Source organism: Albimonas donghaensis, assembly GCF_900106695.1.
Classification (GTDB): Bacteria; Pseudomonadota; Alphaproteobacteria; order Rhodobacterales; family Rhodobacteraceae; genus Albimonas; species Albimonas donghaensis.
The window spans coordinates 227,775-340,978 of sequence record NZ_FNMZ01000002.1 but is presented as its reverse complement, the minus strand read 5'-3'; the positions used below and the strand labels follow the sequence as shown (position 1 = coordinate 340,978).

At 72.0% G+C, this 113,204-nt stretch carries 95 protein-coding genes and 2 tRNA genes (2 of these 97 cut by a window edge); 59 read left to right on the top strand and 38 right to left on the bottom strand.

Annotated features, from left to right (window positions below):
- The 11 genes from BLV24_RS07470 to BLV24_RS07420 all read left to right on the top strand — a co-directional run.
- Positions 1 to 987 carry the 3' portion of a hypothetical protein gene (locus BLV24_RS07470; RefSeq protein ID WP_092680552.1) on the top strand. Its footprint begins 720 nt before the window's first position, so 987 of the gene's 1,707 nt are visible here — the last part of the coding sequence; the start codon falls outside the window, past its left edge; it ends in the stop codon at positions 985 to 987.
- Complete coding sequence (ybgC, locus tag BLV24_RS07465; RefSeq protein WP_092680551.1) at positions 984 to 1,394, top strand: tol-pal system-associated acyl-CoA thioesterase; 411 nt, start codon at positions 984 to 986, stop codon at positions 1,392 to 1,394. The genes BLV24_RS07470 and ybgC overlap by 4 nt, the downstream gene beginning before the upstream one ends.
- A 317-nt stretch (positions 1,395 to 1,711) precedes the next feature.
- Positions 1,712 to 2,383, top strand: coding sequence for a protein TolQ (gene tolQ / locus BLV24_RS07460; RefSeq protein ID WP_245710445.1), 672 nt, complete (start codon positions 1,712 to 1,714; stop codon positions 2,381 to 2,383).
- 3 nt (positions 2,384 to 2,386) lie between these two features.
- Positions 2,387 to 2,839 (top strand): ExbD/TolR family protein, encoded by a 453-nt coding sequence (locus tag BLV24_RS07455; protein ID WP_092680549.1) that lies wholly within the window; start codon positions 2,387 to 2,389, stop codon positions 2,837 to 2,839.
- Complete coding sequence (locus BLV24_RS21935) at positions 2,839 to 4,134, top strand: cell envelope integrity protein TolA (protein ID WP_092680548.1); 1,296 nt, start codon at positions 2,839 to 2,841, stop codon at positions 4,132 to 4,134. The genes BLV24_RS07455 and BLV24_RS21935 overlap by 1 nt, the downstream gene beginning before the upstream one ends.
- A 56-nt stretch (positions 4,135 to 4,190) precedes the next feature.
- Positions 4,191 to 5,501, top strand: a complete 1,311-nt coding sequence (tolB, locus tag BLV24_RS07445) for a Tol-Pal system beta propeller repeat protein TolB (protein ID WP_092680966.1) — start codon at positions 4,191 to 4,193, stop codon at positions 5,499 to 5,501.
- 276 nt (positions 5,502 to 5,777) lie between these two features.
- Positions 5,778 to 6,260, top strand: a complete 483-nt coding sequence (gene pal, locus BLV24_RS07440) for a peptidoglycan-associated lipoprotein Pal (protein ID WP_092680547.1) — start codon at positions 5,778 to 5,780, stop codon at positions 6,258 to 6,260.
- Between the two features lie 158 nt (positions 6,261 to 6,418).
- Positions 6,419 to 7,156: a tetratricopeptide repeat protein gene (locus BLV24_RS07435; protein WP_143040250.1), complete on the top strand. Its 738-nt coding sequence runs from the start codon at positions 6,419 to 6,421 to the stop codon at positions 7,154 to 7,156.
- A gap of 63 nt (positions 7,157 to 7,219) precedes the next feature.
- Complete coding sequence (tilS, locus tag BLV24_RS07430; protein ID WP_092680545.1) at positions 7,220 to 8,572, top strand: tRNA lysidine(34) synthetase TilS; 1,353 nt, start codon at positions 7,220 to 7,222, stop codon at positions 8,570 to 8,572.
- A gap of 98 nt (positions 8,573 to 8,670) precedes the next feature.
- On the top strand, positions 8,671 to 10,590 hold the full coding sequence (gene ftsH, locus BLV24_RS07425) for an ATP-dependent zinc metalloprotease FtsH (RefSeq protein WP_092680544.1): 1,920 nt from the start codon (positions 8,671 to 8,673) through the stop codon (positions 10,588 to 10,590).
- 287 nt (positions 10,591 to 10,877) lie between these two features.
- Positions 10,878 to 11,300 (top strand): SRPBCC family protein, encoded by a 423-nt coding sequence (locus BLV24_RS07420; protein ID WP_176954668.1) that lies wholly within the window; start codon positions 10,878 to 10,880, stop codon positions 11,298 to 11,300.
- A 59-nt stretch (positions 11,301 to 11,359) separates the two neighbouring features.
- Here BLV24_RS07420 and BLV24_RS07415 read toward each other — a convergent pair whose 3' ends face one another.
- Entirely contained in the window at positions 11,360 to 11,959 is a 600-nt protein-coding gene (locus BLV24_RS07415; protein WP_092680542.1) for an HD domain-containing protein, read from the bottom strand.
- Between the two features lie 277 nt (positions 11,960 to 12,236).
- Here BLV24_RS07415 and ahcY point away from each other — a divergent pair, with 277 nt between their 5' ends.
- The 4 genes from ahcY to BLV24_RS07395 all read left to right on the top strand — a co-directional run bounded on the left by ahcY (position 12,237) and on the right by BLV24_RS07395 (position 17,454).
- The gene (gene ahcY, locus BLV24_RS07410) at positions 12,237 to 13,628 is read left to right on the top strand and encodes an adenosylhomocysteinase (protein ID WP_092680541.1); all 1,392 of its coding nucleotides are present in this window, start codon (positions 12,237 to 12,239) and stop codon (positions 13,626 to 13,628) included.
- Between the two features lie 214 nt (positions 13,629 to 13,842).
- A complete protein-coding gene (locus tag BLV24_RS07405) occupies positions 13,843 to 14,265 on the top strand; it encodes a DUF7282 domain-containing protein (protein ID WP_092680540.1) in 423 nt (140 codons plus the stop codon).
- Positions 14,266 to 14,626: 361 nt separating this feature from the next.
- Entirely contained in the window at positions 14,627 to 15,199 is a 573-nt protein-coding gene (locus BLV24_RS07400; RefSeq protein WP_143040249.1) for a cell wall hydrolase, read from the top strand.
- Between the two features lie 146 nt (positions 15,200 to 15,345).
- Entirely contained in the window at positions 15,346 to 17,454 is a 2,109-nt protein-coding gene (locus BLV24_RS07395; RefSeq protein ID WP_092680538.1) for a 3-hydroxyacyl-CoA dehydrogenase NAD-binding domain-containing protein, read from the top strand.
- Between the two features lie 164 nt (positions 17,455 to 17,618).
- Here the strand turns inward: BLV24_RS07395 and BLV24_RS07390 are convergent, their stop codons facing one another.
- Positions 17,619 to 18,014, bottom strand: a complete 396-nt coding sequence (locus BLV24_RS07390; protein WP_092680537.1) for a DUF1761 domain-containing protein — start codon at positions 18,012 to 18,014, stop codon at positions 17,619 to 17,621.
- A gap of 172 nt (positions 18,015 to 18,186) precedes the next feature.
- Complete coding sequence (locus tag BLV24_RS07385; RefSeq protein WP_092680536.1) at positions 18,187 to 18,474, bottom strand: hypothetical protein; 288 nt, start codon at positions 18,472 to 18,474, stop codon at positions 18,187 to 18,189.
- A gap of 241 nt (positions 18,475 to 18,715) precedes the next feature.
- On the opposite strand from BLV24_RS07385, the gene BLV24_RS07380 reads away from it, so the two are divergent.
- The 4 genes from BLV24_RS07380 (at position 18,716) to BLV24_RS07365 (ending at position 22,527) form a co-directional block, all read left to right on the top strand.
- Entirely contained in the window at positions 18,716 to 19,708 is a 993-nt protein-coding gene (locus tag BLV24_RS07380; RefSeq protein ID WP_092680535.1) for a TRAP transporter substrate-binding protein, read from the top strand.
- 157 nt (positions 19,709 to 19,865) lie between these two features.
- On the top strand, positions 19,866 to 20,381 hold the full coding sequence (locus BLV24_RS07375) for a TRAP transporter small permease (protein WP_245710444.1): 516 nt from the start codon (positions 19,866 to 19,868) through the stop codon (positions 20,379 to 20,381).
- On the top strand, positions 20,378 to 21,652 hold the full coding sequence (locus BLV24_RS07370; protein WP_092680534.1) for a TRAP transporter large permease: 1,275 nt from the start codon (positions 20,378 to 20,380) through the stop codon (positions 21,650 to 21,652). Before BLV24_RS07375 ends, BLV24_RS07370 begins: the two co-directional genes overlap by 4 nt.
- An 8-nt stretch (positions 21,653 to 21,660) precedes the next feature.
- On the top strand, positions 21,661 to 22,527 hold the full coding sequence (locus BLV24_RS07365) for an isocitrate lyase/PEP mutase family protein (protein ID WP_092680533.1): 867 nt from the start codon (positions 21,661 to 21,663) through the stop codon (positions 22,525 to 22,527).
- Between the two features lie 70 nt (positions 22,528 to 22,597).
- Here BLV24_RS07365 and BLV24_RS07360 read toward each other — a convergent pair whose 3' ends face one another.
- The 7 genes from BLV24_RS07360 to BLV24_RS07330 all read right to left on the bottom strand — a co-directional run bounded on the left by BLV24_RS07360 (position 22,598) and on the right by BLV24_RS07330 (position 29,991).
- Complete coding sequence (locus BLV24_RS07360; protein ID WP_092680532.1) at positions 22,598 to 23,860, bottom strand: aminotransferase class III-fold pyridoxal phosphate-dependent enzyme; 1,263 nt, start codon at positions 23,858 to 23,860, stop codon at positions 22,598 to 22,600.
- 44 nt (positions 23,861 to 23,904) lie between these two features.
- On the bottom strand, positions 23,905 to 25,212 hold the full coding sequence (glnT, locus tag BLV24_RS07355) for a type III glutamate--ammonia ligase (protein ID WP_092680531.1): 1,308 nt from the start codon (positions 25,210 to 25,212) through the stop codon (positions 23,905 to 23,907).
- A 48-nt stretch (positions 25,213 to 25,260) separates the two neighbouring features.
- The gene (locus BLV24_RS07350) at positions 25,261 to 26,586 is read right to left on the bottom strand and encodes an FMN-binding glutamate synthase family protein (RefSeq protein ID WP_092680530.1); all 1,326 of its coding nucleotides are present in this window, start codon (positions 26,584 to 26,586) and stop codon (positions 25,261 to 25,263) included.
- A gap of 11 nt (positions 26,587 to 26,597) precedes the next feature.
- Complete coding sequence (locus BLV24_RS07345) at positions 26,598 to 27,275, bottom strand: GltB/FmdC/FwdC-like GXGXG domain-containing protein (RefSeq protein WP_092680529.1); 678 nt, start codon at positions 27,273 to 27,275, stop codon at positions 26,598 to 26,600.
- A gap of 1 nt (position 27,276) precedes the next feature.
- The gene (locus BLV24_RS07340; protein ID WP_092680528.1) at positions 27,277 to 28,161 is read right to left on the bottom strand and encodes a class II glutamine amidotransferase; all 885 of its coding nucleotides are present in this window, start codon (positions 28,159 to 28,161) and stop codon (positions 27,277 to 27,279) included.
- Between the two features lie 140 nt (positions 28,162 to 28,301).
- Positions 28,302 to 28,958, bottom strand: a complete 657-nt coding sequence (locus BLV24_RS07335) for a type II toxin-antitoxin system RelB family anti-toxin (protein ID WP_092680527.1) — start codon at positions 28,956 to 28,958, stop codon at positions 28,302 to 28,304.
- 7 nt (positions 28,959 to 28,965) lie between these two features.
- Positions 28,966 to 29,991: a GlxA family transcriptional regulator gene (locus BLV24_RS07330; RefSeq protein ID WP_218133367.1), complete on the bottom strand. Its 1,026-nt coding sequence runs from the start codon at positions 29,989 to 29,991 to the stop codon at positions 28,966 to 28,968.
- A 108-nt stretch (positions 29,992 to 30,099) separates the two neighbouring features.
- Here BLV24_RS07330 and BLV24_RS07325 point away from each other — a divergent pair, with 108 nt between their 5' ends.
- The 8 genes from BLV24_RS07325 (at position 30,100) to BLV24_RS07290 (ending at position 40,184) form a co-directional block, all read left to right on the top strand.
- On the top strand, positions 30,100 to 31,344 hold the full coding sequence (locus BLV24_RS07325) for a sarcosine oxidase subunit beta family protein (RefSeq protein WP_092680526.1): 1,245 nt from the start codon (positions 30,100 to 30,102) through the stop codon (positions 31,342 to 31,344).
- Positions 31,345 to 31,357: 13 nt separating this feature from the next.
- Entirely contained in the window at positions 31,358 to 31,648 is a 291-nt protein-coding gene (locus tag BLV24_RS07320; RefSeq protein WP_092680525.1) for a sarcosine oxidase subunit delta, read from the top strand.
- Positions 31,645 to 35,085 carry a sarcosine oxidase subunit alpha family protein gene (locus BLV24_RS07315; RefSeq protein ID WP_092680524.1) on the top strand — a complete coding sequence of 1,147 codons (3,441 nt, stop codon included), beginning with the start codon at positions 31,645 to 31,647 and terminating at the stop codon, positions 35,083 to 35,085. Before BLV24_RS07320 ends, BLV24_RS07315 begins: the two co-directional genes overlap by 4 nt.
- 184 nt (positions 35,086 to 35,269) lie before the next feature.
- Positions 35,270 to 35,836 (top strand): TRAP transporter small permease subunit, encoded by a 567-nt coding sequence (locus BLV24_RS07310; protein WP_092680523.1) that lies wholly within the window; start codon positions 35,270 to 35,272, stop codon positions 35,834 to 35,836.
- Complete coding sequence (locus tag BLV24_RS07305) at positions 35,833 to 36,840, top strand: hypothetical protein (RefSeq protein ID WP_092680522.1); 1,008 nt, start codon at positions 35,833 to 35,835, stop codon at positions 36,838 to 36,840. Before BLV24_RS07310 ends, BLV24_RS07305 begins: the two co-directional genes overlap by 4 nt.
- A 121-nt stretch (positions 36,841 to 36,961) precedes the next feature.
- Positions 36,962 to 38,203 carry an NAD(P)/FAD-dependent oxidoreductase gene (locus tag BLV24_RS07300; protein WP_092680521.1) on the top strand — a complete coding sequence of 414 codons (1,242 nt, stop codon included), beginning with the start codon at positions 36,962 to 36,964 and terminating at the stop codon, positions 38,201 to 38,203.
- 10 nt (positions 38,204 to 38,213) lie between these two features.
- Positions 38,214 to 39,215 (top strand): 4-hydroxyproline epimerase, encoded by a 1,002-nt coding sequence (locus tag BLV24_RS07295; RefSeq protein ID WP_092680520.1) that lies wholly within the window; start codon positions 38,214 to 38,216, stop codon positions 39,213 to 39,215.
- Positions 39,216 to 39,281: 66 nt separating this feature from the next.
- A complete protein-coding gene (locus tag BLV24_RS07290; protein ID WP_092680519.1) occupies positions 39,282 to 40,184 on the top strand; it encodes an alpha/beta fold hydrolase in 903 nt (300 codons plus the stop codon).
- Positions 40,185 to 40,243: 59 nt separating this feature from the next.
- Here BLV24_RS07290 and BLV24_RS07285 read toward each other — a convergent pair whose 3' ends face one another.
- From BLV24_RS07285 to BLV24_RS07240, 10 genes are all read right to left on the bottom strand, one after another.
- Positions 40,244 to 42,148, bottom strand: a complete 1,905-nt coding sequence (locus BLV24_RS07285; RefSeq protein ID WP_092680518.1) for an SLC13 family permease — start codon at positions 42,146 to 42,148, stop codon at positions 40,244 to 40,246.
- 216 nt (positions 42,149 to 42,364) lie between these two features.
- On the bottom strand, positions 42,365 to 42,844 hold the full coding sequence (locus BLV24_RS07280; RefSeq protein WP_143040248.1) for a P-loop NTPase family protein: 480 nt from the start codon (positions 42,842 to 42,844) through the stop codon (positions 42,365 to 42,367).
- Positions 42,845 to 43,384: 540 nt separating this feature from the next.
- On the bottom strand, positions 43,385 to 44,554 hold the full coding sequence (locus BLV24_RS07275) for a M20 aminoacylase family protein (protein WP_092680516.1): 1,170 nt from the start codon (positions 44,552 to 44,554) through the stop codon (positions 43,385 to 43,387).
- Between the two features lie 10 nt (positions 44,555 to 44,564).
- Positions 44,565 to 45,044 (bottom strand): L-2-amino-thiazoline-4-carboxylic acid hydrolase, encoded by a 480-nt coding sequence (locus BLV24_RS07270; RefSeq protein ID WP_092680515.1) that lies wholly within the window; start codon positions 45,042 to 45,044, stop codon positions 44,565 to 44,567.
- 86 nt (positions 45,045 to 45,130) lie between these two features.
- Entirely contained in the window at positions 45,131 to 46,438 is a 1,308-nt protein-coding gene (locus BLV24_RS07265) for an NAD(P)/FAD-dependent oxidoreductase (RefSeq protein ID WP_092680514.1), read from the bottom strand.
- Positions 46,435 to 48,105, bottom strand: coding sequence for an aminotransferase class V-fold PLP-dependent enzyme (locus BLV24_RS07260; RefSeq protein ID WP_092680513.1), 1,671 nt, complete (start codon positions 48,103 to 48,105; stop codon positions 46,435 to 46,437). The genes BLV24_RS07265 and BLV24_RS07260 overlap by 4 nt, the downstream gene beginning before the upstream one ends.
- Entirely contained in the window at positions 48,102 to 49,757 is a 1,656-nt protein-coding gene (locus BLV24_RS07255; protein WP_092680512.1) for an ABC transporter ATP-binding protein, read from the bottom strand. The genes BLV24_RS07260 and BLV24_RS07255 overlap by 4 nt, the downstream gene beginning before the upstream one ends.
- Positions 49,754 to 50,635: an ABC transporter permease gene (locus BLV24_RS07250; protein WP_092680511.1), complete on the bottom strand. Its 882-nt coding sequence runs from the start codon at positions 50,633 to 50,635 to the stop codon at positions 49,754 to 49,756. Before BLV24_RS07250 ends, BLV24_RS07255 begins: the two co-directional genes overlap by 4 nt.
- A complete protein-coding gene (locus BLV24_RS07245; protein ID WP_092680510.1) occupies positions 50,632 to 51,606 on the bottom strand; it encodes an ABC transporter permease in 975 nt (324 codons plus the stop codon). The genes BLV24_RS07250 and BLV24_RS07245 overlap by 4 nt, the downstream gene beginning before the upstream one ends.
- A 132-nt stretch (positions 51,607 to 51,738) precedes the next feature.
- Positions 51,739 to 53,343, bottom strand: a complete 1,605-nt coding sequence (locus tag BLV24_RS07240; protein ID WP_218133366.1) for an ABC transporter substrate-binding protein — start codon at positions 53,341 to 53,343, stop codon at positions 51,739 to 51,741.
- 189 nt (positions 53,344 to 53,532) lie between these two features.
- On the opposite strand from BLV24_RS07240, the gene BLV24_RS07235 reads away from it, so the two are divergent.
- The 3 genes from BLV24_RS07235 to BLV24_RS07225 are packed head-to-tail and all read left to right on the top strand — an operon-like array spanning position 53,533 to position 55,686.
- On the top strand, positions 53,533 to 54,261 hold the full coding sequence (locus tag BLV24_RS07235) for an SDR family oxidoreductase (protein WP_218133365.1): 729 nt from the start codon (positions 53,533 to 53,535) through the stop codon (positions 54,259 to 54,261).
- A 43-nt stretch (positions 54,262 to 54,304) separates the two neighbouring features.
- A complete protein-coding gene (locus BLV24_RS07230; protein ID WP_092680508.1) occupies positions 54,305 to 55,177 on the top strand; it encodes a VOC family protein in 873 nt (290 codons plus the stop codon).
- The gene (locus BLV24_RS07225) at positions 55,174 to 55,686 is read left to right on the top strand and encodes an Lrp/AsnC family transcriptional regulator (RefSeq protein WP_092680507.1); all 513 of its coding nucleotides are present in this window, start codon (positions 55,174 to 55,176) and stop codon (positions 55,684 to 55,686) included. The genes BLV24_RS07230 and BLV24_RS07225 overlap by 4 nt, the downstream gene beginning before the upstream one ends.
- A 22-nt stretch (positions 55,687 to 55,708) precedes the next feature.
- Here the strand turns inward: BLV24_RS07225 and BLV24_RS07220 are convergent, their stop codons facing one another.
- On the bottom strand, positions 55,709 to 56,728 hold the full coding sequence (locus BLV24_RS07220; RefSeq protein WP_092680506.1) for a bifunctional helix-turn-helix transcriptional regulator/GNAT family N-acetyltransferase: 1,020 nt from the start codon (positions 56,726 to 56,728) through the stop codon (positions 55,709 to 55,711).
- Positions 56,729 to 56,905: 177 nt separating this feature from the next.
- Positions 56,906 to 58,054, bottom strand: a complete 1,149-nt coding sequence (gene tsaD / locus BLV24_RS07215; protein ID WP_092680505.1) for a tRNA (adenosine(37)-N6)-threonylcarbamoyltransferase complex transferase subunit TsaD — start codon at positions 58,052 to 58,054, stop codon at positions 56,906 to 56,908.
- 602 nt (positions 58,055 to 58,656) lie between these two features.
- On the opposite strand from tsaD, the gene hemC reads away from it, so the two are divergent.
- From hemC to BLV24_RS07180, 7 genes are all read left to right on the top strand, one after another.
- On the top strand, positions 58,657 to 59,643 hold the full coding sequence (gene hemC, locus BLV24_RS07210) for a hydroxymethylbilane synthase (RefSeq protein WP_092680504.1): 987 nt from the start codon (positions 58,657 to 58,659) through the stop codon (positions 59,641 to 59,643).
- Between the two features lie 8 nt (positions 59,644 to 59,651).
- Complete coding sequence (locus BLV24_RS07205) at positions 59,652 to 60,431, top strand: uroporphyrinogen-III synthase (RefSeq protein ID WP_176954667.1); 780 nt, start codon at positions 59,652 to 59,654, stop codon at positions 60,429 to 60,431.
- Positions 60,432 to 60,660: 229 nt separating this feature from the next.
- Positions 60,661 to 62,232: a COG4223 family protein gene (locus BLV24_RS07200; RefSeq protein WP_092680502.1), complete on the top strand. Its 1,572-nt coding sequence runs from the start codon at positions 60,661 to 60,663 to the stop codon at positions 62,230 to 62,232.
- Positions 62,233 to 62,350: 118 nt separating this feature from the next.
- A complete protein-coding gene (locus BLV24_RS07195; protein WP_092680501.1) occupies positions 62,351 to 63,850 on the top strand; it encodes a heme biosynthesis protein HemY in 1,500 nt (499 codons plus the stop codon).
- Positions 63,851 to 64,320: 470 nt separating this feature from the next.
- A complete protein-coding gene (locus BLV24_RS07190) occupies positions 64,321 to 72,354 on the top strand; it encodes an autotransporter outer membrane beta-barrel domain-containing protein (RefSeq protein ID WP_092680500.1) in 8,034 nt (2,677 codons plus the stop codon).
- Positions 72,355 to 72,485: 131 nt separating this feature from the next.
- A tRNA-Thr gene (locus BLV24_RS07185) sits at positions 72,486 to 72,561 on the top strand.
- Positions 72,562 to 72,617: 56 nt separating this feature from the next.
- Entirely contained in the window at positions 72,618 to 73,784 is a 1,167-nt protein-coding gene (locus BLV24_RS07180; RefSeq protein ID WP_092680499.1) for a site-specific integrase, read from the top strand.
- Positions 73,785 to 73,995: 211 nt separating this feature from the next.
- On the opposite strand, the gene BLV24_RS21495 is transcribed toward BLV24_RS07180, so the two are convergent.
- Positions 73,996 to 74,298, bottom strand: coding sequence for a hypothetical protein (locus BLV24_RS21495; RefSeq protein WP_176954666.1), 303 nt, complete (start codon positions 74,296 to 74,298; stop codon positions 73,996 to 73,998).
- Between the two features lie 966 nt (positions 74,299 to 75,264).
- A complete protein-coding gene (locus BLV24_RS21490) occupies positions 75,265 to 76,500 on the bottom strand; it encodes a hypothetical protein (protein WP_143040245.1) in 1,236 nt (411 codons plus the stop codon).
- A gap of 521 nt (positions 76,501 to 77,021) precedes the next feature.
- Here BLV24_RS21490 and BLV24_RS07170 point away from each other — a divergent pair.
- Positions 77,022 to 77,127: transfer RNA gene (locus BLV24_RS07170), tRNA-Thr, on the top strand.
- A gap of 446 nt (positions 77,128 to 77,573) precedes the next feature.
- On the opposite strand, the gene BLV24_RS07165 is transcribed toward BLV24_RS07170, so the two are convergent.
- Positions 77,574 to 78,503, bottom strand: coding sequence for a LysR substrate-binding domain-containing protein (locus BLV24_RS07165; protein ID WP_092680497.1), 930 nt, complete (start codon positions 78,501 to 78,503; stop codon positions 77,574 to 77,576).
- A 116-nt stretch (positions 78,504 to 78,619) separates the two neighbouring features.
- On the opposite strand from BLV24_RS07165, the gene BLV24_RS07160 reads away from it, so the two are divergent.
- Positions 78,620 to 79,486 carry a pirin family protein gene (locus tag BLV24_RS07160; protein ID WP_092680496.1) on the top strand — a complete coding sequence of 289 codons (867 nt, stop codon included), beginning with the start codon at positions 78,620 to 78,622 and terminating at the stop codon, positions 79,484 to 79,486.
- Between the two features lie 75 nt (positions 79,487 to 79,561).
- Positions 79,562 to 80,101, top strand: a complete 540-nt coding sequence (locus BLV24_RS07155; protein ID WP_092680495.1) for an NADPH-dependent FMN reductase — start codon at positions 79,562 to 79,564, stop codon at positions 80,099 to 80,101.
- 81 nt (positions 80,102 to 80,182) lie between these two features.
- Here BLV24_RS07155 and BLV24_RS07150 read toward each other — a convergent pair whose 3' ends face one another.
- Positions 80,183 to 81,067 carry a LysR substrate-binding domain-containing protein gene (locus BLV24_RS07150; RefSeq protein WP_092680494.1) on the bottom strand — a complete coding sequence of 295 codons (885 nt, stop codon included), beginning with the start codon at positions 81,065 to 81,067 and terminating at the stop codon, positions 80,183 to 80,185.
- Between the two features lie 133 nt (positions 81,068 to 81,200).
- Here BLV24_RS07150 and BLV24_RS07145 point away from each other — a divergent pair, with 133 nt between their 5' ends.
- Both BLV24_RS07145 and ggt read left to right on the top strand, forming a co-directional pair.
- A complete protein-coding gene (locus BLV24_RS07145; protein WP_092680493.1) occupies positions 81,201 to 81,869 on the top strand; it encodes an FMN-dependent NADH-azoreductase in 669 nt (222 codons plus the stop codon).
- Positions 81,870 to 82,252: 383 nt separating this feature from the next.
- The gene (gene ggt / locus BLV24_RS07140) at positions 82,253 to 84,139 is read left to right on the top strand and encodes a gamma-glutamyltransferase (protein ID WP_092680492.1); all 1,887 of its coding nucleotides are present in this window, start codon (positions 82,253 to 82,255) and stop codon (positions 84,137 to 84,139) included.
- A gap of 192 nt (positions 84,140 to 84,331) precedes the next feature.
- On the opposite strand, the gene BLV24_RS07135 is transcribed toward ggt, so the two are convergent.
- Positions 84,332 to 85,705 (bottom strand): aminotransferase family protein, encoded by a 1,374-nt coding sequence (locus tag BLV24_RS07135; RefSeq protein ID WP_092680491.1) that lies wholly within the window; start codon positions 85,703 to 85,705, stop codon positions 84,332 to 84,334.
- Between the two features lie 244 nt (positions 85,706 to 85,949).
- Here BLV24_RS07135 and rfbC point away from each other — a divergent pair, with 244 nt between their 5' ends.
- The 4 genes from rfbC to rfbA are packed head-to-tail and all read left to right on the top strand — an operon-like array spanning position 85,950 to position 88,664.
- Entirely contained in the window at positions 85,950 to 86,441 is a 492-nt protein-coding gene (rfbC, locus tag BLV24_RS07130) for a dTDP-4-dehydrorhamnose 3,5-epimerase (protein WP_092680490.1), read from the top strand.
- Positions 86,438 to 86,905: a GDP-mannose 4,6-dehydratase gene (locus BLV24_RS07125; protein ID WP_092680489.1), complete on the top strand. Its 468-nt coding sequence runs from the start codon at positions 86,438 to 86,440 to the stop codon at positions 86,903 to 86,905. The genes rfbC and BLV24_RS07125 overlap by 4 nt, the downstream gene beginning before the upstream one ends.
- The gene (gene rfbD, locus BLV24_RS07120; protein ID WP_092680488.1) at positions 86,902 to 87,777 is read left to right on the top strand and encodes a dTDP-4-dehydrorhamnose reductase; all 876 of its coding nucleotides are present in this window, start codon (positions 86,902 to 86,904) and stop codon (positions 87,775 to 87,777) included. The genes BLV24_RS07125 and rfbD overlap by 4 nt, the downstream gene beginning before the upstream one ends.
- 11 nt (positions 87,778 to 87,788) lie before the next feature.
- Positions 87,789 to 88,664 (top strand): glucose-1-phosphate thymidylyltransferase RfbA, encoded by an 876-nt coding sequence (gene rfbA, locus BLV24_RS07115; RefSeq protein WP_092680487.1) that lies wholly within the window; start codon positions 87,789 to 87,791, stop codon positions 88,662 to 88,664.
- Between the two features lie 79 nt (positions 88,665 to 88,743).
- On the opposite strand, the gene BLV24_RS07110 is transcribed toward rfbA, so the two are convergent.
- Positions 88,744 to 89,979: an FAD-dependent monooxygenase gene (locus BLV24_RS07110; protein WP_092680958.1), complete on the bottom strand. Its 1,236-nt coding sequence runs from the start codon at positions 89,977 to 89,979 to the stop codon at positions 88,744 to 88,746.
- Between the two features lie 415 nt (positions 89,980 to 90,394).
- Positions 90,395 to 91,132, bottom strand: coding sequence for a pyrimidine 5'-nucleotidase (locus BLV24_RS07105; protein ID WP_092680486.1), 738 nt, complete (start codon positions 91,130 to 91,132; stop codon positions 90,395 to 90,397).
- 228 nt (positions 91,133 to 91,360) lie between these two features.
- On the opposite strand from BLV24_RS07105, the gene BLV24_RS22785 reads away from it, so the two are divergent.
- On the top strand, positions 91,361 to 92,212 hold the full coding sequence (locus BLV24_RS22785) for a class I SAM-dependent methyltransferase (RefSeq protein WP_092680485.1): 852 nt from the start codon (positions 91,361 to 91,363) through the stop codon (positions 92,210 to 92,212).
- 84 nt (positions 92,213 to 92,296) lie between these two features.
- Here the strand turns inward: BLV24_RS22785 and msrB are convergent, their stop codons facing one another.
- Complete coding sequence (gene msrB / locus BLV24_RS07095) at positions 92,297 to 92,692, bottom strand: peptide-methionine (R)-S-oxide reductase MsrB (RefSeq protein ID WP_092680484.1); 396 nt, start codon at positions 92,690 to 92,692, stop codon at positions 92,297 to 92,299.
- 118 nt (positions 92,693 to 92,810) lie between these two features.
- Here msrB and BLV24_RS07090 point away from each other — a divergent pair, with 118 nt between their 5' ends.
- On the top strand, positions 92,811 to 93,611 hold the full coding sequence (locus tag BLV24_RS07090) for a GNAT family N-acetyltransferase (protein ID WP_092680483.1): 801 nt from the start codon (positions 92,811 to 92,813) through the stop codon (positions 93,609 to 93,611).
- A 45-nt stretch (positions 93,612 to 93,656) separates the two neighbouring features.
- Here the strand turns inward: BLV24_RS07090 and BLV24_RS07085 are convergent, their stop codons facing one another.
- From BLV24_RS07085 to BLV24_RS07060, 6 genes are all read right to left on the bottom strand, one after another.
- Positions 93,657 to 95,963, bottom strand: coding sequence for a pilus assembly protein TadG-related protein (locus BLV24_RS07085; RefSeq protein ID WP_092680482.1), 2,307 nt, complete (start codon positions 95,961 to 95,963; stop codon positions 93,657 to 93,659).
- Positions 95,957 to 96,568: a TadE/TadG family type IV pilus assembly protein gene (locus BLV24_RS07080; RefSeq protein ID WP_176954665.1), complete on the bottom strand. Its 612-nt coding sequence runs from the start codon at positions 96,566 to 96,568 to the stop codon at positions 95,957 to 95,959. The genes BLV24_RS07085 and BLV24_RS07080 overlap by 7 nt, the downstream gene beginning before the upstream one ends.
- Before the next feature lie 107 nt (positions 96,569 to 96,675).
- The gene (locus BLV24_RS07075) at positions 96,676 to 97,206 is read right to left on the bottom strand and encodes a hypothetical protein (protein ID WP_092680480.1); all 531 of its coding nucleotides are present in this window, start codon (positions 97,204 to 97,206) and stop codon (positions 96,676 to 96,678) included.
- 363 nt (positions 97,207 to 97,569) lie between these two features.
- Complete coding sequence (locus tag BLV24_RS23020; protein WP_092680479.1) at positions 97,570 to 98,559, bottom strand: NYN domain-containing protein; 990 nt, start codon at positions 98,557 to 98,559, stop codon at positions 97,570 to 97,572.
- 288 nt (positions 98,560 to 98,847) lie between these two features.
- Positions 98,848 to 99,978 carry an S-(hydroxymethyl)glutathione dehydrogenase/class III alcohol dehydrogenase gene (locus BLV24_RS07065; protein ID WP_092680478.1) on the bottom strand — a complete coding sequence of 377 codons (1,131 nt, stop codon included), beginning with the start codon at positions 99,976 to 99,978 and terminating at the stop codon, positions 98,848 to 98,850.
- A 242-nt stretch (positions 99,979 to 100,220) separates the two neighbouring features.
- Positions 100,221 to 101,003 carry a VPLPA-CTERM sorting domain-containing protein gene (locus BLV24_RS07060; RefSeq protein ID WP_092680477.1) on the bottom strand — a complete coding sequence of 261 codons (783 nt, stop codon included), beginning with the start codon at positions 101,001 to 101,003 and terminating at the stop codon, positions 100,221 to 100,223.
- A gap of 323 nt (positions 101,004 to 101,326) precedes the next feature.
- Between BLV24_RS07060 and BLV24_RS07055 the strand changes: the two genes are divergently transcribed.
- From BLV24_RS07055 to BLV24_RS07040, 4 genes are all read left to right on the top strand, one after another.
- Positions 101,327 to 102,202, top strand: a complete 876-nt coding sequence (locus BLV24_RS07055; protein ID WP_092680476.1) for a 3-hydroxybutyryl-CoA dehydrogenase — start codon at positions 101,327 to 101,329, stop codon at positions 102,200 to 102,202.
- A gap of 132 nt (positions 102,203 to 102,334) precedes the next feature.
- Positions 102,335 to 104,269: a methyl-accepting chemotaxis protein gene (locus tag BLV24_RS07050; protein ID WP_092680475.1), complete on the top strand. Its 1,935-nt coding sequence runs from the start codon at positions 102,335 to 102,337 to the stop codon at positions 104,267 to 104,269.
- Positions 104,270 to 104,740: 471 nt separating this feature from the next.
- Positions 104,741 to 105,334, top strand: a complete 594-nt coding sequence (locus tag BLV24_RS07045) for a YceI family protein (RefSeq protein ID WP_092680474.1) — start codon at positions 104,741 to 104,743, stop codon at positions 105,332 to 105,334.
- 115 nt (positions 105,335 to 105,449) lie between these two features.
- Entirely contained in the window at positions 105,450 to 106,019 is a 570-nt protein-coding gene (locus BLV24_RS07040; protein ID WP_092680473.1) for a cytochrome b, read from the top strand.
- 200 nt (positions 106,020 to 106,219) lie between these two features.
- Here BLV24_RS07040 and BLV24_RS07035 read toward each other — a convergent pair whose 3' ends face one another.
- Positions 106,220 to 106,807 (bottom strand): TlpA family protein disulfide reductase, encoded by a 588-nt coding sequence (locus BLV24_RS07035; RefSeq protein WP_176954664.1) that lies wholly within the window; start codon positions 106,805 to 106,807, stop codon positions 106,220 to 106,222.
- Positions 106,808 to 106,858: 51 nt separating this feature from the next.
- Between BLV24_RS07035 and argH the strand changes: the two genes are divergently transcribed.
- The 6 genes from argH (at position 106,859) to BLV24_RS07005 (ending at position 111,435) form a co-directional block, all read left to right on the top strand.
- A complete protein-coding gene (argH, locus tag BLV24_RS07030) occupies positions 106,859 to 108,286 on the top strand; it encodes an argininosuccinate lyase (RefSeq protein ID WP_092680471.1) in 1,428 nt (475 codons plus the stop codon).
- A complete protein-coding gene (locus BLV24_RS07025) occupies positions 108,283 to 108,501 on the top strand; it encodes a hypothetical protein (RefSeq protein ID WP_092680470.1) in 219 nt (72 codons plus the stop codon). The genes argH and BLV24_RS07025 overlap by 4 nt, the downstream gene beginning before the upstream one ends.
- Before the next feature lie 255 nt (positions 108,502 to 108,756).
- Complete coding sequence (locus tag BLV24_RS07020; RefSeq protein WP_092680469.1) at positions 108,757 to 109,110, top strand: DUF2834 domain-containing protein; 354 nt, start codon at positions 108,757 to 108,759, stop codon at positions 109,108 to 109,110.
- A 105-nt stretch (positions 109,111 to 109,215) separates the two neighbouring features.
- Positions 109,216 to 110,004, top strand: coding sequence for a sterol desaturase family protein (locus BLV24_RS07015; protein WP_092680468.1), 789 nt, complete (start codon positions 109,216 to 109,218; stop codon positions 110,002 to 110,004).
- A complete protein-coding gene (locus BLV24_RS07010) occupies positions 110,001 to 110,702 on the top strand; it encodes a hypothetical protein (protein ID WP_092680467.1) in 702 nt (233 codons plus the stop codon). Before BLV24_RS07015 ends, BLV24_RS07010 begins: the two co-directional genes overlap by 4 nt.
- Positions 110,703 to 110,910: 208 nt before the next feature.
- Positions 110,911 to 111,435 carry a SixA phosphatase family protein gene (locus BLV24_RS07005; protein ID WP_092680466.1) on the top strand — a complete coding sequence of 175 codons (525 nt, stop codon included), beginning with the start codon at positions 110,911 to 110,913 and terminating at the stop codon, positions 111,433 to 111,435.
- A 69-nt stretch (positions 111,436 to 111,504) separates the two neighbouring features.
- Here BLV24_RS07005 and BLV24_RS07000 read toward each other — a convergent pair whose 3' ends face one another.
- A complete protein-coding gene (locus tag BLV24_RS07000) occupies positions 111,505 to 112,215 on the bottom strand; it encodes a MarR family winged helix-turn-helix transcriptional regulator (protein WP_092680465.1) in 711 nt (236 codons plus the stop codon).
- Between the two features lie 448 nt (positions 112,216 to 112,663).
- Between BLV24_RS07000 and fdhF the strand changes: the two genes are divergently transcribed.
- A protein-coding gene (gene fdhF, locus BLV24_RS06995; protein WP_092680464.1) for a formate dehydrogenase subunit alpha crosses the window boundary here: on the top strand, positions 112,664 to 113,204 show its 5' portion. It continues 2,237 nt past the right edge of the window; only the first 541 of its 2,778 coding nucleotides appear in the window; the start codon lies at positions 112,664 to 112,666; its stop codon lies off the right edge, out of view.

The window sequence follows — 113,204 nt, the reverse complement described above, 5'->3', positions numbered from 1 at the left end:
GCTCGTTTGCTCCATGCCAGGCTAAAGCATGACCTCATTTGCGTGGGGTCGTCTTTTCGCAAGGAGTATGGGGTCGCACTGATGGTTCGGGATGCCTGGGTCACGGGTGGGCTCATCCTCCGTGGCGAAACTCGCGTGTGCGGCACCCTCGACATGACGAACTCGAGATTTGGTTACATTGATGTCGAGGCGGCCTCTTGGCCCTCGGTCGGTGAGCTCATGCTAGACCGCTGCTGCTACGACGCCTTTATCTCAAGCCCTGTAGATGCGCGCAGCCGGCTCGACTGGCTGGCGCTGCAGGACGAGGCGCGGTTTGGGCAGGACTTCTGGCCGCAACCCTATGAGCAGCTCGCGAAAGTGTTCCGCGAGATGGGGCATGTCGCCGACGCACGAACGGTGCTGATCCGCAAGGAGAAGCTGCAACGCGTCGCGCGGCGGGCGAAGATGGGGGCCGCGCCTCGGGCGCTGTTCTGGCTGCGGGACGCGGCCTTCGCCGTCACGGTGCGCTACGGACGCGCGCCGATGCTGGCCTTCGTCTGGCTGGCGGGGCTGGCCCTGATCGGCTTCGCGATGTTCTACGCGGCCGAGCGGAACGGCGCGCTCAAGCCCAACACCGGCTACACCCTGCGCGCCGACGAATGGGTGGCCTGCGGCGCCGCGCTGGGCGCTCCGGTGCATGATGCCGGCACGGGCGAGACGCTGAAGGGGCGACGCGCGTCCGGTCAGACCCGGCTCGCCTGCTTCCTCGCCCAGCCGGAGGGCGCCAAATACCCGGAGTTCAACGCCTTCGTCTATTCGCTCGACACGCTCCTGCCCATCGTGGACCTGGAGATGCAGGACTACTGGATCCCCGACGAAAGCGCCGAATGGCCTTTCGCCCGCGCCGCGCGGTGGTATCTCTGGGTCCATATCGCGCTGGGCTGGGGGCTGTCGCTGCTCGCGGTCGCGGGATTCTCGGGCCTTGTGAAATCGGACGGAACGCCATGACCTCTCGCCCGCCCCACACGATCTCCGTCCGCGTCTATTACGAGGACACCGACCTCGCCGGCGTCGTCTACTACGCCAACTACCTGCGTTTCTACGAACGCGGACGGTCCGAGGCGTTGCGCGATCTCGGCATCGACCAGGTGGCGATGAAGGCCGCGGGGCTGGTCTTCGTGGTGCGGAGCTTCGCGCTCGACTATCTCGTCCCCGCCCGCTTCGACGACCTGCTGGAGATCCGGACCGGGATCGGCGCCCTGCGCGGCGCCTCGCTGGAGATGACGCAGGAGGTGCTGCGCGACGGCGAGACGCTCAACCGCGCCACGGCCCGGATCGCCTGCATGACCGTCGAGGGCCGCCCGGCCCGGCTGCCCGCCGACCTGCGCGCCGCGCTCGCCCCCGAGCGCGGCTGAACGGCGCTCCGGGCCGAAGGGCAGGGGGGCGCGAGGTCGGGGGGCGCCGCAGCGTTCCGCGGCCCCCGCCCGCCGCCCCCCCTGCGGCGTCTTGAGCAAGCCGCGCGCGGGCGCCGAATGGTCACATTGCCGCCGCCCTTCTGTTTCACCCGCAAGCCTTGCTGTAGGATGCGTTTCCGGAGCGGGGTCCCATTGGAGGGACCCACGGGATGCGCACCGGACCGGCCCCGCCAAAAAGACGGGCCGGCCGGAGGCGGAGCAGGGGACGAGGCATGGACCCAGAGCAGGCGACAAGCGCCCTCGCGGCGGCGCACGACATGGATTTTTCACTGACCGCGCTGTTCCTGCGCGCGACGTTGACCGTGCAGATCGTCATGGTGCTGCTGATCGCGGCGTCGATCTGGTCATGGGCGGTGGCGATCTCGAAATTCATGCGCTACGGCAAGGCGCGCCGGGACGCGGCGATGTTCGAGAACGCCTTCTGGTCGGGCCAGCCGCTCGATGAGCTGCATGAGCGGCTGGGCGACCGGCCGCGCTCGGCGCTGGAGCGGATATTCGTCGCCGGCATGGGGGAGTGGCGCAAGTCCCACGCCCCCGGAGGCAAGCTGATCGCCGGCGCCGACCAGCGCATCGGGCGGGTGATGTCGGTGGCCATCCAGCGGGAGGCCGAGTCGCTCGAATCCCGGCTGGGCGCGCTGGCCACGACCGGCTCGGTGGCGCCCTTCATCGGGCTGTTCGGCACGGTCTGGGGCATCAAGAACGCCTTCGAGAACATCGCCATGTCGCAGAACACCAACCTCGCCGTCGTGGCGCCCGGCATCGCCGAGGCGCTGCTGGCGACCGCGCTGGGCCTGCTGGCGGCGATCCCGGCGGTGGTGCTCTACAATCACCTGTCGAGCCAGGCGGACCGGCTGGTCGGGCGGATGGACAGTTTCGCCGACGAGTTCGGCGCCATCCTCGACCGCCAGATGCAACGACGGGAGGGCTGAGCCATGGGCGCCTCGATCCAGCCTCGCGGCGGCGGGGGCGGCCGTGGCCGGCGGGCGCGGCATCGTCCGATGTCGGAGATCAACGTCACGCCCTTCGTGGACGTGATGCTGGTGCTGCTGATCATCTTCATGGTCGCCGCGCCGCTGCTGACCACCGGCGTGCCGCTGGAACTGCCCCAGGCGGTCGCCGACCCGCTGCCTCATCAGCAGGAGGAGCCGCTGACCGTGCAGCTCTCCGGCGACGGCAAGGCCTATGTGATGGACGTGGAGGTCCCGCCCGGCGAGATCGCCGCGCGCCTCGCCGCCATCGCCTCGGAGCGGCGGGGGGACCAGGTGTTCCTGCGCGCCGACCAGGGGCTCGCCTATGGACGCATCGTGGAGGTCATGGCGGCATTGTCCGCCGGCGGCTTCCGCTCCATCTCCCTTGTCACCGACCCGAGCCCGCAGGCCAACTGATGACCACCGCCCGCCCCTTGCGCCGGCCGCCCCGGCCGGAGGACGAACGCGCCGAGACCGGGCGCGGCCTGTGGGTGTCCGCAGGCGTCCACGGGGCGCTGGTGGCGCTGGTGATCTTCGGCGGGCCGCTGTTCCAGGCGGATGAGGCGCAGGCGGTGCGCATCGCCGATGTGGACATCATCTCCGGCGCGCAGTTCGACGCCATGGTCTCCACCGCGCCGGAAGGCCCGCGGGGCGAGACCGCGCCGCTGGTCGCCCCGCGGGAGGGGACCGACGCCCCCGCGCCCGAGGGGCTGAACGCCGACGCGCCGCCCGCCCGCGCCCCTGGCGACGCCGCCCCCGCGCCGGATCGGGCCGAGGCTCCCGCCCGCCCCGACGCCGCGCCGGAACGCCCGACGCCGCCCGCCTCGCGGCCGCGGAACAACGCCCCCGCGCCGACCGCGCCGGTGGAGACGCCGTCGGGCGTCGCCTCCATGTCGCTGCCGCTGCCCGCGGGGCCCGACCGCCCGGACGCGCCCCAGCGCGATGCGCCGGTGACGCCGGACGCCGCCGCGCCCCGGCCCTCGGACCGGGTGGCGCCGACGCCCGCGCCCAAGTCCCCGGTGATCGCCGAGGCCGACAAGGCCACGCCCGAGAGCCGGCCGACGCTCGACACCACCCCGACCCCGCCGCGGCCCGAGACCCAGGCCGCCGCGCCGAAGGAGGCCGCGGCCCAGATCGTGACCGAGGCCGACGAGCAGTCGGACCAGGACACGCGCGCCCCCGTGGCCAGCGCGCCGCCCGCCGGCCGTCCGGTTCCGCCCTCCCGGTCCGCGCCGGCGGAGCAGCCGCCGACCGAGGTCGCCGCGGCGGAGCCCGAGAAGAAACCCGAGACCAGGCCCGCCGAAAAGCCCGCGCCCAAGCCCGCGGCGCAGTCCGGCGGCGGCGGGACGGCCGCGCCGCGCCAGACCACGCAGGCGGCGCTGGGCCCGGCGCTGACGTCGGGCCAGGTGGAGGGCGTGAAGCTCGGGATCCAGCAATACTGGCGCCAGAACCGCGTCATCACGCTCCCCAACTACGAGGAGCTGGTGGTGACCCTGCGCATGACCCTCGACCGGTCCGGCAAGATGGTCGGCCAGCCGAGCTTCGTGTCTCCCCGCTCGCCATCGGACCCGCGTTGGAAGGTGGCCATGGACGCCGCCCGCATCGCGGCGCAGAGAGCGGGTTCCAAGGGCTTCGACCTGCCCGCCGAATCCTATGAGCGGTGGAAGGTGATCGAGGTCGTGTTCAATCCCGGACGAGGGGTATCGATGTGACCACCGCCCGCCGCCATTCCGGCGCCCGGCTGCGCGCAGCCGCCGGCGCCGCGGCCCTGATCTTCGCCGCCTTCGGCGCGGCCGCCTGGGGGATTCTCCCCGCGCCGGCCGCCGCCCAGGAGCCGCTGCGCATCGAGATCACCGAAGGCGTGATCGAGCCGATGCCGATCGCGCTGCCCGAATTCGCCCCCGGCGCCGGCGCCGAGGGGATCGCGCAGGAAGTCCGCGCGGTGATCGCCGCGGATCTCACCGGCTCGGGCCTGTTCCGGGTCATCGACCCCAACGCCTATCTCGCCCCCGGCGGCTCGGTCGACGCGCGGCCGGCCTTCGAGAACTGGCGGGTGATCAACGCCGAGGCGCTGGGCGTGGGCGAGCTGGGCTATGGCGACGACGGGCGGCTGTCCGCGCGCTTCCAGCTCTGGGACGTGTTCGGCGGCCAGCCGCTGGGCCAGGGCATCGCCCTGCGCGCGGCGCCCGGCGATGCGCGCCGCATCGCCCACAAGATCGCCGACCAGATCCACCTCGCCCTGACCGGCGAGCCGGGATATTTCGACAGCCGCGTCGCCTTCGTGGCCGAGAGCGGCCCGAAGAACGCCCGCGAAAAGCGCATCGCGATCATGGATCAGGACGGCGCCAATGTCCGCTACATCACCGATGGGCGGTCGCTGGCGCTGACCCCGCGATTCTCCCCCACGGGCGAATCGCTGGTCTACATCTCCTGGGCCACGGGCGTGCCGAAGGTGGTGATCCACGACCTGCGCGCCCAGCGGTCCGAGGTGCTCGGCTCCTTCCCCTTCATGTCCTTCGCGCCGCGCTTCTCGCCCGATGGCGGGCGGGTGCTGATGTCGCTGTCGGACGGGGGCAACACCGACATCTTCGAGATGACGCTGGCCAGCCGCTCCCTGCGTCGGCTGACCTCCGGTCCGGCGATCGAGACCGCGCCGTCCTATTCGCCCGACGGAACCCAGATCGTGTTCGAAAGCGACGCGGGCGGGGCGCAGCAGCTCTACGTCATGCCGGCGGGCGGCGGGACCGCGACCCGGATCAGCTTCGGCGACGGACGCTACGGCACCCCGGTCTGGTCTCCGCGCGGAGACCTGATAGCCTTCACCAAGATGCTGGGCGGCCGGTTCCATATCGGCGTGATGCGCACCGATGGCAGCCAGGAGCGGCTGCTGACCGCCTCCTGGCTGGACGAGGCCCCGACCTGGGCGCCCAACGGCCGGGTCCTGATGTTCTTCCGCGAAGGGCCGGGCGCCGCCAGCGCGCCGCAGGTCTGGCGGGTGGACGCGACGGGACGCAACCTGCGCCGGGCGGCGATGCCCGGGGCGGCCTCCGACCCGTCCTGGTCCGCGCTGCTCCCCTGATCCGGGGGCGGGGCCGGCCCGCGGGGCGCAAGCCCCGTGACGGACGGCCCCGCCGCCCGGCGTCGGAAAAGCGGCCCGCGTCGCGCTTGACCTCGGCGGCCCTGGCCGCATGTGAATCCCGGCGGCTCCCAGGACCGCCGGCGACCGCTCCCGCTCCCGGCTCCGGCCGCGGGAATGACTCGCGGCATCCCGCCGCGGGGATTGCATCCGGGCTCTGCGCGCCCGAAACACCACATCGCGCCGCGGATGTCCGCAGCGCAGCACAGGATTGAGACCATGAACCTGATCCGCCCCCTCGCCTTCGGCCTTATGGCCCTCGGCCTCGCCGCCTGCTCCACCAACACGCCGGAGACCACCTCCGTCGCCCCCGCCCCGCAGTCGCTCGACCCGAGCTCGGTGGCCTATTTCAACGCCGAAGTCGGCGACCGGGTGTTCTTCGGCACCGACCGCTCGACGCTGGACGTCGAGGCCCAGTCCACCCTGCGCCGCCAGGCCGCCTGGCTGCTCGACAACCCGACCCGCACCGCGGTGATCGAGGGCCACGCGGACGAGCGCGGCACCCGTGAGTACAACCTCGCCCTGGGCGCCCGCCGCGCCTCCGCGGTGCGCAACTTCCTGGTGGCCGAGGGCGTGCCCGCCGGGCGTCTGTCCTCCGTCACCTTCGGCAAGGAGCGTCCGGAAGCCCTGTGCTCGGCCGAGAGCTGCTGGAGCCTGAACCGTCGCGGCGTGACCGTGATGACCGACGGCCCGACGAGCTGATCATGGACGCGCGGCGCAAGGAGCGTCGCCTGACCGGGGCGGGGGGCCTCGGGACGGCGAGCGCGGAGAATCCGCGGGACGGGGGTCGGGGCGCGCAGGCCCTTCCCGTCCGCGTCTGTCACGCCGTCGCGGCGGGCGGGGCGCGTCCCGTCCGCGCCATGCCGGGCCTTCGGGCGCTGTTCCTGTCCCTGCCGCTGTTTGCGGCCGGGGCGGGGGCGGCGCTCGCGCCCGCTCTGGCCACGATGCTGGTCCCCGGACCCGCCGCGGCCCAGAGCGGCGGCGCCCAGGCCGCCCAGATCCAGGCGCTGGGCGAGGAGGTGCGGCGCCTCACCGGCCGGGTGCAGGAGCTGGAGGCCAAGATCGACCGCATCGCCCGCGATGGCGGGCAGCGGATCAACGACCTCGACTACCGCCTGACCATGCAGGAAGGCGGCGACGCCGGGATGGTCGGCGATCCGGTGGCGCTGGGCGGCATCGCCGCGGCGCTGTCCGCCGGCGCTCCGCCGGTCGCGGTGTCCGAAAAGCTCACCCTGGAGCAGGCCGAGACCGCGCTGGCCAATGACGACCCGACCACCGCGCGCAAGCTGGTCGGCGAGTTCCTGGAGCAGAACCCGTCCGGGCCGCTGACCCCGCGGGCGCGCTTCATCCTGGGCCGGTCGCTGTCGGAACTGGGCGAGACCCGGTCCGCCGCGCAGATCTATCTCGGTTATGTGCAGACCTGGCCGCAGGGGCCGGACGCGCCGGAGTCGCTGCTGCGGCTCGGCTCGGCCCTCGCCGCGCTGAACAAGGGGCAGGAGGCCTGCCTGACCCTCGCCGAGGTGGCCAAGCGCTTTCCCGACGCGAGCGAGCTCGTGGGCGCCGCCGATGCCGAGCGTCAGCGCATCGGCTGCCGCTGAGCCGTCCGCTCCGGCCGGACCTCCGGTCGGAGCGGCGCGCGCCGCCGCTTTCGCGGCCTTTCCATGACCGTCCCTGATTTTCCGCCCGCCCCGCGGGCCGGCCCCGACGACGCGGCCCGCGCCGCCGAAACCCGCGCCGCCCTGCGCGACCGGCTGGAGGCGCTGGCCCCGCCGCGCCTCGGCGTCGCGGTGTCCGGCGGCGGCGACAGCCTGGCGTTGCTGCTGGTCGCCCGCGGCTGGGCCGCCGCCGATCCCGCCCGCCGGCTGGAGGTCGCCACCGTCGATCACCGCCTGCGCGCCGAAGCGGCGGAGGAGGCCCGCGCCGTCGCCCGGCTCTGCGCCCGGCTGGGGCTGCCCCACGCGACGCTGGCCTGGGCCGAGCCCGCGCCCGGCCGCAACCTCGCCGCCGCCGCCCGCGACGCCCGCGCCGCGCTGATCGCCGGCTGGGCGCGGGACCGGGGGCTGGGGGCCGTGGCGCTGGGCCATACGCGCGACGACCAGGCCGAGACGCTGCTGATGCGGCTGGCCCGCGGCTCCGGGCTCGACGGGCTGGCGGCGATGCGCGAGGACGCCGTTCGCGCCGGCGCCCGCTGGCTGCGCCCGGCCTTGGGCGTGGGGCGCGAAGACCTGCGCGCCGTGCTGCGCGACGCGGGGCAGGGGTGGTTCGACGACCCCTCCAACGACGACCCGACGCGCGACCGGGTTCGGGCGCGGCGGGCGCTGGGGCTGCTGGCGCCGCTGGGGATCGAGGCGCAAGGCCTGGCCGCCACCGCCGCGCGGCTCGCGGCCGATGCGGATCATATCGGGGGCGAGGTCGCGGCGCTCGCCGCCGCCGCCCTGCGCATCGGCGGGGCGGGGGAGCTGATTCTCGACCGGGCGCGGCTGCGCGCCGCGCCTCCCGCCCTGACCCGGCGGCTTCTGGGGCGGCTGATCCGCCTGACCGGAGGCGCCGAGCATCCTCCGCGCGCCGCGGCGCTGGCGGCGCTGGAGGCCGGGCTGCGCGCCCCCGGACCCGCCCCCGCCCGCGCCCTGGGCGGCTGCCTGGTCTCGGCCGAGGACGGCCCCCGCCCCGCCATCCGCCTGCACCGGGAGCCCGCCGCCGCCCCGCCCGCGGTCGCGGCGCCCGGCCCCTGGGATGCGCGCTGGCAGGTGGAACCGCCTGAAATGCAACCGGAAGTTGGGTCTGGCGACATCGTGATCGGCGCGTTGGGAGAGCCGGGACTGATCGCGCTGACCCGCCTCGCCCGCGATCCGGAAACCGCCTGGACCCCGCCCGAGACCTGGGCCGCCGCCCCCCGCGCGGCCCGCGCCGCCGCCCCCTGCCTGCGCCGCGACGGCGCCCTGATCGCGGCCCCTCTCGCCGGGCTCGGCGCTGCGACCGTCCATGACCTTCTTCCCGCCCGGATTTCGCGATAGTCCTTCCATCGAATGAAATGATCCGGGTCCGCGCGTTGATACCCCGCGTGTGATACCTATGTGACCAGAGCGACCGGCCAATCGAATCGGAGTTCAGAGTGGGCAACGCCAAGAACCTGGCCTTCTGGGCCGCCGTCATCCTCCTGCTGGTGGCGCTGTTCAGCGTTTTCCAGGAAGGCGGCGGCAGCACCCAAGGGGCCCGCATCACCTACTCGGACTTCCTCGAGAGGGTTGAGAACGACCAGGTCGCTTCCGTCCTGATCGACGGGGAACGCATCACCGGGCGCCTCGGCACCGGCGCCGAGTTCCAGACCATCCAGCCGGGCGGGGCCGACGTGATCCCCGACCTCCGCGCCCATGGCGTCGAGATCCGGGTCGAGCCGCAGCAGTCCTCCGGCCTGCTGTCGACGCTGGGCTTCTGGCTGCCGATGCTGATCCTGATCGGCGTGTGGATCTTCTTCCTCAACCGCATGCAGGGCGGCTCCCGCGGGGGCGCCATGGGCTTCGGCAAGTCCAAGGCCAAGCTGCTGACCGAACGTTCCGGCAAGGTGACCTTCGACGACGTCGCCGGCATCGACGAGGCGAAGGAGGAGCTTGAGGAGATCGTCGAGTTCCTCAAGGAGCCGCAGAAATATTCCCGCCTCGGCGGCAAGATCCCCAAGGGCGCGCTGCTCGTCGGCCCGCCGGGCACGGGCAAGACGCTGCTGGCCCGCGCCATCGCCGGCGAGGCCGGGGTGCCGTTCTTCACCATCTCGGGCTCCGACTTCGTGGAGATGTTCGTCGGCGTCGGCGCGTCGCGCGTCCGCGACATGTTCGAGCAGGCCAAGAAGAACGCGCCCTGCATCGTCTTCATCGACGAGATCGACGCCGTCGGCCGCCATCGCGGCGCCGGCTATGGCGGCGGCAACGACGAGCGTGAGCAGACCCTCAACCAGCTGCTGGTGGAGATGGACGGGTTCGAGGCGAACGAGGGCGTGATCCTCGTCGCCGCCACCAACCGACCCGACGTGCTCGACCCTGCGCTGCTGCGTCCCGGCCGCTTCGACCGTCAGGTCGTGGTGCCGAACCCGGACGTCATGGGCCGCGAGAAGATCCTCAACGTCCACGCCCGCAAGGTGCCGCTGGCCCCGAACGTGGACCTCAAGGTCATCGCGCGCGGCACGCCCGGCTTCTCGGGCGCCGATCTCGCCAACCTGGTGAACGAGTCGGCGCTGACCGCGGCGCGGCTCGGCAAGCGGCTCGTCACCATGGACGACTTCGAGAAGGCCAAGGACAAGGTGATGATGGGGGCCGAGCGCCGGTCCATGGTCATGACCGAGGACGAGAAGAAGCTGACCGCCTATCACGAGGCCGGTCACGCCATCGTCGGCCTGAACGTCCCCGACCACGACCCGATCCACAAGGCGACCATCATCCCGCGCGGCCGCGCGCTGGGGCTGGTGCTGTCTCTGCCGGAGCGGGATCACCTCTCGGTCAGCTACACCAAGTATCGCTCCAAGATCGCCATGGCGATGGGCGGCAAGGTGGCCGAGGAGCTGATCTTCGGCGCCGACAAGGTGACCTCGGGCGCGGCCTCCGACATCCAGCAGGTCACCCGCATCGCGCGGGCGATGGTCACCCAGTTCGGCATGTCCGAGCAGCTGGGCAACATCGACTACGCGAACGAGCAGCAGTCCTATCTGGGGACCGGCTACGGGCAGACCTCCGCCTCGCCCGAGACCCAGCGCGTCATCGACGCCGAGGTCCGGCGCCTGGTGGACGAGGGTTACGAGAAGGCCAAGAGCATCCTGACCGAAAAGGCCGGGGATCTCGAGCGGCTGGCCCAGGGCCTGCTGGAATACGAGACCCTGACCGGGGACGAGATCGCCGCGGTGATCCGGGGCGAGACCCTGGACCGCTCCGACGACGATGGCGAAGCGCCCTCCGGCGGCCATGGCGCTCCGGGAATCGCCTCGATCCCCAAGGCGGGCAAGCGCCCCCGCGGCGGCGACGGCATGGCCCCGCAGCCGCAGGGCTGAGGCCCGGGGCCGGTCCCGACACGACATGCGAACGGCGGCCCTCCGGGGCCGCCGTTTTCGTTCGGGCCGCGCCCGCCGCGCCCGCGCCGCGCGCTCCCCCGCCCCGATCCCCCCGCCCGGCGCCCCGAGACGGTTCCGCAAGCGTCCCCGCCGCCGCGCGCCGCGGGCGTCCGGTCGCCGCCGGCGCATCGCCGACGCGGCGCCTTCCTCCCCTTGCCGCCCTCGCCCGCAAGCCTATGCTGCGGCCCCCGACCTCCCGCCGGGGGCCGCAGCATCCGGAGACCGTCATGACCGAGCACCACAAGAAAACCGACCGCGTCGAGCGCTGGCTGGACCTCTCGGTCCCGGTGGAGACCGTCTGGGCGGTGATCGGCGACTTCTGCGATCTGAAGTCCTGGGTTCCCGGCGTCGAAAGCTGCGAGCGCGTCGAAATCGGCGGCGACGTCCACCGTCACGTCAAGGCGACCTCCGGCGCGCTGTTCCTCGAACGGCTGGTCGAGGAAGGCCCCCACCTTCACCGCTACACCATCGAGGAAGGCGCCCTGCCGGTGGAGAACTACCTCGCCACCCTCACCGTGTTCCCGCATGAGAGCGGCTGCCGGGTCTGGTGGTCGGCCAGCTTCGACAGCGAGAACCCGGAGGCGGACGCCATGGTCGCGGGCATTTTCGAGGGCGGTCTGCGGGCGCTCGACAAACGCTTCGCCGCCTGACCGGGGGGCGCGGCGGCGCGGGCGGGGCGGGGGCGAACCCGCCCTGCGCCCGCCCGGGATCAGAGCTGCGCGAGCAACGCCTCGAACCGCTCCAGGAACGCGGCCCTCGCCTCGGCCGGAGATCGGGGGGCGATCCGCCATTCCGCCGCGCCCTCGAATTTCGGGCGGCCGAAGAACCTGTCCGCCTCCGCCTCCGAGAACCCTGCGAGCTGCGTCGCCTCGAACCAGGCGCAGGCCCGGTCGGCGCGCTTGATGCGGGCCTTCACCGATTTGGGCGTGGCCGCGGGCAGGCCGAAACGCACATGCACGGCGCGCTCCAGCCGGTCCTCGAATTCCCGGTAGTCCAGCCCCAGCGCGGTCTTGAACGGCGAGATCATGTCGCCGATCACGTATTCCGGCGCGTCGTGCAGCAGCGCCGCCAGCCGCCACTTGGCGGGGCAGGGATCGGGCGAGACGCGCCCGAAGATCTCCTCCACATGCAGCGAATGCTCGGCCACCGAAAACGGCCATTCCCCCCTGGTCTGCCCGTTCCAGCGGGCGACGAAGGCGAGGCCATGGGCGATGTCCTCGATCTCCACATCCATGGGGGAGGGATCGAGCAGGTCGAGCCTGCGCCCGGACAGCATGCGCTGCCAGGCGCGGGGGGGCGTGCCGGACATGGGGGTTCCTTCAGGCTTGGCGGGCGGGGCGTTTCGGCAGGGCGGTTTCGGCCGGAGGGTTAGCCGCCCCGCGCCCCGGCGTCGAGGGGGACGCGGCGGGAAGCGGCCGCCGCGCGCGCCGCGGGCGCGGGCCTGCCGGCGCGGCCTCGCCTATCCGTCTGCGTCCAATTCAGCGCAAACGCTCCCACCTGTCGCGTCCGGTCGCGTTGCTCCGTTACGCTGCACCTGCTAACCCGTTCTTCGACGCCCCCAGCGGCCCCCCCAAGGAGACCTCCGCATGACCGATTACATCGTCAAGGACATCAGCCTGGCCGAGTTCGGCCGCATCGAGCTCGACATCGCCGAGACCGAGATGCCGGGCCTGATGGCGCTGCGCGAAGAGTTCGGGCCCTCTCAGCCGCTCAAGGGCGCGCGGATCGCCGGTTCGCTCCACATGACGATCCAGACCGCGGTGCTGATCGAGACGCTCGCCGCCCTGGGCGCGGATGTCCGCTGGGCCTCGTGCAACATCTTCTCCACCCAGGACCACGCCGCCGCGGCCATCGCCGCCGCCGGCATCCCGGTCTTCGCCGTGAAGGGCGAGACGCTGGAGGAATACTGGGACTACGCCGACAGGATCTTCGATTTCCCCGAGGGCGGCTGCAACCTGATCCTCGATGACGGCGGCGACGCCACGCTCTACATCCTCATGGGCGCCCGCGTCGAAGAGGGCGAGACCGCGCTGATCGAGACCCCGACCTCGGAGGAGGAGGAATACCTCTTCGCCCAGATCAGGAAGCGCATGGCGAAGACCCCCGGCTGGTTCGTCAAGCAGCGCGCCATGATCCAGGGCGTGTCGGAGGAAACCACCACCGGCGTCCACCGCCTGTATTCGATGATGAAGAAGGGCCACCTGCCGTTCCCGGCGATCAACGTGAACGACTCGGTGACCAAGTCGAAGTTCGACAACAAGTATGGCTGCAAGGAATCGCTGGTCGACGGCATCCGCCGCGCCACCGACACCATGATGGCCGGCAAGGTCGCCGTCGTCTGCGGCTATGGCGACGTGGGCAAGGGCTCGGCCGCCTCGCTGCGCGGCGCCGGCGCCCGGGTGATCGTGACCGAGATCGACCCGATCTGCGCGCTGCAGGCGGCGATGGACGGCTTCGCCGTGGCGACGCTGGAGGACGTGGTCAAGACCGCGGACATCTTCATCACCACCACCGGCAACAAGGACGTGATCCGCATCGAGCACATGCGCGAGATGAAGGACATGGCCATCGTCGGCAACATCGGCCATTTCGACAACGAGATTCAGGTGGCCAACCTGAAGAACCTGAAATGGACCAACATCAAGCCGCAGGTGGACCTGATCGAGATGCCCTCGGGCGCCCGGATGATCCTGCTGTCGGAAGGCCGCCTGCTGAACCTCGGCAACGCCACCGGGCATCCGTCCTTCGTGATGTCCGCGTCCTTCACCAACCAGGTGCTGGCGCAGATCGAGCTGTGGACCCGCGGCGACCAGTATTCGAACGAGGTCTACGTGCTGCCCAAGCATCTGGATGAGAAGGTGGCCATGCTGCATCTCGCCAAGCTGGGGGTGAAGCTGACCGAGCTGTCGACGGAGCAGGCCGAGTATATCGGCGTGACCCCGGCCGGCCCGTTCAAGCCCGAGCACTACCGCTACTGATCCCCGCCTGCGCGGCGTGATCCTCGGCCCCGGCGGATGCGCCGGGGCCGTTTTCGTTTCCGGCGCCGCGTCGCCGGAACGGGCGCGCGGCGGCGCGCGTCGATCACGCGGCGATGACCTGCGCGTGATCGGTGAAACTTTCCCGAACCCGGCCCGTATCTGGTTTCGAACGCCGGCCGACCCCAGGCCCGCGACACGGAACAGGAGAGCCACGATGCCCAGAACCCAGACCGGTTTCGCCTTCGCCCTCGCCGCCGCCGCCGGCCTCTTCGCCGGCGCCGCCCATGCCGACGGCATGCCGATGGTCAAGGCCATGGATCAGGACATGTCCAACGGCGTGATCTCGGCCGAGATGATCGTCGCCGGCGCCAATGGCTGGATGGTCGTGCATCGCACCGGCGACGACATGAAGCCCGGCCCGGTGGTCGGCTACGCCCCCCTGCGCGCCGGCGAGAACACCGACGTCGCCGCCCTGCTGACCGAGCCGGCGTCGCCGGGCGACAAGTTCATGCTGATGATCCATTCCGAAGACGGCGGCATGAAGACCGGGGTGTTCGAGTACACGCTCGGCGCCAAGGAGGACGGCCCGATCAAGCCCGACGGCAAGCTGGTGATGGAAATCGTCTCGGCGCTCTGATCGCCGCGCCCCGGCCCTGGGCGGGAAGGACCGGCGCCCCGGGGGTGCGCCGGTTCGTGGGACGGTGACGGCCGGGCGACACGCCGGCGCCGAAGCTCCGATGGGGGGGCGACGGCGGCCGGAGAACGACGCGATCCGCGCGCGACCTGCGCGGGTCGCGTTTTCATGTTCCCTGAAGACGCGCAGGCCGTGGCCTTTCACGCCCCGCTCCTCTCCCCTCCTCTCCCCTCCTCTCCCCTCCTCTCCCCTCCTCTCCCCTCCTCTCCCCGCCCCCCGCCCCGCGACCCCGGAGCGCGCTTGCGAGTCGCCGTTCGCGGCGCCAAATCGACGGCGAGGCGGGGGCCTTGGCGGAAGGTGGCGAATGAAGCTCATCGCGACGATCGCGTTTATCGCGGCGGCGGCGCTGGTCTCGGCCTGCGAACAGGGTCCGCGGACCATCCGGGTTTCGCAGAGCGACGGCGATGTCGGCCTGTCGATGCAGGAGGTCAAACCGCCCCAGGGCGTCGCGCGCGGGGCGGGCGCGGTCGATCACGACCCCGATCCGGACGAGATGATGTGCCTCGCGCGCGCGCTCTATTTCGAAGCCCGCTCCCAGCGGGATCGGGAGGTGGAGGCGGTGGCGCATGTGGTGCTCAACCGCGTGGCGCATCCGCAGTTCCCCGACACGGTCTGCGGCGTGGTGCGCGAGGGCGGGCAGACCCGGCCCTGCCAGTTCAGCTGGTATTGCGACGGCCGCTCGGACGAGATGACCAACCCTCACCAGGCCGCGCGCATGGTCGGCATCGCCCGCGAGGCGCTGGCCGGCGAGAGCGAGGACCCCACCAACGGCGCCAACATGTTCCACACCACCCGGATCCTGCCGTTCTGGACCCGATCCGCCGACGGGGGGCAGCGCATCGGGGCGCATCGCTTCTGGCGGCTGGTCAACCGCTGAGCCTCCGCCGGACATACGTCAGCCGCCGCCCTTGATCCCGCCGCGGGGCGGGGCCAATGTGCCGGCCGACAGAACGGCCCCCGCGGGCGAGGCGCGCTGAACGCGCCCGCGGCGGGGGCGCGCCGCATATGGGGAGGAGACCCGGAATGGCCGAGCAAATGAGCGATGTGGTGACCTATGAAGTCACCGAGGATGGCGTCGCGATCATCCGCGCCGACAATCCGCCGGTGAACGCGCTGGGCTACCAGAACCGCCTGGGCCTGTGGAACGCCATCGAGAAGTTCGACGCCGACGCGACCGCGAAGATCGCCCTGGTGCATTGCGACGGCCGCACCTTCTTCGCGGGGGCCGACATCTCGGAATTCGGGGGCGTGCGCGCCGACCCGCTGCTGCCTCAGGTCTGCGACCGCTATGAGGCGGCGACCAAGCCGGTGGTGGCCTCGATGCACGGCACCAGCCTCGGCGGCGGGTTCGAGATGGGGCTGGCGAGCCATTACCGGATCGCCCAGAAGAAATCGAAGGTGGGGCTTCCGGAAGTCCATCTCGGCATCATCCCCGGCGCCGGCGGCACCCAGCGCGCGCCCCGCGTGATGGGCGCGGCCAACGCGCTGGAGGCGATCACCACCGGCCGTCACATGTCCGCGGTGGAGGCGCATGAGCTGGGCGCCATCGACCGCCTCGACGACTCGGGCGATCCGCTCGCCGCCGGGCTCGCCTATTGCCGCGAACTGCTGGCGGAGGGCGCCGGCCCCCGCCGCACCGGCGAGCGGCCCGTCCCCGACGCCACGCCCGAGCTTTTCGCCGAGTGGACCGAGAAGGTGAAGAAGACCGCCAAGGGCCAGAACTCGCCGCTTTATTGCGTCGAGGCGGTGTCGGCCTGCATGCTCCCCATCGCCGAGGGGCTGGAGGCGGAGCGCGCCGTCTCCGCCAAGACCCATTCCGACCCGCAGCGCCCGGCGCTGGTCCATGCCTTCTTCGGCGAGCGGGCGGTCAACAAGATCCCCGAGGCCAAGGTCGCCCCCCGCAAGCTGGAGACGGTGGGGATCATCGGCGGCGGCACCATGGGCGCGGGCATCGCCGCGGCGGCGCTGAACGCCGGGCTGTCGGTGGTGATGGTCGAGATGAACGCGGAGGCCGTGGCGCGGGGCGAGAAGAACCTGCGCCGCAACTACGCGTCCTCGGTCGCCAAGGGACGCATGACCCAGGCCGCGCTGGACGGGATGCTGGAGGCGAAGTTCTCGACCTCGGCCAGCTATGACGCGCTGGCGGATGTGGACCTGGTGATCGAGGCCGTCTTCGAGAAGATGGAAGTGAAGAAGGAGGTCTTCGGCAAGATCGACGCCATCGTGCGCGAGGGCGCGGTGCTGGCCTCCAACACCTCCTATCTCGACGTGGACGAGATCGCGGCTTGCACGAAGCGGCCGCAGGACGTGATCGGGCTGCACTTCTTCTCGCCCGCCCATATCATGCGCCTGCTCGAAGTCGTGGTCGGCGACAAGACCGCGCCCGACGTGGTGGCGACGGGCTTCCAGCTTGCGAAGATGATGAAGAAGGTCGCGGTGCGCGCCGGGGTCTGCGACGGCTTCATCGGCAACCGCATCCTGGGCGCCTACATGAAGGCCGCCAACATGATGGTCGAGGACGGCGCCGACCCCTACGAGGTCGACGCGGCGGTGCGGTCCTTCGGCTACCCGATGGGGCCGTTCCAGATGGGCGACCTCGCGGGGCTCGACATCGGCTATTTCAACCGGCGCGGCAAGGATGCGACCCGCGATCCGGAGACGCGCTATTCCGAGGGCTTCCTCGACCGGATGTACGAGAACGGCTGGCTGGGCCAGAAGACCGAGAAGGGCTTCTACGACTATGCCGGCGGCGCGCGGTCGGGCCCGCCCAATCCCGAGATCCCGGCGATGATCGAGGCCGAGCGGCGCAAGCTCGGCATCAACGCCAAGCCGTTCTCGCGCGAGGACATCCTGCGCCGCTACATCGCCGCGATGACCAACGAGGCGGCGAAGGTGGTGGGCGAGGGCATCGCGCTGCGGCCGGTGGACGTCGATATGACGTCGCTGTTCGGCTACGGCTATCCGCGCTGGCGGGGCGGGCCGATGCACCATGCGGACGCGGTGGGGCTGGACGTGATCCTCAACGACATCCGGGAGTTCGCCAAGGACGACCCGAAGTTCTGGGAGCCGGCGCCGCTGCTGGTGAAGCTGGTCGAAGAGGGCAGGAGCTTCGCGGATCTCAACAAGGGCTGAGCCGCGGCTCGGCTTGGCATCCGGAAAAAGGGGCGGGGCCGCGGGGCCTCGCCCTTTTTCGCGCGGCCTTTTCCGTGCGGGGCAGGGAGCGGCGCGTCCAGGTCGCGCCGGCGGCGCCCGCCCGCCCGCGCCGCGCGGAACCGGGCGCGCCGGGGGGCGCCGTCTCAGCCCAACAGGCCGAGCGTCAGGCCGATGCAGGCGCAGGCCCCGACCACGTGCGCGCCGTCGATCAGGGCGAGCTTCGGGTTGCGGGCCGCGAAGGCGTAGCTGCAGGCCAGCCAGGGGGCGGCCATGAACAGGCCCGCGCCGAGGCCCGCCGTCAGCCCGGCGCCCGCGCCCGCCAGTCCGGCCATGACGAAGACATGGCGCAGGAAGCCCGCGGTCAGCAGGGCGGCGGCGAAGGCCACGACATAGGGGGCGGGGGCTTTCATATGGGCGGCGATGGCGGCTTCGGGCAGGCCGACCTCTCGCCGCCAGATCCCGCCGACCAACAGACCGTACCAGAGCGCGCCGAACCCGAACCCCGCCGTCGCCGCCAGGATCACCGCGATCACGCCCATGTCGTTCCCCTTCGTCCGTCATCCCCCCGCCGGGACGGCGGAGGCGCGCGCCATCATGCCTTGGCCGAGCCCAAGGGCAAAGCGGAAGCGGCGGGTGAGGATGGCGCCGAGGATGGCGCCAAGGATGGCGGGGGGGGGGCGGCTGCGGACGCAGGGGGCTGAGGCGGGGCGTTCAGCCCCGGTCCCGGCCCGTGCCGCGCATCATCCGGAACACCGGCCGCGCCTGGCCCGCCGCGGTCAGCGCCGGCGGCGCCTGACGGGGCTTGCGGCTGCCCACGCGCAGCGGAACGTCGGAGACGGTCTCCGCCACGGCCGGCACGGCGAGGTCGTCGCGGCGCAGCGCCCCGCGCGGGGCGGGTCCGGTCCGGGAGGCCGGCCCCCAGATCTTCCACGCCCAGGCGATCAGCCAGGCGCCGACCAGAACGGCGACGATGATGATTTCGGTCTTGGTGTCGAACATGAACTCAGGTCCGCGAAACGCTACTCAACCCCCGCACCCTAGCGACGCCCGCCCGTCGAGTTGAGTCGCTTCGTGAACCAGCGCTTAACCTTGTTGCCGCAGGGCCGCGCGGCCGCGCGCCCGCCCTGTTTCAAGACCCTGCGGCGAAAATGTCGCGCGCGACGTTGACCCCGCCCGGTCGGCGCCTATGGTGGGCCGCGCAAAAGGGCGGAAAACCGCCGCGATCAGGGAGGATCGATCCATGAAAACCGCATTCGCCGGGCTGGGCGTCGCGCTTGTCCTGTCCATGGGGTCCGCCCCCGCATGGGCTGCGGACCTGACCATGCGCATCTCGTTGCAGCTGCCGCTGAAAAGCCATCTCGGCCAGAACCTGGCGCTGTTCAAGGAGGAGGTCGAGAAGACCTCCGACGGGTCGATCGAGATCGAGATCTACGACAGCGCCCAGCTCTACAAGGACAAGGAAGTCCCCGCGGCCGTCGGCTCCGGCGCCATCGAGGCCGGCGTCGCCTCGCTGACGCGCTATGTGGGCGATATCCCGGCGGTGGACATCTTCTACCAGCCGTTCCTGTTCGACACCGAGGACAAGGTGAAGAAGGCCACCGCCAAGGGCGGCCCGATCCGCGGCCCGATCGACGAGGCCATCGAGGACACCGGCGCCACGGTGCTGTGGTGGCAGGCCTATGGCGGCGCGGTGCTGCTGTCCAATGGCGGGCCGATCAAGTCGCCCGAGGACATGGTGGGCAAGAAATCCCGCGTGTTCGGCAAGACGCTGGGCGACTTCGTGCAGGCCACCGGCGGCGCGCCGACGATGATCTCGGGCTCGGAGCAGTATCTCGCCTATCAGCGCGGCACGGTGGATATCGGCATGACCGGCGTCTCCGGCGTCAAGTCGCGCAGCCTGTGGGAGGTGATGGACACCATCACCGTGACCAACCATGCCGACATCGAGTTCATCGTGGTGGTCAACACCGAGTGGTGGGAGGGCCTGACCGATGAGCAGCGCGCCATCCTGACCGCCGCCGCCGACAAGGCCGACGCCCATGTCCGCGACGCCATGGCGGGCATCGAGGCCGAGGCCTACGAGGCGGCCGAGGCCAACGGCATGACCGTCTACCGCCCCAGCGAGGCCGAGCTCGCCGCCTGGCGCGAGGCTTCGCAGCCGGTCTACGACGCCTTCACGGCCAAGGCCGGGGATCTCGGCGCGAAGCTGATGGACGCGGCTTCCGGCCTCTGATCGGGACGCCGGGACGCCGCCGGCCGCCGGGGCTTGGGAGGGCCCCGGCGGTCGACGCCAACGCCAACGCCGATGGTCGACCATCGTCATCCGAACATCGTCATCGCCCGGCGCCGCGCCCCTCGCGGCGCCGGGCTTTTCGGGGGGGAGGCCTCGCATGACCATGATTTTCGCGCTGGCCGCGCGGCTGCGCCTGGCGCTGGCCTGGCTCGGGGCGCTGCTGTTCGTCGCCGCCGGCTTCATGCTGACCTGGGAGGTCGGCGCCCGCTATCTGTTCGTCAAGCCGACCATCTGGGCGGCGGAGCTCAGCCAGCTCTGCCTGATCTGGGGGTCGCTGCTCTCCATGGCCTGGCTGCTGGCCGCGCGCCGGCATATCGCGGTGGACGCGGTGGCCGACCGGCTGCCCCCCGCGGTCCGCGCCTGGACCGAGGCCGCGGCGATGGCCGTCGTCGCCGTCTTCGCCGGGGTCACCGCCTGGTACGGGTGGGAGATCTTCCTGGACAGCGCCATTCGCGGGCGCACCTCGGGCACCATGCTCGACGTGCCGATGTGGATCGTCGAGGCGCCGGTGCCCCTGGGCTGCGCCATGCTCAGCCTTCAGGCGCTGGCCGAAATGGCGAAAGCCTTCCGCACCGACTGGTCCGCGCCCCGCGGCATGGGAGAGCACACGTGACCGTCGTCCTGATCCTCGCCGGCCTGTTCACCCTGCTGTTGATGCGGGTTCCCGTGGCTTTCGCGCTGGGCGCGCTGGGGCTGGGGCTGCTGGTGGCCGGCGGGTTCTCGCCGCTGATGTCGCCGCAGGCGATGCTGTCCACGCTCGACGGGTTCATCCTGCTGGCCGTGCCCTTGTTCCTGCTGATGTCCAACGTGCTGCTCAAGGGCGGCGTGGGGGCGGACCTGTTCGCCGCGGTCCACGCCTGGGTCGGGCACTGGCCCGGCGGGCTGGCGGTGGCCACGATCCTGTCCTGCGGGATCTTCGCCGCCATCTCCGGATCCTCGGTCGCCACGGCGGCGACCATCGGCACGGTGGCGATCCCCGAGATGATCTCGCGCGGGTATGACCGCCGCTTCGTCTTCGGACTGCTGGCCGCGGGGGGGACGCTGGGCATCCTGATCCCGCCGTCGATCCCCATGATCGTCTACGGCTTCATCACCGAGGAATCCGTGATCTCGCTGTTCCTCGCCGGCATCGGGCCGGGGATCGCGCTGGTGGTGCTGTTCGTGGTCTACGCGATGATCCACGCCCGTTTCCTCGGCGGACAGGTGCGCGAGCCCGCGGCCTCCTGGGCCGAGCGTCGCCGGTCCTCGCTGCGGGCGGCGCCCAGCGTCGCGCTTTCGGCGCTGATCATCGGCGGCATCTATTCCGGCGCCTTCACCCCGACCGAGGCCGCGGCCATCGGCTTCGCCGCCGCCCTGGTCATCACCGCCTTCGTGCTGCGCACCCTGACCTGGAAGGGCCTGCGCGAGGCCACCTTCGAATCCATGGTCACCACCACCGCCATCCTGCTGATCATCGGCGGCGCCCATATCTTCGGGAAGGCCATCACGCTCTACCGCGTGCCGCAGGACATCTCGGTCTTCATCGGGGAGAACATCCACACGCCGCTGGCCTATATCGTGGTGATCTCGCTGGTGCTGCTGCTGATGGGGCTGGTGTTCGAGGCGACCTCGATGGTGCTGATCATGACCCCGGTGCTGCTGCCCGCCGCCATGGCCATGGGGTTCGATCCGATCTGGTTCGGCATCTTCATGGTGGTGATGGTGGAATGCGCCCTGATCACGCCGCCGGTGGGGCTGAACCTCTACGTCATCCAGGCGGTGGGACGAACCACCTTGTCCGAGGTGTCGCGCGGGGTGCTGCCCTTCCTCGGACTGATGCTGCTGATCGTGGCGATCCTCTATGTCTGGCCCGATCTCGCCCTCTACCTGCCGTTCAAACTGTGAGCCCGCTTATGACCGCCCCCGACCGCCTGCGCGCCCTCCTGGCCGGCGACCGCCTGAACGTGATGCCCTGCTGTTTCGACGCGCTGTCGGCGAAGATGATCGAGCAGGGGGGCTTCGGGCTGACCTTCATGTCCGGCTTCGCGGCCTCGGCGTCGCGGATCGGGGCGCCCGATCTGGGGTTGATGAGCTACGGCGAAGTCGCGGACCAGGCGCGCAACATCTGCGACGCGGTCTCGATCCCGGTGATCGGGGACGGGGACACCGGCTATGGCAACGCCATGAACGTGCGTCGGACCGTGCGGGGCTTCGCGCGGGCCGGCTGCGGGGCGGTGATGATCGAGGACCAGGTGGCCCCCAAGCGCTGCGGCCACACGCCGGGCAAGGCGGTGGTGGGACGGGACGAGGCCTTCGATCGCATCCGCGCGGCGGTGGATGCGCGGGGGGACGACGATATCCTGATCCTCGCCCGCACCGACGCCCGCCACGAACTCGGGCTGGCCGAGGCCATCGGGCGGGCCGAGGAATTCGCCCGGCTGGGCGCCGACATTCTCTTCGTCGAGGCGCCCCGCACCGCCGCCGAAATGCGCGAGGTCTGCGAGGCGCTCCCCGGTCCCAAGATGGCGAATATCGTCGAGGGCGGCGAGACCCCGGAGCTGTCCCATGCCGAGCTTCGCGACATCGGCTATGCCATCGCCGCCTATCCGCTGACCCTCATGGCCGCGGCCATGCAGGCGATGGACGCGGCGTTGGGCCAGTTGCGCGACGACGCCCCGCGCGACGGGCTGATGGATTTCGCCACCCTGCGCCGGAAGATCGGCTTCGACGACTATTACGAGGCGTCGGAGCGCTACGCCTCCTCCGCCCGCCCCCGGTAGGCCCGCCCCCGCCAGGCCCGCCCCCGGCAAGCGCGCGCCGTTAGGCCCGCCCCCCTGCAAGCGCGCGCCGCTAGGCGCGGGGCGCGAGCTGCGGCGGGGGCAGCAGGCTTTCCCGCGTCCGGCGAAGCTCCTCGAAGGCGGCGCCGGTGGCTTCCAGCGTGCGGGTCACGTCGGCCTCCGTCATCGCGGCGTTGGAGAACATGTTGTGGTAGGGGCTGAGATAGGCCCCCGCCCGCAACGCCGCCGCGCACCAGGCGTAGCCGAGCCGGAAATCCGGGTCGTCCTCGAACAGCACCATGGGCAGGGCGGCCGGGCCGGTCTGGCGCAGGCCGAAGCCGAAGGCCTCGGACTGGGCGGCGAGCCCGGCCCGCAGCGCCTCGCCGATCGCGGTCAGGCGCTCCAGGCAGTCGGTCTCGCGCACGATGCGCAGGGTCTCCAGCGCGCCGGCCATCGGGGCGGCGGAGAACCAGAACGAGCCGGTGACGAAGATCTTCCCCGCCGCCTCCCGCGCGATGTCGGCGCCCAGCAGGGCCGAGATCGGCTGCCCGTTGCCGATCACCTTGCCCCAGCAGGACAGGTCCGGGCGCACGCCCACCGTCTCCCAACTGCAATCCCGGGCCACCCGCAGGCCGGACCGCACATCGTCCACGATCAGCAGCGCGCCCGCCTCGTCGCAGATGCGCCGCGCGCCGCGGGCGAATTCCGCGTCGGGCTCGGTCTGGTCCATGAAGGTGCGCATCCGGTAGGGGGTCACGAACAGCCCCGCGAAGTCGTCCCCCGCCCGTCGCGCGGCGTCGGCGAGGCTGTCGAGATCGCCTTCCTCGAACTGGATCAGATGCGCCCGGTCCTCCTCCGTCACCCCGACCTTGACCGGCGTGTTCCAAGGCGAGGCCCCGTGATAGGCGCCCGTCCCCACCAGGATTTTCCGCCGCCCGCGATGCGCCCGGGCCGTGACCATGGCCATGGAGGTCGCGTCGCCGCCGTTCTTGCAGAACATCGCCCAGTCGGCGTGGGAGACCATGTCCACCATCGCCTCGGCCAGCTCGACCATCACCGGGCCCGGCCCGGTCAGCGTGTCGCCGCGCCGTTGCTGCGCCTCGACCGCGGCCAGCACGTCGGGCTGGCCGTAGCCCAACAGGTTGGGCCCATAGGCGCACATCCAGTCGATGTATTCGGCGCCGTCCACGTCCCGGATCCGCGCGCCCTCGCCGCTGGCGAAGAACTGGGGATAGCCCTCGGGCAGGCGGGCGGTGCTCTCATGCCCATACATCCCGTTGGGGATCACCCGCCGCGCGCGCTCGCGCAGGTCTCCGTCCTTGCTGTTCGCAGTCATCTCGCTCCCCTCGTTCGCTGAGGGGAGGCTAGGGCCGCGCGCCCTCAGATGTCGAGCGTCGTGTCCCGCTCCCACGGGGAGAAACTCGCGGCATAGCTCGCCCACTCGGCCCGCTTGAGCTTCACGAAGGCGGCCGAGATCTCCGAGCCCAGCGCCTCGGTCAGCACGGTGTCGGCCTCGAATGCCCGCAGCGCGTCGAGCAGGTTGAGCGGCAGGCGCGGGGCGCCCTCGACCGTGTGGCCGTCGCGATACATGTCGATATGCAGCGGCTCGCCCGGATCGGCCTCGGTCCGCAGCCCGTCGAGCCCGGCGGCGATCACCGCGGCCTGCAGCAGGTAGGGGTTGGCGGCGCCGTCGGCGAGCCGCAGCTCGAACCGTCCCGGGCCGGGGACGCGCACCATGTGGGTGCGGTTGTTGCCGGTCCAGGTGACGGTGTTCGGCGCCCAGGTGGCGCCCGAAGCCGTGACCGGCGCGTTGATCCGCTTGTAGGAATTGACCACCGGGTTGGCGATCGCGGCCAGCGCGGTCGCGTGGCGCATGATCCCGCCCAGGAACCACCGCCCCTGCGCCGACAGCCCCATCGGATCGGCGTCGTCGGCGAAGGCGTTGGCGGTGCCGGCGGGGTTCCACAGCGACACATGCACATGGCAGCCGTTTCCGGTCAGCCCCTTGAAGGGCTTGGGCATGAAGGTGGCGCGCAGCCCGTGCTTTTCGGCCACCGACTTGGCCATGAACTTGAAGAAAGAGTGCTTGTCCGCCGTCGCCAGCGCATCGTCATACGCCCAGTTCATCTCGAACTGGCCGTTCGCGTCCTCGTGGTCGTTCTGGTAGGGCCCCCAGCCCAGGTCCAGCATCCCGTCGCAGATCTCGGAGATCACGTCGAAGCGGCGCATCAGGGCCTGCTGGTCGTAGCAGGGCTTTTCGGCGTCGTCCCGCCCGTCCGAAATCTCGGACCCGTCGGCGGAGACCAGGAAGAACTCCGGCTCCACCCCGGTCTTGACCCGCAGCCCCAGCTCGGCCGCCGCCGCCACCTGCGCCTTCAGCGCCTGCCGGGGGACCTGCGAAAGGGGGGCGTCGTCCATGTGGACGTCGGCGGGAACCCAGGCGACGCCGGGCTTCCACGGCAACGGCGTCGCCGCGTCGGCGTCGGGAAAGGCGAAGAGGTCGGGATGCGCCGGCGTCAGGTCCAGCCAGGAGGCGAAGCCCGCGAAGCCGGCCCCGTCGGCCTGCATGTCCGCGATTGCCTGCGCGGGGACCATCTTCGCGCGCTGCCCGCCGAACAGGTCGGTGTAGCCGATCAGGAAATAGCGGATGGCGTTCGCCTTCGCCCAGGCGGCGAGGTCCTGCGTCATGGTCGTGTCCCCTCTCGTCTCTTGTTCAGCGGGCGGGCGCGCGGCCCATCAGAAACCTCCCCTCCCGGGGATCCAGTCGGTGCCGGCCAGCGGCACGCGGGCCATGGCCGCGGCCTCCAGGGTCAGGGCGCAGAGGTCCTCCGGCTCCAGGTTGGAGAGCCGGGACTTGCCGCAGGCCCGCGCGATGGTCTGCGCCTCCAGCGTCATGACCTTGAGGTAATTCGCCAGCCTGCGCCCCGCCGCGGCCGGGTCCAGCCGGGCGGCGAGCGCGGGGTCCTGGGTGGTGATGCCGGCGGGATCGCGCCCTTCGTGCCAGTCGTCATAGGCGCCCGGCACCGTGCCGAGGTCCGCGTAGTCGTCGGCCCAGCGCGGGTCGTTGTCGCCCAGCGCCACCAGCGCCGCGGTGCCGATCGACACCGCGTCCGCCCCCAGCGCCAGGGCCTTGGCCACATCCGCCCCGTTGCGGATCCCGCCCGAGACCACGAGCTGCACCTTGCGATGCATCCCAAGGTCCTGAAGCGCCTGCACCGCGGGCCGGATGCAGGCCAGCGTCGGCAGGCCCACATGTTCGATGAAGACTTCCTGCGTCGCGGCGGTGCCGCCCTGCATCCCGTCCAGCACCACCACGTCCGCGCCGGATTTCACCGCCAGCGCCACGTCGTAATAGGGACGCGAGCCGCCGACCTTCACATAGATCGGCGTGCGCCAGTCGGTGATCTCGCGCAGCTCGCCGATCTTGATCTCCAGGTCGTCCGGCCCGGTCCAGTCCGGGTGACGGCAGGCCGAGCGCTGGTCGATCCCCTCGGGCAGGTCGCGCATCCCGGCCACCCGCGGGCTGATCTTCTGGCCCAGCAGCATGCCGCCGCCGCCCGGCTTGGCGCCCTGGCCGATGACGATCTCGATGGCGTCGGCGCGGCGCAGGTCGCGCGGGTTCATCCCGTAGCGCGACGGCAGATACTGGTAGACCAGCAGGTCCGAATGCCCGCGCTCCTCCTCCGTCATGCCGCCGTCGCCGGTGGTGGTGGAGGTGCCGGCGGCCGAGGCGCCGCGGCCCAGCGCCTCCTTCGCCTGACCCGACAGGCTTCCGAAGGACATGCCGGCGATGGTGATCGGGATCTTCAGGTGGATGGGCTTCGAGGCGAAGCGGTCGCCCAGCACCACGTCGGTCGCGCAGCGCTCCCGGTAGCCCTCCAGCGGGTATCGGGAAACGGACGCGCCGAGAAACAGCAGGTCGTCGAAATGCGGGACCGCGCGTTTGGCGCCGCCGCCGCGGATGTCGTAGATGCCGGTCGCCGCGGCGCGGCGGATCTCCGACAGGGTGTAGTCGTCGAAGCTCGCCGACTTGCGGGGATGGGTGCGGGGGGTCCGGTCCATGTCAGCGGCTTTCAGTAGGCGTCGGCGTGATCGACGTCGAAATGGTAGAGTTTCCGCGCGGAGCCGTAGCGGCGGAAATCGGCGGGATCGGCCGCGATCCCCGCGGCTTCCAGCAGGTCCGCGACCTCGGCCCGGTGTTCGTCGCGCATCGGCTTTTCGATGCAGTCGGTCCCGAGGCTCTTGACCGTGCCGCGCACGTAGATCCGGGCCTCGTAGATCGAATCCCCCAGCGCCTCGCCGGCATCGCCCAGCACCACCATGCGCCCCGACTGCGCCATGAAGGCCGACATGTGCCCGATGGAGCCGCCGACCACGATGTCGAGCCCCTTCAGCGAAATCCCGCAGCGCGAGGCGGCCGACCCGCGGATCACCAGCAGCCCGCCATGCCCCGTGGCGCCCGCGTATTGGGAGGCGTCGCCCTCCACCACCACCCGGCCGCCCATCATGTTCTCGGCCAGCCCCGGTCCGGCCGAGCCGCGCACGGTGATCTCCCCGGCCTCGTTCATGCCGCCGCAATAGTAGCCGACCGGGCCCATGACCTCGATCTCGCAGGGGTGCTCCACGCCCACGGCGACCGAGTGCGCGCCGCGGGGGTTCAGCACCTCGAACCGCCCGTTATCGCCGCCGGAGGCGTGCAGCGCGGCGTTCAGCGCCCGCAAGGGCTGTTCGGCGAGGTCGAAGACCGGCATCTCAACGCTCCCAGAAATAGACGGTGGCGGGCTCGGGCTCCCAGACCCGCGCGGTCTCGATCCCCGGCAGCCCGGCCAGCGCGCGGTATTCGGAACCGAAGGCGACCCATTGATCGGTCTCGGCCAGCACCGCGGGTTTGCAGGCGATCGGGTCGCGCAGCACGCCGAAGCCGGACTTGGCGCCGACCACGAAAGTATAGAACCCGTCGAGCCCGGTCAGCGCGTCGTCCAGCGCCTCGCCCAGGCTGCGGCCCGCGGCCATGCGGGCGGTCAGGTAGGCCGCGGCGACCTCGGAATCGTTCTCGGTTTCGAACCGCACGCCCTCGCGCAGCATCTCGCGGCGCAGGTTGTTGTGGTTGGACAGCGACCCGTTATGCACCAGGCACTGGTCCGGCCCGGTGGAGAACGGGTGCGCGCCCAGCGTCGTCACCGCGCTTTCGGTGGCCATGCGGGTATGGCCCACGCCATGCGAGCCCGCCATGGCGCGGATCCCGAAACGGTCGACGACCTGCGCGGGCAGGCCGACCTCCTTGAAGATCTCCACCGCCTCTCCCGCGCTCATGACGCGGATGGCGCCCACCGCCTCGGCCGCCGCGCGGACCTCCGCCAGGCGGGGCGCGTCGAGCGAGATCACCGCATGGGTGCTTTTGGCGGCGACCTCGGCGTCGAAGCGGGCCAGCGCCTCCGCCAGCGCGGGAAAGTCGGTGTCGGGGGCGGAGGATTGCACGGTGATCCGGGCGCGGCCGGGCCGGGGGGCGCCGTAGACGGCGATGCCGGCGCTGTCCGGGCCGCGGTCGGTCATGGTGACCAGCATGTCGGACAGGAGCGCGCCGAGGCGCGGCTCCAGCGCCCGGTCCTTCAGGAACAGTCCGACGATTCCGCACATGCCGCGATCCTCCAGATGCGAATGCGGGGACGGTAGCGGCGGCGCCCGGCGGGCGCAATCGAGAAGAAACCAGTTTTCCTGTCAGGAAACGCGATGCGCGGTCGCAGGGGGGGCGCCGATCCGCGCGAGGAAGGTGGGCCTCAGCGCGCCGCGGTCGGCTGCGGGTAGCAGATGATCGACAGGTATCGCGCCGGCAGGCGCACCAGCACCTCCGGCCCATGCGGGGCGTCGGCCTCGAAATACAGGCTGTCGCCCGGCGCCATGTCGTAGAGCGTGTCGCCGTGGCGATAGCCCAGCTCCCCCTCCAGCATGTGGATGAACTCCATCCCCTCGTGCTGGAAGGCGGGGAACACGTCCGAATCCGTGGTCAGCGTGATCAGGTAGGGCTCCACCACCACCCCCGCCGCGGCCCCGTCCGCATGGCCCAGCAGCGTGTACTGATGGCCCGCGCGCGTGCCCCGGCGTTCCACGTCCACGCCCTCGCCGGCCTTCACATGCATGGCGCCGCGGGGCTCGTCATAGCGGCGGAACAGGGCGGTGAGCGGCGCCCCCAGCCCGCGGGCCAGCGCCTGCAGCGTGGACAGCGAGGGCGAGATGTTGCCGTTCTCGATCTTCGACAACATGCCCGGAGAAATCCCCGTCGCCGCCGCCAGGTCCGACATCGCCACGCCGAGCTTCTTGCGCAGCGTCCGGACCTCATGGCCGATGGCGGTTTCCAGCCGGTTCTCCCGCGGCTCCCGCGGGGCGTGGGGGTCCTGGGTCAGGCCGGGCGGTTTGCGGGAGGGGGGGCGGGCCATGGCGGGATCATCCTCCGGAAGTCGTTTTCCCCTCGCTACCGGATATTTCCCCTGACGCAAGGGCTGCTGCGCGGGCGTCACGCGGGGCGGACCCGTATTCGGCCCGGTGCGCGCGGGCGAAATGGCTGGCCGAGGCGAAGCCGGCGGCCTGGGCGATCTCGGCGATGGACAGCGGGCTCTGCGCCAGCAGGCGGCGGGCATGGGCGAGCCGCAGGCGGCGATGCGTCTCCCCCGGCGTGGCCCCGAGATGGTCGCGGAACAGCCGGTCCAGCTGCCGCGGTCCGACCCCCGCCAGCCGGGCCAGCGCCGCGCGGGGGACGGGGCCGTCCGGCGTCGCCTCCAGCTTTTCCAGCGCGGCGAGCAGACCCGGATGGTTCACCCCCCACCGTTCCGCGAGGCCCCCGCGTTGCGGCGCGGCGGGGGCGGAGACCTCCGCATGCAGGAACCAGTCCGACACCCGGCGCGCGAAGGCCGGTCCCATCCGTTCCCCGATCAGGGCGTGCATCAGGTCCAGCGGCGCCACCCCGCCGCCGCAGGTGATGCGGTCCCGGTCGATCACGTAGCGGGCTTGCGTGGGGGAGAGGTCGGGGAAGGCCTCGACCAGCGCCGCGGCGTGCTCCCAGTGCAGGGTGAAGGCCCGGTCGCGCAGCAGGCCCGCGGCGGCCAGCAGCCAGGCCCCGCCGGAGATGCCGCCCAGCCGCACGCCGTCGCGCGCCTGCGCGCGCAGGCAGGCGTGGACGGTCGGGAACCCCCAGTCGGCGGGCGAGCCCCCGGCGCAGACCAGCAGCGCGGACAGCCCCGCGCCGCGGGCGGGCAGGGGGGCGGCGGGGATCAGCGCGCCGTTGGACGCGGCGATGGTCCCCGGCCCCGACACCCCCGGCCCGAAGGCTGCGGCGCGGTAGATCTCGCGCCCCGCGGCGATGTTGGCGGCGCGCAGCGGTTCGCAGGCCGCGGCGTAGGACATCAGCGCGAAACCGGGGATCAGCACGAAGCCGATGGTCTGGACGCCGGGGGCGGGGGAGAGGGGCTCCATGACCTTCACATGACGGAACTCGCCCCATTCAGGCAAGCCTCCGCCGCGCGCTCCCGCCAGACTGGCCCGGCGTCCCAAGTCGGATCCCGCCCGCCCGGAGCCCGCCCCATGCGCTATTCCGCGCTGTCCCTCGTCGCCGATGCGCTCGGCCTCGCGCCCCGGGTCCCGGCCTGGCGCTCCCCCGCGCCGAAACCCGCCTATGACGTGGTGATCGTGGGCGGCGGCGGGCACGGGCTCGCCACCGCCTGGACCCTCGCGGCGACCTACGGGATCACCAATGTCGCGGTGCTGGAGAAGGGCTATATCGGCTCCGGCAATGTCGGGCGGAACACCACCATCATCCGCTCCAACTACCTGCTGGAGGGGAACAATCCGTTCTACGAACTCTCCCTGCGACTGTGGGAGCGGCTGGAGCGGGACCTGAATTTCAACGCCATGGTCTCGCAGCGCGGGGTGGCGAACCTCTGGCACACCGACGGGCAGCGCGACGCGTTCCGCAGGCGGGGCAACGCCATGCGGATGCACGGGGTCGACGCCGAGATGTGGGACGTGGCGCAAGTGCGCGCCCGGCTGCCCTTCCTCGATTTCGACAACGCCCGCTTCCCGGTCCGCGGCGCGCTGGTCCAGCCTCGCGGCGGCACCGTGCGCCATGACGCGGTGGCCTGGGGCTACGCGCGGGCGGCCTCGGCGCTGGGCGTCGACATCATCCCTCATTGCGAAGTCACCGCCATCCGCCGCGACGGCGACCGGGTGACGGGGGTCGAGACCACCCGCGGAGACATCCTCTGCGACCGCCTCGCGCTCGCCACCGCCGGGCATTCCTCGCGCAGCGCGGAGATGGCGGGGATCCGCCTGCCGATCGAGACCCATGTCCTGCAGGCCTTCGTCTCCGAGGGGCTGAAGCCGCTGATCCCCAACGTGATCACGTTCGGCGCCGGGCATTTCTACGTCAGCCAGTCCGACAAGGGCGGGCTGGTCTTCGGCGGCGATATCGACGGCTGGAACAGCTACGCCCAGCGCGGCGGGCTGGCGACGGTGGAACACGTGGTGGAGGCGGGCGTGGCGATGATGCCGGGGCTGTCGCGCGTCAAGCTGCTGCGCGGCTGGGGGGGCGTTATGGACATGTCCATGGACGGCTCGCCGATCATCGACCGGGCGCTGGCGAACCTCTATCTCAACGCCGGCTGGTGCTATGGCGGGTTCAAGGCGACCCCGGCCTCGGGCCTGTGCTTCGCGCATCTGATCGCCACCGGCGCGCCCCACGCGGTCGCGACGCAATTCCGGCTGGACCGCTTCGACCGCGGCGCGGCGCTGGACGAGAAGGGGGCCGGCCCCTTCCCCAACCTGCACTGAGGGGGCGCGGGCCATGGCCAGCCTGATCGCCTGCCCCCATTGCGGCCCCCGCCCGCGCGAGGAGTTTTCGGTGCGCGGCGACGCCGCCCCCCTCCGCCCCGCCCCGGACGCGGCGCCCGAGGCGTGGCTCGCCTATCTCCATGCCCGTGAAAACCCGCGGGGTCCGCATCGCGAGCACTGGCGCCACGAGGGCGGTTGCGGCCGCTGGCTGGTGGTGGCGCGGGACACCGCCACGCATGAGGTGTTTTCGGTGACCGACGTGCAGGCGGCCGCGCGGTCGGCGGCGCGGGAGGGCCGGGAATGACCGCCTTCCGCCTCCCCTCCGGCGGCCGCATCGACCGCGCCCGCCCGCTGCGCTTCACCTTCGACGGGCGCGGCTTCGAGGGGTTCGAGGGCGACACCCTCGCCTCCGCCCTGCTGGCCGCGGGGGTGGGGGTGCAGGGCCGGTCCTTCAAGTATCACCGTCCCCGCGGCCCGCTCACCGCCGGTTCGGCCGAGCCCAATGCGCTGGTCACCGTCGGAACCGGCGGGCGGCGCGAGCCCAATGTCCGCGCCACCACCCTGATGCTGTCCGAGGGCCTCGTGGCGGAGAGCCAGAACCGTTTCCCCTCGCTTCGCCTCGACCTCGGGGCCGCCGCGGGGCTGTTCGCGCCGCTGCTCGGCGCGGGGTTCTACTACAAGACCTTCATGTGGCCCGCGCCGTTCTGGGAGAAGGTCTACGAGCCGCTGATCCGCCGCGCCGCCGGGCTGGGGCGGGCCGGGACCGCGCCGGACCCGGACGCCTACGCCAAGCGCTGGGCGCATTGCGACCTGCTGGTGATCGGGGCCGGGCCCGCGGGGCTCGCCGCCGCGCTGACCGCCGCCGCCGCTGGCGCGCAGGTGATCCTGGCGGACGAGGGCGAGACGCCGGGCGGCGGGCTGCTCGACCTGCGTCCCGGCGACGGGCCCGACCCCGCCGGGATGCTCGCCGCCGCCGGGCCGAACCTGACCGTGCTGCCCCGCGCCACCGTCTTCGGATGGTATGACGACAACGTCTTCGGCGTGCTGGAGACGGTCGGGAAACGCCGCGCCGCGCCCGACCCCCACCAGCCGGCCGAGCGTCTGTGGCGGATCGCGGCGCGCGAGGCGCTGCTCTGCGCCGGCGCCGACGAACGCCCCTTGATGATGCCGGGCAACGACCTGCCCGGCGTGGCGCTGGCGGGGGCGATGCGTCGGCATCTCAACCGGCACGCGGTCGCGCCGGGGGCGCGGGTGGCGGTGGCGACCAACGGCCCCTCGGGCCATGCGCTCGCCCGCGACCTGGAGGCGGCGGGGGTGGAGGTGGCGGAGGTTGTGACGCTCGACCCCGCCGCCCCTCCCGGCCTCGCGGCGCTGGGCCGGGGGCGGGTCCGGGGAATGCGCGTCGACGGCCGGCGCATCGAGGCCGACGCGCTCGCCATGTCGGGGGGCTGGAGCCCGCTGATCCAGCTCGCCTGCCAGCGCGGCGCGCGGCCTTTCTGGTCGGCGGAGCGCGGCGCCTTCCTCGCCCCCGAGACCCCGGGCCTGACCCCCGCCGGCGCGGCGCGGGGGCTGTCGGGGGTGGACGCCTGTCTCGGCGACGGCGCCGCGGCGGCGGTCGCCGCGCTCTCCCGTCTCGGGCTGCGGGCCGAGCCCGCCTTCCCCCCGGCGCCGGAGGACTGCGCTCCGCCCGCGCCCCTCCTCCCCTTCCGCGCCTCCGGCAAGGCCGGTCGCGCGAAGACTTTCGTGGACTTCCAGAACGACGTGACGCTGGCCGACCTCGCCCGCGCCGAGGCCGAGGGCTATGGCGACCCCGAACTCGCCAAGCGCTACACCACCGCCGGCATGGCCACCGACCAGGGCCGGTGCTCTGGCGTCAACGCGGCGCTGGCGCTGGCACATCTGCGCGGCCTCGCCCCCGGCGAGGCGGCCCTGACCACGATGCGGCCCCCCTTCGCGCCGGTCAGCCTCGGCGCGCTCGCCGGCCCGCATCGCGGCGCGCATTTCCAGCCCGTGCGCCGCACGCCGCTTCACGCCTGGGCCGAGGCCCGCGGCGCCGTCTTCGTGGAGACCGGCCAATGGCTGCGCCCCGCCTGGTTCCCCGCGCAAGGCGAGACCCATTGGCGCGAGAGCGCGACGCGGGAGGCGCGGGCCGTCCGCGCCTCCGCCGGGCTCTGCGACGTGTCCACCCTGGGCAAGATCGAGGTGACCGGCGCCGACGCCGCCGCCTTCCTCGACCGGGTCTACTGCAACGGCATCGCCTCGATCCGCGTCGGCCGCGCCCGCTACGCATTGATGCTGCGCGAGGACGGCATGGTGCTGGACGACGGGACCGTGGCGCGGCTCGCCCCCGACCGGTTCTTCGTGACCACCACCACCGCGATGGCCGGCCCGGCGCTGGCGCATATGGAATTCTGCGCGCAGGTGCTGTGGCCCGGCCTGGACGTGCGCATGACCTCGGTCACCGACCAGTGGGCGCAGATGGCGGTGGCGGGGCCGCGCGCGCGCGAGATCCTCGGGCGGATCGTCGACGCGGACGTCTCGGACGCGGCTTTCCCCTACATGGCCGTCGCCGAGACGACGCTGTTCGGCGGGCGGGTCCCCGCGCGGCTCTACCGGCTGTCCTATTCCGGGGAGCGGGCCTATGAGCTCGGCGTGCCCGCCGCCTGGGGCCCGGCGACGGCGGACGCGCTGATGGAGGCCGCGGGGCCCGGCGGCCTGACCCCCTACGGGGCCGAGGCGCTGGCCATGCTGCGCATCGAGAAGGGGCACGTCACCCATGCCGAGATCAACGGCACGGTGACCGCCGCGGATCTGGGGCTCGGCCGCATGGCGCGGCGGGAGAAGCCGGATTTCATCGGCCGCGCCGGGCTGGCGCGGCCGGGGCTGGCGGCGGCGGACCGGCTGACGCTCTGCGGGCTGGTTCCGCTGGACGCGGGGGCGGAGATCCGGGCCGGCGCCCATGTGCTGAACCCGGGCGAGGCGCCCTCGCTCGCCGCCGATCAGGGGCATGTGACCTCCGCGACGGTCTCGCCCGCGCTGGGCCACGCGGCGGCGCTGGCGCTGGTCAAGGGCGGAGCCGGGCGGATCGGGGAGGAGGTCGTGGCCTGGGATGGACTGGCCGGGACCTCGACGCCGGCGCGCATCGTGTCGCCGGTGTTCCTCGACCCCGAGGGCGCCCGCCTGCGCGCCCCGGCGGCGGAGGCCGGGCCGCCCCTGCCGCCGCCCGCCGCCCTCGCCCCGACGCCGGCGCTGGCCGGGGCCGGGACCGGGCGGTTCGGCGCGCCGGGCGCGGCGGGCCTGCGCCTGACCGTGGAACCCGAGGGCGCGGTCGTCCAGGTCTTCGCCGCGCCGGGGCGCGAGGGCGAGGCCCCGCTCGCCGCCTCCGCCCTCCCCTGCCCGGTGCGTTTCGCGGGGCCGGGGCGGTGGCTGGTCTTCGGCGGGCTGGCGGAGACGCCTGCGGGCGCCGCGCGGGTGGACATGTCCGGCGCCTGGGTCCGCATCGGGCTGGAGGGCCCGGCCGCCGCCGCCCTGCTCGCCGCCGGAACCGGGGCGCGGCTGGATGCGGAGGCCTTTCCGGAGGGCGCGTCGATCCTCACCCGCTGGAACCGCCACGCCCTGTCGCTGGCCCGCCTGGGCGAAACCCGCTGGGAGATCGCCGTCAGCCGGTCCCGCGCGCTGGACCTGTGGGAGGCGCTGCGCGCCGCGGGCGCCGAGTTCGGCGGCGAGGCGGTCGGGCCCTGAGCCGTCCGCGTCCGGATCGCTTCCTCCCCGCCCCCCCCCGCGCTCCCCCCTCGCCCCCGCCCGCGACGACGCGCGCGGGGGCGAGGGCGGCTCGACGCTTTCGCCGGCGGGCCGGGCGCCGCATCATCGCCGCCGTTTCCCGGGCGAAGCCTCGCCCGATCCCGATCAAGGACCGCTCCGCCTGATGATCCATCGCCTGATGCGCCTGCTCCGCCCGCTGCTGCGCGCCGTCGACGCGGCCTCTCGCCTGAGTTCCTGGGCGGGGGCGCTGGCGCTGGCCGCGCTGGTCTGCCTTCTGGTCGAGGAAGCGGCGATGCGCCTCGCGACGGGGCGGGGGACCGCCTGGGGCTTCGACCTGGTCTGGATGGGGGCGGGCGCGGTGTTCCTGCTGGGGCTCGGCCGCGCCGCGCGGGACGACCGCTTCGCCCGCGCCCGCGGCCTGCCCGCGTGGTCGCCCGCCCGCCTGCGCCGGATCGCGCGCGGGATCTTCGAGGTCTTCCTGTTCGCGCCCCTGGTCGGGGCGGCGGGGCTGTTCGGCTGGAGCCGCGCGCTCATCGCGTTCCAGGAAGGCGCGGTGGACCGCATCTCCGCCTGGGCGCCGCTGCTGTGGCCGTCGCAGGCGCTGATCGCCGCGGCGCTGACGCTGATGGCGGCGCAGGTCGGGGCCGACGGGCTGCGCCGCATCCTGAACGCCCCCGACGCGCCGCCGGAGCGCGCGCCCGGCGCCGAATCCGAAGGCGCCGGCGCATGAGCGAACTCGCCGCCCCGCTGATGCCGCTCGCGCTGCTGGCCGCGGCCGCGATCGGCGTGCCGGTCGTCCAGGCGCTGCTGGTCATCGCCGCGCTGGGGGCCGCCGCGGTCTTCGGCGACAATTTCGTGCAGCTCACCCATCGCGCGGTGGAGACCTCGGCCTCCGCCTACGCGCTGACCGCCGCGGCGCCTTTCGCGTTGATGGGCGCGCTGATGGCGCGGACGGCGCCGGCGGCCGGCCCGGTCGGGGCCCTGCGCGCGGCGGCCCCGCCGATGGCGTTGACGGTCGTGGTCGCCTCGGCCTCCGGTTCGGCCGGGGTCGGGGCCGGGACGCCCGCGCTGGTCGCCGCGCTGGCGGCTCCGGTCGCGATCCTCGCGCTGGCCCTTCTCGTCGTCGCGCGGGTGAGCGGCGGGGGCGGCGTCGGCGGCGGGCGGGTCGACTGGCCCTGGACGGCGATCTGGGGCGGGACGCTGGCGCTGCTCCTGTCCGGCCTCGCGGCGCCGGCCGAGACGGGGGCGCTGGGCGCGCTCGCCGCCGTGGGGCTGACCCTGTGGCGCGGCCGAGCGCAGGCCCCGGCGGCGCCGCTGATCGAGGCGGCGCAGGCCACGTCCGTGCTGCTGCTGACGCTCTGCGCCGCGCTGTTCTTCGCCGGGGTCTTCGTCGCGGGCGGCGGCGGCGGGCTGGCGGAAGCCGTGGCGGCGCCGGTCGGCGGGCCGGCGGCGCTGGGCCTCGCCCTGGCGGCGGCGCTGTCGCTCGCGGTCGGACGGGCCGCCGCGGCGGTGATCTGCGTGGCGATCTTCGCGCCGCTGGTCCGGGCCGGGGGCGGGGAGGCGGCGGGCTTCGCCGCCCTCGTCCTGATCGCCGCCCAGGCCGGGCCGCTGGTCGCCGGCCGCCGTCCCGTCGCGGCGCTCGCCGCCCTGGGCGCGATGGCGGCGGTGGTCGCGGCGGGCGCGCTGGCGCCGGGACTGACCGACGGGGCGCCGGCGCTGATCGCGGGGTTCTGAGCGCCGGGTTCCGGCGGGCCGGGGGCCTCTCGACGCGCCGCGCCGCCTGGTGCACAACTCCCGCCGGACGCGGCGGGGCCGGATCGACGACCGATCCGGACCGCCTGGAAGAGGGTAACGGATGGACACGGACGTCGCCATCATCGGGGCCGGAGTCATCGGCGTGTCGGCGGCCTTCCGCCTGCAGGAGGCCGGGCTGCGCGTCACGCTGATTGAGCGCGACGGCGTCGGCCGGGGCGCGAGCTTCGGCAATGCCGGCGCGCTGGCCTTCGACGATATCGAGCCGCTGGCCTCCCCCGGCGCCCTGCGCCAGGCGCCGCGCTGGCTGGCCGATCCGCTGGGCCCGCTGTCGCTGCCCCCCGCCTATCTGCCGGCCATCGCGCCCTGGCTCTGGCGCTTTTTCCGCGCCGCCAATCCCAGGACCTATGCGCAGGGCCTCGCCACCCAGGCCGGCATGATGCGGCTCGCCTCCGCCGAGAGCGCCTCGCTGGTCGAGGCCGCGGACCTCGCCCACATGATCCGCGCCGACGGGGCGCTGGACCTTTACGAGACCCGCGCCGAGTTCGAGGCCGCCCACCCGGTCCGGGAGGCCCGCCGCGCCCACGGGATCGCGCATCGGATCCTCGACCGCGACGCCATCGAGGAACTGCAGCCCGGCCTCGCCCCCGACTTCGCGCAGGGCGCGTTCTCGCCGGGCTGGCGGGCGGTGTCGGACCCGTTCGACTATGTGCGCGCGCTCGCCACCGCCGCGATGGGACGGGGCGCGGAGGTCCGCAAGGGCGAGGCCGCCGCCGTGATCCCCGAGGGCGAGACCGTGACCGTGCGCCTGCGCGAGGGCGGGACCGTGACCGCGGGCCACGCCCTGATCGCGGCCGGGGCCTGGTCGAAGCCGCTGATCGAGCCGTTGGGCGAAAAGGCCCCGTTGGAGACGGAGCGCGGCTACAACACCACCCTTCCCCCCGGCGCCTTCGACCTGCGCCGGCACATCACCTTTCCCACGCATGGCTTCGTGGTCTCGCGCCTGAGCTCGGGCATCCGGGTCGGCGGCGCGGTGGAGCTGGCGGGGCTGAAGCGCGCCCCGGATTTCCGGCGCGCGGAGACGATGCTGGCCAAGGCCAGGCGCTTCCTGCCGGGGCTGGAGACCGGGGGCGGCACGCAGTGGATGGGATTCCGGCCGTCGATGCCGGACTCGATCCCCGCCATCGGCGCGGTCGCCGGCGCGCCGCGGGTGCTCTACGCCTTCGGGCACGGGCATCTGGGGCTCACCCAGTCCTCGGGCACGGCGCGGCTGATCGCGGACCTTGCGCTCGGCCGTCCGCCGGCGCTGGACCTCGCGCCCTTCTCGCTTTCGCGTTTCGCCTGAAGGGGACGCCATGGCCCGCCACACGTTCTTCTGCCTCGACGGCCATACCTGCGGGAACCCGGTGCGCCTGGTGGCCGGCGGCGGGCCGAACCTGACCGGCGCCACCATGCTGGCCAAGCGCGCCGATTTCCTGGCGAACCATGACTGGATCCGCCGCGGCCTGATGTTCGAGCCGCGCGGCCACGACATGATGTCGGGCGCCATCCTCTATCCGCCGACGCGCCCCGATTGCGACGTGGCGGTGCTCTATATCGAGACCTCGGGTTGCCTGCCCATGTGCGGCCACGGGACCATCGGCACGGTGACCATGGCGCTGGAGCATGGGCTGGTCACCCCGCGCGAGCCCGGCGTGCTGCGGCTCGACACCCCCGCCGGGGTGGTGGTCGTGCGCTACCGCGAGGCGGCGGGCCTGGTCGAGGAAGTGCGGCTGACCAACGTCCCCGCCTTCCTCGCGGCCGAGGGGGTGGAGGTCGATCACCCGACGCTCGGCCGGCTGCGGGTGGACGTGGCCTATGGGGGCAACTTCTACGCCATCGTCGACGCGCAGGCGAATTTCCGGGACATGGCCGACTTCACCGCCGGGGAGCTGGTGGCCATGTCCGGCCCCCTGCGCGCCGCGCTGAACGCGGCCCATGACTTCGCCCATCCCGAAGCGCCGGAGATCCGGGGCCTGAGCCATGTCATGTGGACCGGCGCGCCGACGGCGGCGGGGGCCGCGGCGCGCAACGCGGTGTTCTACGGCGACAAGGCCATCGACCGCAGCCCCTGCGGGACCGGCACTTCGGCGCGCATGGCGCAATGGGCGGCGCAGGGGCGGCTCGCGCCCGGCGACGCCTTCGCGCATGAAAGCATCATCGGTTCGGTCTTCGACGGACGCGTCGAGGCGGCGGCGGAAGTGGCGGGGCGGCCCGCCATCATCCCCTCGGTCGCCGGCTGGGCGCGGCTGACCGGGCTCAACACCATCTTCATCGACGACCGGGACCCCTATGCGCAGGGTTTCCAGGTTGTCTGATCTCCGCCTGTTCCGCCTGCGCGCCCGGCCCGTCCTCCGCGCCCGCCCGTCGAAGGCGCGCCGTCCGTGATCGACGTGGCGGCGGAGCGGGACGCCTGGCTCGTCGATCATCCCGAGCGTCCGCTGTCCATCGGCGGGCGGCGCTGGGGCGTGATCGAGATCCCCGCGACGGAGCCGCTCTCCCCGGACGCGCCCGTCGATCCCGGGGCCGACGCCGCGCCGGAGATGCTGCTGCTGCTGCCCGGCAGTCTCGGGCGCGCGGATATCCTCTGGCGGGTGATGTCGCGGCTGGCGGGACCGGTCCCGATGCGCTCGGTCACCTACCCCGCCACCCCTGACATGCTGGTCTGGTGCGACGACCTCCTGCGGATGCTCGATCGCGCGAAGGTCGAACGGGCGGCGGTCTTCGGCGTGTCGCTCGGCGGCTATCTGGCGCAGCATTTCGCGGGGCGCTATCCGGATCGGGTGTCGCGGCTGATGGTCGGCTCCACGGTGGCCTCGGTGGAGGCGCTGGCGCGGACGCCGCCCTATTCGGGCGACCCGTCGCGCACCTCGATGACCCTGGTGCGGGAGGGCTTCGGCCGCGGGCTGCAGGACTGGGCCGTGCGCCATCCCGGGCAAGCCGACGTGGTGGCCATGTTGCTGGCCGAGACCCGCGGGCGCATCCCGGCCCGGCAGATGCGCGCCCGGCTGATGGCGCTGCGCCATGCGCCGCCGGCGCCCTCGCGGCCGTTGCCCTCCGCCCGGGTCTCGGTGATCGAGACGCTCGACGATCCGGTGATCGCCGCCGCCGACCGCGAAGGGCTGCGCGCCAGCCTGCGGCCGGGGACCGTCTATCGCTTTCTGGAAGGGGGGCATCACGCCTTCATCATACGCCCGGACCTTTACGCAGCGGCGATGGCGGAAGGGCTGGGCCTGGCGCCGCCGGGGCGCGGACCGTGGGGCGTCGGCGCGCTGCGGGTCCGTTAGGCGGGGCCCGTGCGGGGGTGCGTGCGGGGGGGCTTGCGGTGCGGGGGCTGCGCCGCGGCTCAGAACGGCAGCAGCACCGGCACGAAGCCCACCGCCACGGCCATGGCGAGCAGGCTGATCGGGGCGCCCACCTTCACGAAATCCATGAACCGGTAGTCCCCCGGCCCCACCACCAGCATGTTCACCGGCGAGGCGACCGGGGTCATGAAGGCGGTGGACGCGGCCAGCGCCACGGTCATCGCGAACGGCGCGGGAGAGGCGCCGAGCCGCTCCGCCAGCTCCAGCGCCACCGGGGCCAGCAGGATGGCGGTGGCGGTGTTGGACATCACCAGGCTCAACCCCATGGTCAGCGCGAAGAGCAGCGCCAGCGTGCCCCGCGGCCCGGCCCCGGAGACCGCGGCGAGCAGGCCGTCCGCGGCCAGCGCGGCGCCGCCCGTCCGTTCCAGCGCCAGGGCGAAGGGCAGCATCCCGGCGATCAGCATCAGGCTGCGCCAGTGCAGCGAGCGGTAGGCGCCGTCCGCATCGATGCAGCCGGACATCCCCATGATGAGACAGCCGATCAGCGCGGCCTCCACATTGCCGGTCCAGCCGGTGACCATCAGCACGATCATGGTCGCGAGCGCCGCCAACGCCCAGGGCGCGCGCGGACCGGCGGGGGCCACATCGGCGAGTTCCGCCGGAAGGGCCAGCGGGATCAGCTCTCCGGCGCGGGCGCCGGCGGGGCCTCCGGCGCCGGCCAGCGCACGGATGGCGCGCCAGGGGCCGGCGACCAGCAGGGTGTCGCCGGGTTGCAGCGGTTCCTCGGGGGCGACGGCGGCGGCGGGCGCCCGGCCATGGCGCAGGCCGATCACCGACAGGCCGAAGCGGGTGCGGAAACGGCTCGCCACCGGGCTCTTGCCGATCAGGCCGCTGTCGGGGGCGACCAGGATTTCGGCCATGCCCACGCCCCGCGCCAGCGTCCCCAGCCATCCCGGCGGAGGCGGGGCGGAGACGAGGCCGAGCCGGGAGGCGTGCCGCTCGATCTCCTCCAGCGCCGTCGCGCCGGGGCCGGTGGCGGCGATCAGCAGCAGGTCGCCGGGGTCGAGCAGCGTCTCGGGCCGCGGCGACACCACCTGCCGGGCGAAGCGGCCGGCCTTCCGCTCGACCGCCAGCAGGGTCAGCCCTTCGGAGGCGTGCAGGCCGAGTTCGGACAGCGGCCGACCGGCGGCGGCGTCCAGGGGAACCTCCAGTATCCTGAGCCGGCCCTCGAGCCCGTAGGTCTCCGCCCAGGCGGCGAGGCCGGGGGGGGAGGCGGGGCCGGGGGCGGGGTCGGGCCCGGGGGCGGGGTCGGGCCCGCGTCCGGCCGGCGCGCGCTCCGGGCGATCCAGCAGGCGGCGGGCGACGAGCATCCAGGCCACGGCGCCCAGCAGCACCGGAACCCCGAACGGGGTGAAATCGAAAAAGCCGAACCCGTCCAGCCCGTGCCGGATCATCTCGCCATGCACCACGAGATTGGCGGGCGTGCCGACCAGCGCCATCATCCCCGAGATCAGCGCCCCGACCGAGAGCGGCATCAGCAGCCGTCGGGGCGACACCCCGGCGCCGCGGGCCATGCGCAGGGCGACGGGGATCAGGATGGCGACCACGGCGGTCGACGACATCACCGCCCCCATAAGGGCCGCGGCGACCATCATCAGCGCGATCAGCCGGCCCTCCGAGCGCCCGGCGCGGGCCACCAGCAGGTCTCCCAGACGGGCGGCGACTCCGGTGCGGGCCAGGCCCTCGCCGATGACGAAAAGGGCGGCGATCATCACCACCGAAGGGTCGGAGAAGCCCCCCAGCGCCTCGCGCGCCGTGATCACGCCCGAGAGCGGCAGGGCCAGCAGCATCAGGAATCCGACGATGTCCATGCGCGGGCGGTTGAGCACGAACATGGCCGAGGCGGCGGCGAGCAGGCCGAGGACGATGGCGAGGTCCGGGGACATCGGCGGGCTCCGGGAATGGGCGGGCGGGATGGGCCCAACGCTGTCATGCGGGGCGGCGCCGCGCCATGCGCGGGAGGTCGCGGGGGCGCGCCGTCCGGGCCTCGTCGCCTGACGGCGACATCGTCCCGCCCGCCGTCCCCCCGGTCGCAGGTTTCGGGGGGAGGGCGATGCGGAGGCGGGGGAGGGCGGAGGTGTGGGATGCGGGGGGGGGGCGGTTCAGGCGGTGGGATCCGGCCGCGTCTCGATCCCGTGCAGGAAGCAGGCATGGAGAAACAGGGAGAGGTCCAGCGGATTGAGGCGGCGCAGGTCGCAGCGGTCGGGGACGGGTTTGCGGACGGCATCGAAGGCAGGGCCCACCTGTGCGAGGCGGACGAGGACCAGCCCCCGGCGGGCGGCGGGATCCGGCCGCGCCTCGGCCTGCGCGGCGAGGGGCGGTTTCGAGCGGTCCTGGTCCAGCGCCTGCAGGTAGTCCATCACGGCCACCTCGCCGGGGCGGGCGTCGGACAGGCGGGCGGCGATGGTCCGGGCGCTGATGTCGTCGTCGGCCTCGATGCCCGGATGCGGGGCGAGGCTTTCGACCGGGGCGGCGATCCCGGCGAAACGGCGGGCGGTCTCCTGCGCGGTCCAGTCGAGGGTGAAAAAGCGCGCGCCCCGTCCCTGCCGCGCGGCCTCGGCGAGCAGGGCGAGGGCCAGCATGGTCTTGTCCCTGTCCTGACCGGGCTGCGAGCCGCGCGGGTTCCTCCGGGCGCAGGGCGGCCAGGGGGCGCGCGGCCGCAAGAGGAGGGGCAGGGCGATGGGGGGCGCGGCGCCATGTCGGGCGGCGAGCAGGGTCCAGCTTCGGAACCCCTCGGCCAGCGCCACCCGGTCCAGCGCGGCGCGCCGGTCCGCCGGGAGATCATCCGGGCGCGGCGCTTGAGGGCATGGATCGGGGCGGAAAGACTGGGCGACATGAGAGGCCTCCCGTCGCGCGCGACGGACGCGGTCCCTGCTTCCACCCCTGCTTCCGAGCTGCGCGGACGACTGGCGGTCCGAGGCGAACGCCCTGCGCGCGATAGCGCTTTCCCGGCGAAGGGGGGGAGGCCTGGGGAGCTGGGCGGGCCCGCGCCCGACCCTGCCGCCGACGCCCGCGCCGGGCCACGGAAAGGGGGGCCACGGGAAGGGGGGCGACGAAAAGGGGGGCGACGAAAAGGGGGCGGCCGAAACCGCCCCCTCCCCGAAATCGCGTCCCGAAAGACCTCAGTCCAGCGGCAGGCGCTGGCGGACCAGCGTGGTCCAGTAGGAGCAGCCCCAGGACATCGCCTCGTCGTTGAAGTCGTATTTCGGGTGATGCAGCCCGGCGCTCGGGCCATTGCCGACGAAGATCATCGCGCCCGGCACCTCGTTGAGCATGAACGAGAAATCCTCGCCGCCCATGGCCGGGGACCAGCTCTGGTCCACGCGTTCCTCGCCCGAAACCTCGATGGCCGCGGCCGCCGCGCGCTCGGCCCCGATTTCGGCGTTCACGGTCACCGGATACATGCGGATGTAGTCCAGCGTGGCCTTCGCGTCATAGGCGTCGGCGACGCCCTGAACGGCCTTGGCGATGCGGGTCTCGACCATGTCGCGCACGCCTTCGTCCAGCGTCCGCACCGTGCCGGTCATGGTGATCGCCTGCGGGATCACGTTGAACGCATCCCCGCCATGGATCGTGGTGATCGAGATCACCGCCGATTTCAGCGGATCGAGATTGCGCGACACGATCGACTGCAAAGCCTGGATCAGCGCCGAGGTCGGCATCAGCGGGTCGACGGTGTTGTGCGGGAAGGCCGCGTGGCCGCCCACGCCCTCGATCGTGATGCGCACCTCGTCGACCGAGCCCATGAGCGGCCCGGCGCAGACCCCGAACTCGCCCAGCGGCAGGTCGGGCTTGTTATGCATCCCGTAGACCTCGTCCAGCGGCCAGCGGGTCAGCATCCCGTCGTCGATCATCGCCTTGGCGCCGGCCCCGCCTTCCTCGGCGGGCTGGAAGATCACCAGAACGGTCCCGTCGAAGGCCCGGCTCTCGGCCAGCTGCTTCGCGGCGCCCAGCAGCATGGTGGTGTGGCCGTCATGGCCGCAGGCATGCATCTTGCCGGGCACGGTCGAGGCCCATTCGGCCCCGGTCTCCTCCATGATCGGCAGGGCGTCCATGTCGGCGCGCAGGCCGATGGCCCGGCCGGACCTGTTGGACTGCCCGCGGATCACGCCCACCACGCCGGTGCGCCCGATCCCCTCCACCACCTCGTCCACGCCGGCGTCGCGCAGGGCCGCGGCGACCTTGGCGGCGGTGGCGTGCACGTCATAGAGCAGCTCGGGGTTGCGGTGCAGGTCGCGACGGAATTCGGTCAGCTCGGGCAGCGATTTCGCCACCCAGTTCTCGACGGCCATGGGGTTCCTCTCAGGACTGTTCGGATTCCGGTTCCATGCGGTAGCGGAAGTCGCAATGACTGGCGCCCTTCATGATGGTCTGGGTGCGGGTCAGCTTCATGTTCGGGTTGTAGCCGATGCAGAAGTCGCCATCGCGGTTGCACGACAGCAGGTGCCCGATGTCGCCGAGCCCCATCTCCTTGTACATCTCGGAGTAGCGGCAGCGCACGACGTTGAAGTCCAGATGCTCTTCGTCGGAGCGCACGGGCTCGATCCGCAGCGCGTCCTCCTTCTGCCACAGCGGCATGATGTCGGCGAAGTCCTTGAGGCTGGGCGCGTGGCCGAGCGCCTCGGCGAAGCCCTTGCCGTGCTCGATGGCCGAGGCGCTGACGGCCTCGCCGATCAGGGCCTTGGCCTCGTCCTCGCCATACTTGGCCTTGGCGGTCTCGTAGACGTGCTTGAGCACCAGCGCCTCGATGCGGCGGCGTTCCAGGATGGGCATGTCGGTCATGGTGTTCCTCCCTTGGCCGGGACTGGGTGGCCGGCGGTCAGTCGAACGTGGGGTGCGCAGGGTATCAGGGTATCAGGCGGAGGGCGTCAGTCGAGCTTCGGCTCCACATGGTCCTTGCGGCGCATCCAGGCGAGGTAATAGGGCGCGATCCGGCGCCCGATCTCATGGAAGGGCAGGGGCCTGGGCTCGGAGACGGGCAGGGCCAGTTCGCGCTCCGGCGTCCCGGCCACCGCGGCGGCGATCTCGCGCCCCATGGAGACCGAGAGCGCGACGCCGCGCCCGTTGCAGCCGATCCAGGCCCAGCCGTCGGGGCCGAGCTTGTGGACCCGCGGGTAGCGGTCCCAGGTCATGCCGATATAGCCGTTCCAGACATGGGTCATCTTCGGCGCGCCCATGTCGGGGAAGGCCTCGGCCATGCGTTTCGCGGCGGTCGCCTTGACGCGTTCGCCGGCGTTCCACGGGCCGATGACGGCGCCGCCGGTGATCAGGCGGTTGCGGGCGTCGTAGCGGAAAAAGCGCAGGTCGCCGCGGGTGTCCGACACCGCCTGGCGGCCCGGCAGGATCTTGGCGCGCAGGTTGTCGCCCAGCGGCTCGGTCGCCATCTGCCAGGACAGGACGGGCACCACGGTGCGCGACAGCTTCGGCGCCAGGTTGGCGGTGATGTGGTCGGTATAGGCGTTGGTGGCCAGCACCAGGGCGCGGGCCTTCACCTCTCCGTCCGGGGTCTTCACCCGCCAGAAATCGCCCTCGCGCTTCCATTCGGTGACGGGGCTGTCCTCATGAATCACGGCGCCGTGGCGCTCGGCCGCCAGCGCCAGCCCGCGGGCGAGGCCCAGCGGATTGATGTGGCCGCCGGTGGGGTTGTACATGCCGCCATACCAGAAATCGGTGCCCAGCAGGTCGGTCGCGGCCTTGCGGTCCAGCATCTCGGCGGGAAAGCCGTGGCGGTTCCACGCCGCCACCCGCTTTTCCGACAGGCGGATGCGGCCGGGGGAATGGGCGGGCTGGAACCAGCCGGACTGCTCGGCCTCGGCGATCTCCATGATCCCCTCTTCGCGGGCGACCTGGAACAGGTAGTCGGCCGAGCCCCCGACCAGCTTCGCCAGCCGGGCGCCGGCGTCGCCGTATTTGGCGACCATGCCGTCGGGCTCGGCGGCGGTCAGGGTGGGGATCACCTGGCCGTTGTTGCGCCCCGAGGCGCCCCAGCCGACGGCGTTCGCCTCCAGCACCACGACGCCGAGCCCCCGGCGCGCCAGATGCAGCGCGGTCGAGAGGCCCGAGAACCCGGCTCCGATGACCACCGCATCCGCTTCGACCACGTCCCGCAGCTTCGGCGCGGGGGCGCGGGCGGCGGCGGAGGCGGCCCACATGGAGGGCGGGAAGGGGGCGGTCATGCGCGGTCTCCGGTTTCGGCGCCTTCGGGGGCGGCGAAGGGCGTCTCATGGGGCATCCAGAACCAGCGCAGGGCCTCGGTCTCCGGGTCGAAGGGGGTTTCGCCGGGGGCGGCGGGCTCGGCGGCGTCGGCGATGCGCGCGGCCTCCGCCAGGCAGTCGGCGAAGCTCGGCGGGATCGCCTCGGCGGCGGGCGGCGCGGCCCAGAGATCGGCGAGGCTCGCCGGCCCCGTCGCTTCCGGCGCGCGCCCATGCGCCCGCCAGACCCCGCCCCGCGCGTCGAGTTCGTAAAGCGGCAGCAGGTCCAGCCCGCGGGCGGCGACGAAGGCCGCCGCCTGGGCGATGTAGTCCACCACCTCCTCGGCGAAGAAGTAGTTCACCCCCAGCCGCGCCCAGCCCGGCCGGAACGCCGACAGCCCGCGGGCCACGGCGCGCTCATGCGCCTCCGCCCCCGCCGCGTCGATGCCCAGCAGGGCGTGCCCGTAGGGCCCGGCGCAGGAACAGCCGCCGCGGGTCTGCAAGCCGAACAGGTCATTGAGCAGCGCCACAACGTAATTGTGGTGCAGAAGCCGTCCCCGCACCCGGATGTTGAAGGAGAAGATGCCCAGCCGCTCCGCCTCCGCCGGGCCCAGCAGCTCCATGCCGGGGATGGCGCGCAGGCGGGCCTCCAGCCGGGCGGCGAGCGCGGCCTCGCGGGCCTCGATCTCCTCCGCCCCGATCTCGGTCTTGAGCAGCAGCACCAGGCCTGCGCGGATGTTGTCGACGATGGCCGGGGTGCCGGCCTCCTCCCGCCGTTCGGGGTCGGAGACATAGGTCCGCCCGGTCTCGGTGACATAGGAGACGGTGCCGCCGCCGGGCACGGTGGGAATGGCGCAGTCGAGCATGTCGCGATCCGCCACCAGCACGCCGGAGGCGCCGGGCCCGCCGGGGAACTTGTGGGGCGACAGGAAGGCCGCGTCGATACGGTCCTCGGCCCCGGTCCCCGCCATGCGGATCGGGATATAGGGCCCGCCGCCGGCGAAATCGCACACGAAGCGCCCGCCATGTGCGTGCATCAGCCGGGCGATGGCGGCGACGTCGGTGCGCACCCCGGTGACGTTGGAGGCCGCCGAGAACGCGCCGATCAGCCGCCCCGGCCCATCGGCGCTCCCGGCGTCGGGGCCCCCGGCGGAGTTCACCGCCGCCAGCTCCCGCGCCAGCGTCTCCAGGCAGATGCCGCCGCGGGCGTTCAGCGGAATGCGCACCAGCCGCGCCCCGCATTCGCGCCAGGGCAGGTCGTTGGAGTGGTGCTCATAGGGGCCGACGAAGACCGTGTCCCCCGGCCCCAGCGCCAGCGCGCGCACCAGCTTGTCCGACGCCGCCGTGGCGCCCGACCCGGTGAAGATCACCGCATGGCCGTCATCCGCGCCGACGCCGCGCCGCACCGCCTCGCGCGCCATTTCGCGCAGGCGGGTGGTCTGGCGGCCGGTGTAGGAGGTTTCGGTATGGGTGTTGCCGTAGGAGGGCAGCACATGGGCGCGGATCGCGTCCTCGATGAAGCCCAGCGCGCGGCCGGAGGCCACGTAGTCGGCATAGACCAGCGGCCGCGGCCCGAAGGGGCCGGGGATCGCGGCGCCGTCGCCGATCACCTGGGCGCGGACGTCCTCGATGGTGGGGCGGAAGGGTTTCATGCGGCGTCGTCCTTAAGCACCGGCGGAACCCAGTCCCGGCCGGGAATCGAGGAAAGCAGTTTGCGGGTGTAGGGATGGGCGGGGGCGGCGAAGATCTCGGCCACGGTCCCCATCTCCACGATCTTGCCCTTCTCCATCACCGCCACGCGATCGCAGAGCTGGGCGGCGACGCGCAGGTCATGGGTGACGAAGAGCAGCGACAGGTCCAGCCGTTCGCGCAGGTCGGCGAGCAGCCGCAGCACCTGCGCCTGCACGGAGACGTCGAGCGCGGAGACAGGCTCGTCCGCCACGATCACCTTGGGCTCCATCGCCAGCGCGCGGGCGATGCCGATGCGCTGGCGCTGCCCGCCGGAGAACTCGTGCGGATAACGCTCGGCCGCGGCGGGGGACAGTTCCACCAGCGCCAGCAGCTCGCGCGCCTTCTCGCGGGCCTTGCCGGGGTTCATGCCGTGCACGATGGGGCCCTGCGCGATCAGGTCCACCACCCGCTTGCGCGGGTTGAGCGAGGCCATGGGGTCCTGGAACACCATCTGGATCTCGGCGCGCATGGCCCGCAGGGTCCGGGCGTCGGCGTTCAGGATGTCCCGCCCGTCCAGCTCGGCGCGGCCGCCGTCGGCTTCCAGCAGCCGGGTCACGCAGCGGGAGACGGTGGTCTTGCCCGAGCCGCTCTCGCCCACCACGCCCAGCGTCTCGCCCCGGCGGATGTCGAAGGAGACATGGTCCACCGCCGCCACCGCCTTGCGCTTGCCGGTGAACATGCCGCCGCGGGCCTTGAAGGTCTTGAGCATCCCCTCGGCCTTCAGCACCACCGGCGCGTCGGAGAAATCGCGCGGGGCGGGGGGGCGCAGGTCGGGGACGGCGGCGATCAGGGCGCGGGTATAGGGGTGCCGGGGGCGGTTCAGCACGTCGTCCGCCGGCCCGTGCTCCACCAGTTCGCCCTGGCGCAGGACGGCCACCTTGTCGGCGATCTCCGCCACCACGCCGAAATCATGGGTGATGAACAGGATGCCCGAGCCCTGGGAGGCCTGAAGCTCCCGGATCAGGCGCAGGATCTGCAACTGGGTGGTGACGTCGAGCGCGGTGGTCGGCTCGTCCGCGATCACCAGCCGGGGCGACATGGCCAGCGCCATGGCGATCATCACCCGCTGCCGCTGCCCGCCCGAGACCTGGTGCGGATAGGCGTTGAAGGCGCTGTCCGGGTCGGGGATATGCACGTCGCGCAGCATCTCCAGCGCACGCGCCTTGCGCGCCTTGGCGCCCATGTCGGTATGCAGCCGCAACACCTCGTCGATCTGCCAGCCCACGGTCTTCTGCGGGTTCAGCGCCGTCATCGGCTCCTGAAAGATCATCGCCATGCGGTCGCCGCGCAGCCCGCGCATCTGCGCCTCGGTCAGCGTCGACAGGTCCTGTCCGTCGAACTTCACCGACCCGCCGGACATGCGCACCAGCGGCTCGGGCAGCAGGCGCATCACGGCGCCGGCCGCGAGGCTCTTGCCCGATCCGCTCTCGCCCACGAGACAGACGATCTCGCCGGGGTTCACGGTCAGGTTCAGCCCGTCCAGCGCGTAGGGCCGGTCGGCCCCCTTGGGCAGGGAGACGCGGAGGTTCTCGATTTCGAGGATGGGGGTGGGGGTGTCTGCCACGTCGCTCATCCCTTCTTCTGCCGGGGGTTCAGGGCCTCGTTCAGGCCCTCGCCCAGAAGCGAGAAGCTCAGCACGGTCAGCACGATGGCGATGCCGGGGATGGCGGCCACGAACCACTCGACCCGCAGCACGGACCGGCCCTGGCCGATCATGTTGCCCCAGCTCGCGTAGTTGGGATCGCCCAGCCCGAGGAAGGCCAGCGCGCTCTCCAGCAGGATCGCCAGCGCCATGATGACCGAGGCGTAGACCACGACCGGGGGCAGGGCGTTGGGCAGGATCTCCTTGAAGATGATGGCCATGTCGCCGACGCCCAGATTGCGCACCGCCTCGATGAACTCGCGCCGGCGCAGCGACATGAACTCGGCGCGCGCCAGGCGGGCGGGGGCGGTCCAGGACACGATGCCGATGGCCAGCACGATGTTCTCGATGCTGCTGCCCAGGATCGCCACCAGCGTCAGCAGCAGCACGAAGTTGGGCACGGTCTGGAAGGCCTCGGTCACGCGCATCAGCACGTCGTCGACCCAGCCGCCGAAATAGCCCGCGATCGCCCCGATCACCACGCCGATGGCGATGGAGATCAGCGTGGCGACCACCCCGATCATCAGGCTGATGCGGGCGCCGTGGAAGATCCCCGCGAGGATGTCGCGGCCCAGCTGGTCGGTGCCCAGCGGCGTCGCCCAGTCCTGGAAGGGCCAGATCAACGGCTCGCCGGCGCGGCGCAGCGGGTCCACGGGTTCGTAGAGGCCCGCGGTCAGGGCCAGCAGGACGATCACGCCCAGCAGGAACAGGCCCAGCACGGCGGCCTTGTTGCGACGGTAACGGCGCCAGAACACGAGGGCGCGGGACGGCTCCTCGGGCGGCAGGGCGGAGGCTTCGGCGAGGCTCATGCGAGTTCGATCCGGCTGTCGAGACGGGCGTAGAGAAGGTCGGTCAGGAAGTTGACCGCCACCACCACGACCGAGCTCATGAAGATGATGCCCATGAGGGTGTTGAGGTCGCGCTGCACGACCGACTGGTAGGCGAGCGACCCGAGGCCGGGCAGGGAGAACACCGACTCCACCACCACCGAGCCGCCGAGCAGCGTCGAGAATTGCAGGCCGAGCAGCGTGATCACCGGCAGCAGCGCGTTGCGCATGATGTGGTGGAACATCAGCCGCGCCTCGCCCGCGCCCTTGGCCCGCGCGGTGCGCACATAGTCCAGCTCGGCCACCTCCAGCACGGAGGCGCGCATCAGGCGCAGGTAGAAGGCGAGATAGATCAGCGACAGCGCCGCGGTCGGCATCACCAGGTGAAGGGCCACGTCCCAGACATGTTTCCAGCCGGTGTAGAAGCCCGCCACGGTCTTGATCCCGCCGACCGGCAGCCAGCCCAGCTTCACCGAGAAGACGACGATCATCATCAGGCTCAGGAAGAAGGAGGGGGTCGCGTAGAACACCAGCCCGAGGGTCGAGATCACGTTGTCGGTGGTCGAATAGGCCTTCCGCGCGGCGATCGCGCCAAGCCCGACGCCGAAGGTGAAGGCGAAGAACAGGGACGCGGCCATCAGCATCAGGGTCGTGCCGATCCGTTCCATCAGCACCACCGAGACCGGCTGCTCGTAGACGAAGGACCAGCCGAAATCGAACTGCAGGAACTTGATCATGTAGCGCCACAGCTGGACCCAGATCGGCTGGTCCAGCCCGTATTCGGCGCGCAGCCGCGCGATGAACTGGGCGTCGGCCCCGCCCATGTCGCCCACCAGCGCGTCCACCGTGTCGCCGGGCGCGAGCTTCAGCAGCAGGAAGGCGCCGATCATGATCAGGATGATCACCGGAACGGCCTGGAGCGCGCGTCGCAGCGCGTAGATCAGAATGGGCATCGGGCTTTGTGGTCCTCGGGTCGCGCCGGCGCCGGGGCGCGGGGCGGCGCAGGGGCGGCGCAGGTCGGTCGCGCGGGGGATCCGCGCAGGGGGAGGGCGGCGGCCGGGACCCCCCGGCCGCCGCCCGTCAGATCACTGGTCGAGCCAGAGGTCGTACCAGCTCGAAGAGTTCCACCGCGGGGTGTTGTGGTGGTTGATCAGCTTCTTGCTGGTGACCGAGATGAAGGGATGCTCGATCGCGAAGATCACCGGCAGCTCGGCCATCGAGATGCGCTGCAGCTCGTGATACATCTCCGCCCGCTTCTCCGGGTCCAGCTCCGAGGCGGCGGCGTCGATCATCGCGTCGACCTCATCGGACTGCCAGCCGAACTGGTTGGTCCAGGGCGTGCCGTTCGGCGAGCCCGAGCGCAGCCACACCATCGTCGACACCGCCGGGTCCGCCCGGAACTGGTGCCAGCCGTTGGCGGTGTCGAAGTCGTGGTCCCGGTAGACGCCGGTCAGGAAGCCCGGGGCGTCGTTGGTCAGGATCTCGACGTCGATGCCGACCTTCTTGAGGCTCTGCGCGTAGAACTCGGCCCAGAGCTGGGTGTACTCGCCCCAGGGCGCCGGGCGGTGACGCAGCTTGAAGCGCACGCCGTCGTCGCCCGCGGGGTAGCCGGCCTCGTCGAGCATGGCCTTGGCCTTCTCGATGTCGAACGGATAGGTCGGCACGTCGTCGGTGTAGTTGGCGCCGCCCGTCGAGGGCACCGGACCCCGGCCCGGCTTGGCGTAGCCGCGCATGATGGTCTCGATCGCCGCGTCGATGTCCAGCGCGTGGTAGATCGCCTGGCGCACCTTCAGATCCGCGAGGATCGGGTTGCGGTGATTGAACTCGACGGTGGAGTGGGCGACGTTGTTCTCATAGCCCTTGGTGCCCACGTCGAAGCGGTCGTCTTCCGACAGACGCTCCACGTCGGCCATCGACACGCCGATGAAGCCGGATTCGTGGACCTCGCCGGCTTCCAGCGCCGCGGCGGCGGCGGAGCTGTCGGTGATGAACCGCCACACGATGCGGTCGAGATAGGGGTATTCCTCGCCGCGCCAGTAGTCGTCGTTGCGCTCGGCGATCACGTACTGGCCGCGCTGGTATTCGACGAACTTGAACGGGCCGGTGCCCACGGGGGCGGTGTTGTGCTCGTTCTTCAGGATGTCCGTGCCCTCATAGAGGTGCGCGGGCATCGGATGGCCGAGATCGGGCATGGCCGCGAGCATCAGGTCCATCGGCATCGGCTTGGAATACTTGAACACCGCGGTATGCGGGTCCGGGCAATCCACCGCCTCGAGGTTCTGCTGAAGCGTGGTCGAGTAGTTCAGCAGCTCCTTCCACATGTTCATGGCGGTGAAGGAGACGTCGTCGCAGGTGAAGTCCTCGCCGTCATGCCACTTCACGCCCTCGCGGAGCTTGAAGGTGATCTCCAGCCCGTCCTCGGAGGACGACCACTCGGTCGCCAGCACCGGCTCGTAGCCGTCATAGGACTTGTCGATCAGCGGCTCGACGATCTTGCCGGTGATGTAGTAGACGCCGGTGGAGGCGCGCAGCGCGGGGTTGAGAATGCGCTGCTCGCCCTTCATCTGGATGATGGCGGTGCCGCCGCGCTTGGGCTCCTGCGCGTCGGCGTCCACGGCGGCCGCGGTGACGGCGAACGCCGCCATCGCGCCGGCGAGAAGCGGGCCGAACCGCCCGGTAGAGATGTTCATGAGTCCCTCCTGTCGAACCTGTCGTGCGGGCGCCGCCATTCATCGGGAGCCGGCGCATCCTTGAGCGCTTGGATTCCGCGCCGCAACAAGGGTAGAGTCAACCTGATTTTTTCGCGACGCGGCATTTTTCCTGATGCAATCCCTACGCAAGGGGATCATCGTGGCATGAAACGCCACCGGAGGGCGAAGATGCAGAATGAAATTTCACAGTGGTCCGTGTGGATCACCGGCGCCGGCTCGGGGATCGGGCAGGCCATGGCCCGCGCCTTCGCGAACGCGGGATGCGCGGTGGCCCTCACCGGCCGCCAGGCCGCGCCGCTGGAGGCGCTGGGCGAGGAGATCGCGGCCGGGGGCGGCCGCGCCATGGTCCTGCCCTGCGATGTCATGGACCGCGAGGGCATGGCCGCCGCCGCTGCGCGCGTCGTCGAGGCGACCGGCCGGCTCGATATGCTATGCAACAATGCCGGACTCAACATCCCCCGCCGCACCTGGGCGGATATCGACTGGCCCGCCTGGGAGGCGGTGATCGACATCAACGTCAAAGGCGCGCTCAACGCCATCGCCGCGGCGCTGCCGACCATGCGCGCGCAGGGCTCGGGCGTGATCCTGCACACGTCCTCCTGGGCCGGGCGGTTTCCGGCGGCGGGCGGCGGGGTGCCCTACGGCGCCTCCAAGCACGCGCTGTCGGAACTGTCCGCCACCCTGAACGCCGAGGAAGGGGCGAACGGCATCCGCTCCTGCTCGCTCAACCCCGGCGGGGTGGCGACCCCGCTGATGACCCGCCGTCCCGGCTACACGCCCGAAATGGCCGCGACCATGATCCAGCCGGAGGATCTGGCCGACGCGGCCCTCTTCGTGGCCCGAATGAACCCCAACGTGGCGGTGCACGAAATCACGGTCGGGCCGGTGGCCCGCTGACCGTCCGTCCCCCAGTCAACGAACCCCTCAGGAGATCCCCCAGATGACCCACCCGGTGAAGGGCGTCGATCACGTCTTCCTCATGGTCAACGACCTCGACGAAAGCTGCGAGGCCTTCGAGCGTCTCGGCTTCACCATCTCGCCGCGCGGCATGCACTCGGCCCACAAGGGCGCGGCCAACCACACCATCATGTTCCCCAACGACTATTTCGAGCTGCTGGGCATGATCGCCGAGGTCCCCGGCAACGCCGACCGGCGCGAGATGCTCAAGCGCGAGGGCCAGGGCCTGCACGCCGTCGCCTGCCGCATCGACGACGCCCACGCGGCCAGGGAGGGGCTGGCGGCGCAGGGGATCGAGACCGAGGAGGTCGGCTCCTTCTCCCGCCCCGTGCCGCTGCCCGACGGGTCCGAGGGCATGGCCAGCTTCGACACGCTGAAGTTCCTGCCCCACGAATATCCGCTGGGCACTGTCTTCATGTGCCGCCACAAGACCCGCGACATGGTCTGGGTGCCCTCCTTGCTGGAGCATCCCAACGGCGCCCAGGGCATCGCCGGCGTGGTGGCGGGCTGCGACGATCCCGACGGGGCGGCGGCGGCCTTCGCGCGGCTCTTCGCCGGGGGCTCGATCCGCCATGTGGACGGCGGGGCCGTGGTCTCCACCGGGGTGGCGGACGGGCCGGCCTCGGCGCCGATCGAGGTCCTGACCCGCGAGGCGCTCGCCGCCGCCTATCCGGAGGTGGACTTCTCCCTCACGCCCAGGGGCGCCTTCGCGGTGCTGCGGGTCGACACGCCGGATCTCAAGCCGGTGCGCGCCATCTTCGACCAGCGCGGGATCCCCTTCATGGAGACCGCGCGGGGGCTGGCGGTCGGCCCGCGCGAGGCCTGCGGCTCGGTCGTGGAATTCGTCGGGGAATGAGCCAGTCCGGCAAGCCCCGGCGCGGCGGCGATCGCGCGGAAGGCCACGTCTTCGACGGGGTCGACCGCCGCATCCTCGACATCCTGCAACGGGAGGTCGACCGCCCGGTCACCTCCATCGCCGAGGAGGTGGGCCTGTCGCCCACCCCCTGCTGGCGGCGCATCAAGCGGCTGGAGGAGACCGGGGTGATCCGCGCCCGGGTGGCGCTGGTGGATCAGCGGCTGGCCAATGTGCCGATGACGGTGTTCATCTCGGTCAAGGTGCCCAGCCACGCCAAGACCTGGCTGGACGATTTCCGCGCCCTGATCGAGGCGATTCCGGAGATCACCGAGGCCTACCGGCTGACCGGCGACGTGGACTACATCCTCAAGGTCGTGGTGCCGGACATCGCCGCCTACGACCTGGTCTACAAGGCGATGATCGAGCGGATGGATTTCAGCCAGATCTCGTCCTCGATCTCGATGGAGGAGCTGAAATTCACCACCGCCCTGCCGGTGGACCACCTCTAGCCGGGGTCGGTTAGGGGGGCGGTTAGGCGGGGTCGGTTAGGGGGGCGGTCGCCGCGACGAGATCCAGCCGCCAGACCTCCTCCATCGTGCGGACGCCGAAACCCTCGTGCGGGGCCGAGGAAACCCGCGCGAAGCCCTCCGCGGCGTAGAGCGCGCGCGCCGCGGTCAGCATGTCATGGGTCCACAGGTCGAGACGCGGATAACCCAGGGCGCGGGCGGTCTCGATGCAGGTCGACACCAGTCGGCGGCCGAGGCCAAGACCGCGCGCCTCCGGCTCCACCAGCAGCATCCGAAGCTTTCCCGCCCGGCGGCGGGGCGGCGCGTCCGCCGGGGCGCCGTCCAGCGGGTCGCCGGGGACGAGGAACACCGCGCCCAGCCGGGTCTCGCCCCGCGCGGCGATCCAGCCGCGATGGGTCTCGGGGGCGGCGGTCTCGATGAAATCGGCGCTGATGCGCGCCACCAGCGCCTCGAAGGCCGCGGTCATTCCGAACTCGGCGGCGTAGAGCGCGCCGTGGCGGGAGACGACCCAGCCCATGTCTCCCGGCCCGGGCGCGCGCAGCCGGACCTTTTCTTCGGCGGTCGGTTCGGGGGCCGGACGGGCGGACGGGGCGAACCCGCGCTCCACCTGCGCCATCGCCGTCAGCAAACGGGTCCGATCGGCGGCGGAGAGCGGGGCCAGCCGGGCGCGGACCTCGGCGCGGGCGGCGTCCTCGAGCCCGGCGAGCTCGGCGGCGCCGGCCGGGGTCAGGCGCGCGATGCGGGCGCGGGCGTCGGCCGGGTCCGGGACGGCTTCGGCCAGCCCGGCCTCACGGAAGCGGCGCAGAATGCGGGCGAGATAGGCGGGGTCGAGCGCCAGCGCCTCGGCCAGCCGGGCGGCGCTGCGCGGAGGGGAGTGGCCGAGCTCCCACAGCACGCGGGCTTCCGCCAGGCTGCGGCCCGAGCCGAGCAGCGCGGCGTTCAGCGCCCCCGCCTGGGCGGTGGCGAAGCGGTTGAAGCGGCGGACCGCGTCGATCTCGGCGAGGCTTGGGGCGGGGTGGGTCATCCGGGCAAGGGGCGGGAATTAGAGGACGGAGTCAATCAAATTTATGGACGACGTCCTTTAAGTGACCTGGCTGGGCCCTTCTGGGCGCTCCCCCCCCCGCAATCGGGGAAGCGCGCGAGGACGGGAGGCGCCGCCGGCGATTCCCGTGACCAGCAATCAGAGATCAGGGATCAGGGATCAGGCGCGGGCGCCCTTGCGGCCGGAGCCGATCAGGGGCGCGGCCTCGCGGTCCAGCGGCCAGCGGGGGCGGGCGGGCAGGTCCATCGGGTCGGGCCCGTGGCGCAACAGCCGCTCGGCGCCCGCCCAGGCGATCATCGCGGCGTTGTCGGTGCACAGCGCCAGCGGCGGCGCCGACAAGCGCCAGCCGCGCGCCGCGCAGGCCGCGGTCAGCGCGGCGCGCAGGGGGGTGTTGGCCGCGACCCCTCCGGCTACTGCAAGCGTGGGAGCCTCCGTCCCCGCCGCGGCGAGGTCCGCGGCGTAATCCACCGCGAAGGCGTCCATGGCGCGCGCGGTCTTGATCGACAGCACCTCCGCCGTCGCCGCCTGGAACCCGGCGCACAGATCGGCGCGGTCCTGCGGCGTGATCCCGCCCTGCGCCTCCACCAGCCGGTCGCGGGCCCGCCGCAGCGCGGTCTTGAGGCCGGAGAACGACATCTCGCAGCCGGGCCGGTCCAGCAGCGGGCGGGGCAGGGCGAAACGGTAGGGGTCGCCGGTCTTCGCCGCCCGCTCCACCTCCGGCCCGCCCGGATAGCCGAGGCCGAGCAGCTTGGCGGTCTTGTCGAAGGCCTCGCCCGGGGCGTCGTCGATGGAGGTCCCCAGCCGCCGGAAACGCTCGGGCCCCAGCACCGCGAGGATCTGGCAATGCCCGCCGGAGACGAGCAGCAGCAGGTAGGGATAGGCCAGCCCCTCGGTCAGGCGGGGGGTGAGCGCGTGGCCGGCCAGATGGTTGACGCCGACGAAGGGCAGGCCCGCGCCCATGGCGATGCCCTTGCCGCACATCACGCCCGCCAGCACGCCGCCGATCAGGCCGGGACCGGCGGTCGCGGCCACCGCGTCGAGCGAGGCGAGCGGGGTCCCGGCCTCCTCCAGCGCGCGGAGGGCGGCGATGTCCAGGCGCTCGGCATGGGCGCGGGCGGCGATCTCGGGGACGACGCCGCCGAAGGCCGCGTGCAGGTCGGCCTGGCCGAAGACGACGGAGGACAGGATCTCGCCCGGCCCCTGGGGAACGCCGTCGCGCAGGCGCGCGCGGACCACGGCGGCGGCGGTCTCGTCGCAGCTGGACTCGAGGCCGAGCAGGGTGACGGCGTCGTGCGGGGCGGAGGGCATGGCGGGCGCGGGTCTCCGTTCGGGCGACTTGCGGGCGGGGTCGAGTGGGCGGGGTCGAGTGGGCGGGATCGAGTGGGCGGGGGCGTGGCGCCCGGCTAGCACCGGCCGGACGGGGAGGCAATCGCGCAGGCGTTGGCGCGGGGGGGGAGGGCCGGCGAGGGCGCCGCGCGACGACCGGCCCGAGGGCGGCGCCGGGGCGCCCGCGCGGCGGGGCGGCCGGGCGCCTGGCGAAGCCCGGGAAGGCGAGAGGGGGCGAGGGCCGGACATGCCTTCCCGGGCCGGGGGCGGGAGGCGCCGGCGTCCGGGAGAAACCGGCCCCGCCTCGTCGCGAAACCCCGCGCGAGGTCGGGCCGCGGCGGGGAACGGGGGCCGGGAACGGCGCGGCGCACGCCCTGCTGCGCGCCTTTCCGGTCCCGCCGACACGGCGGGCGCCGCCTGATGCTGCGGGCGCCGCCTGATACGGGGGGGCGCCGCCCGGGGGCGTCGCGACCCGCGCAACGGTCCAGCGCCGCGCGGGCGCCCCGTCACCGCCCTCGCAACCGATGGCGCGCGGCTCCCTCGCCCGCATTGCGCGCCGCTCCCCCGCCGGTTAACACCGCCGGATGACCAGCGCTCCCGCCCCCGCCTCCGCCCGCGGCCCCGTCGCGGCCCCGCCCTCCGCCGACGCGCCCCTGCGCATCGGCACCCGCGGCTCGCCCCTCGCCCTCGCCCAGGCCGAGGAGACCCGCCGCCGGCTGATGACCGCCCACGACCTGCCGCCCGAGGCGCTGGAGATCGTGCCGATCAAGACCACCGGCGACCGGGTCCAGGACCGCGCGCTGTCGGAGATCGGCGGCAAGGGCCTGTTCACCAAGGAGATCGAGGAGGCGCTGACCGAGGGCCGCATCGACCTCGCCGTGCATTCCATGAAGGACATGCCGGTGGAGCAGCCCGAGGGACTGGTCCTGACCACCTACCTGCCGCGGGAGGACCCCCGCGACGCGTTCGTGTCGCTCCGCCACGCCGCCATCGCGGCGCTGCCGCAGGGCGCGGTGGTGGGCACGTCCTCGCTGCGCCGGCGCGCGCAGCTGCTGCACCGGCGGCCAGACCTGAAGGTCGTCGAGTTCCGCGGCAACGTGCAGACGCGCCTGCGCAAGCTGGAGGACGGGGTGGCCGAGGCCACCTTCCTCGCCGTCGCCGGGCTGCGCCGGCTGGGGATGCTGGATCTGGCCGAGGCCGGGATCGCGCCAGAGGACATGCTGCCCGCCGTCGCCCAGGGCGCCATCGGGATCGAACAGCGGGCGGGGGACGACGTGGTCTCCGCCCTGCTGGCCTCGCTGAACGACGCCGACACCACGCATCAGCTGGCGGCGGAGCGGGCGTTCCTGGCGGGGCTCGACGGGTCCTGCCGGACGCCCATCGGCGGCTACGCCACGCTGCTGCCCGACGCCCGCCTGCGTCTGCGGGGCGAGATCATCCGTCCCGACGGGTCCGAACGCCTGGCCACGGAGCGCGAGGGGCCCATCGCCGACGCCGCCGCCCTGGGCGCCGACGCCGCCGCCGAGCTGCGCGACCGCGGCGGCGTCGGTTTCTTCGACGGTCTCGGCTGAGCCGCGCCGTGGCGGACGAGGCGCATGGGCCGACAGGCGCCGCCGTCCCGCCGCGCCGCCCCGGCCTGCTGGTCACCCGGCCCGCGCCGGCGGACGAGGAGCTGTCGGCCTGGGCCCGCGCCGCGGGGTTCGTCCCGATTCCTGCCCCTGTCATGCGCCTGGAGCCGCTGCCCGCCGCCCCGCCGATCGAGGCCGCGTGGGACGGCCGCCCCGACGCCGTGGTGCTGACCTCCGCCAACGCCGCCCGCTGCGCGCCCGAGGCCCCGGAGCTGCGCGCCGCGCCCTGCTGGTGCGTGGGCGAGGCCACCGCCGCCGCCGCCCGCGCCGCCGGCTTCGCCGACATCCGCGCGGGCGAAGGCGACGCCGCCGCGCTCGCCCGCCGCATCGCCGCGGGAGCGCCGGCCGGGGCGCGGCTTCTGCACCTGCGCGGGCGGCAGGGAACCGCGGACCTCGCCGGCGCGCTCGCCGCCGCCGGCTTCGCCTTCACGCAGAGCGTCGTCTACGAGATGCGCCTGGAAACCGCGCTGCCCGAGGCCGCGATCCGGGCGCTGAACGCGGGCGAGGTGACGGTGGTCCCCGCCTTCTCGCCCCGCGCGGCCCGGCAGCTCGCCCGCCTGCTGGACGACCGTTTCGACCTGCGGGCCGTCGCCGCCGTCGCGATCAGCGCCGCCGCCGCCGCCCCCCTGCGCGCGATGGGCTTCGCGGCGCTGCGGGTGGCCGTCGCCCCCGCCGGCCCGGCGATGCGCGAGGCGATCCGGGCCGCGGCGCGGGACGTCTCGGGACGCTGAGGCGACCGCCCCGGCCGCCCCCGCCGCGGCGCGCCCGCCCGAAAACGTCGCATATCCGCACGCCCCCTCGTGAAACCGCGCCAACCGTCCCGGGATTGGGTTAGGCTCGTGACCGAATCCGTCGCCGGCGCGGTTCGCCGCACCGCGGCGCCTTGTTCTGTCGGCCGGCGATCCCATAGTTTCGACCCTGCGCCGAGGCCGGGCGACCAGGGGAAGACAGGACCGCGAGATGACCAACGAGAAGAAACCGGACGACGGACCCGACACGCAGGCCATGACGCCTGCCGAGGGCCAGCGCCCGGACATCGGGGCCGAGAACACCGCCGAGGAGATCGCGGGCGCCGAGCCGGTTCCCGTCGATCCGGAGGCCGGCCCCCATTCCGATCCCGAATCCGATCTCCAGTCCGGGCCCCAATCCGGGCCGGTCCACGACGCCGAGATCGTCGAGCCCCCGGCCGACACGGTCGAGACCATCGCCGGCTCCGAGCATCCCGATTCAGACCCCGAAGCCGGCGACCTCCATCGCGACCCCGTCGAGGATCCCGTCCCCGCCGAGGATCCCGACGCGGCCGGCGAGGCCGAGCTGGCCGCAGGCCTCGACGCCGACACGGAGCTGACCGAGCGGGACGCCTCCGTCGCCGACGACTATCCCGAGCCGGAGCCCGCGCCCGCCCCGCTTCCCGATTACGACGACCAGCCGCCCGAGGACGAGCCCGCCTACGAAGAGCAGGGCCGCAGCAGCCTCGCCGCCCGCGCCCTGCAGGGCCTGGTGATCCTGCTGGTCGGCGCCGCCATCGCGCTCTGGGCGCTGCCGCGCGTGACCCCGATGCTGCCCGCGTCGATGGCCGAGGCGCTCGCCCCCGCCAGCGCCGTGACCCCGGAGGATCTCGCCGCCCTGGAGGCCGATTTCGACGCCCGCATCGCCGAGCTGGAAGCCGCCGCCCCGACGGCGCCCGACATGGGCCCGGTCACTGCGCGGCTTGACGATTTCGGCGCCCGGCTGGAGGCGCTGGAAGGCGCCGGCCCCGCCGCGGGCGCCGGCGGATCGGACATGGCCGAGGCCAACCAGTCCGCGATCTCCAGCCTGCGCGCCGAGCTGGAGCAGATCTCCGCCACGCTGGCCGAGCTCGGCTCCCTGCCCCCCGAGGCGGCGCAGACGCTGGCCTCCGCCTCCCAGCGGGCCGCTAGCCTGTCGGAGAAGGTGGATACGCTGACCTCCCGGCTCGACGCCGCGGAGGCCCGCTTCGATGAGCGCGCCACCGCCGCCGAAGCCGCCGCCCTCGCCGCGCAGGAGGAGGCCGAGGCCGCCGAGAAGCGCGCCACGCTCGCCGCCGGTTTCCGGGCCATCGGCCAGGCGCTGGACGAGGGGCGGGCCTTCGCCGAACCGCTCCGCGAGATCGCGGCCTATGCCGAGCCGCCCGAGGCGCTGGCCAACGCCGCCGCCGGGGGCGTGCCGACGCTTTCCTCCCTGCGCGCGCGCTTCACCGATGCCGGGCGCCGGGCGATGGAAGCGCAGGGGCTGGCCGAGGCCGGGGACGGCTTCTTCGACCGCGCCGCCGCGTCGCTCAAGGCCCGCGTGTCCGGCGTGCCGGTGGACGCGATGGAGGGCGACGGGCTGGAGGCGAGACTGGGCCGCGCCGCCGCCGCCCTGCGCGACGGCGACCTGGGCGCGGCGCTGGACGCGCTCGACGGCATTCCGACGCCGGCCGAGGAGGCGATGGCCGACTGGCTCGCCGACGCCCGCGCCCGGCGGGCCGCCGTGTCGGCCGCCGCCGCCTGGCGCACGGAGCTGGGCGGATGATCCCGGCGCCGGTCACTGAAACGACGCGGGCCCCGGCCCGCTCCGCCCCCGGCCGCTCGGGCCGGGACGGCGCAATAACGAGCGCCCTGGAAGGGCGCGGTATGGAGGGAACGGCGCGATGATCTGGCTGCTTCTGCGCACCGCCCTGTTCGTGGCGCTCGCCGCCGCGGTCGCCTATGGGATCGGCGTGCTGCTCGACACCCCCGGCGGCATCGAGATCACCTGGGCGGGCCGGGCCTACGCCTTCGACCCGCTGACCTTCGTGGCGCTGTTCCTCGCCGCCGTGCTGGCGCTGTGGATCGCCTGGAAGCTGATCGGCCTGGCCGTGGCCACCATCCGGTTCCTGACCGGGGACGAGACCGCCATTCACCGCTTCTTCGGCCGCTCGCGCACGCGGCGGGGGCTGGAGGCGCTGACCAACGGCATGATCGCGCTGGCCGAGAACGACCCGCGCAAGGCGCTGGCCAAGGCCGAGCGGGCGGGGCGGATGCTGGACCGGCCGGAGCTGGCCAACATCCTCGCCGCCCAGGCCGCGCGCCAGGCCGGTCAGCAGGACCGGGCGGAGACCTATTACAAGGCGCTCGCCCGCAATCCCAGGACCCAGGCGCTGGGCGTGCGCGGGCTGCTGGAGCAGGCGCAGGAGAAGGGCGACGACGCCCGCGCCCTGAAGCTGGCCGAACGCGCCTTCGCGCTGCGGCCCCGCGACGGCGAGGTCATGTCCCGCCTGTTCGACCTGCAGACCGGCTCCGAGGACTGGGCGTCGGCCCGCCGCACGCTGGCGGCGGAGGTGCGCACCGGCGCGCTGCCCCGCGAAGTCGGCGCAAGGCGCGACGCGGTGCTGGCGCTGGCGGAATCCCGCGCGGCGCTGGAAGCGGGCGACGAGACCCGGGCCCGCGACGCGGCGCTGGAGGCGCAGAAGCGGTCCCCGGCCCTGGCCCCGGCCGCGGTGGCGGCCGCCGCGCAGCTGGGTCGCGACGGCCAGCCGGCCAAGGCGGAGAAGATCCTCCGTCAGGCCTGGAAGCTGGCGCCGCATCCCGACCTCGCCGCGGCCTTCGCCGCGCTCCACCCCGAGGAGACCCCGGAAGCCCGCCGCAAGCGCTTCCGCGCCTTGACCGCCGAGAACCACGACCACGTGGAATCGAAGCTGCTGGAGGCCGAGCTGGCCCTCGCCGCCGAGGATTTCCCCGCCGCCCGCAAGGCGCTGGGCGATCTTCCCCAGACCCGGCCCACCACCCGGACCCTGGCGATCATGGCGGCGGCGGAGCGCGGCATGGGCGCCGACGACCACGTGGTCCGCGCCTGGCTGGCCAAGGCGCTGTCGGCGCCGCGCGGCGAGGCCTGGACCTGCGAGAACTGCGGCCATGTCCACGAGACCTGGTCCCCGGTCTGCGGCGAATGCAAGGCGGTGGATACGCTTAGCTGGAAACAGCCCTCGGGCGCGGGGGAATCGCGCACCGCCGAAATGGCCCTGCTGCCGGTGATTCTCGCCTCGCTGGAGGGGCGCGCGCCGGAGGATGCCGCGCAGGCCGACCCGGACGCCCCGATCGAGGGCGAGGCCAGCCCGGCCGCGCAGGATGGCGCCGCCGACGCCGCGGAGGGCGAGCCGGCCCGAAGCTGAGCCTCCCCGAGCCCGGGCGCGACAGGCGATTTCGTCAATCGTGCGTTAACAAATCCGACGCCGCCGCCTTCATCCCGAAGGCGGCGGCGTTCGCGTTTTCACGGCGGCGCGACGCCGGGCGAAGCAAGAACATGGCGCGCGATCTCATGGCCGGCGGAAAATTCTTCTTGAGAGTTGACCCTACGCGCACTCATAGTCGCTCCCGAGTGGGCGATAAAAGCGTTTGAAAGTACTTGGGGGTGCTTCAGTGCGTATCGAAATGAAATTCAAAGGCGGAGGGTCCGCGCCTTGCGGAACCGCTTGCGATCCAAGGGCGGCGCGCCCGCGCGCGCGATGCGAGGTCGGCGGTCCGATGCGGACCGGTTCCTTGCGGAGCCTGACGAGCCGCATCGCCGCCTGATCGTCGCGGGCCGCGGGCCCGGCGACACGGACGCGTCGGACCGTCCGGATTTCTTGGAGCACATCACGACATGACCCTAGCGTACCGCGTCGCGGACGACGCCCTGATGCTGCGCGCCCGCAAGCCGCGCGCCCCCCGCTCCGGCTCGCGCCCCGCGCTGATGCTGTCGAGCACCGGCCTGGCCCTGATCCTGGCCGCGCCCGGTTTCGCAAGCCCCTACACGTCCTGTCCGACGCCGTCGGCCTACGCCACGCAGGCCTGCAACACCTCGGGCACGAACGGCTACGACTCGCTGGTCGAGGAGTGGGTCGCCAGCGCCGGTTCGGCTCCGCCCGCGCTCTACACGCTCAACAGCGGCCTGAACATGTATGGGACGGACAGCAACTACGTCACCCTGATGTTGAGCCTGACCGCCGGCGACGGATCGGGGAACGACAGCAACGGCAACGGCTATGTCGGGCTGAACGGCGGCGGCGTCACGCTCAACAACAGCGGCCAGGTCACCAAGGGCGCGCCCAGCTCGCCCCCCGCCATCGATGCCCGCCGTCACGGGGTCGGCGACAATCCGGGCGTGGCCTACGGCGTCTTCGTGCGCTCTCAGGGCGGCCGCGGCGCCGATGCCGACGACACGGTGATCGGCGGCGGCGACGGCGGCCGGGGCGGCGACGGCGGCGAGGTCATCGCCACCAACAGCGCCAGCGGATCGATCGCGGTCTCCGGCACGCTCGCCAACGGCATGGTCGGGTTCTACGCCACCAGCGTCGGCGGCGAGGGCGGCTGGCAGGACAAGGACGCCACCTACGCCCAGAAGGGCGGCACCGGCGGAATCGGGCACAACGTCACCCTCACCAATGACGGCTACGTCACCGTCAGCGGAACCAGTTCGTCCTTCGTCTGGGGCATCGGTGCGGAGTCGATCGGGGGCGAGGGCTCGGACGAGCGTTCCAACGGCGCCGTCGGCGGCCAGGCCGAACAGTCGATGGCCCTCAACAACGGCACGGTGACCGTCACCGCGACCCGCCAGGGCTCCGGCGCGATGAGCGACGGCGTGCGCGGCATCTCGGCCACCTCCCTGGGCGGGGACGGCCGATATTCCGACGACGGCGACCGCAACGGCGCCGATGGCGGCTCCTCCGAGAGCGCCTCGATCCAGAATGTCGGCTCCGTCACCGCCAGCATGACCTCGGCGGTCGTGGACGGTGACGGCGTGTCGGGGGGGCTCGTCGCCATCTCCCGCGGGGGCGATGGCGGGCAGTCGGCCAACACCGTCACCAACACCACCGATCAGCGCGGCGGCAGAGGCGGCGCCGCCAGCTCGGCGAACGTGTACAATCTCGGCGCGGTGACCACCAGCGGCGACGGGATGGCCGGCATCGTGGCGATCACCGAAGGCGGAACCGGCGGCAACGGAGAGAACGCCGGCTACGGCGCCGATGGCGGGATCACCTATGAAGCCCTCGTGGGCGTCAACGGCACGATCTCCACCAATGGCGTGGACTCTGACGGCGTGGTGGCCATCACCAAGGGCGGCTCGGGCGGTCAGCAGATCGCCTCCAGCGGCTTCGCGGATTTCAGCAGCGCCTATGCCGGGTCGGGCGGCGATGCCGGCTTCGTCCAGGTCGACGGCAGCGTCTACTGGAACGACATCGCCTATCCTGCGCCCCCGGACTATGAAGGCGGCGGATCGATCACCACGCATGGCGACTATTCGGAAGGCATCGTCGCGCAGTCCATCGGGGGTTCGGGCGGGAACTCCCAGGGCGCCTTCGTGCTGTTCGGCAACAGCTCCCACGATTCCTCCGACGGCGGCGACGCGGGCGAGGTTTCGGTCAACGTGCCTGTCTCGATCACCACTTTCGGCGATTTCTCGTCCGGCATCCTCGCCCAGTCCATCGGCGGCGGCGGCGGCAATGTCGGCGATGGCGGCGGCCTGATCGCGGTGTCGGGCGACGCCGGCGCCGGGGCGCATTCGGCCGATGTGGGCGTCACCCAGCAGGCGGCCATCTCCACCTCGGGCGTGTCGGCTATCGGCATTCACGCCCAGTCGATCTCGGGCGGCGGCGGGCGCGTGGCCAACGAGACCGGGGTCATCACCGTGGGCGGGCAGGGCGGCTCCAGCCCCCAGGCCAACGGGGTGCAGATCAGCTCCTTCGCCAACATCACCACGCTGGGCGACTACGCCTACGGCGCGCTGGCCCAGTCGGTGGGCGGCGGCGGCGGCGACGGCGGCTCGACCTTCTCGATCAGCGGCGGCTCCATCCCGGCGGTCGCGGTGGGCGGCGACGGCGGCGCGGCCGGCGACGGCGGCGCCGCCGTCATCGAGGCCGGGCGCAACGCCATCGCCACCAGCGGCGGCAACGCCCATGGCCTGATCGCCATGTCGGTGGGCGGCGGCGGCGGCTCGGGCGGCGACGCCACGTCGGACGCGGTGTCGCTGACCTCGCTCGCCATCGCGGGGGGCGCCGATTCCGGCGGCGCCGGCGCGACGGCGCATGTGCAGACCTCGGCGACCCAGATCACCACCACCGGCAGCCATGCCGCGGGCGTGGTGGCGTTGTCGGTCGGCGGCGGCGGCGGCACGGGCGGCGCGGCGTCGAGCTTCGATGCGAGCGTCGGCTTCTCCTCCGCCGTCGCGGTGGGCGGCAAGGGCGGGACGGGCGGCGATGGCGGCCTGGCCGAGGCGCTGCTCTTCGGCGCCGACATCACCACCGGCGACGCCGACGACCTGGGGGTGGCCAACGCCCATGGCGTGATCGCGGCCTCGGTGGGCGGCGGCGGCGGCATGGGCGGCTCGGCCACGTCCAAGGCCGTGACCGCCACCGTTCCGACCGAGGAGCCCCAGGTCGACGGCGAGGTCAGCCTGTCGCTCGGCGGTTCGGGCGCCTATGCGGGCCATGGCGGTTCGGTCAACGTGGCCCTGGACGACAGCCTGATCACCACGCTCTCCGACGGGTCCAACGGCGTGCTTGCGCTGTCGGTCGGCGGCGGCGGCGGGATCGGCGGCGACGCGGGCGCTTCGGGCGCCATGCTGACCCTGCCGGCCACCGGCGAGGACCGGATGGCCTTCACCGTCAATATAGGCGTCGGCGGCAATGCCGGCGGCGGCGGCGCGGGCGGCGACGTGTCGGTGGCGCTCGACACCGGCCGGGTGGTCACCCAGGGCGACTACGCCAACGCGGTGCATGCGGCCTCGATCGGCGGCGGCGGCGGGACCGGCGGGACCGGCAGCGCCGAGAAGTTCAACCTCGAGATCCCCGGCGGCGGCGGCGATGACGACGAGGGCGAAGGCGGGTCGAACGGCGAGGGCGGCGAAGGCGGCGAAGGCGGGGACGAGGACAAGAAGTCCCCGACCACGCTCAATTTCACCGGCGCGATCGGCGGCACGGGCGGATCGGGCGGCGACGCCGGCGCGCTGAGCTATTCGCAGGAGCCGAACAGCAGCGTCGTGACCCTGGGCGACGCCTCCAAGGGCGTGCTGCTCCAGGCGCTGGGCGGCGGCGGCGGCGCCTCGCAGGGGGCCACGGTCGGCCTCGGCGCCAGCTTCCTGCCGGCCGCGGTCAGCCTCGGCGTGGGGCGCAACGGCCCCGGCGGCGGCCATGGCGGCGCGATCACCGACGCCCTGATCGAAGGCTCCGTGACCACCTATGGCGCGGGGTCCGACGGGGTCTTCCTCCAGGCCATCGGCGGCGGCGGCGGCGTCGGCGGCTCCACCGGCGGCGCCGGCGCGGACGAGAGCGGCTACATCAAGGAAGTCAACGAGATCAAGGAGGACGCCAAGGGCAAGTTCGACCTCCGCCTGATGATCGGCGGGCGCGGCGGCGCGGCCGGCGACGGCGGCGACATCGGCTATGGCGACGGGACCGGCTTCAGCTTCGGCGGGACCATCGCCACCTATGGCGACCACGCCTCGGGCCTGGTCGCCCAGTCGACCGGCGGCGGCGGCGGCGACGGCGGGGCCGGCAACGCCGACACCTCCCTGTCGCTGATCCGCAGCTTCGTGGCGGTGGGCGGTTCCGGCGGGGCCTCGGGCAACGGCGGAAACATCAAGCTGGCGCTCACCGACGGCGAGGTGACCACGCAGGGCGTCGGCTCCTACGGCATCTTCGTGCAGACCATCGGCGGCGGCGGCGGCATCGGCGGCGACGCCACGCGGTCCGTGTGCAAGAAGCTCAACATTGGCGGCGGCTGGGCGGCCCAGGCGCTGGCCGTGATCGGCGGCGACAACGAGACCGAGCTGACGCCCGACGAGATGTGCGCCGAGATCCCGTCCTGGGAGACCTTCGACGGCCAGCCCGGCGTGTCGGGGGATGGCGGCGAGATCCATGTGGGCTCCGCCGACGCCATCGCATCGGTCGTCACGCTGGGCGATTTCTCTCACGCGATGATCTTCCAGTCGATCGGCGGCGGCGGCGGGGTCGAGACCACCGGCAACTCCTTCGACGCCAATGACCCCGACGCCACGCCCGACGACCTGTCGGTGGAGGTCGGGCTCGGCGCCGGCGGCGACACGAGCAAGAGCGCGGGGACCGGCAAGGCGGTCAACGTGCAGGGGCAGTTCACCCTTTCGACCGCGGGCGACGGCGCCGCGGGCCTGCTGGCGCAGTCGATCAGCGGCGGCGGCGGCTTCGCCGGGGCCAACGGCCTGGCGGGCGTGACCCTCGGCGCCGGCGGGGCGGAGCATGGCGGCAGCGGGGACACCCCGACCGTCACCGTGACGCTCGAAGGCGGCTCCGTCATCGCCACCACCGGCCAGGTCGCGCATGGCGTGCTGGCGCAGTCCATCGCCGGCGGCGGCGGCTTCGCGGCCGGCGCGCTGGACGACTCGGCGCTGGATGGCGGCGAGATCCAGGTGACCCTGGGCGCGAGCAACCAGACCACCGGCGACGCCGCTGCGGTCAGCGTGACCCAGGCGGGCCAGGTGAACACCGCCAGCCGCTTCGCGCGCGCCATCGCGGCCCAGTCCATCGGCGGCGGCGGCGGCGTCTATTCCGGCATCGACGCCGGGGCGAGCGGCCCGACCGGCGTCGTTCCGGTGGTGCTGGGCGCATCGAACACGGCGGGCGTCGGCGGCACGGTCTTCGTCGCGCCCAAGGAGACGGCCACCCAGGGCCGCGGCGCGGACGCGGTGCTGGCGCAGTCCATCGGCGGCGGCGGCGGCGCGGCGGATTTCGCGTCGCGCGACGCGTCCCGCACTTCGTCGGAAACCCGGGTGGCGCTGGGCACGATCAGCGGAGACTCGAACTACGTGTACGGCGACGCCGTGACCGTGCAGCTCAACGGATCGGGCGGCAGCCCGAAGCTGCAGACCTCCGGGCACGAGGCCTACGGCCTTCTGGCGCAGTCCATCGGCGGCGGGGGCGGCGTGATCACCGACATCTCGTCCGCGACCACCGTCACGGCCCAGCTCGGGACCCAGGCGGTGGGCGGCAACAATGCCGCCGGCGGCACGGTCACGATCGACGACTTCGTCGACCTGAACACCTATGGCGACGACGCCCATGGCATCGTGGCGCAGTCCATCGGCGGCGGCGGCGGCGTGGCCCGTCTGGACACGGCCGCCGGAGAGGCGCGGCTGGGCGCCGTGCGCAACGGAAGCTACGACGGCGACATGAACGGCGGCGACGTCTCCGTGAGCGTCGGCTTCGGAGGGACCAGCGGCACCGCCGGGGCGCGCTCCATCGGCATCGTGGCGCAGTCCATCGGCATGGGAGGCGGCATCCTGTCCACCCGCGGCGGCATGTTTGACAGTCTCGTGCTGGGGGGGCGCTACGGCGTCGGCCACGCGGGCGACGTCCACGTCACGCTGAAGACGAACTCCGGATCCTTGACGACCCAGGGTGAGGGTTCGCACGGCATCGTCGCCCAGTCGATCGGCGGCGGCGGCGGTCTCGGCGGCGCGATCAGCTTCGAGCACGGTGTGAATCTCGTCGTCTTCGATGTGAGCGCCAGCCTGGAGGGCGGACAGCTCACCGCGGGCGACGGCGGAGCGGTCACCGTGGATGTCGAAGACGACCTGACCACTCTCGGCGACGGCGCCTACGGCGTCATCGCCCAGTCGATCGGCGGCGGCGGCGGCATCGGGGGCAGCGACCCCACGCAGCCGGTCAACGCGAGCAAGTACTCGGCCACCTCCAATGACAGCGGCGACACCAATGCCGGCGGCACGGTCAGGGTGACGGTCGGGGCCTCCGGCTCGGTTTCCGCGACCGGGAGCAACTCGGTCGGCGTCTTCGCGCAGAGCCTCGGCGACGTGGTTCCCGGTCCCGCCGCGACCCAGACCATCGCGGTCACGGTCAACGGCGACGTCACCGGCGGCACGGGGGACCAGGGCTACGGCGTGCTGATCCACGGCGGCGACGGGGCCAACACCCTGACCGTCGGCGAGGGGGCCACGATCACCTCCGGCGGCGACGTCTCGGTCTACTACCTGGGCGAGACCTCCGACGCCAACAGCAGCCTGACCGTCAGCAACAGCGGTCACATCGCCGGGGATACGCTGGGCTACTACGCCGACGGATCCCAGTTCCTCGACCTTGCGGGGCAGACCTCGACGACCAGCCTCGCGGCGGCCGCGACCTCGGCCCCGACGCTGGGCCGGGGGGCGATGAGGCTGGTCAACCGCCGCGGCGGCCTGCTCTCGGGCGCGTCGCGCTACGGGGCGGATGTGGTCAACCACGGCCAGATGCTGATCGGCGGCAGCGACGGCGCCAGCGCGCTGACCATCGACGGGGACTTCACCCAGTCGGCGAGCGGCGAGACCACCGCCGTGGTCGATTTCGTGCGGCAGCGCGGCGACGCGTTGCGGGTGAAGGGCGACGCGGACCTGGACGGCAAGCTGAGCATCGCGCCCAGCGCGGTGCTCAAGGGCGCGGTCTTCGACCTGATCGCGGTCGACGGGACCGTCTCGGGCGGCTTCGACAGCATCCGCTCGGAGCTGTTCACCTACGGCCAGCAGGTCCATGCGGACGGCCTGACCATCGGCCCGATCATGGCCGATTTCGACCAGAAGCGCTTCGGCCTCAACGCAAGCCAGAAGGAGATGAGCCGGTATCTGGAGGCGGTGTTCGAAAGCTCGGACCAGACCTACGGGGAGACCTTCGGCGATCTCGACGCCGCGGTGGCGCTGGACGCGTCCAGCTTCGGCGCGACGCTGGACGCGCTGACGCCGGGGGCCTCGCTGGCCGCCGCGGCGGCGAATATCGAGCTCAGCCAGTCCCGCTTCGACAGCCTGCTGTCCTGCGGGGACGCGGCCTGGGATCGCCGGGCCTCCATCGGCGGACGCTGCGTGATCGCCCAGACCTCCGGGCGGTCGCTGGAGCAGGACGGGCGGGGCGGGGCCACGGGCTATGACGGCGCGGTCTTCTCGATGGCGCTGGGGCTGCGTCAGCCGGTGTCCGAGGACGTGACCCTCGGCGTCATGGCCAGCTATGAGCAGTCGAGCTTCAACGGCGACGGCGGGGCCGACAGCGACGGCGACAGCGCCACGCTGGGGGTCTCGGCGACGCGGGCCTATGGCGACATGGCGGTGACGCTGGCGGCGGGGGGCAGCTTCGGCGTCCACGACGTGACGCGGTCGACGACGGGCGCGTCCGGGCCGCTGTCGGCGCGGGGCGAATACGCCGCCTGGTCGGCGGCGCTGCGCGGGCGGATCGACTACGGGCTCCGCTTCGGCGGCACGCTGGTGACGCCGGCGCTGGACCTCGACCTGATTCACGCCGCCGCCGACGGCTACCGGGAGACCGGGGCCGGCGCCTTCGACCTGAAGGTGGAGGATTCGTCCGAGACCGCTTTCCGCGCCACCCCCTCCATCGGGATCGCGCGGGGCTTCGGTCTGGGCGAGGCGACCACGATGACCCTCTGGGGCACGGCGGGCGTCAGCTTCTCGACCTCCGACGCCTATGTGGCGACGGCGCGGTTCGCGAGCGCGACGGCGGCGGGGGGCTTCTCCAGCGCCACGCCGGTGGCGGATGTGGCGGCGCGGGTCTCGACCGGGATCAGCTTCGCGGCGACCGAGCGTCTGGACGTGGGTCTGCGCTATGACGGCGCCTTCGGCGACGGCTATTCCGGTCATGCCGGTTCGCTGCGGGTGGAGTGGAAGTTCTGATCGCCCGGGCGGCTTGAACAGGGGCCGTCCCGCCTGACCGGCGGGGCGGCCTTTTCCTTTCGAGGAAAGGGCCTGCATGGGCATCGCAGCCCTTGCCAAGCGGAGCGGCCTCGGCTACTTCCGCGGCCGGCGCCGGTGTAGCTCAGCTGGTAGAGCACGTCATTCGTAATGATGGGGTCGTAGGTTCGAGTCCTATCACCGGCACCACCTCCCACCAGCAAGCAGCTGATCCGCAAGGTGAATCCTTGAGGTGAGGCTGCGGCATGTCACGCAATCCGTCACACATCATTCGGCGCGGCAACTCTTTCGTTTACAGCCGCAGGGTTCCGGCACGGGCCGTCGAGGGCTTCGGCAAGGCTTTCGTCAGGGTCTCGCTTGGGACGGAGGCATCTCGTGCACAGTTCCTCTCAGAGAGGCTGAGCGCCAAGCTGGAGGCGATCTGGGCATCTCCTGAGCCTTGTCCCGTGGAACTCGCGCAGTTGGTCTCTACGGTGGCTCCCAAGAGCTTCACGCTACTGGATGCTGTCGGGGCCTACCTGAACGAGAGGGGGGCGGGCAAAGGCGCAAGCTTTGGGAAACACACTCAGCTTACAGCCGAATTGCTGCTAAATGTTGCCGGAAATAAAGACGTGCGGTCCTTCGATCGGGACGATGCCAGGGCATTCCTGCGCTTGCTGCAAGGTCGGGGGGTGAAGACCGGCACTATCCGCCGACGCATGAACACAGCCAAGGCCCTTCTGGAATTCGCCTATGCCGAGTGCGATGCTGAGCGGCGCAATCCGTTCTCCAAGCTCCGGGTTCCGGGAGAGGGGCTGGATGCGGTCATGCGGGGCACGTTCTCCAAGGCGGAACTATCACGGGCCTATGCCGAGGCGTTTGCGTCTGGGTCTGATGTGGCGCTGCTTGCTCCCTTGCTGGGGGAGACCGGGGCGAGGCTGGCAGAGATCGTCGGTCTACGGTGGCAGGACATTTTCCTCGACCATGAGATCCCACACATATGGATAAGGCCGCACTCAGGGAGACGGCTGAAGACCCAGGCATCCGAGAGGCGCGTTCCGCTGGTGGGTGAGGCATTCCGGGCGGCTAGTCTGCTGGCTTCCCCTCGCGATCCTGAAGGGGACAAGCTGGACGCTCTCTATCCGCGCTATTGGCGAGACGGGACGGTGATGGCAACGCATGCCTCCAACGCGATTGGCAAATGGCTGAAGCGGAGGTTCGAGGGGAAGACGGCTCATTGTATGCGGCATACGATGAGAGACCGGCTCAGGGAGGTTGGTGCTCCAATGGACATGATTGACCAGATTGGGGGATGGAGTGCTGCGCGATCTGTAGGGTCGGGATATGGGAAAGGCTATGATCTGGAGAGGGTCAGAAGCTACCTTGGACGATGCAACGCAAGCTTGGTGATCGTAGAATATGAGCTGGGTTAATCGCCAAGCAGAAGGACTTTCATCCGCCATTCCCGCGCCCCCTGTTCTCGGTAGCGGCGCACATGCCTTGGAGACTGTGCCCGTCGAGGCGTTCCTGTCGGAGCCTTATAGGGACGCCTGCACTAGGTTTGCTTGGGTCGCTGCGCTTCATGGTGGATTTCGCCATCGGCATTGCTGAATCGATGGTATTTTGATCATATAAATCCTGGCTCTATTCAATTGACCCCTGCAGTGAGCGCAGAATTTCTATCTCCGCCACAATTTTTCGCCTATCGCTATTGATGCTAGTTTCAACATCACGCAGTGTATTAATTTTTAAGCTTACTTCTGGGTAAGTGCCCATCATTGTTGATTTATCCATGTGCAGCCCAATCATTGGACTTGAGTTTGTAACTAACTTACTTGGTATGGGTTCAGCCTCTTCTAAATAACGAAGGAGAATATTATTTATATAAAGTCCATCGTAAATAGAACAGTCTGCAACAGCTATCGAAATTTCGGTAAAAGGTGCCAATCTAATATCTCCAAATGATGTATTAAATTTGAGTATATTGGGCGTTAGTGCGTGCATTGAGTTCGATATTGTGCGCTCAGAAAAAAAGTATACAAACTGCTTACTAAAACAATATCACTGCTTGAATTATTGGATATAATAAATGATTCACGAACAGCTTGAGGAAATTGAGGGTGATTGCATCGTGCGGATATATTTTCCTGATTTTTGACAAATTGATCCACGTGACGCAGTATGGATTCTGAGTGCCTTGCCAAAATAGATACTTCATTAGAGATATCATTTGATAATCTAATCAATTTTTTATCTATGGCATCCAATTTATTGGAAAGTTTTGAAATTTCATGGTGATATTCAGGTATAATCAAAGATTTTATTTCTTTATAATTAAGGCCATCCAGCTCGTATATCTGCGTTCCGCTTCGGATGACCATATCTATGCCTAGGTCTATTGCGCGACGCTCACTCCGGGGGGCCGATAAAACTAGCTTCCTCTCAGATGCACGAAAGGCATCCCAGCTATCTCCGTGCAAGTTAGCCGAAAATGCGCCGGATTTCGAGTAAATTCCAAATATTATTACAGAGATCGCAGTAGTAATAACAAAAATAACTAGAAGCCTTGCTCGATAAGCTTCAGCAAGCTTGCGTGGACTTTTCCTCATTTGCGAGCTGCCTAATTTATTAGAGTGAAAAGCCGCAAAGGCATAGGGTGGATTTTACTGCAATCCGAGGTTAAGTCTCACCACCACGCAATTAATGTCAAGCGTCGATGAATCCCCTTTTCAAGCACACTCTAGGCGTCTGGTCTGACCTTTCGCCGTCCCTTTTGGGCATCATTGAGTGGAGCAATTGTCCCTAATTGACGCTTGGCCAAGAGTTTGACCGCTGATGCTTTCTATGCTCTGCCTCAATCAGAGGGGAGGGGTGCGAGGTGGTAAGCCCCGCATCCCTGTGTCGCTCGACTGTTTAGCCGATTGCGCGTGCCGCTTGATTCCGGGCCATTCTGAATCGTTCTTCGGTCTTTGTCTTGATCGCAGTCCTAACCCGGATGCCATCATGGATGGGGAGGCCGATTTCCCCCTGTTCTCTCAGCCAGTCGAGGGTGTCGAGCAGGGCACGGCTCTCAGCCACTTCGATACGCAGCGTGGGCTTGAACTCCGCAAATCCCTCAAGCTCGGGGTAGGTGGCGCACATGGCCTCTTTGAAGCTTCGATAGGAGGGTGGCTTGCCGGGGTATCCCAAGTCCCGGCTTAGCTCGTAGATGTCTTGAGGATAGCGACGTGACCACCACTCCCCCCTCCCGAACAGCCTGACGGTCACCGATTTTACGAAAGCCCTTTCAAATTGCGCTAACTGGCCATGCTGATATGGGTCGCCGGGTATGTCCTCGCGCCCTTTCATCGCCAGATAGAATGAGAGGTAGGATCCGTTGAGATCCGCTTCCTCAGTGGGTTGTCCGTCGATCCGAACATTTGGTCTGTCATCTACCCGATCCATGCTCGTGAATTGCCCGTAGAGACGTCCTCCCCAGTTCAGGGAGTGTCGGAAGGCCCTATGGAAGCGCAGGTCGTCCAAGCCCTCGATGCGAAGACGGTTCTCTTCAAGCCATTGATTGAGACGAGTGACCTCCTGACGTGTCCGCTCGATGTCTGCTTGGCGGCTCCGGGGGCCGTAGCTCTCCAGTTCCTCGGTCGATTGAGCTTCCTTTAGAATGACTGGCTGCCAAGGGCGGTCGGAAATCAGCAACCCTTCAGCCTGTCCTTCGGGGCATTGCGGGATGGCGTCTAGGAAGGCCTGAGAGGCATCGTAGGTATTGGGTCGCTTGCTCACCTGGCGGTCGCGGGGGGTGAGGTGTCCGGCTCTCACAAGCGCCTTTAGGAGCCTCTGAGCCACTCTCCGGCTGAGGCCGCTACGCTCCCAATGTGAGGCTTTGCAGTGGAATGCGACATAGCCCTTTCTGCGAAGGATGCTCTCCATCGAGAGGATGAGTAGGACGGTCGCCTCCCGACTGCTTTCAAAGATCCGCCCTACTGCGTTCAGGCCCTTGTAGAAATCTAGCCGGTCTCGGGTATTGTCTCGCTCCCAAGCGGCTGGGGCGTAGGAAAGGGTAGGGGGCTGAGCTGAAATGGTTTGTCTTATCTCTTCATCCCCTGCCTCTCTGAGGCGCTTTGCGTCGTCGAGGGAGATATAGTTGATTGGCATAATTGGGTGTCCGTGAAATAAATGATCTACTGATATAGATAATATATAATAGATAATAGGTAATAAGTAGTAGGTGATAAGTGGCTATATATACGCTATATATACTAGGAATCTCCCCCCAGGGACATAGGGGGGTACAATTGTCTATCTTTGATGTGGTTCCTGAGTGGGGGCATAAATGATGCCTGATACACTCGGTTACTAGGTATTATACTAAATTTTCTGGCGCTTGTCAAATGTTGTGGTGCTGCCTGCATTCAGAGTGACGTCTAAAGGTTTGAATTTATGTGAGAAAATCCTTTGGCCCCATTGGAATGCGGGGCGAGTCGCGTCCCCCCTCCTGTCCCCCCTCCAAGGTAGGTTTATCGGGGGGCTTAGGGTGCGGACGCCTTCACGGCATGTCACACAATCCGTCACACAATGCCTCTCACGGGCTATGAGCCGCTCTTTGAATGCCCTTTCAGCTCGTGCCGGTATCTGGTATCATGAAAATTGCGGTCAGCCTGTAAGTGTCTGGTGTGGCGGGTGATTTAGCTCAGCTGGTACTGCCTTCGGGCAGGAGCGTAGCGAGTGAGCACGTCATTCGTAATGATGGGGTCGTAGGTTCGAGTCCTATCACCGGCACCACCTCTCCCCTTTTATTGCATGATTTCCAAGGGGATAGGTGGTGGCGCGCCGAAGGCATCCACCTCTCCGTCCACCTTTGGGTTCATGGATGAGCGCGGCCTTGCGGAAACGCGGCGTCGCGCATTCAGGCGATCCGTCCGCTGTCCAAAGCGTGTGAGCCTGCGGGCGTCGCCCCTGCGGATTGCGCGTCCGGTGGTTCGTGGGTGAGCTTGGCGGGCCGCCTGAGCAACGTCGCCGAGAAGCCTGTTTCCTGGTGGCGCCGGAGCCAACGGCCAATCCTGAACCGCCACGCCCCGACCGCTGAGCACCGGCCGGCGTCGCGCTCCGGACCCGCCCGCTCGCCGTCCTCGTCGCGGCGCTTGCCGGGTTTGAGAACGGCCGCAAGCGAGGCGACGTGGTCGTGGCCCGACAGACGACGGCGCGGCAGGCGTCGCGCGCCCCCGCCCTCAATCGGCGCCCGGATCCGCATCGCCGTCGCCCTTCATCACGTCCGGCAGCTCGCGGAGCAGAAAATCCGCGAGGGCGTCGACCTGCGGCGGGCTGCCTCGGCGTCCGTGCGTCATAAGGCTGATCTCCGGCGTCCCCGCGGTCCACTCCGGCAGCAGGCGGCTCAGCCGACCGGCCGCGACGTCGCCCGCGCAGACATAGCCCGGCAGCGCCGCCACGCCGAGCCCCGCCGCCGCCGCCTGCTTCAGACTGACCATGTCGTCGCTGCGCATCCGCGCCGCGAAGGGAACCGAGGCGCTGCGCCCGTCCGGTCCCTGCAGGGACCACGCATCCGCCCCGGGCCGCCAGCCGAGCGCGAGCCCCGGGAGACCGTCCAGATCCGTCGGCGAGGCCCCGGGGCCCAGGCGCTGCGCGAGCGCGGGCGCGCCGTGCAGGCCCCAGGGGACGCGGGTGATGCGTCGCTGGATGAGCCCGGAATCCGGCAGCAACCGGGTATGCGCGCGGACCGCCAGGTCGACGCCGTCGCCGATCAGGTCGGCGAAGTCGTTCGACGCCTGAAGCCGCAGGACGACGCGCGGATGCGCGGCCAGGAAGCGCGGCAGGATCCGGCCGAGCGCGAACTGCGCGACCCCGGCCGAGCAGGACAGGACCACGGCGCCCTCCAGCGTCCGACCGTCGCGCCGCGCCGCGGCCTCGGCCGCCGCCACGCCGTCCATCGCCATCCTGGCATGGCGGTAATAGGCCTCGCCCGCCTCGGTCAGCGACATGCGCCGCGAATCCCGGCGCAGAAGCCGCATGTCCAGCCGCGCCTCAAGCGCCTTCACCTGGCGGCTGAGCCGCGACTTGGGCACGCCCAGCACCCGCGCCGCCGCCGAGAAGCCGCCTTTGTCGACCACCTGCACGAAATGCCAGGCCTGATTGAGGTCCATCGCCCCCGCCTCCCTTGCCGTCTGCCGTTCCATATTCGGAACGAAGGGTTCCGACATCAGCGTATTCTGCGCATTCCGTTCCGTCAGTAGGTTTGCATCCAGCAAAGGAGGCGACCATGACCGCGCAAGCAAAACGACAGACCGATCAGACCGGCCCCGCCATCGCCGGGATCCAGCATGGCGAGACCATGATCCGGGGGGCCGGGTTCGAAGCGCTCGGCTTCAGCCATCGCCAGCTCGACGGGCTCATGGACCCGCTGATCATGGTGGACCATTTCACCATGACCGAACCGACCTTCCCGCCCCATGCCCATGCCGGGATCTCGGCGGTGAGCGTGCTGTTCGAGGACAGTTCGGGCGGCTTTCGCAACCGGGATTCGCTGGGGAACGACGTCGTGCTCGCGCCGGGCGATCTCTACTGGCTGAAGGCCGGCCGCGGCGCGGTGCATGACGAGGCGCCCATGCCGGGGTCGCGGACCCATGCGCTTCAGGTCTTCGTCAACCTGCCGACGGCGCAGAAGCTGGACGCGCCCGAGGCGCTCCATGTCCCGGCCGCGCGGATGCCGGTGATCGAAGGGCCCGGCCACCGCGTGCGGGTGATGGCGGGGCGCAGCGGCGGGGCCGTCGGCGCGACGCCCCCCGCCCCGCCCTTCACCATCCTCGACATCGCGCTGGAGGCCGGCGGCGCCTTCGCCCATGACCTCGCGCCCGGCGAGGCCGCCTGGCTGCACGCGATCCGCGGCGCGGTCGATGTCGAGATCGACGGCGTGCGGCGGCGGGTCAGCGGGGACGCGGCGCTCGCCGTTCACGGCGCCCGGACGATCCGCCTGCAAAGCGAAGAAGGCGGGCAGGCCGCGCTGCTGGCCGGCGCTCCCTTGCGCGAGCCCTTCGTCCACAAGGGCCCGTTCGTGATGCGCGACGCGGCCCAGCTGGACGCGGTGATCGCCGCCCATGCGGCGGGCGCGCTGGGCGCGATCGACTGACCCGCCCCTGCGCGCCGGCGCAGGCCGCCCCGCCTTCCATTCCCACCACCCCTGGATCACGACAGGAGACCCGCCATGAAAATCCTCGCCTTCGGCGCCAGCACCAGCGCGCGCTCGATCAACACATCCCTCGCGCGCTTCGCCGCGACGCTGATCCCCGGGGCCGAGGTCGACCTGCTCGACCTGCGGGACCACGCTCTGCCGATCTTCAGCGAAGACCTCGAGAATGAGATCGGCGTCCCTGAGGCGGCCCGGGCGTTCTTCGACAAGATCGGCGCGGCCGACGGGGTGATCGTCTCCTTCGCCGAGCACAACGGCGCCTACACCGCCGCCTGGAAGAACCTGTTCGACTGGGCGAGCCGGATCGACCCGAAGGTGTTCCAGGGCAAACCGGCGGTCTTCCTGGCGACCTCGCCCGGCCCGGGGGGCGCGGCGAGCGTGCTGGCCTCCGCGAAAGGATCGGCGCGGTTCTTCGGCGCCGATCTGAAAGCGGCGGTGTCGGTCGCCAGCTTCCACACGGTTTTCGACGCCGAAACCGGGCGCATCACGGACCCGGCCGTCGTCGCGGACCTGACCGAAGCGGCCGACGCCCTGGCGCAGCGGGCGTTCGCCTGACCGCGGGACGCCTTGACCGGCAGGCGGCCCGCGCCCCTGCCGGTCGGGGCGGCGCGGGTTTCGCCGCCGCGCGGCGCGGCCTCATGCGCAGGCGCGCGCCCATGCCGCGAAACGCTCCACATCGGCGAGCCGCGGATGATCGGCGCGCGCCGCCGCCCAGAAGGTCCGCCCCGGAAGATCCGCCTCGGAAAGGCGCGCCAGGCGACCGTCGGCAAGCGCCGCTCCGGCCAGCACGCTGGAGGCCAGCGCCGCGCCCTGACCCGCCAGGGCCGCGTCCATCGCGGTGATCTCCTCGGAGAAATGCTGCGCCGCCTCGGGCGCGGCGCCCCCTAGCCCGGCTTCGCGCGACCAGCGCCGCCAGCTTGGCGAGGCCTCCGCATCCTGCGTCCAGCGGTATGCGATCAGCGGCAGCCGCAGGATGTCGGCGTCGGCCTCGACCGGATGCCGGCGCAACAGGTCCGGCGCGCAGACCGGGATCAACCTGTCCTCGAACAGCGGCAGCCATCGGCCCTCCGGCGCCGCCTGCAGGGCGTAGCGCACCGCGAAATCGACGCCGGCGCCGGACAGGTCCGCGGGCCGGTTGTCGGCCTCGACCGCAAGGCTCAGCCCGGTCCGCGCGCGCAGGTCGGGCAGCCGCCGCATCAGCCAGAGGCTGGCGAAGGCCACCGTGACGGAGGCCGTCAACGGGCGTTCCGCATCGAGGCCCGAGATCTCGTCGACGGCGCCGGCGATGCGGTCGAAGCTTTCGCGCAGCGCCGGGAACAGCGCCGCGCCCTCCGCGGTCAGGCGGATCGGGCGCGGATGGCGATGAAACAGCTTCACCTGGAGGATGTCCTCCAGCTGGCGGACCTGGTGGCTGATCGCGGTCGGCGTCAGGTGCAGCTCGGCCGCGGCGCGGGCGAAATGCAGATGCCGGGCGGCCGCCTCGAAGGCGCGGAGCGCGTGGAGCGGGGGCAGGCGCCGCATCGTTTCCCTCCGTTTCGTCCGGGCGGTGCCCAGGGTGAATCTCACTCATCCATGACGTGAGAACTTCGCTTTTTCCAGCGCGCAGGCGGGCGCCTACCTGAAGCGGGCCGACCCAGACCCAAGGAGATGACCCATGACCACCCTGCTGCGCATCGACGCGAGCGCCCAGCTTGAAGACCGCTCGCTGACCCGGCGCCTGACCGGGCTCTTCACCCGGACCTTCCTGGCCGCGGCGCCGGATACGCGGGTGATCCGCCGCGATGTCGGGCGGACCCCGGTCCCCGCGATCGACCATCGGTTCATCCATGCCGCCTTCACGCCGCCCGAGGCGCGCGCGCCGTGGATGGACGCGCGCCTCGCCCTTTCCGACGCGCTGATCGCGGAAGTGGCCGCGGCGGACGTGATCGTCATGGGCGCGCCGATGTACAATTACGGGATGCCGTCGGCCCTGAAGGGCTGGATCGATCATGTCGCGCGGATCGGCGAGACCTTCTCCTTCGACCTCGCCCGCGGCGATGCGCCGATCGAGCCGATCCTGTCCGGCAAGCGGCTGGCGGTGTTGTCGTCGCGCGGCGAGTTCGGCTTCGCCCCGGGCGGAGCGCGCGCGCATCTGAACGCGCTGGATCCGGCGCTGGCGGCATGCGCGCATTACTTCGGCGTCGCGCCCGATCACATCGAGACGATCGCCATCGAGTACCAGGAGTTCAAGGATGACCGCCACCGCGCCTCGGTCGAGGCGGCGGAGCTCCGCGCCCGGGGCCTCGCCCTGGAACTGGCCGGGGCGGGGGCGCTGGCGGCCTGAAACAGGGGGCGACGGGGGCGCGGATCAGACGTCGCGCCCCCGGCCGGATCGCGGGCCGAGGCGTCGCGGAGCGGCGCGGCCCCGATCGCCCGCACCATGTCCGCCGGCGCGGTTTCGGCCCGCCCGGCCCCATGCCGCGCCCCCGGCGTGACGCCCGCCGCCGTCCCGGCGCTTGCGGAGCCGCAGGCCGTCGCCGTCGCGGGACTGGCCGAGCGGCGCGTTGCGGGCGAAGGCGGCCGGGCGCTTGTATCGCGCGGCCGTTCTCCATCTTCCATTCCGCCCCCCGCATCTTGCGATGCCCTGGCCCGCGGCGGCGGCGACCTTTGCCCTGTCGCTCCCCCTCGTCATGCGGCAGGCTCCCGCGACGCCCGTAGGAGACCGCGATGCCCTGCCGATCAAGCCTCGTCCTTCCCCTTCTGCTCGCCCTGACGCTCGCGGCGCCGGTCGGCGCCCAGACGCAGGGACAGGGCGCGCTGGGGCTCGGCCCCGCGCCGTCCGCCGCGGCGCAGGCGGCGGACGCGGTGGCGCCGGAGGGCGCGACCCGCGACGCGCCGGCCTCCGCCTCCGCCCCCACGGCCCCCGCCCCCACGGCCCCCGCCCCCGCCCCCGAGATCGCCGCGGCGCTGGAGGCGAAGGCGGCGGGCGTCCCGGTCCGGGCGGAGCGTCAGATGGTGGTCGCGGCCCATCCGCTCGCCGCCATGGCCGGGCTGCGGGCGCTTCGGGCGGGGGGCACGGCGGCGGACGCGATGGTCGCGGCGCAGGCGGTGCTGGGGCTGGTGGAGCCGCAGTCCTCGGGCCTCGGCGGCGGCGCCTTCCTGGTCTGGTTCGACGCGGCGACGGGGGCGCTGACCACGCTCGACGGGCGCGAGACCGCGCCGCTCGCGGCCCGCCCGAAGCTGTTCCTCGACGCGGACGGCCAGCCGCTGAAGTTCTTCGATGCGGTGGTCGGCGGGCTGTCCGTGGGGACCCCGGGCACGCCGGCGCTGATGGCGGCCGCGCATCGACGCTGGGGCCGGCGCGACTGGGCGGGGCTGTTCGAGGACGCCATCGACCTGGCGCTGGAGGGCTTCCCGGTGTCCCCCCGGCTTGCCGGCGCCATCGCGGACGACGCGGCGCGCATGGCGGAGATCCCCGCGACCGCCGCCTATTTCCTGCCCGAGGGCGCGCCGCTGACCGCAGGCGCGACCCTGCGCAACCCCGCCTACGCCCGCACGCTCGCCCGGATCGCGGTGGACGGGGCGGAGGCGTTCTACACCGGCGACATCGCCCGCAACATCGTCGCCACCGTGCGCGGCGCGGCCCGTCCCGGGCGGCTGACCGAGACCGATCTCGCGCTCTATCAGGTGGTCGAGCGCCCGCCGGTCTGCGTCGCCTTCCGCGGCCGGGACGTGTGCGGGATGGGGCCGCCGTCGTCCGGCGCGCTGACCCTGGGCCAGGCGCTGGGGATGCTGCGCGGCCATGACCTCGCGGCGCTCGGTCCCGACAGCGCCGAGGCGTGGCGGCTGATCGGCGACGCCTCGCGCCTCGCCTTCGCGGATCGGGGGCGGTTCATGGCCGACGTGGACTTCGTGCCGATGCCCTCGGGGCTGACCGATGACGCCTACCTGGCCGGGCGCGCGAAGCTGCTGGCAGGCCCGAGCGCGCTGGAAACGGTCGCGCCGGGGCGGCCCGACTGGGACCATGCGCGGCTTGGGGATGACCGCTCGATCGAGCTGCCCTCGACCTCCCACATCTCCATCGTCGACGGCTTCGGCAATGCGCTGTCGATGACCACGACGATCGAGAACGGCTTCGGCTCGCGGTTGATGACGCCGGACGGCTTCCTGCTGAACAACGAGCTGACCGATTTCTCCTTCGCCACCCATGACGGCGACGGCCACGCCATCGCCAACCGGGTGGCGCCGGGCAAGCGGCCGCGGTCCTCCATGGCGCCGACCATCGTGATGCGCGACGGCGCGCCGGAGCTGGTGATCGGCTCGCCGGGGGGGAGCCGGATCATCGGCTACGTGCTGGGCGCGATCCTGGCGCGGGTGGAATGGGGGATGGATGTGCAGCGGGCGGTCTCGGCCCCGCATCTGGTCAACCGTTTCGGGCGCTACGATGTCGAGGCGGGCACGACGGCGGAGGCGCTGGCCGGCCCGCTGGAGGCGCTGGGCTACGAGGTCCGGGCCGGGGCGCTGACGTCGGGCCTCCACGCCATCTCTCTCCACGAGGACGGGTTGCGCGGCGGCGCCGATCCCCGGCGGGAGGGCGTGGCGCTGGGGGATTGAGGGCCGCGCCCCGCGGCGGGGGAGGGAGGCGGGTTCGCACCCGCCCTACGCTCGGCCCGTAGGGCGGGTGCGAACCCGCCTCCCCCGCCTCCCCCGCCCCCCGAAAGGCAAACGGGCCGCCCTCCTGTCGGAAGGGCGGCCCGTCGCGCTCCCCGAAGGGGCGTCCGGTCGGTGGTCGGGTCAGGTCCGGGCTCAGCTCTGGCCGCAGACGTTGGTCAGGGCCTCGTCGATGGTGGCGAGCATCCGGTCGATGTCATCGGCGGTCGAGATCAGCGCCGGGCTGAGGCAGAGCGTGTTGTTGAAGCCGGGGATCGACCGGTTGGTCATGCCCAGGATCACCCCCTGCCGGTCGCAATCCGCCACCACCGCGGCGACGATCTTTTCGTCCAGCGGTTCCTTGGTGGCGCGGTCGGCCACCAGCTCGGCCCCGCAGAACAGGCCCATGCCGCGGACATCGCCGACGACCGCGTGCTTGTCCTTGATCGCCTCCAGCCCCGCCATCAGGCGCGCGCCCATGGCGGTGGTGTTGTCGAGCAGGTGCTCGTCCTCGATGATCTTCATGTTCTCCAGCGCCGCCGCCGGCCCGGCCGTGCAGCCCCCGAAGGTGGAGATGTCGCGGAAATGGTTCAGCGGGTCCGCGGCGTCGTCGCGGAACTGGTCGAACACGCCCTCGGTGGTCACCAGGCAGGCGATGGCGGCGTAGCCCGAGGCGACGCCCTTGGCCATGGTCACCATGTCCGGCTTCACGCCGAACTGCTGGTAGCCGAACCAGGTCCCGGTCCGGCCCACGCCGCACACGACCTCGTCGATATGCAGGAGGATGTCGTATTTCGCGCAGATCTCCTGCACCCGCTCCCAGTAGTCTTTGGGCGGCACGATCACCCCGCCGCCGGCGGTCACGGGTTCGAGGCAGAGCGCGCCGACGGTGTCGGGGCCTTCGCGCAGGATGACCTCCTCGATCGCGTCGGCGGCGCGCTGGCCGTAATTCTCCACGTCCCACTGGGCGCGGTATTCCAGGCAATGCGGCACCGGCACGAAGCCCGGCACGAAGGGTCCGTACTGGGCGGCGCGCTGCTCCTGCCCGCAGGCCGACAGGGCGCCGATGGTGGTGCCGTGATAGTCGCGGTCGCGGTAGAGGATCTTGTTCTTCTTGCCGCCATAGCGCTTGTGCGCGATCTGGCGGACCATCTTGAAGGCCTTCTCGTTCGCCTCCGAGCCGCTGTTCGTATAGTAGACGCGGGACATGCCCGGCATCTTCTCGATCAGCTTCTGCGCGAACAGCGCGCCGGGGATCGAGCCCGCGGAGCCGGCGAAATAGTTCATCTTGACCAGCTGGTCGCGCACGGCGTCGGCGATGCTCTCGCGCCCGTAGCCGACATTGACGGTCCACACGCCGCCCGAAACGGCGTCCATGAACTCGCGTCCGTTCTGGTCCCAGACCGAGAGGCCCTTGCCCTCGACGATGATGCGCGGGTCCTTGGCGTCGAAGGCCCGGTGCTGGATCAGGTGGTGCCAGACATGGGCGCGGTCGGCGGCCACCACGCCGGAGATGTCGTTGTCATACATGGTCTTTGGCTCCAACGAGCGGATAACATCGTGCGATCATGCGCCAATGCTTCGCAAGGCGCCAGAACCAGAGCGTCGGGAACCATGGCGCCAGAGCCATGAGTCCAGCGCTGCCCTGCCGGCGACAGGCGCCCAACCCCGCGGCAGGAGCGGCCAGGGCGCCGTCGTCGCGGCCCCTGCGCCGAGGGGCGCGCCTTGAAAACAGGCGGGGGTGCGAGGCGGGGGGCCGCGAGGCGGGGGGCGCATGGCGGAGGCCGGGCTGGACTTCGCCTTCTGCCAGGACAACCCCTCCATGTCCGCCCAGCCGGGCGCCCTGCGGGGGCTGCACTACCAGGCCCCGCCCTCGGCGCAGACCAAGCTGGTGCGCTGCACGAAAGGCGCGATCTGGGACGTCGCCGCGGATGTGCGCGTCGGCTCGCCCACCTACGGCCAGTGGCGCGGCGTGCGGCTGGACGCCGAGACCGGCGCCCAGCTTCTGGTCCCCCGCGGCTTCCTGCACGGATTCCTGACCCTGACCCCGGACGCCGAGGTCCAATACAAGGTCGACGGCTGGTATGACGCGCAGGCCGATGGCGGCGTCGCCTGGGACGACCCGACGCTCGCCATCGACTGGCCGCTGGCGGAGGCCGGGGTCTCCGCCCCCGTGCTCTCGGGCAAGGACGCGGCGCAGCCGAAGCTGGCCGACTGGGCCTCGCCCTTCGTGTTCGGCGCGGACGGGGAAGGGGACCCGGCATGAAGCTGCTGGTCACCGGCGGCGCCGGCTTCATCGGTTCCGCCACCATCCGCCACGCCATGCGCGACCGCGGGCTGTCGGTGGTCAATGTCGACAAGCTCACCTACGCCGCCACGCCCGAGGCGCTGGAGGATTGCGCCGACAGCCCGAACTACACGCTGGTCCAGGCGGATATCGCGGAGAAGACCAATATCGAGGTGGTGCGCTTCATCTGCGCCTGGATGGACGACCGCTACCCCGAGGCCGGCGCCCATGAGGACCTGATCGAGTTCGTCACCGACCGTCCTGGCCACGACCTGCGCTACGCCATCGACCCGACCCGCATCCGCGACGAACTGGGATGGGCGCCGCGGGAGACCTTCGAAACCGGCATGGACCGCACCCTCGCCTGGTTCATGGACAACGAGCCCTGGTGGCGCGCGATCCGCGCCGGCAGGTATGACGGCAAGCGATTGGGGTCGAAATGAGCATCCTCGTCATCGGCCGCGACGGCCAGCTTTCCGAATCCCTGTTGCGCGCCGCGCCGGGGCTGACCGCCTACGGGCTCGACCGCGTGGACCTGACCCGGCCGGAGGACGCCGAGGCCGCGGTGATCGCCGCGCGCCCGACGCTGGTCATCAACGCCGCCGCCCATACCGCCGTGGACAAGGCCGAATCCGAGGAGGATCTCGCCTACGCCATCAACGCCACGGGGGCCGAGGCGCTGGCCCGCGGCGCGGCGAAGGTCGGGGCGGGGATCGTGCAGATCTCCACCGACTACGTGTTTCCCGGCGACAAGGACGGCGAGTGGCTGGAGGACGATCCCGTCGCCCCGCTCGGCGCCTATGGGCGCACCAAGCTGGCGGGCGAACGCCTGGTGATGGCGGCCAACCCGCGCGCCTGCGTGATCCGCACGGCCTGGGTCTATTGCGATGTCGGGGCGAATTTCGTGAAGACCATGCTGCGGCTGGCCGACCGGGGCCGGCTGACCGTGGTCGCCGACCAGATGGGCAAGCCGACCTCCGCCATCGACCTGGCCGAGGCGCTGATCGCCATCGCCCCCCGGCTGGAAACGGCGCCCGAGGGCGACCCGGCATGGGGCGTCTTCCACTATTCCGGCGCCGGGACCACGCATTGGGCCGGCTTCGCCGAAGCGGTCTTCGCGGGCGCGCTGGCGCGCGGCATGATCGCCTCCGCCCCCGAGGTCGCGCATATCCCGACCTCCGACTACCCGACCCCCGCCGCGCGCCCCGCCAATTCGGCGATGAGCTGCGAAAAGTTCGAGCGCGTCTTCGGCATCGCGCCGCGGCCCTGGCCCGAGGCGCTGGGCCGGGTGCTCGACCTGTTGAAAACCGGCTGAAAGGACGTCCCGTGAAAGGCATCATTCTCGCCGGCGGATCGGGCACGCGGCTGCACCCGGTGACCATGGGCGTCTCCAAGCAGCTGCTGCCGGTCTATGACAAGCCGATGATCTACTATCCGCTCTCGGTGCTGATGCTCGCCGGCATCCGCGAGGTGCTGATCATCACCACCCCCCATGACGCGGAGCCGTTCCGCCGCCTGCTCGGCGACGGTTCGGCCTGGGGCATGTCGATCCGCTACGCCGCCCAGCCTTCCCCCGACGGGCTCGCGCAGGCGTTCATCATCGGGCGCGACTTCGTGGGCGACGACAATGTGGCGCTCGTGCTCGGCGACAACATCTTCTACGGGCACGGCTTCGCGGACCTGCTGGCGGCGGCCGCGGCCCGGAAAACCGGGGCCACGGTCTTCGGCTACCGGGTTTCGGACCCCGAGCGCTACGGCGTGGTGCATTTCAACGAGGACGGCCGCGCGCTCGACATCGAGGAGAAGCCCGTCGCGCCGAAATCCAACTACGCGGTGACGGGGCTCTATTTCTACGACAACGACGTGCTCGACATCGCCGCCGGCATCGCCCCCTCGCCCCGCGGCGAGCTGGAGATCACCGACGTCAACAAGGCCTATCTCGACCGCGGAGACCTGTTCGTCGAGATGATGGGCCGCGGCTACGCCTGGCTCGACACCGGCACCCACAAGTCGCTGATGCAGGCCGGCGCCTATGTCGAGACGATCGAGGAACGCCAGGGTCTGAAGGTCAGCTGCCCCGAGGAGATCGCCTGGCGGCAGGGCTGGATCTCGACCGAGGCGCTGCTGGCGCTGGCGGCGCCGCTGAAGAAATCCGGCTACGGCGTGTATCTGGAGCGGATCGTCCACGAACGGGTGTTCTGAGCGCGGGCCGGGAAGAGGCGCGGCGCGAGACCGGGGGACGGTGACGGCGGGCTGGCGCCCGCCCTACGCGCGTGCCGCCCTACGCCTTCGCGCCCATCCCCAATCGCATCGCGGCGCGCCGGACAGGCGCGGTCTGGTAGGCGGCGCGCAGGCCCATGCGGCGCAGGTCGCGCAGCACCTGGGATTCCGCCATCGCGGCGCGGTTGAGCGCGTCGATCCCCGCCACCCGCGCCGCCATTTCCGGCCAGCGGGCGCGGTGATAGCGGGCGAGCGCCGCGGCGCCGCCGGGATCCTCGCCGGCGCGCAGGGCCTCTCCGGCGATGCGGGCGAGCGTGGCGGCGTCGGCCACCGACATGTTCAGCCCCTGCGCCCCGATGGGCGGGACCACATGCGCGGCCTCCGCGATCAGCGCCGTGCGCGGCCCGTCGAGCCGGGGCGCGAGCTGGGCGATGATCGGCCAGGTCGCCACCGGGGACGCGAGCGCCAGCCCCCCCAGCGCGCCGCAGCCGCGCAGGTTCAGCGCCTCGGCGAAGCCCTCGGCGTCGTCCCGCGCCAGGGCGGCGAGCGCCGCGGCCTTCGGCCCCGTCTCCATCCACACGACCGAGGACCGATGCGCGCCGTCCGCGGCGTCGGGCAGGGGGACGAGGGTGAAGGGGCCGCCGGTGCGGTGGATCTCGGTCGACACGCCGCCATGGGGCTCCGGATGGGCGACCGCGAAGACCAGCGCCTTCTGCGCGTAGCTCCACCGCCGCGCGGTCAGGCCGGCGAGCGTGCGGGCGGCGGAATCGCGCCCGTCCGCGGCCACCACCAGCTTCGCGCGGACCTGCGCGGGCTCGGGCCCGTCGAGGCGGGCGATGGCCTCGGTCTCGCGCAGGGTCAGGGCGGCGAGGGTCGCGGGCGCGCGCAGCCGGGCGCGGGGGAGGTCCGCCAGCCGGGCGAGCAGGCCGGCGCGCAGCGCGGTGTTGGGCAGGTTCCAGCCGAAGGGCTCGGGCTGCATCTCGGCGGCGGTGAAATCGGCGGTCTCGCGCGGGGCGGGAACCGGATCGGGGCCGCCCGCATCGACCAGGCGCATGGTGGCGAGCGGGGCGGCGTGCGGGGCGAGATGCGCCCAGGCGCCGGCGCGGGTCAGCGCCTCGACCGAGGGGGTCATGAGCGCGGTGGTGCGCAGGTCGGCCCCCGGCGCGGCGGCGTCGGTGACCGGCGGGGCGGCGTCGACGCAGGTCACGTCGAAGCCCTCGGCTGCGAACAGCGCCGTGGCGGCGAGCCCGGCGGCGCCTCCGCCCACGATCAGGATATCGGTGTCGATGCGGTCCATGGGGCGGAACATGGGGCGGCGAGGGGCGCGAGGCAACGCGGCGCGGCGCCCTTCGCCCCGCACGGGGGCCCGCCTTCCCGCACCCCGCCGCGCCTGCGCGCTGCGCCCGCAGACGCCGCGCGTCGCGCGGCGGCCTCCGCAGGGCGGAGGCGCGCGGCTCGGCCCGTCCTCCCGCCCGGGCGCCAGGCGGCGCCGGGGCCGGCGGAACGCTCCGAGCCGGCGGAGACGAAGGCGCCGCGTGGCGCGCGCGGTCATGGGCGCCTGTTCTTCGGACGCGACGGGGGGACGGAGGAGACGGGCGCGGGGGGCGGCGATCACGCGGGGCGGCGCACGGGCGGAGACCGGCCTGGCCTTGTCCGGCGCATCGCCCGCTTCCGGAAGGTCGGCGCGCCAAGGCCCCGCCCCTGTCGGCGGCTCAGACCAGGCGGCGCAGGAACCCGGCCAGGTCGTCGGTGCGGTGCAGGACATGCGGCGGCGTCGGAGGCTCGGCGAGATCGGGGATCACCCAGACCGTCTCCAGCCCCAGCCGGAACGGAGGCTCCAGATTGCGGGGATCGTCCTCGAACATCGCGGCGCGGCGCGGGTCCAGCCCGTCCGCCCCGAAGATCCGCTGATAGGCCGCGGGCTGGGGCTTGGGCGTGTAGAAGGCGTCGTCGACCCCGTAGAATGCCTCGAACAGCCCGTCGAGCGCCAGCGCTCCGCACACCGCGCGGGCATAGGGCGCGGTGCCGTTGGTGTAGACGATCTTGCGCCCGGGCAGCGCCGCGATCGCCGCGGCCAGGGCCGGATTGGGCGACAGCGGCGCGAAGGAGATGTCGTGCACCTCCTCCAGGAACGGGTCCGGGTCGATGCCGTGATGGATCATCAGCCCGGCCAGCGTGGTCCCGTGATCGTGCCAGTAGGCGCGGCGCATCCGGGCGGCCTCGTCCTCATCCACCTTCAGCTCGCGGATCACATAGGCGGCGATCTTCGCCTCGATCTGGTCGAACAGCCGCTCATGCGGGGGGTAGAGGGTGTTGTCGAGGTCGAAGACCCAGGTCTCCACCCGCGCGAAGGCGGCGCGCAGGGCGGCGTCCGCGCCGCTATTGGGGCCGCTATCGGGGCCGGCATCGGGGCGGGCGGGAGGCGGATCAGGGGGGGAGAGGGTTCTCATCCCGAATCGTTAGCACCGGCCCGGTTTCGCGTCCATTGACGGAGCCGCGCAGGCGCGGGCGGGAGGGCCGCTCAGGCAGGGTGCGTCACGTCGCGCCCCCTCCGGCCTGATCGCGGCTTGCCGGGACACGATCTGAACCCCATCGTCAATGGCGCGACCACGCCCCCACGCCCCCCCGCGCGAGCCCCGCCGCCCGTCCCGGGCGGCTCGACCAAGGAGATCCGACCGATGACATCCGCCGACGACTGGCGCGGTGGGCTCGGGGCCCGCTGGGCCGAGCGCGCCGTGATGCAGGACCGCGCCCTCGCCGCCTTCGGGGCCGAGGCGCTGGCCGAACTCGCCGGCATCGTCGGAACCCATGGGCTCGAGGGGCGCGAGGTGCTCGACCTGGGCTGCGGGCCCGGCGCCACGACCCTGGGCCTCGCCCGGCGCGGGGCGAAGGCCACGGGGCTCGACATCTCGCCCGACCTGGTGGCGCTGGCCCGCGCCCGGGCGGCGGAGACCGGGCCGATGGCCGGCGCCGTGGACTTCGAGGAGGCCGACGCCGCCGAGGCTCCGCCGCCCGGTCCTTTCGGCGCCCTGTTCTCACGCTTCGGCTGCATGTTCTTCGCGGACCCCGCCCCCGCCTGGGCGGGCCTGCGCGCGGTGATGCGTCCGGGCGCGCCGATGGTCTGCGTCGCCTGGCGCGGTCCGGGGGAGAACGACTGGGTGGCCCGCCCGCTGGAGATGTGCGCCGACCTGCTGGCGGACCTGCCCGCCCCGCCCCGGGCCGAGCGCGGCGCCCCCGGCCCCTTCGGCTGGGCCGACCCGACCCTGCCGGTGCGCTGGCTGACCGAAGCCGGCTGGCGCAGCGTCGCCTGGCGGGACGTGGACGCGCCGTTGATGCTCGCGGCCCCCGACAGCGACGATCCCGCCGCCGAGGCCGCGGAGTTCCTCGTCCGCTCCGGTCCCGTCGCGGCCCGGCTGTCCGAGGCCCCGCCCGAGCGCGTCGAGGCGGTCCGCGCCCGCCTGCGCTCCCTGTTCGAGGGCGCCCCCCCGGTGCTGGGCGGCGCCGCGCGGATCTTCACCGCCATCGCCTGAGGCCCAGCCCCCGGCTTCCCAGTCTCCGGCTTCCCCAGTCTCCGGCTTCCCCGACCTCCGGGGGGGAGGAGGGCCGGGGGCGTCTCAGTCCTCGGGCTCGAACTTCAGCGCCACGCCGTTCATGCAATAGCGCAGGCCCGTGGGCTGCGGCCCGTCGGGGAAGACATGGCCCAGATGCGCGTCGCAGCGCGCGCAGAGCACCTCGGTTCTGCGCATGAACCAGGACCGGTCCTCGTGCAGCTCCACCGCCGCGTCGTCGACCGGGGCGAAGAAGCTCGGCCAGCCGGTCCCGCTCTCGAACTTCGCGGTCTGGTCGAACAGCGGCGCGTCGCAGCACGCGCAACGGAACCCGCCGGGCGCCTTGGGGAAATCGTCATGGGTCCCGGCCCGCTCGGTCCCCTTCTTGCGGGTCACCTTGAAGGCCAGGTCCGACAGCTGTTCCCGCCACTCGGCCTCGGTTTTCACGATCTTGTCCGTCATCTCGCAGCTCCCTCGTCCGGCTCCGTGGAAAAAGTCTCGGGGGCGTAACCTTCGCGTCATACCCGCGTCACGCCCGACGCCCTATGTAATGCGGATGAAACCGCCCGTGGAGGCTGATATGCGCGCGATCACCCGGGGCCGCCACACGGTCCGCTTCACCCGCGATCCCGAGGACGTGATCGCGGCTCAGCGCCTGCGGTTCAAGGCCTTCATCGCCGCCCGCCCCGGCGCCGCCGTGACCGGGGACCGGGCCGAGGGGCTGGACCGCGACGCCTATGACGACCTGTGCTGGCATGCGCTGGTCGAGGACACGGAGAGCGGCGAGCTGCTCTGCTGCTTCCGCATGATGCGCCTGTCGGGCGGATCGGAGATCGGGCGCTCCTATTCCGCGCAGTATTACGAGCTGTCGGCGCTGGCCGACTACCCCGCCCCGATGGTGGAGATGGGGCGCTTCTGCATGGCGCCGGGCGTGCGCGACCCGGAGGTGATCCGCGCCGCCTGGGGCGCGATGACCGCCTTCGTCGAGGCCGAGGGCGTGGGCCTGCTCTTCGGCTGCTCCTCCTTCGAGGGGGTGGACGCCGAGGCCTATATGGACGCCTTCGCCTATCTCAAGGACAAGCATCTCGCGCCCAAGCGCTGGCTGCCGCGCGCCAAGGCGCCGCGGGTCTTCGCCTTCGCCAAGGCGCTGCGGCTGCGGAGGCCGGACATGAAGCTCGCCATGCGGCGCATGCCGCCGCTGCTGCGCTCCTATCTGCTGCTGGGGGGCTGGGTGTCGGATCACGCGGTGATCGACAGCGATCTCAACACCCTGCATGTCTTCACCGGGGTCGAGATCAACCGCGTGCCGCAGGCCCGGCGGCGGTTGATGGAACGGCTGACCGGCGGCGGCCGGACCGGACCGGCCGGCGTGCCGGGCTGAGGTCGGGCGCGGCGGGTTCGCACCCGACCTACGGCGGTCGCGCGGTCATTCCACGAGGACGGAGGTCAGCGCGGCGGGGGCGGGGATCGTCTCCACCACCTCCAGCATCAGGCGTTCGTCGATATTGGGGCGGGCCAGGTCGTTGACGAAGACCAGGTCGTCCACCGCGCCCGATTCCGGCAGGAACACCGCCAGCGTGCGCACGCCCTCCGCGCCCAGCGCCACCACCGCGTGCCGCCCGTCGCCCAGGACGGGGATCACGGCGCGGGCGATTTCGCGCGCGTCATGCGCCTCGCCCGCGCGCAGCGGGACCAGCGCGCCGGCGGCGCCGGTGGCGAACTCGCCCTCGGGCGCGGTCCGGATCGCGTTGTAGAGCCGGATCACCCCGCCGCGCTCGCTGTCGATCACCCGCAGGCTGTCGACCCGCGTCGGGCGGTCGAAGTGGAACAGCAGCCAGCCGCCCCTGGCCGCGTCGTCCGGGTCGTCCGCGTCGCCGTCCTCCGACACGATCAGCACATGTCCGAAGCCGGTCGAGGCGAGGTCCGGGTCCCCGCCCGAGGGCGCGGCGCTGTCGAAGATCATCGGCACGTTCTTCCACGCCGGCGCGTTGGCCGCCCGGGCCTGCCGCACCTCGATCCGCATCAGCCCCTGGGCGCGGTAGGGGTCGTAGGTCATCCGCCCGCGCGAGTCCGTCACCCGCAGGTCCTGCGCGGGCCAGACCGTGCCGGCGCAGGTCTCCTCCTCCGCGTCCGAACGGCCCTTGTCGCCGCAGCCCCAGTCCGGGTCGCCGTTCGGGGTCTCGCCAGCCCGGCCCACATCCTTGTGGTTGCCCGGATTGCCCGGCCCGAGGTCCTGCGAGGGCACGTCGCCGACCCGGATCGGGTGGCCCTGATGGTCCCCGTCGAACGTGGCGACGAAGGCGTCGTGATGCGGGACCGGGCGGGTGATCAGGGCGCGGACCTGGGCCGCGCTCTCCACCTCCACCCCGCCCTCGGGGCCGAGCCCGGCGCAGTCCACCGCCGCCACCCGGATCTCCCGCCGACCCGGGCGGGGGGGGCTGAGGGGGTTGCAGATCGGCGCGGCCGAGCTCTCTATCCCCGCCGGCTCCAGCAGGCCGGACAGCACCTCGTGGGCGTAGAGATCGCGGCGGGTGGCGGCGCCCGGCGGCAGGCCCGCGCCATGGGTCAGCGCCTGGTAAAGCATCAGCGCGGCGCCCGAGGGCGGGGGCGCCGACCAGGCGCAGTAGCCGCGATGAAAGCACGGATCGTCGGGCAGCGGGTGGGAGGCGAGCGCGCCGGACAGGGGCCGTCCCCGGCAATCCGCGGCCTCGCCGGCCAGCACGTCCACATCCGCGGGCATGGCAGCGGCGGCCGGGTCGCCCCTCAGCGCCTCGGTCCCCGGCCCCCAGCGGTCGAAGCGGATGTTCAACGGGCCGGAGACCCGCACCGACGGCGCCGCCACCGGCGTCACCCGCAGCGGGCACAGGTTGGAGGGCGCGGCGATGGCCAGCAGGCAGGCCAGCCGGGCGTCGCCCTCGAACCCGGCGCAGGACCCCGCGGCGTCGTCGCCGATATCGCCCAGCGGCGCGTAGTCCCCCGGCCCCCAGGGTGCTGCGTCCAGCCCGGCGCGGCGCAGGCGAAGCTGCGCGCCGGGCTGGCCCAGCGGCGCGGACGGGTCGGCGCCCGGCGCCTTGCAGACCGCGAGGATCGGAGCCCCGCAGCCTGGGCGCGGGATCGGCGTCGCCACCGCGCGGGCGGCGAAGGCGAAGGCGCCGCCGTCCTCGGGCGCCGAGACCAGGAAGTTCAGCACCGTCCAGCTCACCCCGCGGGGCGCGGCCTCGGCCAGCGCGTAACGGGCGAGCGCGGGGTCCTCGGTGAACAGGCCCGTCGGATCGCCCGCGGCGAGCCCGCCCTCCGGCAGCGCCGACACGAAGCGCAGCCCGGCCAGCGAGAAGCCCGATCCGACCTCTCCCGCCGGTCCGCCCCCCGGCTCCGCCGCGACGGCGGAGAACAGGCCGGAGGCGGGCGGCATCGCCTCCGCCGCCGCCCAGCGGGCGCGGGACAGCGCGTCGTCCCGCCCGTCGAGCTGCGCGGCCGCGGCCAGCGCCACGCCGTCCAGCCAGATCTGAAGCCGCGCGCGCTCGGCATGGGTGCGGCCCACATCGGCCACCAGCCCGACGCAGAGCGCCAGCGCCACGAACAGCAGCACCGTCGCCACCAGCGCCCCGCCCGAAGCGTCCCGGACGCAGGCCCGCGCCAGCGTCACGCCACGGCGCATGGCGCCGCCGGGGGGGACAGGGGGCGCCGCCCCGCGAGGCCGGGCGGAGACGGCGAAGCGCGCGCGGCTCAGCATCGGGGACCGTCCTCCGCCCCGTTCCCCATCGCCTCGCCCAGGGCGGAGGCGGAGACGGCTGGCAGACGCTCAAGCCCCGGCCACAGCAGGCGCGGCAGCTCGGGCGCCTCGGGGCGCAGGGTGACGGTGATGCGCGGGGCGACCGGGCCGTTGATCTCGCCCGCCCGGCTGTCGGCATAGCTCAGGTCCAGCGACGCGAGCCTCAGGCCGGGGGCGCGGGCCTCGGCGGCGATGCGCGACACCAGGTCGGCGTCGCATCGCGCGTCGGGGGCCGCGCCCTCGCCCAGCCGGCAGGACCAGGCGCCGTCGAGGGGCGCGCAGGGGCTGGGATCGGCCAGGCAGGCGCGGCCGGCGGCGTCGGCGGGGGGCGGGGCCGCGGCGTCGGCGGCGCGGTAGAGCCGCCCGCCCTCCGGCCCGCGCAGGGCCGCGCAATGGGCGATCGGCAGGGTCGCGGCCAGCCGCGCCGCCCGCCGCGCCGCATCGGTGGCGGCCAGCATGGAATAATGCCCCAGCGCGATGTTCATGCCGAACAGGAGCAAGGCGAACAGCGGCGCCGCGACCAGCGCGAAATCCACCGTGGCGGCGCCGGAGTCATCCCGCGCCATCGCCCCCCAGCCCGGCCGACGCGGCTTTGGACGGGGCAGGGGGCGGGGTTGGGGCAGGGTTCGGGGTTGGGGCAGGGGGCGGAAAGGTGGAAGCGCGCGCGCCCGGATCATGTCGCGCCCATCCGCGCGGCCGAGGCGACCAGCGGCGCCCCCTCGGAGGCAGGCGCCGAAGCGCCGGCCGCGACCGGGCGCACCGCCGGCCCGGGATCGGCGCCGGCCCAGACCTGCACCACCCGGCGCGCGGCGCCCAGCGCGGCCTCGGCGCCTTCGGCCCGGGCCACGCGGTAGCAGAGCGCGCCGTCCGACAGGCAGGTCGCGCCCGCCGGCGCCGGGGACAGCGCGGCGGCCCGCAGCCCCAGCGCGTCGAGCCGGACGCGCATCGCGGCCTCGGCGGCCCGCGCCGCGGCTTCCGTCACGCCGCCGTCCGGCCCGGCCGGAGCGCGGGCCAGCATCGCGGCGACGCCGGCGGTCGCGTCCTCCAGCCCCGCCTGACCCCGCAGACGCCCGCCCATGTCTCCGGTCCCGGCGGCGAAGACCAGCAGGACCGAGACGGCCGCCACCAGCTCGACGGCGGCCGCCCCGGCCTCGTCGCGCCTGAAACGCGCGAGGGAAAACGCAAATCGGTTCCAAAACGCCATGTGGATACGCCGTACTCACCCACGCGTCCGCCGACCTTTCCGGCTGCGAACGCGAAACGCCAAAGACAGCGGGTGGGTTCTCCGCACCCTGCGGTTCAGAGAAGTTAAGGCGGGGCCGGAAATTCGGCAAGGCGCGGCGATGTATTGGGGGAGGTTATCAGACTTTCCGCCGTATTTACTTCGAGAGTGCTGCAAGTTTTAGGCAAATGTGCCCCGCATTTCGACGCGGCCGCCGCCCGTTTTTCAAGGACATGGACCCGGGCGCGAGCGGGACGCCCCGCCCGCCGCGACGCGCGCGGGGCGGGTGCAGGGCGGGCCGGGGCGCGGGCGCGGGCGCGGGCGAGGCGCGCGCGGGGCGGGCGTTCAGCCCTCCTTCGCTTCGCCCCGCTTGGCGGCGGCGCGGGGACGGGCGCGGCCCCGGGGCTCCTCCCGCGCCGGCTGGGCGCGCAGGCGGACGCGCACATGGTTGGCGTCGTCCTTCTCCATCTCGAAGGCGCCGGCCCGGCGGATCAGGTCCGAGAGCTTGGCGGACCCGTAGGTCCGGCTGTCGAAATCCGGGGCGAGGTTGCCGACCCGCTGGCCGATGACCCCCAGGCTGACCCAGCCGTCCTCGTCCTGCATGCTCTCCATCGCCTTGCGGATCACCGGCACGGCGCGGGACGGGGCCTCGGGCTTGCGCGGCGCGGTGGCGGCCTCGTCGGGCTCCGCGTCGGCTTCGGCCTCCGAGTCCGCCTCCGCCGCGGCCGCGGCTGCGGCGGATCGGCGGGTCGAGGGCCCGTCGTCGCCCGCGGCGGCCGCCGCGCGGGCGGCCCGCGCCGCGGCGGCCGCGGATCCCGGCGCAGGCGCCTCTTCGGCCGCGGCGGCGGCTTCGCTCTCGGCCTCTTCGGCGGTGACGGCGGCGGCGGCCTCCATATCGGCCATCAGGTTCTCGATGTAGAAGAACCGGCGGCAGGCCTGGCGGAAGGCCTCCGGCGTCTTGCGCTGGCCGAAGCCGTAGACGTCGATCCCCTGCTCGCGGACCCGGGACGCGAGCCGGGTGAAATCGCTGTCCGAGGACACCAGGCAGAAGCCCTCGAACCGCCCGGAATGCAGCAGGTCCATGGCGTCGATGACCAGCGCGATGTCGGACGAGTTCTTGCCCTGCGTATAGGCGAACTGCTGGTGCGGGATGATGGCGTATTGCGCGAGGATCCGCGCCCAGCCCTTCAGCCGGTCGTCCGAGAAGTCGCCGTAGATGCGCCGGACCGAGGCCTCGCCGAGCTTGGCGATCTCCAGGAACAGGCCCTCGGCCACCTTGGGCGTGGTGTTGTCGGCGTCGATCAGGACGGCGAGGCGGGGAAGGGGATCGGCCATGGCGGGCTCCTTTGCGCGTCCTCCCCCGTAGACGGCGCGGGGCGGGGTCGGGTCAAGCGTTTCCGGGCGCGTTTCCGGCGAATTCGGCGGGAAACCGTCGCGTGAGGTTCGAATGGCCCGGACGAATGGCCCAGACGAATGGCCCAGACGAATGGCGGGCGCGAAAAGCACAGGCGAAAAGCGGGGTCGAAAAGCGCGGGCGACCCGCCCGCATGCGGACCCCCCGCCCGGAACGCGAAGGGGGACGGGCGCGCCCGTCCCCCCGATGTCGCGAAGCCGTGGTCCGGATCAGTAGACGACCACCGAGCGGATGCTTTCGCCCGCATGCATCAGGTCGAAGCCCTTGTTGATGTCCTCGAGCTTCAGCAGGTGGGTGATCATCGGGTCGATCTCGATCTTCCCGTCCATGTACCAGTCCACGATCTTCGGCACGTCGGTCCGCCCCCGCGCGCCGCCGAAGGCCGAGCCCTTCCACACGCGCCCGGTCACCAGCTGGAACGGGCGGGTGGCGATCTCGGCCCCCGCCGGCGCCACGCCGATCACGATCGACTGGCCCCAGCCGCGATGCGCGCATTCCAGCGCGTCGCGCATCACCTTGACGTTGCCGGTGCAGTCGAAGGTGTAGTCGGCGCCGCCGATCTGGTCGAAGGGCGTCTTGGTCAGATTGACGATGTAGGGGACCAGATCCTCGCCGATCTCGGACGGGTTGACGAAATGGGTCATGCCGAAGCGCTCGCCCCATTCCTTCTTCTCGTTGTTCAGGTCGACGCCGATGATCATGTCGGCGCCCGCCAGCCGCAGGCCCTGGATCACGTTCAGCCCGATGCCGCCCAGCCCGAAGACCACGGCCTTGGCCCCGATCTCCACCTTGGCGGTGTGGATCACCGCACCGATGCCCGTGGTCACGCCGCAGCCGATGTAGCAGACCTTGTCGAAGGGCGCGTCCTCGCGGATCTTCGCCACGGCCACCTCGGGCAGCACGGTGAAGTTCGAGAAGGTCGAGCAGCCCATGTAATGCAGGATCGGGTCGCCATCGAGCGTCGAGAACCGCGAGGTCCCGTCCGGCATCAGCCCCTGGCCCTGGGTGGCGCGGATCGCGGTGCACAGGTTGGTCTTGCCCGACAGGCAGGACGCGCATTGGCGGCATTCGGGGGTGTAGAGCGGGATCACGTGGTCGCCCGGCTTCACCGAGGTCACGCCCGCGCCCACGTCGCGCACGATGCCGGCGCCTTCATGGCCGAGGATGGCGGGGAAAAGGCCCTCGGGGTCGGCGCCCGACAGGGTGAACTCGTCGGTATGGCAGATGCCGGTGGCCTTGATCTCGACGAGCACCTCGCCGGCGCGGGGGCCTTCGAGGTTCACTTCGGCGATTTCGAGCGGTTTTCCGGCCTCAACGGCCAGCGCGGCGCGGGTGCGCATGGGGGGCTCTCCCTCGTGGATCGACGTCGGGGGCGGAGAGTGGAGCGGCGGGGCCCCGATGTCGAGCGCCTGGGCGGCGGACAAGGGCCCGAAAGCGACGTGTCGCGGCGGGGGCGCCCCGAAAACGGCGCGCAACGTCCGAAGGCGGCGGGCCCGCGCGAAAGGGCCGGCGCGGAAGGGGGCGGCCCGGACCGGGACCGCCCCCCCCTCCATCCTCCGTCGCGTGCGACGTCCCGCGCGGCTCAGGCCGCGTCGCGGCGACCGCGACGGCGGCGGCCGGCCAGGCCCAGCCCGGCCAGGCCCGCGGCCAGCAGCGGCAGCGCGGCGGGAACCGGAACGGCGGCTTCGGCGAAGCCTTCGGTGTAGGTCTCCAGGGTCAGGTAGAAGACCTCGCCCGGGTCGAGGGTGATGTTCACGTCGATCTCCCCGCTCTCCTGGTCGTCGGGGCCGAAGGGGCCGAACAGCGCGTCGCTCGCCGCCGTCCGGATATCGAGCACGCCCTCATCGTCGACGAGTTCGCTTCCAAGACCGTCGATCCGGACGGTGTCGAGAAAGACCAGCGCCCCGGCGAAGGCGTAGGCGTCGTAGAGCACCGAGGGGTCGTCGACGACGATGGAGGCGTCGGCGAAGACGCCGAGCCGATAGGTGAACCCGAAGGCGATCGACTCGGTCGCGGAGGTGTTGGTGAGCATGAAGTCGATGAAGCCGAAGGCCGAGGCCTGGACGAAGCCCAGGTTGGGGCCGGAATCGCCGATGATGTAGCTGTCCAGACCGTAAACCGGCGGGCCGCTGATCGTGCCGTCGGTGAAGCCGATCCCCTCGCCCTCCTCATAGAGGTCGTCGTCGGTATCGCTGTCGGTCGACATCTCGAAGTCGGCGGAGGCGTCCGCCCCGCCGATCACGTAGGTCGCGGAGAAATCGAAGGCCTCCGCATAGGCCTCGGCCTCGAAAACGGCGGCGGCCTGCGCCGACAGGGGCGCGAAGGCGGCGAGGCCGGCGATGGCCAGGGCGCGCGAAAGATGCATTTGGGAATTCCCCTCGGGAAAGAGCGTCGCGCGAACACGACAAGGCGACGCGGAGGCGAGTCGCGTCGGTTCGCAAAATGGCCGCAGGTCTTGTCGCGGATGCCGCATGACTGGATTGTGAATGGAGGGGCGTCGCGGGGCGACCGGACGCCGGCGCCCGCTGTCCCCGACCGCGCCCTCCCGCGCCCCTCGCCCACACCCCGCGCCCACGCGTCGCGCGTCATCCGCGCCCCGCCGGGCGCGGAGCGCGGCGCCGGGCCTTGCCGCTCTCCCGGCCGCCGAATAGGGTTCCCCGCGAACCAGTCACCGAAAGGGCGGGCGAAATGGACATCGAAACGGTCGGCGTCATCGGAGCGGGGCAGATGGGCAACGGCATCGCCCATGTCTTCGCGCTCGCGGGCTACGAGGTCCGCCTGAACGACGTGGACGCGGACCGCATCGACGCGGCCCTGGCCCTGATCGACAAGAACATGACCCGCCAGCTGTCGCGCGGGGCGATCACCGAGACCGACAAGAACGCCGCCATCGCGCGCATCCGCAAGTCGACCGACGTCGCCGAGATCGCCGGGACCGATCTGGTCATCGAGGCCGCGACCGAGAACGAGAAGATCAAGCACCAGATCTTCGCCGGGCTCGCGCCGCATCTGGGCGAGCACACGATCCTGACGTCGAACACCTCGTCGATCTCGATCACCCGCCTCGCCTCGGCCACCGACCGGCCCGAGCGGTTCATGGGGTTCCATTTCATGAACCCGGTCCCGGTGATGGAGCTGGTGGAGCTGATCCGCGGCATCGCCACCGACGAGCCGACCTTCAACACGCTCAAGGGCGTGGTCGACCGGCTGGGCAAGACCGCCGCCACCGCCGAGGATTTCCCGGCCTTCATCGTCAACCGCATCCTGCTGCCGATGATCAACGAGGCGGTCTACACGCTCTATGAGGGCGTCGGCACGGTGGAGAGCATCGACAAGGCCATGCGGCTCGGGGCCAACCACCCGATGGGGCCGCTGCAGCTGGCCGATTTCATCGGGCTCGACGTGTGCCTGGCGATCATGCACGTGCTGCATGACGGGCTGGCCGACACCAAGTACCGGCCCTGCCCGCTGATGGTTAAATATGTCGAAGCCGGCTGGCTGGGCCGCAAGGCGGGCCGCGGCTTCTACGACTATCGCGGCGAAACTCCCGTCCCGACACGCTGATTCCGGTCCGGCGCGGCGGTCCCGTCCGGCCCTCGCGGGGCGGGAGGCGGCGCCGCGGCGCGGCGCGGAAACCTGATCTTAAGGCGTGGGGTCCATCTGACCGGAAAGCTTCCGGAAAGGGGACTTCGCAACATGTCGAATCTGCGCGTGCGGGCCGCAGCGGTCACCGCCTCCATCGTTCTGATCGCCGTCGTCCTGATGACCGCGGTTTCCGTGTGGCGCGCCTCCGGGCGACTGACGGAGGAGGCGCAGGCCGGCCAGGCCCGCTCGCTCCGCGCCGCAGCGGCCATGGCCGACGCCACGCTGCCGGAACTCACCGCCCGGTTCGGCGGCGACGGCTCGGTGCAGGCGCTGACCTGGTGGGCGGTCCCCGACGTCTCCGACCATGTCACCATCGACCGCATCGCCGGCGTGACCGGGGAAACCGCGACCGTCTTCGTGCTCGACCCCGCGCAGGGCGAATTCGTCCGCCGCTCCACCAACATCCGCAAGCCCGACGGCGCGCGCGCGGTGGGCACGGTGCTGGGCAAGGCCGGCGCGGTGCACCCGGTGATCACGTCCGGCAAGGTCTTCCGGGGGGAGGCGACGATCCTCGGGAAGGATTACTACACGGTCTACTACCCGATCACCGGGGCCTCCGGCGCGGTCGAGGGCATCCTCTATGTGGGGGTGGAGAAATCCGGCGTCATGGCGGCGCTGGGAGAGGAGGCGCTGGGCGCGGGGCTCTCGGGCCTGGTCGCGCTGCTTCTGGCGGGGGGCGCGGCCTGGGCGGCGGCGGGCATGGCGGTGCGGCCGCTGCATTCGCTGGGGGGCGCGGTGGCGCGGCTGGCCGAGGGCGACCTCGTCTCCAGGGTCGCGGCCGCCGACCGGACGGATGAGATCGGGGAGCTTGGCCGCGGCGTGGACGGATTGCGCCTGGCCCTGGCCGAGGCGGAGCGCCAGCGCGAAGCCGGCGCCGCGGCGGCGGAGGCGGCGCGCAAGGACAACGCCCGCATGCTCAGCCAGCTTCGCGACGAGGTGAACGGGGTGGTGGAGGCCGCGACGGCCGGCGACTTCAGCCGCCGGGTCGACGCCAGCTTCGAAGCGCCTGAAATGCAGGAGCTCGCCTCGGGCGCCAACCGCCTGATGGACACCACTTCGGCCTTTCTCGGCGATCTCGACGGCACGCTGGAGGCGATGGCGCGCCGCGATCTGAACCGCCCGATGACCGGCCGCTATCAGGGCCAGCTCGCCCGCCTCGCGCAGACAGCCAACGACTCGCTGGCCGAACTGGGCGCCGCCATCGCCCATGTCCGCGACGGGGCCGAGGCCCAGCGCGACGCCATTTCGCGCATGAACGCGGCGATGCGCGGCCTCACCGGTCGGGCGGAAAGCCAGGCTTCCACCATCGAGGAAACCGCGGCCACGATGACCGAGATTTCGGAGACGGTGTCGGCCTCCGCCGCCAACCTGACCTCGGCCGAGAAGATGACCGAGGACACCCGCGGCCGGGCCCGCCAGGGCGCCGATTCCGCCGACAAGGCCATCGACGCCATGCGGAGGATCGAGAAGAGCTCGGGCGAGATCTCCGACATCACCGCGGTGATCGACGCGATCGCCTTCCAGACCAACCTGCTGGCGCTGAACGCGGCGGTGGAGGCGGCCCGCGCCGGGGAAGCCGGCAAGGGCTTCGCCGTGGTGGCTTCGGAAGTTCGGACGCTCGCCCAGCGGTCGTCGGAGGCCGCGCGCGACATCTCCGAGCTGATCAAGGGCTCGGCGACCACGGTGGCCGAGGGCGTCGGGCTGGTGAACGCCACCGGCGCCTCGCTGCAGGAAATCGTGAGCTCCATCGACGGGCTCGCCTCCGCCATCGCCGACGCGGCCTCCGCGGGGCGGGAGCAGGGGCAGGGCGTGCGGGAGATCTCGACCGCCGTCTCCCACCTGGACCAGACGGTGCAGGAGAACGCGCGTGAAACCGCGGAGGCGGCGGCGGCGGCCGAGCAGCTCGCGCATGACCTCGACGCCCAGGCCGAGAGCCTCGGCGCCTTCGCCACCGCCGCCACGCGGGGCGCGCGCCGCGCCGCCTGATCAGGCGGCCCGGCCCGTCAGGCGGGTCCGAACGCATCGCCCGTCCCCGCGCGGACATCCATGCGGCCCGCGCTCCCGGCAGGGGGGCGCGGGCCTTCGCACGCCCGGCAGGCGCTGCCATCGGCCATGCCAGCGCCCACGCCCGCCGCGCTTTTCCCCATCCGGACCGTCGCCCGCGCGCCGCCGGAGGTCGCCCCATCGCCCGCGATCCCCCCCCTGACCCGTCGCATCGCCTTGAAAAGCGGGCTCAAGTTCCTGTGAGGCGCGCCGCGCGAAGCCGAAAATCGCCACAATTTATCCGCCGCCCCTGCTTTGGCGCCGAAACGTGGACGAATTGTCCCCCATTCTTCTGCTGCACCGCGGCGCCCGCCATCCTATCTCCAAGCCGTCGAACCCTTCGCCCAAGCCGCGCGACCGCCGCGCAGCCCCCCCCGCGCCGTCCCTGACGCGCCGCCCAGGAGAACAAAGCCCATGCGCCTCGCCCGCCAGCCGCTCTTCGCCGCCGCCCTCGCGGCGCCGCTCTTCGCCGCCGCCGCCCTCCCGGCCGCCGCCGAGCCCTACGCCATCGACCCGTCCCACACCTCGGTGACCTTCTCGGTCGACCATCTCGGCTTCTCCGTGGTCCACGGCCGCTTCTCCGAGTTCGAGGCCGAGATCGACTTCGACCCCGATGCGATCGAAACCGCCTCGGTGGCCTTCACCATCAAGGCGGCCACCGTCGACACCGGCTGGGGCCCCCGCGACGAGCATGTCCGCGGCGCCGATTTCCTTGACGTCGAGGCGTATCCCGACATCACTTTCGTCTCGAAGTCGGTCAAGCTGATCTCGGCCGAGCGCGCCGAGGTCACCGGCGACGTCACCATCAAGGACGTTACCAACGAAGAGGTCTTCGAGGTCGTGCTCAACAAGATGGGCCCGTCGCCGTTCAACCCGGACCAGACCATCGCCGGCTTCACCGTGACCGGGACCATCGACCGGACCGATTACGGCATCGGCTACGGCGCCCCGGCCATCGGCGTCGAGATGCCGATCCGCATCGACCTGGAAGCCAGCCCCGCCGGCTGATCCGCCGCGATCCCGCGCTCCGCCCCGCGCCCCCGGCCCGTTCCGGGACCCGGGGCGGAGCGATCCGTCCCCCCCCCCCGGCCCTTGCGGTCGGCGCGCCCGCCGGAGACCCGCCATGCGCCTGCGCAACACCGAAGCCGCCTGGGGCTGGCCCGCCCGGGCGTTCCACTGGGCGACCGCCGCCGTGATCCTGTTCCTGCTGGGGCTGGGGATCTGGATGACGGATTTCGTCACCGACATCTACGAGCAGTTCGGCCTGATCCAGCTGCACAAGAGCTGGGGCTTCGTCGCCTTCGCGCTGGCCGCGTCGCGCCTGGCCTGGCGCCTCACGCACGCCGCGCCTCCCCCGGTTCCCGGCACGCCGCGCTGGCAGGTTCTGGCCGCCGAGGCGGCGCATTGGGCGCTCTACGCGCTGATGCTGATCATGCCGCTTTCGGGCTGGCTGATGGCGTCGGCTTCCAGCCTGCAGGAAAGCTACGGGATCAAGAACGAGGTCTTCGGACTGTTCGCGCTTCCCGACCCCTTCGTCCCCGGAGACCGCGCGATCGAGGGGATCTTCCACCAGATCCATGAGCTGTCCGCCTGGGCGCTGATCGCGCTGGTGGTCGTGCATGCCGGCGCGGCGCTGAAGCATCATTTCGTGGATCGCGACGCCACCCTGCGCCGGATGACTTCGGGCCGCTGAGCCCGACCGGGCGGGGGCGAGCCGCCGAAACGCCCCCGCCCTTCGGACCGGCCCCCGCCCTCCGGGCCGCCCCCGCCGCACGGCCCGATCGCCGGGCGCCCCTCGCCGCCCGCGCCGCGCCCGAAGCGCGCCGCGGGCGTGCGCGTTCCGACAGCGGGACGCAGGACGCGGCGCCCGCGACCCCGCCTATCCTTCCGCGCCTATCCCTCCGCGTCGAACGCCTCCGCCAGCGCCCGCAGCACCGCCTCCGCCTCGGGCGAGGCCCAGTCGGCGTCGCCCTGCATCCGCGCGATCTCCCGCCCCTCGGGCGACAGGATGATCGTCGTCGGCAGCCCCAGGATCCCCACCGCGCGCGGCAGCGCGTTGCGCGCGTCGCCATAGGGCTCCAGCGCGTGCAGGCCCATCTCCGCCATATAGGCCTCGGCCTTGTCGCGGGCGCCGGGCTGCACCGCCACCGTGATCACCTCGATCCCCGTCCCCTCCATCCGCCTGCGCAGCGCGTCGAGGCTCGGCATCTCCTCCCGGCAGGGCGGGCACCAGGTGGCCCAGAGGTTCACCAGCGTCACATGCCCGCCGAAATCCGCCAGCGTCGCCGCGGCGCCGTCCGGGGCCTCGAATTCCGCCGCGGGCAGCTCCCGCGGCTCGTCCAGCAGCACCAGCTTGGCCAAGGCCTCGCCGCGCATCTCCTCGATCCGCGCGCGGGTCTCCGCATCCAGCTCCCCCGCCGCCGCAGGGTTTCCAAGCGTCGCGAAGGCGCCTATGACGAGCGCCAGAAGGCTTGTGCGCATGCCCATATCCCTTCCCCAGATCCTTTCCACGCGAGGACGAGGTCCCCGACCATGAGCGACGAGAGCAAATCCACGGCCGGCGCCAACACCATGTGGGGCGGCCGTTTCGCCGCCGGCCCCGATGCGATCATGGAGGCGATCAACGCCTCCATCGGCTTCGACCGACGTCTCGCCGCGCAGGACATCGCGGGATCGCGGGCCCATGCGGCGATGCTCGCCGACACCGGGATTATCACGGCCGACGACGCCGCACAGATCGACGCCGGCCTTCTCACGGTCTTGTCAGAGATCGAGGGCGGGACCTTCGCCTTCTCCACCGCGCTGGAGGATATCCACATGAACGTGGAATCCCGCTTGCGCGAGCTGATCGGCGACGCCGCCGGGCGCCTGCACACGGCGCGGTCGCGCAACGACCAGGTGGCGCTCGACTTCCGCATGTGGGTGCGCGACCAGGCCGACGCCGCGGTCACCGGCCTCACCGCGCTGATCGAGGCGCTGGTCGGCCAGGCCGAGGCCGGGGCGGACCTGGTGATGCCCGGCTTCACCCATCTTCAGACCGCGCAGCCGGTGACCTGGGGCCACCACATGCTGGCCTATGCGGAGATGTTCGCCCGCGACCGCGCCCGTTTCGCCGACGCCCGCGCGCGCATGAACGAATGCCCGCTGGGCGCCGCCGCGCTGGCCGGCACCGGCTTTCCGATCGACCGCCACGCCACCGCCGCGGCGCTGGGCTTCGACCGGCCCTCGGCCAACTCGCTGGACGCGGTGTCGGACCGGGATTTCGCGCTGGAGTTCCTGTCCTCCGCCTCGATCTGCGCCACCCATCTCAGCCGCATCTCGGAGGAGCTGGTGATCTGGTCCTCCGCCCAGTTCCGCTTCGTGCGCCTGTCGGACCGGTTCTCCACCGGCTCCTCGATCATGCCGCAGAAGCGCAACCCCGATGCGGCGGAACTGACGCGCGCCAAGGTGGGCCGCATCACCGGCGCGATGGTGAGCCTGCTGACCGTGATGAAGGGCCTGCCGCTCGCCTATTCCAAGGACATGCAGGAGGACAAGGAGCAGGTCTTCGACGCGGCCGACTCCCTCATGCTGGCCCTGGCGGCGATGGAGGGCATGGTGCGCGACATGGCTCCCCAGGCCGACAACCTGCGCGCCGCGGCGGCCTCGGGTTTCTCCACCGCCACCGATCTCGCCGACTGGCTGGTGCGCGAGGCGGGGCTGCCGTTCCGCGACGCGCATCACGTGGTCGGCGCGCTGGTGAAGCTGGCCGAGGATTCGGGCCGCGACCTGCCCGAACTGACGCTGGAGGAGATGCAAGGCGCCCATCCCGCCATCACCGCGGGCGTGTTCGACGTGCTGACGGTCGAGGCTTCGGCCGCCTCGCGCCTGTCCTATGGCGGCACGTCGCCGACCCGGGTGCGCGAGCAGGCCGCGCGCTGGCGCGAGGCGCTGGCGGCGGAACGGGAGGCGGGCGCGTGATCCGCCCCGCGCGCCCCATACGCCCCGCGCGCCCCGCACGCCGGTCCCGCGTCGCCGGCCCCGCGGCCCTGGCGGTGCTGGCGGCGCTGCTGGCGGGCGCGGGCTGCGCGCGCAAGGACGACCCGATCCCCCCCGCTGACGCCCAGCGGTCCGAGGCGCCGCGCCTGTCGGCGCCCGGCGTGGTTGTGGACCCGATCCGCGACCGCACCGAATAGGCCCGGGGGAGGGCGGCGTATCCTGCCGCCGTCGCCCCGCGGCGCGCCCCCTCGCGTCCGGGCTCCGCTCCCGTCTCTTCAATCGCAGACCCGCCGGGAAAGTCGCGCGCGCCGCGACGGGATTTGACATGCGTTAATGCAAGGTTAAGTCTCGCAAGAGGATGGTCGGCTTTGGTCCCGATCAACTCCGGGGCCGGATCGCGCGGGTTGGGGAACCCGTCCGATCCCGACAACTGCGGATCTCAGGGGATATTCATGTCTGTTATTTCCGGTATTTACCTGCTGCTCGCGGCGGTGGGCGCGATCGTGCCCTTTCGTCACTTCTTGATCTGGTTCGACGCCAACGGCGTCTCCATCACCGGGCTGATCGAGGCCTGGACGGTCAACGCCGCCGCCGAGGGCATGCTCTACGACCTTGCGCTCGCCGCCGTGGCGCTGATCGCGGCGGTGGTGGTCGATGTCGCCCGGCGCGGCGCCTCGGCCATCCTGGTGGTGATCCCGGTGACGCTGCTCATCGGGGTCAGCTGCGGCCTGCCGCTCTACCTGTGGTTTCGCCACCAGATGCGCGACAAGGCCCGCTCCCGCGCCCGGCGCGAGGCGCGGGTCTGACCGCAACGGGGCGGGGGCCGGCGGCGCCTCCCGCGCGAACACGGCTGCGCGACGGCGTCGCGCGGCGGTTGACGCGGGGCCCGCGCCGCCGCACTTGCTGAGCGCATGGAACATGAACCTCTCATCCGTCTCGGCGTTTTCCTGGGCGTCTTCGCCGTCATGGCGGGGTGGGAGCTGTTGCGCGCCGCGCGGCCCGGGCTGCAGCCCAAGGCGCGCCGCTGGCTGACCAACTGGGCGGTGGCGGCGCTGGATTCGCTGGTGGTGCGGCTGCTGTTCCCCGCCGCCGCGGTGGGCGCCGCGCTGGACGCGCAGGCGCAGGGCTGGGGCCTGTTCCCGATGCTCGGCGCGCCGGGGTGGCTGGCCTTCATCCTCAGCGTCGCGCTGCTGGACCTTGCGATCTGGGCGCAGCATCTGGTGTTTCACAAGGTCCCGGTCCTGTGGCGCCTGCACCGGGTCCACCACGCCGACCGCGACGTCGACGTGACCACCGCCATCCGCTTCCACCCGGTCGAGATCGCGCTGTCCATGCTGCTCAAGATCGGGCTGGTCTACGCGCTGGGCGCCCCCGCCGCGGCGGTGCTGGTGTTCGAGGTGCTGCTCAACGGCTGCGCCATGTTCAACCACGCCAATATCCGCCTGCCGGCCGGTGTCGAACGCCCGCTGCGCTGGCTTCTGGTGACGCCGGAGATGCACCGCATTCACCACTCGGTCCGGCGCGAGGAGGCGGACAGCAATTACGGCTTCTCGGTCAGCTGGTGGGACCGGCTGTTCGGCACCTACTCGGCGCGGGCGAGAGGGGGCGAGGCGGGGCTGAAGCTGGGGCTTTCGGCGCATCAGGACGACGCGCCCTCGGGCCTGCTGTGGTCGCTGCTGTTCCCGTTCCGGGCGCGATGACCGGGGCGACGCTGGCCGAGCTGCGCGCCGCGGCCGAGGCGGCGGGCGGGATGCGCGTCGCGGCCTTCGCGCTTTCCCCCGGCGCGCCCGCGCCCGAAACGCTGCCCGGCGCCCGCGTGGTGGCGTTGTTGTCCTCCGGCCCGCGGATGTGGGCGGAATTCCGCGCATCGCCGGAGGCCGGGGATGGCGGGCCGGATCCCCTTGACCGCTGGTCTTCGCGGATTTCGGCGCAGCTTGCCTCGGATTTCGGGGGCGTTGCGATCGGTCCCAATGACGGCCCGCCCTGGCCGCCTTTCCTCGACTGGGCGCGGCGGGCCGAGCCGGTCTGGCCCTCCCGCCTCGGTCCCCTGGTTCATGCGCGCCTGGGGCTGTGGGCCGCCTGGCGCGGGGCGCTGGGATTGCCGGCGCTGGAGGGGGTGGCGCCGTGCCCCGAGCCGGGGCCGTCGCCCTGTCTCGACTGCCCGGCGCCCTGTCTTTCGACCTGTCCGGTCGCGGCCTTCGCGGAGACCCCGGAGGGCCCCCGATACGACGTCGCCGCCTGCGCCGCGCATGTCGCGAGCCCCTCCGGCGCCGCCTGCCTGGGCCGCGGATGCCTCGCGCGGCACGCCTGCCCGGTGGGAGGCGAGGGCGCGCCACGTGCGGAACAGGCCCGTTTCCACATGAAGTCCTTTCTGGCAACTCGCGATCTTGTGAACTGAAGGCCGCCGCGCAGCCGGTTTTTCGTATCAAACCAATACCAATTCCGTGGATGTTCTTCGAATGAGGACCGAATCACGCCGCCCGCCCTGGGCCTCGGGCGGCGTCAGCGGGGCGCGCTGGGGGGGCGGCGGCATGGACGAAGGCGCTCGCCCCGCCTAGGCTCCGCGCTGCCCGACCCGTCCCCGCCCCCGATCCGAGGATCCGCCCATGCTCCGCCTCGTGCTGATGCGCCACGCCAAGTCGGACTGGGGAGACCCCTCGCTGAACGACCATGACCGACCGCTCAACGCCCGCGGGCGCGCCGCCGCGCCGCGCATGGGGGCATGGCTGGAGAAGGCGGGGGCCTTTCCCGACGCGGCCTTCCTGTCTTCGGCGCTGCGGGTGCAGGAGACCTGGGCGGGCCTGGTCGAAGGGGCGGGACGCGCCGCCGCGCCGCCCCCCGCGCAGACCGAGCGCGCGCTGTATCTGGCGGGGCCCGGCACGATCCTGGAAATCCTGCGCGGGGCCCCGGCCGCGGCGCGCACCGTGCTGATGCTGGGGCATGAACCCGGCACGCCCGCGATGCTGGCGCGGATGCAGGACGGCCCCCCGCCCGAGGCGCTGGCAGGGGCCTTCGCGCGCTATCCGACCGCGGCGGTCTCGGTGCTGGAACTGGCCGCGGACAGCTGGGCCGAAACGCAATTCGGCGCGGCGCGGATCATCGCCCACGCCACGCCGAAAACTCTGGACTGACCGCGCGCCGCTTGCAGGCCGGCGCGCGGTCGTCCGTCCCGACGCATCGGGACGCCCCGCGACGCGTCCCTAGTGGACGGCGGAGCGACGGTAGCGAGGCGTGTCGGCGCCTCCGCGCAACCCTATGGGATTGTTGGAGTTCTGACCGGCCCCGCCGCGCGCGCCGACCGTGCCGGAGATCTCTTTCGCGGCCATCGGCTCGCCGGTTTCGGCGTCCTGCTGCACGGCGATGCGGTCCTCGATCCGGACTTCGGCACGGCTTTCCGCCAGGGCGGCGTCGGGGTCGAGGTCGGGCTCGGTGAGGCATTCGCCATCGCAATCGGGGCGACAGCGGTCCGCGTGGTTGGGGTCGGCGAGGATCTCGGCGCGTTCGCTCAGCTTGACGATGGCGGTTTCGAGCACCTCGCGCTCGGCCTCGGTCAGACCGTCGAGCAGGTAGGCCTCGCGGGCCTGGGCCAGGCGTTCGATCTCGGTCAGCACGCGGGCGCCTTCGCGGGTCAGGCGGACCATCTTGATGCGTCGGTCGCGCCGGTCTTCCCAACGCTGGATCAGGGCGCGGTCCTCCAGGCTGGAGGCGGCCCGGCTGATCGCCACCTTGTCCAGGCCGGTCTGCTCCGCGATGGCGCGGGTGGGCTGGTTCTCGGCCTCGCCGGTCGCGGCGAGCACGCGCCATTCGTCCCGTGAGAGGCCGAACTTCTCGCCATAGATCTGCGCCACCGCGGCGGTGGTCTTGGCGGCCAGCCGCGCAAGGCGGAAGGGGAGGAAGGCCTGTAACTGCATTGAGCGTCCTGCCTGAGTTTTATATAACTACTGTTGTCGGGGCGTGATCGTTGATGCGGTGCAACGTAGCCCGACAGCCGGAGAGAGCCTTGATCTAAATCAATTCACGCCCGCGGGCAATTTTAAGGGAGGCGAAACGTTTTTCGAAATTGGATACGATCAAAATAAGCTTTCGTTACTTAGTCCATTATAAAGTATCCTTGCCTTAGCATTATGTTGCGCCGCAGCGCGCAAGGGGCCCGGCCCGCCCCGCCGGCCGGCCGCATGGCGGGCCGCGCCCTCCGGGCGCGCCTCGCCTCGCCTCATCCTGTCCCCGAAGGGTCGCGATCCGACCAAGACCCCGCCGCCGCCCCGCGCTATGCTGCGCGAAACCCCCGGCCGCCCCCGCTTCCGTCTCCACGGTTCGCGAGCGTCGCCGGGCGCGGAGAGACGGGCGAAAGGGCAGGGCATGGACGAGCGGATCCGCTTCACCTTCGATGGCGATGAGGTCGAGGCCCATCCCGGCGAGACCCTGTGGGACGTCTCGCTCCGCCTCGGGCGCCGCCTGCCGCATCTGTGCCTGACCGAGGCCCCCGGCCATCGCCCCGACGGCAATTGCCGCGCCTGCATGGTGGAGATCGAGGGTGAACGCACCCTCGCCCCCTCCTGCCGCCGCGCGCCGGCCGAGGGCATGACGGTCCGCGCCGCCTCGCCCCGCGCCGAGAAGGCCCGCGCCATGGTGCTGGAGCTGCTGATGGCCGACCAGCCGGCGGCGGAGGCGGCGCCGGACCGGTCCTCCCACCTGCGCGCCATGGCGGATCTGGCGGGCGTCGGCGCCTCGCGCTTCCCGGCCCGCCCCGCGGCCGACCGCCCGGCCCCCGACGCGTCCCATGTCGCGATGCGGGTGGATCTGGACGCCTGCATCCACTGCACGCTCTGCGTCCGGGCCTGCCGGGAGGTCCAGGTCAACGACGTCATCGGCATGGCCGGCCGCGGGGCCGAGGCGGAGA

Coding starts and splice junctions, on each gene's coding strand:
- BLV24_RS21935 (WP_092680548.1), top strand. CDS start 2,839: ATGACCACCGCCCGCCCCTTGCGCCGGCCGCCCCGGCCGGAGGACGAA.
- BLV24_RS07285 (WP_092680518.1), bottom strand. CDS start 42,148: ATGTCCCCGGACCTCGCCATCGTCCTCGGCCTGCTCGCCGCCGCCTCG.
- BLV24_RS07080 (WP_176954665.1), bottom strand. CDS start 96,568: ATGGCGCGGGATGACTCCGGCGCCGCCACGGTGGATTTCGCGCTGGTC.
- tilS (WP_092680545.1), top strand. CDS start 7,220: ATGACCGTCCCTGATTTTCCGCCCGCCCCGCGGGCCGGCCCCGACGAC.
- tolQ (WP_245710445.1), top strand. CDS start 1,712: ATGGATTTTTCACTGACCGCGCTGTTCCTGCGCGCGACGTTGACCGTG.
- BLV24_RS07230 (WP_092680508.1), top strand. CDS start 54,305: ATGACCCACCCGGTGAAGGGCGTCGATCACGTCTTCCTCATGGTCAAC.
- BLV24_RS07295 (WP_092680520.1), top strand. CDS start 38,214: ATGGCCCGCCACACGTTCTTCTGCCTCGACGGCCATACCTGCGGGAAC.
- BLV24_RS07085 (WP_092680482.1), bottom strand. CDS start 95,963: ATGCTGAGCCGCGCGCGCTTCGCCGTCTCCGCCCGGCCTCGCGGGGCG.
- rfbD (WP_092680488.1), top strand. CDS start 86,902: ATGAGCATCCTCGTCATCGGCCGCGACGGCCAGCTTTCCGAATCCCTG.
- BLV24_RS07220 (WP_092680506.1), bottom strand. CDS start 56,728: ATGACCCACCCCGCCCCAAGCCTCGCCGAGATCGACGCGGTCCGCCGC.
- BLV24_RS07350 (WP_092680530.1), bottom strand. CDS start 26,586: ATGGACCGGACCCCCCGCACCCATCCCCGCAAGTCGGCGAGCTTCGAC.
- BLV24_RS07415 (WP_092680542.1), bottom strand. CDS start 11,959: ATGTCCGGCACGCCCCCCCGCGCCTGGCAGCGCATGCTGTCCGGGCGC.
- ahcY (WP_092680541.1), top strand. CDS start 12,237: ATGACCGATTACATCGTCAAGGACATCAGCCTGGCCGAGTTCGGCCGC.
- BLV24_RS07390 (WP_092680537.1), bottom strand. CDS start 18,014: ATGGGCGTGATCGCGGTGATCCTGGCGGCGACGGCGGGGTTCGGGTTC.
- BLV24_RS07155 (WP_092680495.1), top strand. CDS start 79,562: ATGAAAATCCTCGCCTTCGGCGCCAGCACCAGCGCGCGCTCGATCAAC.
- BLV24_RS07135 (WP_092680491.1), bottom strand. CDS start 85,705: ATGTATGACAACGACATCTCCGGCGTGGTGGCCGCCGACCGCGCCCAT.
- BLV24_RS07105 (WP_092680486.1), bottom strand. CDS start 91,132: ATGAGAACCCTCTCCCCCCCTGATCCGCCTCCCGCCCGCCCCGATGCC.
- BLV24_RS07060 (WP_092680477.1), bottom strand. CDS start 101,003: ATGCATCTTTCGCGCGCCCTGGCCATCGCCGGCCTCGCCGCCTTCGCG.
- BLV24_RS07405 (WP_092680540.1), top strand. CDS start 13,843: ATGCCCAGAACCCAGACCGGTTTCGCCTTCGCCCTCGCCGCCGCCGCC.
- BLV24_RS07040 (WP_092680473.1), top strand. CDS start 105,450: ATGCGCCTGCGCAACACCGAAGCCGCCTGGGGCTGGCCCGCCCGGGCG.
- BLV24_RS07235 (WP_218133365.1), top strand. CDS start 53,533: ATGCAGAATGAAATTTCACAGTGGTCCGTGTGGATCACCGGCGCCGGC.
- rfbC (WP_092680490.1), top strand. CDS start 85,950: ATGGCGGAGGCCGGGCTGGACTTCGCCTTCTGCCAGGACAACCCCTCC.
- BLV24_RS07150 (WP_092680494.1), bottom strand. CDS start 81,067: ATGCGGCGCCTGCCCCCGCTCCACGCGCTCCGCGCCTTCGAGGCGGCC.
- BLV24_RS07435 (WP_143040250.1), top strand. CDS start 6,419: ATGCCGGGCCTTCGGGCGCTGTTCCTGTCCCTGCCGCTGTTTGCGGCC.
- BLV24_RS07225 (WP_092680507.1), top strand. CDS start 55,174: ATGAGCCAGTCCGGCAAGCCCCGGCGCGGCGGCGATCGCGCGGAAGGC.
- ybgC (WP_092680551.1), top strand. CDS start 984: ATGACCTCTCGCCCGCCCCACACGATCTCCGTCCGCGTCTATTACGAG.
- BLV24_RS07300 (WP_092680521.1), top strand. CDS start 36,962: ATGGACACGGACGTCGCCATCATCGGGGCCGGAGTCATCGGCGTGTCG.
- BLV24_RS07090 (WP_092680483.1), top strand. CDS start 92,811: ATGCGCGCGATCACCCGGGGCCGCCACACGGTCCGCTTCACCCGCGAT.
- BLV24_RS07200 (WP_092680502.1), top strand. CDS start 60,661: ATGACCAACGAGAAGAAACCGGACGACGGACCCGACACGCAGGCCATG.
- BLV24_RS07145 (WP_092680493.1), top strand. CDS start 81,201: ATGACCACCCTGCTGCGCATCGACGCGAGCGCCCAGCTTGAAGACCGC.
- BLV24_RS07380 (WP_092680535.1), top strand. CDS start 18,716: ATGAAAACCGCATTCGCCGGGCTGGGCGTCGCGCTTGTCCTGTCCATG.
- BLV24_RS07165 (WP_092680497.1), bottom strand. CDS start 78,503: ATGGACCTCAATCAGGCCTGGCATTTCGTGCAGGTGGTCGACAAAGGC.
- BLV24_RS07260 (WP_092680513.1), bottom strand. CDS start 48,105: ATGAAACCCTTCCGCCCCACCATCGAGGACGTCCGCGCCCAGGTGATC.
- ggt (WP_092680492.1), top strand. CDS start 82,253: ATGCCCTGCCGATCAAGCCTCGTCCTTCCCCTTCTGCTCGCCCTGACG.
- BLV24_RS07325 (WP_092680526.1), top strand. CDS start 30,100: ATGCGCTATTCCGCGCTGTCCCTCGTCGCCGATGCGCTCGGCCTCGCG.
- BLV24_RS07055 (WP_092680476.1), top strand. CDS start 101,327: ATGGACATCGAAACGGTCGGCGTCATCGGAGCGGGGCAGATGGGCAAC.
- BLV24_RS07035 (WP_176954664.1), bottom strand. CDS start 106,807: ATGCGCACAAGCCTTCTGGCGCTCGTCATAGGCGCCTTCGCGACGCTT.
- BLV24_RS07345 (WP_092680529.1), bottom strand. CDS start 27,275: ATGCCGGTCTTCGACCTCGCCGAACAGCCCTTGCGGGCGCTGAACGCC.
- BLV24_RS07020 (WP_092680469.1), top strand. CDS start 108,757: ATGTCTGTTATTTCCGGTATTTACCTGCTGCTCGCGGCGGTGGGCGCG.
- BLV24_RS07385 (WP_092680536.1), bottom strand. CDS start 18,474: ATGTTCGACACCAAGACCGAAATCATCATCGTCGCCGTTCTGGTCGGC.
- BLV24_RS07305 (WP_092680522.1), top strand. CDS start 35,833: ATGAGCGAACTCGCCGCCCCGCTGATGCCGCTCGCGCTGCTGGCCGCG.
- BLV24_RS07340 (WP_092680528.1), bottom strand. CDS start 28,161: ATGTGCGGAATCGTCGGACTGTTCCTGAAGGACCGGGCGCTGGAGCCG.
- BLV24_RS07270 (WP_092680515.1), bottom strand. CDS start 45,044: ATGACCGACATGCCCATCCTGGAACGCCGCCGCATCGAGGCGCTGGTG.
- BLV24_RS07110 (WP_092680958.1), bottom strand. CDS start 89,979: ATGGACCGCATCGACACCGATATCCTGATCGTGGGCGGAGGCGCCGCC.
- BLV24_RS07275 (WP_092680516.1), bottom strand. CDS start 44,554: ATGGCCGTCGAGAACTGGGTGGCGAAATCGCTGCCCGAGCTGACCGAA.
- glnT (WP_092680531.1), bottom strand. CDS start 25,212: ATGACGCAGGACCTCGCCGCCTGGGCGAAGGCGAACGCCATCCGCTAT.
- BLV24_RS07335 (WP_092680527.1), bottom strand. CDS start 28,958: ATGGCCCGCCCCCCCTCCCGCAAACCGCCCGGCCTGACCCAGGACCCC.
- BLV24_RS21490 (WP_143040245.1), bottom strand. CDS start 76,500: ATGCCAATCAACTATATCTCCCTCGACGACGCAAAGCGCCTCAGAGAG.
- BLV24_RS07395 (WP_092680538.1), top strand. CDS start 15,346: ATGGCCGAGCAAATGAGCGATGTGGTGACCTATGAAGTCACCGAGGAT.
- BLV24_RS07315 (WP_092680524.1), top strand. CDS start 31,645: ATGACCGCCTTCCGCCTCCCCTCCGGCGGCCGCATCGACCGCGCCCGC.
- BLV24_RS07195 (WP_092680501.1), top strand. CDS start 62,351: ATGATCTGGCTGCTTCTGCGCACCGCCCTGTTCGTGGCGCTCGCCGCC.
- BLV24_RS07375 (WP_245710444.1), top strand. CDS start 19,866: ATGACCATGATTTTCGCGCTGGCCGCGCGGCTGCGCCTGGCGCTGGCC.
- BLV24_RS22785 (WP_092680485.1), top strand. CDS start 91,361: ATGACATCCGCCGACGACTGGCGCGGTGGGCTCGGGGCCCGCTGGGCC.
- BLV24_RS07400 (WP_143040249.1), top strand. CDS start 14,627: ATGAAGCTCATCGCGACGATCGCGTTTATCGCGGCGGCGGCGCTGGTC.
- BLV24_RS07125 (WP_092680489.1), top strand. CDS start 86,438: ATGAAGCTGCTGGTCACCGGCGGCGCCGGCTTCATCGGTTCCGCCACC.
- tsaD (WP_092680505.1), bottom strand. CDS start 58,054: ATGCCCTCCGCCCCGCACGACGCCGTCACCCTGCTCGGCCTCGAGTCC.
- BLV24_RS07310 (WP_092680523.1), top strand. CDS start 35,270: ATGATCCATCGCCTGATGCGCCTGCTCCGCCCGCTGCTGCGCGCCGTC.
- BLV24_RS07245 (WP_092680510.1), bottom strand. CDS start 51,606: ATGCCCATTCTGATCTACGCGCTGCGACGCGCGCTCCAGGCCGTTCCG.
- BLV24_RS07190 (WP_092680500.1), top strand. CDS start 64,321: ATGACCCTAGCGTACCGCGTCGCGGACGACGCCCTGATGCTGCGCGCC.
- BLV24_RS07075 (WP_092680480.1), bottom strand. CDS start 97,206: ATGGCGTTTTGGAACCGATTTGCGTTTTCCCTCGCGCGTTTCAGGCGC.
- BLV24_RS07160 (WP_092680496.1), top strand. CDS start 78,620: ATGACCGCGCAAGCAAAACGACAGACCGATCAGACCGGCCCCGCCATC.
- BLV24_RS23020 (WP_092680479.1), bottom strand. CDS start 98,559: ATGGCCGATCCCCTTCCCCGCCTCGCCGTCCTGATCGACGCCGACAAC.
- pal (WP_092680547.1), top strand. CDS start 5,778: ATGAACCTGATCCGCCCCCTCGCCTTCGGCCTTATGGCCCTCGGCCTC.
- BLV24_RS07280 (WP_143040248.1), bottom strand. CDS start 42,844: ATGCTGGCCCTCGCCCTGCTCGCCGAGGCCGCGCGGCAGGGACGGGGC.
- BLV24_RS07050 (WP_092680475.1), top strand. CDS start 102,335: ATGTCGAATCTGCGCGTGCGGGCCGCAGCGGTCACCGCCTCCATCGTT.
- BLV24_RS07240 (WP_218133366.1), bottom strand. CDS start 53,343: ATGAACATCTCTACCGGGCGGTTCGGCCCGCTTCTCGCCGGCGCGATG.
- BLV24_RS07265 (WP_092680514.1), bottom strand. CDS start 46,438: ATGACCGCCCCCTTCCCGCCCTCCATGTGGGCCGCCTCCGCCGCCGCC.
- BLV24_RS07065 (WP_092680478.1), bottom strand. CDS start 99,978: ATGCGCACCCGCGCCGCGCTGGCCGTTGAGGCCGGAAAACCGCTCGAA.
- BLV24_RS07420 (WP_176954668.1), top strand. CDS start 10,878: ATGACCGAGCACCACAAGAAAACCGACCGCGTCGAGCGCTGGCTGGAC.
- hemC (WP_092680504.1), top strand. CDS start 58,657: ATGACCAGCGCTCCCGCCCCCGCCTCCGCCCGCGGCCCCGTCGCGGCC.
- BLV24_RS07250 (WP_092680511.1), bottom strand. CDS start 50,635: ATGAGCCTCGCCGAAGCCTCCGCCCTGCCGCCCGAGGAGCCGTCCCGC.
- msrB (WP_092680484.1), bottom strand. CDS start 92,692: ATGACGGACAAGATCGTGAAAACCGAGGCCGAGTGGCGGGAACAGCTG.
- BLV24_RS07330 (WP_218133367.1), bottom strand. CDS start 29,991: ATGGAGCCCCTCTCCCCCGCCCCCGGCGTCCAGACCATCGGCTTCGTG.
- BLV24_RS07455 (WP_092680549.1), top strand. CDS start 2,387: ATGGGCGCCTCGATCCAGCCTCGCGGCGGCGGGGGCGGCCGTGGCCGG.
- argH (WP_092680471.1), top strand. CDS start 106,859: ATGAGCGACGAGAGCAAATCCACGGCCGGCGCCAACACCATGTGGGGC.
- BLV24_RS07320 (WP_092680525.1), top strand. CDS start 31,358: ATGGCCAGCCTGATCGCCTGCCCCCATTGCGGCCCCCGCCCGCGCGAG.
- BLV24_RS07180 (WP_092680499.1), top strand. CDS start 72,618: ATGTCACGCAATCCGTCACACATCATTCGGCGCGGCAACTCTTTCGTT.
- BLV24_RS07360 (WP_092680532.1), bottom strand. CDS start 23,860: ATGACTGCGAACAGCAAGGACGGAGACCTGCGCGAGCGCGCGCGGCGG.
- BLV24_RS07015 (WP_092680468.1), top strand. CDS start 109,216: ATGGAACATGAACCTCTCATCCGTCTCGGCGTTTTCCTGGGCGTCTTC.
- BLV24_RS07045 (WP_092680474.1), top strand. CDS start 104,741: ATGCGCCTCGCCCGCCAGCCGCTCTTCGCCGCCGCCCTCGCGGCGCCG.
- BLV24_RS07000 (WP_092680465.1), bottom strand. CDS start 112,215: ATGCAGTTACAGGCCTTCCTCCCCTTCCGCCTTGCGCGGCTGGCCGCC.
- BLV24_RS07005 (WP_092680466.1), top strand. CDS start 110,911: ATGCTCCGCCTCGTGCTGATGCGCCACGCCAAGTCGGACTGGGGAGAC.
- BLV24_RS07255 (WP_092680512.1), bottom strand. CDS start 49,757: ATGAGCGACGTGGCAGACACCCCCACCCCCATCCTCGAAATCGAGAAC.
- BLV24_RS07010 (WP_092680467.1), top strand. CDS start 110,001: ATGACCGGGGCGACGCTGGCCGAGCTGCGCGCCGCGGCCGAGGCGGCG.
- BLV24_RS07365 (WP_092680533.1), top strand. CDS start 21,661: ATGACCGCCCCCGACCGCCTGCGCGCCCTCCTGGCCGGCGACCGCCTG.